The following is a 105088-nucleotide window of genomic DNA, read 5'->3' on the forward strand; positions in this document are numbered from 1 at the left end:
TCTGGTCATGTCAGGATCAGCGGGTATGGGCGATGGCCTGCTTGAGTTCGTCGTAATCCACGGCGCCGGGGATGATCTGGCGGGCGTTCATGACAAAGGTGGGCGTGCCATCCAGTCCGATTCCATGGCCCAGCTCCATGTTGGCCTGAAGGATGGCGGTGACCTTGGGGCTGTTCATGTCCTTGGCCAGCTGGTCGGCGTTAAGCCCGCACTGCTTGGCCAGGGTGCGCATCCGTTCGACCGTGGGGGCGGCGGAATCGGTCATGATGGCGTGCTGCAGCTTGAAATACGCGCCCTGTCCCCCTTCCTCGAAGGCGGCGACCAGCGCCTGCGACGTGATCAGGCTGCCCTGTCCCAGGACGGGCACCACCTTTTCAAGGATGCGGACATCCTTGTCCTCCGCGACGATGCGATCCAGATCCGGCAGCACCTTGCGGCAGTAGGGGCAGCGGGGGTCATAGAATTCGACGACGGTTACCTTGGCCTGCGCGTTGCCCAGGATCGCATCCGACGCCGCCGGGTTGAGCAGGGCGGAACGATGGGCCGCCAGTGCCTGCTGTGCCGAGAGCTGCTGCTGGTTGGCCGCATTCTGGCGCAGCGAGGTGATGGCGTCGGACAGGATGGTGGGATCGGTCTTGAGCGCGTTGCGCACGATTTCCACGATTGCCTTGCGCTGCGCGGGGGAAAAGACGTCGGTGGCGGCACCCTGCGCAAATCCCGGGGTGGGGATGCAGGACGTCCCCGCAAGGAGTGCGGCTGCCGTTGCGGCGGGAAACAGGCGGCGCAGCCGGCGGATGCTGTTGGATATGGGCACGGGCGGCCTCCGTTGATCGGTCAGGATGGGGGTTGTGTAGAGGAAGCAGCGAGGTAAAGAAAGAAGACGGGATGGGAAAGATGCGGCCTGCCTCCTCATGTGGCCTGTTGCCGGGGGCGCGCAAGACCGCTAATGGCGGAATGTCCCGGTGTGCCGGTGTCATGGCTTGTGGCAGAGCCCGTGACGTGGCGCATGCTGTCGTGGTCGATATGGAGAAAAACACGCGTGCCAGAGCATTCCATGAAATCCCCTGCACGCAGGGCCGTACGACTTGCGTTTTCGGCAATGCTCGCGGTGTCCGTGACCGGATGCAGCCATCCCGCCTCTCCCTTGCGTCTTGTAACCCACATGTTCGGTCCTTCGCCCGGGGCGCTGGTGGGGACCGTCGCCGCCGATGAACCGCAGGCCGTCATGGTCGGGCGCGATATCCTGTCGCGCGGCGGCAACGCGGCGGACGCTGCCGCAGCCATGGGCATGGCGCTGGCGGTCACGCTGCCGTCGCGCGCGTCGATGGGATCGGGGGGCGCGTGCCTGGCCTATCGTCCTGGCGACACCGATGGCGGCCGGGCCTTTGTCTTTACCCCGCGCGCGGGCACGACCGAGGGGATCGTCGGCGCGCCCCATGCCGACCGTCCCGCCGCCGTGCCGATGCTGGCGCGTGGCATGTACCTGATGCATCTGCAGTATGGCACCACGTCGTTCGGTGAAATCCTGCCGGACGCGATATCGCTGGCCGCCAACGGGATCAATGTCAGCCACCAGCTTGCCAGCGACCTTGCCACGGTGCAGGGCGCGCTGCTGGCGGATGCGGGCATGCGCGCGATCTTCAGCCGCACCGACGGCACGGCGCTGGTGGAAGGCGACGCCCTGGTGCAGACGCGCCTGTCCGGTGTGCTGGAACAGATCCGCAGCATGGGCGTGGGCGACATGTATAACGGCGCGCTGGCGCAGTCCTTTAGCGCCGGCAGCCAGGCGGCGGGCGGCGGGCTGCAGACCAGTGACCTGCGCGCCGCCATCCCGTCCGAACGCCTGCCGCTGCATGTCAATGCGGGCGGTGGCCTGACGGTTGCCTTCCTGCCGCCGCCCGCCGATGGCGGCCTGGGCAGCGCGGTCGCCTTCCGCGCGCTGCTTGCCGGACAGGGCAGCCCCGAGGCCCTGTCGCAGGGAAGTGTTGCGGCCTGGCGCGCGCGCGGTGGCGATACGCAGGGCAAGCAGACCGTCGATGACCAGACCGCCCGCGCGCAGGCGTTCCTTGATTCGGGCGCGTCAGGCAGCGGCAGCCTGCCGCCCCTTCCGGCCTCGACCTCCTTTGCCGTGGTGGATCATGCCGGCATGGCCGTGGCATGCAGCCTGACGATGGACAACCTGTTCGGTACGGGGCGTATCGCGGGAAACACCGGCATCGTGCTGGCGGCATCGCCCGCGCGGATGCCCGCCCCGCTGCTGTCCGCCGCCATCGCCAGCGACGGGCACGCCTTCCGCGCCGCCGTGGCCGGGTCGGGACAGAACGACGCCGCCGCCGCCGTGGCTGAGGAAATGAAGCTGGTCCTGTCAGGGCAGGCGCCCGCGTCGCGCGCGGTTACGGCCGAGGGTCGCGTCAATGCGATTGCCTGCCCCCGTGGCCTGCCGGGTGACGGGGCAAGCTGTGTCGCAGGATCTGACCCACGTGAAACCGGCCTTGCGGTCGGACCGCGATAGGGACCGTCCGCTCCGCATGGCGGGGACAGGGCAACGCGATAATGGATGACAGGGGCGGGTTGCAGGCAGGGGCACGGTTGTAAATGGTCCCGTTTTGTTCCATATAGGATGGAGCAACGCAGCCTCCATGCACAGCAGGGTCGCGGGCATGACGGTCATGCCCGGCGGGTTCTTGTGCCGCCCCGATACGGGAACATGGAATGCGCGAAACACAGCTTCGTCGAAAAGGTAGGCAGGCCATGGCACAGGCTCCGGGTATTGATAAAGGCAAGGCTCTCGAAGGCGCTCTGAGCCAGATTGAACGCGCTTTCGGCAAGGGCTCCATCATGCGCATGGGCGAACGGCCCAAGACGGAGGTGGACGTGATTTCCACCGGTTCGCTCGGGCTGGATATCGGCCTTGGCATCGGTGGCCTGCCGCGTGGCCGCATCGTGGAAATCTACGGGCCGGAAAGTTCGGGCAAGACGACGATGGCGCTCCACGCCATTGCCGAGGCTCAGAAAAAAGGCGGCACCTGCGCCTTCATCGATGCCGAACACGCGCTTGATCCGGGATATGCGCGCAAGCTTGGGGTGGATGTGGACAACCTCCTCATCAGTCAGCCCGATGCTGGCGAGCAGGCGCTTGAAATCGCCGATACGCTGGTGCGTTCCGGCGCGATCGACGTGCTGGTGATCGACAGTGTCGCCGCCCTTGTTCCCCGCGCGGAACTGGAGGGCGACATGGGCGACAGCCATGTCGGCCTGCATGCCCGCCTGATGAGCCAGGCGCTGCGCAAGCTGACGGGATCGGTGTCGCGTTCGAACACGATGATGATCTTCCTCAACCAGATCCGCCTGAAGATTGGCGTCATGTTCGGCAGCCCCGAGACGACGACAGGCGGTAACGCGCTGAAGTTCTATGCCTCCGTCCGCATGGATATCCGTCGTATCGGCTCCATCAAGGACAAGGACGAGGTCGTGGGCAACCAGACCCGCGTCAAGGTCGTGAAAAACAAGATGGCGCCCCCGTTCCGCCAGGTGGAATTCGACATCATGTATGGCGAAGGCATCAGCAAGATGGGTGAGCTGATCGACCTTGGCGTAAAGGCCGGTATCGTGGAAAAATCAGGGGCCTGGTTCTCCTGCGACAGCCAGCGGATCGGGCAGGGGCGTGAAAATGCCAAGCAGTACCTGCGCGATCATCCCGAAATGGCGGCCGACATCGAACGCCGCGTGCGTGAACAGGCCGGCGTGGTGGCGGAAGCCATGCTGGTCGGTCCCGAAGATGACGCCGAATAGGAACAGCTTCTTTCCCGCATCGGCGAGCGTCACCGTGGCGTGACGGCTGGATATGCAATAATCATGCTTTGTGTGCTGATGCGGGATGATACTGTGCGGATATGAAATCGCGTCTTGTCATGATCGGGGTATTGCTGTGCCTGTCATCGTGCGCTGATACGATGCACGGGGACCCCACCGATCCGGTCGATGTGGATGAGGCGATGCCCCCGATCGGCGGGCATCGCGCCAACGGCACGACAGTGCGGGCGCCACCGGCCCAGGCCTCCGCCGCCGGGCATGTGCGCCGGCTCCCGCGGGTTGACCCCGACCCGGATGCCGCGACCGAAGCCTATCATCCCATGCCCGATGCCGCGGCGATGCAGATGATCTCGTCAGGTTATGACCCTGCGCAGGCAGGCGACGATGATGACCAGGATCAGGAGGACGGGAAGCATTTCGTCGTCCCCGATACCCAGGTCAGCTATGGCAAGCCGAAGGGCAATGGCGCGAACTGAGGCGTTCTGCCCTGTGTGTGCCTACAGCACCATGATCGCGCGGATATCGTTGACATTGGTCATCGTGGGGCCGGTCCGCACCAGATCGCCCGTGGCGTCGAACAGGGTATAGCTGTCATGGCGGTGCAGCACTTCGCGCGGGTCCAGCCCCAGCATGCGGGCACGTGACAGCGTGTCGGGGGTGATGATGGCGCCCGCCGCGTCCTCCGTCCCGTCAATGCCGTCGCTGTCGCCAGCAATGGCCCAGATCCCGGCCTCCCCCTTCAGGCCAAGGGCGAGGGAGAGGAGGAATTCCGTATTGCGTCCCCCGCGCCCCGGCGCCCCATCGCGCGCGCGGATTGTCACGGTCGTCTCCCCACCCGACAGCAGCACGGCAGGCCCGGCCACAGGGACGTCGTGGTGGCGTGCGGACTGTGCGATGCCGGCCATGATGATCGCGGCTTCCCGGCTTTCCCCTTCCAGCGCGTCGCCAAGGATCAGCGGCGTCAGGCCAAGGCCGCGCGCGGCATCCGCCGCGGCTTTCAGCGCCATCATGGGGGTGGAAATCAGGACATACCTGCTGGCGGGCGACATCAGGGCGCGGGGTGGGGCGGGACGCGCCAGCGCATGGAGGATGCGGGGCGTTACCGTGATGTCGCGGCGTTGCAGCACCGCCAGTGCCTCGGCAGGGGTTGTCGGGTCGGGCACCGTCGGCCCGCTGGCGATGGTCAGGGGGCTGTCCCCCGGCACGTCGCTGATGGCCAGCGTCAGTACCGGGGCAGGTGCCGCCGCCATGGCAAGGCGCCCGCCCTTGATGTCCGAGAGGTGACGGCGCACGAGGTTCATGTCCGCGATATCCGCCCCGGAATGCAGCAGCGCCTGATTGAGCTCGCGTAAATCCGCCAGCGTCAGGCCGGGCGCGGGAAGTTCCATCAATGCCGATCCCCCGCCGGAAATCAGGGCGATGACCAGATCGTCCGGCCCTAGCCCCCGCACGGCCTCCAGCATGGCGCGGGCGGCGTCCTCGCTCCGGCTGTCGGGGACGGGATGGGCGGCTTCCATCACGCGTATGCGCGACGTGGGGACAACGTGCCCGTCCCGCGTCACCACGACGCCGCGCATCGGGACATCGTGCCATGCCTGTTCCAGCGCGGCCGCCATGGAGGCCGCGGCCTTGCCCGCGCCCACCACGACGCACTGGCCGCGTGGCGGCGGCGGAAGGTGGCGGGCCAGCACCCGTTCGGGCAGGGCGCTGCGTACGGCGGCGTCGAATATCCGCCGCAGCGCCAGACGCGCGCTGTCATCGTGCCATTCATGTCCTCCGGATACAGCGCGGTCGGCGGGGGAGGATGGGGCGGATGGCATGGTCATGAAAGGTTCCGTCGTGCGGGAAAGGCGGGATGGGTGGCTGTCGGGCGACGTGGCATGAGGGCGTGGCGGGGCGGGATGGCATCTTTCCTTTCATGAAAGCCACGCATGGGGCCGGGGCAAGGGGGAGGGCGTGTCACAATTTTCACGACTGTATCAGGTGGGGCCATCGGATGCGCCCTGCGGGCATGCACACGCGAAATTGGGGCCGGTGGCTCTGGATCGGGGAAAGGTATGATGTTACGCCGCCGGTCGTGATCCGGACATCCGTGCCCGGTTCCGCCATCAGGAGGAGAGCGGCCCTTGGAGAGCGTAAAGGGTAACAGTCCCGCCACGCCGCAGGTCCCGTCATATGCCGCGACCCGGCCATACATGATTTTCCCCCGCCCGGAATGGGCGGCCCTGCGTGCCAACGTGCCCCAGTTCCTGAGCGAGGCGGACGTTGCGTCCCTGCGCGGCCACAACGAACCCGTCTCCCTCGAGGACATCGCGGAGGTGTACCTGCCGCTGTCGCGCCTTTTGAACCTGCATGTCCTTGCCAGCCGCAGCCTGAACAACATGGTCAAGAGCGCCTTTCTCGGCGCGCCGCGCCGGACGGTGCCCTTCATCATCGGCATCGCCGGCAGCGTGGGCGTGGGCAAAAGCACGTTCGCGCGCCTGCTGCAGGCGGTGCTGTCGCGCTGGCCCGATCATCCCAACGTGTCGCTGGTGACGACGGACGGTTTCCTGCTGCCGACACGGGTGCTGCAGGAACGGGGCCTGATGGGACGCAAGGGCTTTCCCGAAAGTTACGACCTGCGGCAGATGATCGCCTTCCTGGCGGCGCTGAAGGGCGGGGAGCGCGAACTGCAGGTGCCGATCTATTCGCATGAGGCCTATGACGTCATTCCCGACCGTTATCAGGTGGTGGACCAGCCCGACATCCTGATTTTTGAAGGGCTGAACGTGCTCCAGACCGCCTCCGAACAGCCCTTCATGGCTTCGGATTTCTTTGATTTCTCGATCTATCTCGATGCCGATACGGCGGATATCGAAAGATGGTACGTGCAGCGTTTCCAGTTCCTGCAGCAGACCGCCTTTCGCAAGCCGACCTCCTATTTCCATCATTATCGCGACCTGACCCCGCCGGAGGCGGAAAAGGTGGCACGCGACATCTGGCGGCGCATCAACCTGCCCAATCTGGAGGAAAACATCCTGCCGACGCGCGAACGCGCCCGGCTGATCCTGCGCAAGGGACCCAGCCACAGCGTCAGCACGGTCTGGATGCGCCAGATCTGAGGATGTCCTGACGAGGGTCGTGCGGCGCATGTGACGGTCCGGGGGAAAGGCTTGGGGGAAATACCCCCCAAAAAAACAGGGAACCCGAAGGTCCCCTGTCGTCATTGCAGGCAGATGATGCCGGTTCAGTAATTGAGGTAGATGGTCTTGGTATCCACATAGGCCTCCAGCCCGTACTGGCCGTCTTCGCCGCCGATACCGCTGTCGCCATAGCCATGGTGGAAACCCTGCGCCGCTTCGCCGCCTTCGCGGTTGACATAGATTTCGCCGAAGTTCAGCTCGTTGCTCATGCGCATGACCTTTTTCAGGTCCTGCGTGAACATGTAGGCCGACAGGCCATAGCGCGACTTGTTGGCCATCATCAGGGCCTCGTCGAAATCCTGCACCTTGATGAGCGAGAGGACCGGGCCGAAAACCTCGGCCTGACTGATGTCCATCTCGTTCGTCACGTTGGTCAGCAGGGTGGGGGCATAGAAATTGCCGGCGTCGTATATGCCGCCCGTCAGTTCCTTGCCGCCCAGTTCCACCTTCGCACCCTGCGCCACGGCGCGCTTGACCATCCCGTCGACCTTTTCCATTTCGGCCTTGCTGATTTTCGGGCCCATGGTGGTTTCGGGGTCCAGCGGGTTGCCGACCTTGATGTCCGCGATCTTCTTGCGCAGCAGGTCGAGGAAACGGTCATATACCGCTTCATGGACATAGGTCCGTTCATTGGCGGTGCAGACCTGCCCGCAGTTCATGAAGCGCGCGGAAACGGCGGCCGTGGCGGCGGCCTCGATATCCGCGTCGTCCATGACGATGAACGGCGCCTTGCCGCCCAGTTCCAGCCGCACTTCCTTCAGCCCCTCGGACGCGGCCGCCATGATCTTGCGGCCCGCGGGGGTGCTGCCGGTCATGGTGATCAGCTTGGTGATCGGGTTGGTGACCAGCTGGTTGCCCACCGTCGCGCCGCCGCCGGTGACGACATTGAACACGCCCTTGGGAAAGCCCGCCTCAACCGACAGTTCCGCCAGCGCCAGCGTTGCCAGCGGCGTCAGCTCATGCGGTTTGATGACGAAGGTATTGCCCGCCGCCAGCGCGGGGCCAAGCTTGCGCGCCGTCAGAGCAAGGGGGAAGTTCCATGCCGAAATCCCGGCGACGACGCCATGGGGAATTTTTTCGATCAGGATCTTCTCGCCCGGGCGGCTGCCGGGGATGATGTTGCCTTCAAGCCGCCGCGCGTTTTCGGCCGCAAAACGGATCAACTGGATGGCGAAATTGACCTCGACCTTCGCTTCCTTCAGCGGCTTGCCGTTTTCGGTGGTGATGATGCGTGCCAGCTTCTCCTCATCACGGTGGATCAGGTCGATCAGCTTATAGAGGTAATCCGCGCGGTCGGTGGCGATCAGGCGGCTCCACGTGCCAAAGGCTTCCTGCGCCACGTTCAGGGCGCGGTCCACGTCGTCCTTGCTGGCGACCGCGACGGTGGCAAGGGTTTCGCCCGTGGCGGGATTGCGGATGGTGTCGCGTTCCTCCGCCGTGGCGGGCACCCATTCGCCGCCGACAAAAAGGTCATAGTTCCTGACGTCTGTCATGTCAGTTTCTCCGTAGTGAATGTTCGATCGTGTGACTCAACATCAACCGTTCTGGCCGCCATTCTTTCTGGCCGTCATCCTCAGGATGACACCAACTGGTTGAGATGTCGTTGTCGTATCGGGGATTTGCCCGTCGCGATCACGCCAGGTGGCATGACGCGCGCCTGCCACCCGCCAGGACGGGACCGTGGCAGGTGGGGCGCGGACCGCCGTGCGGGATACCGGGACGGGGCAGGCAGGGGATCAGGACAGGAAGGGCTTGCCTTCGTGCGCCACCAGAAGGTCGTGCATGTCGGTGGCATGCTCCTCTTCCTCGGCGAGGATCTTTTCAAGCATGATGCGCGTGGTGGGATCGTGGTCCGCGAAATAGCGGATCAGTTCGCGGTAATGCTCGATCACCAGGCGTTCGGCCACAAGGTTCTGGCGTACCATTTCCACAAGGTTGCCGCCCTGTCCGTATTCACTGGCCGAACGTGTCGCCAGCCCTTCGGGGGACAGGTTGGGAATGCCGCCAAGCTGGTCGATGCGCTCGGCCGCCCACATCATGTGGGCGCGTTCTTCCTTCGCATGGGTCGCGAATTCGGCCGCGACGCTTTCGCTGGTGATGCCTTCGACCGAGATCGAATGCATGGTATAGCGCAGCACGCAGACGAGTTCCGTTGCGACAACGGTCTGCAGAAGGTCGATGGCAGTCTTGACATTCCCCTGATAGGCAGGGGTCAGGGCGCCCTGTTCAATGGATTTTCTTGCGCGTTCACGCAGGGTTTGTACGTCGGTAAGGAATGTATTTTCCGGGGCTTTCGCCATTCCTGTTTCTCCTTTTCGGGTGATGAACGGGAACTGCGTCCTGCGCGTTCGTGTCGGGCTGTGTCCGTCATAACGGGGTGGGGCCTGAACGGTTGCATATTAAACAGTGGCATATGAAACACACGGGCACGTCCCGGCGGGCGGAACAGGGGGACGATGCGGTGAACGTGCAGGGGGAAAGTGCGCAGGGCAGGATGTCACGCGTTGTCACCGAACTCATCGCCGTGCTGACGGCGGTGCGCGACGGGGTGCCGCAGGTGATGACGATCGATGACGGGCGCCTTTTGCCGTCCGGCCCGCTGGAAAGCGGCCACCGTTCGCTCCAGGCGGGGGTGCGTTCGTGGGTGGAGCAGCAGACGGGCCATCCCATCGGCCATGTGGAGCAGCTTTATACCTTTGCCGACCATGACCGCACCCTGCATCCCGAACAGGGGCGCAGCATCTCGATCTCCTACCTCGCCCTGACGCGGAGCGAGGCGCGCGAGACAGGGTGGCGGGACTGGTACGACTATTTCCCGTGGGAGGACCGCACCAGCGAAAGCCGGAAGGAGATCACGAACCTGATCGAACGCCGCCTGTGCGCATGGGTGGCGGGGATGACCGACCTTGAAACCCGCATGCGCCAGTGGCAGCGCTGCATGGCGCTGTTCGCCATCGGCGACGGGGGGGCATGGGACGATGAACTCGTGCTGCAGCGCTATGAACTGCTGTACGAGGCAAAGCTGGTGATGGAGGCGGCCTGCCCCCCCGATCAGGCGATTCCCGGACGGTACATGCATCGCGATCATCGCCGCATCCTTGCCACCGCGATGGCCCGGCTGCGTGCAAGGATACGTTACCGCCCCGTCGTGTTCGAGCTGATGCCCGAGGAGTTCACGCTGTTCCAGCTGCAGCGCGCGGTCGAAAGCCTGGCGGGCTGCCATGTCCACAAACAGAACTTCCGCCGGCTCATCACGCAGCAGCAACTTGTTGAGGAAACAGGCAGGATCGAGGAAAAAACGGGTGGCCGGCCCGCGCGCCTGTTCCGTTTCTGCGGGGAGGTGCGGCGCGCGCGGCAGTTCGCGGGCACCAAGCTTCCGATCGTCCATTCGGGTTAGGCATGGCCCCGGCCATGCAAGGTTGCGGGGCGGCGTTCACGAAAATCCTGATTGACACAGGCGGGGTTTCACGTTGGAAGTGTCCGGCCGGGTTATGGCGTCGCACTTATACTCAAATTGAGTATAAAAATGGACGAAGGTCTCCGGCAGGGAGGGCAATCATGAATCAACTGGGTCCCCGGCAAACGGCTGACCGGCTTTATGACCGCGTGCGACATCTCGTGCCGGAAATGGAATGGGCGACGTTCCTGGACGATATCCGCGCCATCGAAGACCTCAAGCAGCAGCGCAACGCGATCATCCTGGCGCATAATTACCAGACGCCGGAAATCTTCCACTGCGTCGCCGACATCCGTGGCGACAGCCTTGCCCTTGCGCGTGAGGCACAGGAGGCCAGCGCCGATGTCATCGTCATGGCGGGCGTGCATTTCATGGCCGAGACGGCCAAGATGCTCAATCCCGACAGCACGGTGCTGATCCCGGACATGAAGGCGGGATGTTCGCTGGCGGATTCCATCACCGCGCGCGACGTCCGTGCCCTGCGTGAACGCCATCCCGGCGTCCCGGTGGTGACCTATGTCAACACCTCGGCCGAGGTGAAGGCCGAAAGCGATATCTGCTGTACCTCCGGCAACGCGAAACGTGTTGTCGAAAGCCTCGGCACCGATCGGGTCATCATGATCCCCGATGAATTCCTTGCCCGTAATATCGAGGCGGAAACCGGCATAAAGATGATTACCTGGCCGGGGCACTGCGAGGTGCATGAACGTTTCACGCCCGGGGAAATCACCCGCATGCGCGAGGATAATCCCGGCGTGACGGTGCTTGCGCATCCCGAATGCCCGCCAGAGGTGGTGGCGGTGTCCGACTTCTCCGGCTCCACCGCGATGATGAGCGATTACGTGCAGGCGCATGACAGCGGCAAGGTGCTGCTGGTGACCGAATGTTCCATGAGCGACAACCTCGCCCTGCTGCATCCGCACATCGATTTCGTCCGCCCGTGCAACATGTGCCCGCACATGAAGCGCATCACCCTGTCGGGCCTGCGGCATGCGCTGGAAACCATGACGCATGAGGTCACGATCGATCCGGCGCTGGCGGCGCGCGGGCGGCGCGCGGTCGAACGCATGCTGGCGATATGACCATCCCCGACCTGCGTGGCCTGGCCGGACAGCCCGTCATTGTCGGCGGTGGGCTGGCGGGGGTCATGACCGCCCTGATGTATGACCGGCCGTGCGTGCTGCTGTCATCCGGGCCGCTGGGGGCCAGTCATCCGGCGGTGGCGTCCAGCATGCTGGCGCAGGGCGGCATTGCCGCCGCCGTGGGCGCGGACGACACGCCCGCGCTGCATGCCGCCGACACGCTGGCGGCGGGGGCGGGCCTGTGCGACCCGGACGTGGTCGAACGCGTAACCGCCGATGGACCCGACGCCATCGCCCGGCTGGCGGCGTTCGGGGTGCGTTTCGACCGGGCCGCCGATGGCACGCTGGTCCTCGGGCTGGAAGCCGCGCATTCCCGCCACCGTATCGTGCATGCCCGTGGCGATGCCTCCGGCGCCGCGATCATGGAGGCACTGGTCGCGCGCGTCCGTTGCACGCCGCGCATTACGGTCCTTGAAAATGCCCGGGTGCATGCGCTGGAAAGCCATGACGGGGTGGTGGTGGGCGCGCGCGTCATGATGGACGGACGCGACATTGCATGGCCCACGTCCGCCGTGGTGCTGGCGACAGGCGGCATCGGCGGCCTGTTCGGCGATACGACCAATCCCCTTGGCGCGGTGGGGCAGGGGCTTGCGCTGGCCGCGCGGGCCGGGGCCGTCCTGGGCAACATGGAGTTCGTGCAGTTCCATCCGACCGCCCTTGCCGCGCGGCATGTCGCAGGCCCGCTGCCGCTGATAAGCGAGGCGGTGCGCGGCGAAGGCGCGGTACTGATTGACGAGGGCGGCGAACGCTTCACCACCGAGCTTGCCGCGCGCGATATCGTCTCGCGCGCCGTGTGGCGTCACATGCGCGCGGGCCATCATGTCTTTCTCGATGCGCGGCAGGTGCTGGGCACGCGGTTTGCCACGCGCTTTCCCGCCATCGACGCATTATGCCGCGCGCAGGGCATTGACCCGGCGCATCAGCCGATCCCGGTGCGGCCTGCGGCCCATTACCATATGGGTGGCATCGTCGTGGATGGGCGCGGCCGCAGCACCGTGCCCGGCCTGTGGGCCTGTGGCGAGGTCGCCTGCACCGGCCTGCACGGGGCCAACCGCCTTGCCAGCAATTCCCTGCTGGAGGCCGTTTCGTTCGGCACGTGGGTCGCGCGCGACCTTTCCACGCTTCCACCCGTCACCTCGCCCGCGCCCCCGCGCGACATGGGGGCGGTCGCGGCCGTCCGTCCCGCGTCGCATGAGGCATGGCGCAGGAGGATGGCGCGGGATGCGGGCGTCATCCGCACGCGCGATGACATGCGCGAGGCCCTGCGTGTCTTTGCCCCCCTTGCCGAAGGGGATGACGGGGCGCTTGTCCGCGCGATGGTGCTGTGCGCGGCCCTGCGGCGCGAGGAAAGCCGTGGCGGCCATTTCCGGGCTGATTTCCCGCAGACCGCCGCCGTCGCCACCGCGTCGCGCCTGACGCTGGAGGACCTGCGGGAACATGCCGCCTCCTTTGCCGCGAAGGCAGACAAGATGACACAAACCCCTGACAATGGAGTGGTCGCATGATCCGCCCCCTGCCTGACATCATGCTTGAACCCCTGGTCCGCGCGGGTCTGATGGAGGATCTGGGCCGGGGCGGGGACCTGACCACCGATGCGACGCTGGGCGATGAAACCCTGTCCGCGCATGCGGTGCTGTCGGCGCGGCAGGCCGGGGTGGTCGCCGGGCTGGATCTGGCGCGTCTGGCCTTTACCCTGATGGACCCGGCAATCGTGTTCGAGGTCGCGGCCCCCGACGGCACGCACGTCACCCCCGGACAGGTGATCGCCAGCGTGCGGGGGCCTGCGCGCGGCATCCTGTCGGGGGAGCGCGTGGCGCTGAATTTCCTCTCCCATCTCTGCGGGATCGCGACGGCGACGGCGCAGGTTGTCGCGGCCGTGCAACCTTATGGCACCAAGGTCAGTTGTACGCGCAAGACCCTGCCCGGCATGCGCGCGATCCAGAAATATGCCGTGCGTGCGGGGGGCGGCAGCAACCACCGCTTCGGGCTCGATGATGCGATCCTTATCAAGGACAACCATCTTGCCATTGCTGGTGGGATACGGCCGGCCCTGACACGTGCGCGCGCTGTAGCGGGTCATCTGGTCAGCATAGAGCTGGAGGTCGATACCCTTGAGCAGCTGGCCGAGGGGCTGGAGGTCGGCGGGGTGGATGTGTTCCTGCTGGACAACATGCCCCCCGAACAGCTGCGCCGGGCTGTCGCCATGATCGACCATCGCGCCATTGCGGAGGCATCGGGCGGCGTCACGCCTGACAACGCCGCCGCCATTGCCGCCACCGGGGTGGATCTGGTGTCCATGGGGTGGCTGACCCACAGTGTCAGGGCGATGGATATCGGGCTTGATTATCAACCATAGGGTGTGGATGCATGTCGTCAGGTCTGGATAAGCAGAAAAAACGCGATCGACATGCAGTACAAGTTGCCATCTGTGCTGAGATCATTATTTATGCGGATTAATAAGATATATTTGCATGAAGGATAAGAAACCAGCATGGCGGCGGATCGTACTGACCCGAACATCAAGACCCCCCGACGTGTACTCAGCGTTGACGCATATGAACATGTCCGGCGCGGCCTGATCCGCAGTCGTTATCGCGCTGGCGAACGTCTTGTCCTGCGGCCGCTTGCTGCTGAACTCGGTCTCAGCCCCACCCCGGTGCGTGAAGCGCTGCTGAGGCTGGTTTCCGAACATGCGCTGGAACTCAATGACCGCAACACGGCGGTCGTCCCGGCGATGACACGGCGCAATTTCGCCGAAATCCACGCCCTGCGTTCCGATCTGGAAGTGCGCCTGGCAGAGGCCGCCGCCCTGAAGGCCAGCCAGCACGGGATCGAGACGCTTGCCATGCTGCATCATCAGTTCGCCGAGGCACTGGCCATTCGCGATGACGGGGCCGTGGCCGCGCTGAACGCCGATTTCCATACAACGATCGCGACACTGGCCGATCTGCCCCTGACCGCCAATATCCTGCGTAACCTGTGGGTGCGGATCGGGCCGCTCTATGCCCTTTCACGCCCCATGCCGCCCATGCGCAGCCTGGGGGAGGTCCATCCCCATGCAGCCCTGATCGACGCCCTGCGCGCGCGTGATCCGCAGGCCGCGCGCGAGGCGATTACCCGGGATTTCAATACGGCGCGTATCTGGATCGAACCGATGCTGGCCTGACGGCGCGAAACAGGGTGTCCCACAGGGGCGCCCCCAAGGGTGGAGACGCTGCAGGACGGGGCATCGTTACCACTGATGCCCCGTCCTGCTGTCGGTTCAGCGTTACCTGCCTTTTTGTTCCCTGCCTTTTTCAAGGGCCGGCACCTCGATATCGATTTCCAGCATGGAAACCGACGTGCCGCGATCGACCTTGATCTGGACCTTGTCCTGATCGACGGGGATATGCTTCTTTATGACCTCCAGAATTTCGCTGTGCAGCGTGTTCAGGAGTTCGGATTCCGGGCCATCGGTGCCCGCGCGTTCATGCGCCAGCAGGATTTGCAACCGGTCCCGCGCCACGGGCGCGGAACTGCGGGAACGGCCGAAAAGGGTGTCAAGCAGGCCCATGATCATGATCTTCCCTTGAACAGCCAGCCAAACAGGCCGGTACGCTCAGTGGGTACGGTGACTTCAAGCTTTTCGCCCTCCAGGCGCCGCGCCGCTTCGGAATAGGCGCGGGCAGGGGCGCTCTGGGGGCTGGAAATCGTGACGGGGGAGCCAAGGTTGGAGGCCCGCAGCACTTCCTCGCTTTCGGGAATGATGCCCAGAAGCGGGATCGACAGGATTTCCAGCACGTCCTCGGTGCGGAGCATTTCCCCACGTGCCGCGCGACCGGGGTCATAGCGTGTCACCAGCAGGTATTTGTCGATCTTGCCGCCGCCCTTGGCCTTTTCGGTCGTGCTGTCGAGCATCCCGATGATGCGGTCGCTGTCACGGACGGAGGAGACTTCGGGGTTGGCGACCACGACGGCGCAGTCGGCATGATACATCGCCAGCTGCGCGCCGCGTTCGATGCCCGCCGGGCTGTCGCAGATGATCCAGTCGAATTTCTCGCGCAGTTCGCCGATCACCTTGGCGACGCCTTCGGCTGTCAGGGCGTCCTTGTCGCGCGTCTGGGAGGCGGGCAGGATGGACAGCGTCTCGATCCGCTTGTCGCGGATCAGGGCCTGCGACAGTTTCGCGTCGCCCTGTATGACGTTGATGAGGTCATACACGACCCGGCGTTCCGCCCCCATGACGAGGTCGAGGTTACGCAGCCCGACGTCGAAATCGACCACAACCACATTCTGCCCTGTCTGTGCCAGCGCCGCGCCCAGTGCCGCGGTGGACGTTGTCTTGCCGACCCCGCCCTTTCCGGAGGTGACGACCAGCACTTTCGCCATTCTAGATTTTCCTTGTCCTGTGGTTTGTGTCCGCGACCGGGGGAACGGTAGGCCGGAACAGTTGAAATATCGTTGTCAATTAGTAAGGGGGCTGCGGGGGGGGATGCAACTGCCATACGGTAAAAACAGTATCTCAAATTCATCTTCTTTGTATGACAGCCATCCGCAGCGTGAGCGGTTGCACCACGATTGTGTCATTATTAAGCATCGCCTGCGACGGACTGCCCGACAGGCGGGGGTCGATATCCTCGGCCGTCATATAATATCCGTCGATCGCCAGAAGTTCCGCGCGCATGTCATGGGCAAAGATCCGTGCCTCGGGCTGTCCGTTCATGCCGGCGATCGCGCGCCCGCGCAGCGTGCCATAGACATGGATGGACCCGGCGGCGGTGACTTCCGCCCCGGACCCCACCGACCCGATGATGATGATGTCGCCATCGGGGTTCATGATCGTCTGGCCCGAACGGATCGGCTGCTCGAAAATCAGCGATGACCCCTGGATCCGTTCAGGCACGGGGACATGGTCCTCGGGGATTGTCACGGCGCCGGAGGCCCGTCCGCCATCCAGCCCCGCAGGCCACTGCCAGTGGGAGATCGCGGGGGTCGCGGGGTCTGCCCCCTCGATCGCGATGATGCGGATGCCGCGTTCGAGCAGGGCGGGATACAGCTTGCCTAGGCCCGGCTCATCCGGCCCGAGGAGCGAGAGGTCGAGGATGACGGGCTTGCTGGCGAAAAAGGCGGCGGAACGCGCGATCTGCGCATCAAGTCCGGCCATCCAGTCGGACAGGCCGGGTTCGGGGGACAGGACCAGCGCCAGAAAGGAACGGCCACGGGCGCGTATTTTCGGAAGGGAACGCAATTCGTCGGACAAAGTGGTTACAGCCTTCGTCTGCCTTGGGGATTCGTATGTCTGGGACCGGTGGGTTATCGTTTCTGCGTGCGCAATGTGCCAGAAAAAACCGGCCGAGGCCACGGCCCGTGATGATCCTTTGCCCAAGATGGGCTCGTGCGGCGCATGACACGATGTCGCGCCGCCATGCTCCCTGGGCGATGCAATGCGGTTTTGTTGACATGAAGGCTTGGCTAAGGGTGGGGCGATGCAATAAAGCGGATGCATGCGTATCCTCTATCATCTTCCCCTTTCACCCTATTCCCGCAAGGTCCGCCTTGCTCTGGGGGAAAAGCGACTGCCGTTCGAACTGAAGATGGAGCGGGTATGGGAACGTCGTCCCGACTACCTCGCGGTCAATCCGGCGGGCACCGTTCCCATGCTGGTGGAGGAGAACGGCCTGTCCATCCCCGATTCGTGGGTCATCTGCGAATATCTGGAGGAAGCCTATCCCGACACGCCGCTGCTGGGGCGCACGCTGGCGGAACGGGTGGAGGTGCGGCGCCTTGTCGTCTGGTTCGACGAGAAATTCGGCAACGAGGTTTCGCGCAACCTGCTCAATGAAAAGGTGATGAAGCGCATTTCCGGGCGTGGCAATCCCGATGGCGGGGCGCTGCGGGCGGGATACGCCAATATCCGTTTCCACCTGTCCTATATCGACTGGCTGGCGGAAACGCGGCAGTGGATGGCGGGTAACATGCTGTCGCTGGCGGATTTCGCGGCGGCGGCGCACCTGTCATGCCTCGATTTCATCGATGACGTGGCATGGGACAAGGCCCCGGCGGCCAAGGACTGGTACGCCCGGATCAAGAGCAGGCCGTGTTTCCGCACGCTGTTGCAGGATCGTGTCAGTGGCATGACGCCCCCCGCCCATTACGCCGACCTCGATTTCTGAGCGTCCCTGTGAACCGGGCTGACGCGCTGGACGCCGTGATCCTTGGGGCCGGGGCCGCCGGGATGATGGCGGCAGCGACCGCGGGGCAGGGGGGCTGTCGCGTCGCGGTGCTGGACCATGCGGCGCAGCCGGGGCGCAAGATCCTGATTTCGGGGGGCGGACGCTGCAATTTCACGCATCTGGATTCGGGGCCGGGCATGTTCCTGTCGGCCAATCCGCATTTCGCGAAATCCGCGCTGGCGCGTTATACGCCCGCCGATTTCCTTGAACTGGTAAAGCGCCATCGCATCGCGTGGCATGCCAAGACGCCGGGCCAGCTGTTCTGCGACCGTTCCGCCAGTGAAATCGTCGGGATGCTGGTGCGTGAATGCCAGCAGGGCAATGTGGCGATGCACCTGTCGAACCGCATCATTGCCGTGCGCCGCGATGCTGATGGCATTTTCGTGGTGGAGACGGACCGCATGGTCCTGCAGGCCCGCGCCATCGTGCTGGCGACGGGGGGACTGTCGATTCCCAAGCTGGGGGCGACGGGGCTGTCGCATGACGTGGCGCGTCGTTTCGGGCTGAAGATCGTGGAGCCCGCGCCCGCGCTGGTGCCCCTGACGTTCGGGCCGCGCGATCGCGAATGGATGACCGGGCTGGCGGGCGTTTCCATGGAAATCGGTGCGAAATGCCATGTGTCCCAGGGACGGCGCGGCCGCGACATCGTGTTTCGCGACGGGATGCTGTTTACCCATCGCGGCCTGTCCGGTCCCGCCATCCTGCAGGCATCTTCCTACTGGTCTCCGGGTGCGTCGCTGGATATCGACTGCCTGCCGGGACGCGACGCGGCGCGATGTCTGCGGGAACTGAAAAAGGCCCGACCCCGCATGGGAGGAGCGGCCATGCTGGCAAGCCTGCTGCCGCAGCGCCTGGCCCACCTGCTGGCCGCACACCACCTGCCCGATGGGCCGGTCGGGGAAATGCCCGACAGCGTGCTTGACGCGCTTGCGGGCCTGCTGTCGTCATGGCGTCTCATGCCGACCGGCAGCGAAGGATACGCCAAGGCGGAGGTCACGCGCGGCGGCATCGACACGGCCGGCCTGTCCTCCCAGACGATGGAGGCGCGTGATGTCCCCGGCCTGTTCGCGGTGGGCGAGGCGGTGGACGTGACTGGCTGGCTGGGCGGTCATAACTTCCAGTGGGCGTGGTCCAGCGGCCATGCGGCGGGACGGGCCCTAGCTGAACGGGCTCTGGCTGAACGGACCCTGGCTGAACGGCGCGACTGATGCTGTTCAGCACGCAGGGCTTCTTGCTGCTGTTCCTGCCGGTAGTGCTGTCGCTGTATTACCTGTGCGCGCCGTCGCGGCCGGCTCGGCAGTGGCTGGTGATTACGGCGTCGCTGGTGTTCTATGGCCTGTGGGACTGGCGTTTCGTGCCCTTTCTGGTGGGCATGACGGTGCTGAACTGGGTGCTGGCCTGCCTGTGGGGATGGACGCGACGCCGGGCGTGGCCGATCGCGGGGATTGTCCTCAATCTGGGCGTGCTGGTGTTTTTCAAGGACGCCAACTGGATTGCGAGCGTGCTTGCGGCTCTGCGCGGGCAGATGCACCAGCCGTGGGATATCGTCCTGCCGCTGGGATTGTCCTTTTTCGTGTTCCAGAAAATCTCCTACCTCGTGGATCTGCTGCGTGGGCAGGCACCGGTGTACGGGCTGGTGGACTTTCTTGAATTCGTGACATTCTTTCCGCAGCTGATCGCAGGGCCGATCGTGCGGCACAACGAAATCGTGCCCCAGTTCGCCAGCAGCCCGCGAAACGACGCGATGTGGGAAAACCTGTCGCGCGGGGCGATCCTGCTGCTGGTGGGGCTGGCGAAAAAGGCCGGGCTTGCCGATACGCTGGGCAGCATGTGCGACCCGGTCTTCGCCCTTGGCGCGCAGGGACATCTTCCGCCGACGGGACAGGCATGGCTGGCGGCGGTGGCCTATACGCTTCAGATCTATTTCGATTTTTCGGGGTATTCCGACATGGCGATCGGCATGGCGCTGATGTTCGGCCTGCGCCTGCCGTTCAATTTCGATGCGTCGTACCGGGCGGTTTCCATCCGTGATTTCTGGCGGCGGTGGCATATGACGCTGTCGCGGTTCCTGCGGGATTACATCTACATCCCGCTGGGGGGAAACCGGTGTGGCGCGGCGCGTCAGGCCACGAACGTGGTGGCGACGATGCTGCTGGCGGGGGCATGGCACGGGGCGGGCTGGACCTATCTGGCATGGGGCGGCGCGCATGGTGTGGCGCTGGCGATGGCGCATGCGTGGCGGCGACGCCAGCGCGCGATGCCCGCGCTGGCGGGATGGGTGCTGACCCTGTCGTTCGTCATGCTGTCATGGGTGATCTTCCGCGCCGCGGACATGCCAACGGCAGGGCGGATGTTCATGGCGCTGGCCGGGCTGGGCGGGCATGAACCCGTTGCGGCCGGGCATCATGGCATGGTGCTGCTGATCGCGGTGGCGGTCGCGCTGGCCGGTCCGTCCTCGCAACGCGCGATCCTGCGCGACATGCCGCCCGAACCGTGGGTCGCGGCTGGCGCGGGAATTGCCTTTGTCCTGCTGGTGCTGCTGATCGGGGGGCGCATTCCTGACCCGTTCATCTATTTCCAGTTCTGATGGCGCGATAATCGTCGCGCAAAAGGATGTATCAGCCGTAAAGCGTCCCTATATGTTACAGTTCACGGGACGTATCGCGGTGCGGCCCTTTCACGGAACATGACAGGCAGGCCCCGACCCCATGCACGACCCTACCCAAGACCTGTTCGGGGATATGCCTGACATGTCGCGTCCACAGGCCGCCCCTGCCTCTGGACAGGGGGAGGGGGGCGCGTCGCGGCATCGTCCGCTGGCCGATCGTCTCCGTCCCGAAACCCTGGGCGAGGTCGTGGGACAGGACCACCTGCTGGGACCGCAGGGCACGCTGAGCCTGATGCTGCGCAACCACAGCCTTGCCAGCCTTATCCTGTGGGGCGGTCCGGGCGTGGGCAAGACGACGATCGCGCGTCTGCTGGCCCATGCGGCGGGATTGCGTTTCGTGCAGATTTCGGCGGTTTTTTCTGGCGTAGCCGACCTCAAGCGCGTGTTCGAGGACGCAAGGCGCCGCGCCGCGCGGGGCGAGGGGACGCTTCTGTTCGTTGATGAAATCCACCGTTTCAACCGCGCGCAGCAGGATGGCTTCCTGCCGGTGGTGGAGGACGGGACCGTGGTCCTTGTGGGGGCGACGACGGAAAATCCGTCATTCGCGCTGAACGGGGCGCTGCTGTCGCGCTGTCAGGTGCTGGTGCTGCGCCGTCTGGACGACGCGGCGCTCGAACTGCTGTTGTGCCGTGCGGAGGCGGAGATCGGCCGCGCCCTGCCGCTGACGCCGCCCGCGCGCGCGACGCTGCGTGCAATGGCCGATGGCGACGGGCGCTACCTGCTGAACATGGTCGAGCAGATCCTGGCGCAGCCGGGGGATGACGTGTTCGACCCGCAGTCGCTTTCGCGGCTGCTGGCGAAACGCGCAGCGCTGTATGACAGGGACCGGGAGGAGCATTACAACCTGATTTCCGCGCTGCATAAATCCCTGCGCGGTTCGGACCCGGATGCCGGACTGTACTGGTTCGCCCGGATGCTCGAAGGGGGGGAGGACCCGCGCTACATCGCGCGTCGCCTGACGCGTTTCGCGGCGGAGGACGTGGGCATGGCCGACCCGCAGGCCCTGCCGCTGGCGGTCGCGGCGTGGGAGACATATGAACGCATGGGTTCGCCCGAAGGGGAGCTGGCGCTGGCGCAGCTGGTGGTCCATCTGGCGACCGCGCCGAAATCGAACGCGGTCTATGTCGCCTATGGCAAGGCGCGTCGCGCCGCCCGCGCCACCGGCAGCCTGATGCCGCCCGCCCATATCCTCAACGCACCGACGAAGCTGATGAAGGATATCGGCTATGGCCGGGGATATGAATACGACCACGATCAGGCCGAGGGTTTTTCGGGCCAGAACTATTTTCCCGACGGCATGCAGAGGCCGCAGTTCTACCGTCCGACGGGGCGCGGTCATGAACGTGAGGTCGCGCGACGTCTGGACAGTTGGAGCAGAGTGCGCGAAAGCCGTGGGTCATGAGTGTCGTGACCCTGAACGTCAGTGATGACGAAGCCGATATCCGCCTTGACCGCTGGTTCCGCCGGCATTACCCGCACCTGACGCAGGGGGCGTTGCAGAAGCTGTGCCGCACGGGACAGATCCGCGTGGATGGTCGTCGTGCGACCACCGCCACCCGGCTTGTCCCCGGACAGGCGGTGCGCGTGCCCCCCATCCCGCAGGCCAGCCGTCCCGCGCCCGTGACGCATAAGGCGCTGGATGAACGGCAGGTGCGCGAAATCCGCGCGATGGTCATCTACAGCGACGATCAGGTGATCGTCCTGAACAAGCCGGCGGGCATCGCGGTGCAGGGCGGGCCGGGGATTACGCACCATATCGACGGGCTGCTTGACGGATTGCGCGAACAGCCCGACGACCCGCGTCCGCGCCTTGTCCACCGTATCGACCGCGACACGTCGGGGCTGCTGCTGCTGGCGCGCACGCCCGGGGTTGCGGCAAAGCTTGCGGCGTCTTTTCGCACCCGCGACGTGCGCAAGGAATACTGGGCCGTGGCGGTGGGGCGTCCCACGCCCGCGTCGGGGGTGATCGACCAGCCCCTGTCCCGCCTTGGCGCAGGGGCCGGGGCGATCATGGTGGTGGCCGGACGACGCGACAAGGATGCGGTGCATGCCCTGTCGGAATACGAGGTTCTGGACGCGGCGGGACGGAAGCTGTCATGGTTGGCGCTGTCGCCGCTGACGGGGCGCACGCACCAGCTTCGCGTCCATTGCGAGGCCCTGGGGACCCCCATCCTCGGCGACCCGAAATATGGCGATGAGCGTGCCCATGTGGAGGGTTTCCCTGACCAGCTCCATCTTCACGCGCGCATGCTCGACATCCCGCATCCGGCTGGCGGCCGGCTGGTGGTTTCGGCGGACCTGCCGTCGCATATGAAGGATACCTTCCGCCAGCTTGGCTTTGTCGCACCTGCCGCGCCCGCGCCCCGGCGCACATGAAGGGCGGGTGGGGCAGGGCCCGCAACAGACAGGAAACGGGACTGAGGAATCATGGCATATAGCGCGAATTTACGCCGTGGCCTGCTGGTGTCCGCCGCCGCGATCGTGGTGGTGGCGGCGGGCGGCGCACTGGCCGTCCGAAGCCTTCTGGATCCGCAGGCGCTGCGCCTGCGCGCCATTGCCGCGATCGAACGCCAGACCGGGCGCGACGTCACGCTGGGCGCGGTGGAGGTGCATCTTTTCCCCGCTTCGGTCTCCGTGCGCGATATCGGCCTTGCGAACATGAAGGGGGGCGACACGGCGCAGATGTTCACCGCGCGGGCCATGGATGCCAGCGTGGACCTGATGGCGCTGCTGCATCATCGCATCCAGCTCGAGAACGTCACACTCGACCATCCGGTCGTGGCGCTGCAGCGCAATGCCGACGGGCAGGCGAACTGGCGCCTGACCCCCAACGGGCCACAGGCCAGCCATCCGGCCGCGACGCAGGCGGCGTCGGGCACGCCATGGACGGTGCAGCTTGGCAGCCTGCAGGTGCGTGACGCGACGGTGGGCTGGGACGACCGCCTGACGAATGTAAAGACGCAGCTTGCCCTCGCGCATGTCAATGTCAGCGGGCTTGGCGGAAGCCAGCCGGAATTCGACATCGCGGGCGGGCAGGGGGACGCGACCTTCACCCTGACGGGACATACGGGCGCGATTGCCCTGACGCAGGGGGCGCAGGACGGGCAGAAATGGCCGCTTCGCCTTAAGGCGGCCTTTCGCGATCATGGCAGTGACGCCGGACAGGTCACGGTGGACGGGACGCTGGCCAATCCCGACCGCATCAAAGGATACGACCTGAAGATCGACGGACAGATCGCGCGCCTGGGCGATCTGGCGCCGCTTCTGGCGGGATACGAACTGCCGGACGTCGCCAATGTGCGGCTGTCGACGCGCGTGGTCGATGGCAGTGCGCCGCAGGATACGAAGATCGTGCCGCAGGTCAGGTCGCTGCACCTTCAGACGGGCGCATTCGACGCGCGGCGGTATCTGGCGGGGCTGCAGGTCGGCAGTCTGGCGGTCGATGCCGCCGCCCCGAACGAGATGCTGACGATGAAGGGGGCCGGCAACTGGAACGGGCAGGACCTGAAGCTTGCGGCGTCGTTCGGTTCGCTGGAACAGGCGGAACATGCGCTGCTGACGCATCTTTCGGATTCGCTGCCGCTGTCGGTGGACCTGTCGGGCGCGCCGGGTTCGCTGCGTATCGCGGGCATGCTGGGCGGGACGCGCGCGGTGGTGAACGTCACGGGAAGTGCCGGTCATCTTGTGCTGCCCGATGGCGCGGCGCTCGATCATCTGGAGGCAACGACCCATCTGGTCAGCGAAGGCAACGGCGCGCGCTTTGCCCTGTCCGACCTCAATATCCGCAGCACGCAGCTTGCGCTGACCGGCACGCTGGACCTGACGATGCATGGCGGCCATGGCGGCGTGCCGCTGCTGGCGGGCGCGATCGATGCAAGCTGGCTTGACCTCGATGCCCTGCGCGGCCCCGTCACCCCGGCCAAGGCCGCGGAAAAAACCGCGCCGCCCCCATCGGACAACCGTATCGCGTTCGAACGCCTGCGTGACATCGACATGGACCTCAAGGTCAGCGTGGCGCAGATGGAGCTGGAGGGCGAGGCCTATCGACAGGCGCTGATGCAGATTGCCCTGCGTGACGGGCGGCTGAGCGTCGATCCGTTACAGGCATCTGGCACCGGGCGACGCATATCCGGTCATTTCGCCGTGGATGCGTCTGGTGACGTGCCGGTCGTTTCGGGCACCATCGGCACGCTGGTGCTGCCCGCGACATGGATCGAACAGCGCACCGGCATGCCCGTGGCGGTGCGTGGCGCGTTCCAGCTGGTGGGTGAAGGCAGCGCGCGTGGCCATACGACCGCCGAACTGCGCAGCACGCTGAGCGGACACATGGGGGCGTCCATCGTCAATGGCACGATTGACGGGGCGGCGCTGGGATCGCTGCTGGGCAATGTGGCACATGGCCTGACGGGTTCGGGGGCGCTTCCGCTGCGCTGTTTCGGGCTTCACATGGACATGGCGAACGGACAGGCGAAGGTCGATACCATCGGGCTTCAGACCTCCGTCCTCAGCATGACCGGAAGCGGCACCGTGGGGCTGGCGTCCTATGCGCTGGATCTGCATCTGCTGCCGCAGGTGCTGGTTGGCGGGACCGGGGCGTCGATCCCGGTGCAGGTGGGCGGCAGCCTGTCGGCGCCGCGTCCGCGCATGGATGCGAAAGCGGACGGACGGTACGCCATCGGCCTGCTGCTGGGTGGTTCCTCCGGGAACGGCACGGTTGTCGATCCCTGTCCCGCGACGCTGAAGGCCGCGCGTGAAGGACAGGCCGGCCCCGAACCCACGGGGTCCATGCCGAAGGTTTCCACTGACGCCAGCACCCTTGCGCGCGACAATCCCAAGGCTGCGGCCAAGATCGGCAAGGCGAAGGACGTGCTCAAGGGACTGGGGCTGATACATTGACGCACGATACGGATGCGGGGCCTGCCACGCCCCCGGCAAAGGATGCGCGGCGGCGGTTCTGGGATACGGTTGATGTCGTGGAACAGGATGGCGGTTACGTGGTGCATCTGGACGGTCGTCCGGTGCGCCTGCCCGGCAAGGCGCTGCTGTGGGTGAAAAGCCATGCGCTGGCGCAGGCGCTGGCGCGGGAATGGGCGGCGGCGGGGCAGGGCGCGAAAGGCGGCCTGTTCACGCCGGCGGACCTGCCGCTGACCCGGATCGCGGGGACGATGATCGAACGCATCGCCCCGGATCGCGAGGCCACGGTCGATGCCCTGTTGCGATATGCCGATGGGGAACTGCTGTGTTACCGCGCGACCCATCCCGCGACCCTGTGCGAACGCCAGGCGGCGCAGTGGACGCCATGGGTGGACTGGCTGCGTGAACGTCATGGCATCACGTTGCGCACGACGCAGGGGGTCATGCCCATCAGCCAGAGCCCGCAGGCGATGGAAGGGCTGGCGGCACTGCTGCGGGGATATGACGATGCGACACTCGCCGCGCTGGGCGTCATCGTGCCTGCGATGAAAAGCATCGTGCTGGGGATCGCGGTTGTCACGGGGGCGATCGACGCCCGCAGGGCAGCGCAGGTCGCGACGCTGGATGAACGCACGCAGATGGAAATATGGGGACGCGACGCACAGCAGGAGGCCATGCTGGCGCTGCTGGAGCGTGAGGTGGTCGAGGGCTGGACCTTCCTCGACCTTGCCCGCAAGGGATAGGCGCGCTGCCTGGAAACAGCCTGTTGATGAAAAGTAAAAGTTTTTGGGTGCCGTCTTTTTTTAAAAGGCGGCGTCTTTCGAAGCTTTTTGAAAAAAGCTTCACCAAAAACTTTTATAATTTCAGACTGTTGTTGGGGTGCTGCGGGATGCCTCTGTCCGTAAACGGTTACGGACAGAGACCGGTTTTCAGGGGACGAGGACGCTGACGGCCGCCGTGCAGGCGATGCCTTCCTCGCGACCGGTAAAGCCGAGCCGTTCGGAGGTCGTCGCCTTGACCGAAATACGATCCACCCCGACCTGCAGCAGTTCGGCAAGGCGTTCGCGCATTGCCTGCGCGTGGGGGCCGATCTTGGGCCGTTCGCAGATAAGGGTCAGGTCGGCGTTGATGAGCATCCCGCCGCGCGCGCGGATGCGTTCGCCCGCATGGACCAGGAACCGCGCGCTGTCGGCGTCCTTCCATTCGTTCTGGCTGGGGGGGAAATGGCGGCCGATGTCCCCTTCGGCCAGCGCGCCGTAAATCGCGTCGCACAGGGCATGGATGCCGACATCGGCGTCCGAATGTCCCGCAAGCCCGCGCGTATGCGGCACGGTGATGCCGCACAGGATCAGCGGGCGGTTTTCGGCAAAGGCATGCACGTCATACCCCAGCCCCATGCGCGGCAGCAGGGTCGGGCCGATCAGGCGTTCCAGTCGCACCAGATCCTCCTTGTAGGTCAGTTTGATGTTGTCTTCGGATCCCGCGACGATCGCCACGTGATGGCCCGCGGTTTCCAGAAGCGCCGCGTCGTCGGTCGCATCGGACGCCGCCGCCCCGCGATGCAGGTCGCGCAGCAGATCGAAACGGAAGCCCTGCGGCGTCTGGGCGCGGTAAAGGTCGGTCCGGGGCACCGTATCGGTGATGATGCCGTCATGGGCGCGCTTGATGGTGTCGGCCACGGGCACACCCGGAATGACGCCCGCATGCGTGCCCAGCGCGTCGATCACCGCGCGCGTCACGTCGGCAGGGACATAGGGGCGCGCGCCGTCATGGATCAGCACCAGATCCGGCCGCTGGTCCGCCGGCAGCCGGTCGAGTGCCTCCAGCCCGGCGCTGACGCTGGCCTGTCGCGTCTCCCCGCCCGGCACGGCGGCCAGCACGGCGCAGCCGTCCGGCGCAAGGCCCGACAGCGCATCGTCCAGCGCGGCGCGATCGCCCACCGGCTGGAGGATCTGGACATGCGGAACGAGGGCATCCGCGGCATGGCGGATGACGGGCCTGCCGCCGAGCGTCAGATACTGCTTGGCGACAGGGGACGCGGACTGGGCGCTGAAACGGCGGCCCTGGCCTGCGGCAAGGAGGATGGCTGCAACACGCATGGTCGGCAGGAATGCGGCCATGTCGGCCCCACGTCAAGCATCCACGCGTCATGGCCGCCAATTTCGTTCCCGATGCGCATTATCATCAATTGCGTGATGGAAACGGAAAAGGTATTCTGCCTAAATCATAAGCATTGTGATACAGGAACGGCGGGACCACCCCGACCGGTGACGGCTGGCGTGGCCCCTGCCGAAATGGTAGGGCACGGCCCGGGAAAGCGGATTTTCGGGAAAGCGGGTTTTTTTGATGTCATCTGAACTGTTGCCTCCAATCGATCTGGGACGCGGGATCAGGCTGGACGTGCCGGTCATCCTGGCGCCCATGTCCGGCGTGACCGACCTGCCGTTCCGTCGTCTGGCGCGGCGTCTGGGCGCGGGACTGGTGGTATCGGAAATGATCGCGTCATGGGCGATGGTGCGTGAAAACAGCAATACCCTGCGCATGGCGGAGGTCGCGGGCGACGGCCTGAACGCGGTGCAGCTTGCAGGATGCGATCCCGATGCCATGGCGCAGGCCGCGCGGATCGCCGTCGATCGCGGGGCCAACCTGATCGACATCAATTTCGGCTGCCCGGTCAAGAAGGTGGCGGTGGGACAGCAGGCGGGATCCGCCCTGATGCGTGACGAGGCCCTTGCCGCGCGGCTGCTGGCCACCGTGGTCCGCGCGGTGGACGTTCCGGTGACGCTCAAGATGCGCATGGGCTGGGACCACAACAGCCTCAACGCCCCGACGCTGGCGCGCATCGCGCAGGAGGCGGGCATCCGCATGGTGACTGTCCACGGCCGCACCCGGCAGCAGTTCTATAACGGCACGGCGGACTGGCGTTTCGTACGCACGGTGAAGGAGGCGATAGACCTGCCGGTGATCGTCAATGGCGACATCCTGACGGTGGGCGACGCGCGTGAGGCGCTGGCACAGTCGGGCGCGGACGGCGTGATGATCGGGCGCGGCTGCTATGGCCGGCCGTGGTTCCCCGCGCAGGTGGGCGCGGCGCTGACGCAGGGCGTGATGGTGGCGGAACCCGACCTGCCGACCGAAAAATCGATCGTCCTTGAACACTATAACATGATGATCGAACATTTCGGCGCCCATCCGGGCCTGCGCCTCGCGCGCAAGCACGTGTCATGGTATTCCGCCGGCCTGCCGGATTCGGCGGGTTTCCGCGCGGCGATCAACCGCGTCGATACGGTGGAAACCGCGCTGGGCATGATCGGGGAATTCTATGACCGCCAGATCGCGGCAGGCCATGTGCGCGGGCCGCGGCCATCGACCACGGGTGCCGACGCCGGGCCGAGCGCGCGCGCGGCATGAGGGAACTGCCGTCAGGGACAGGCGGCCATGCTGCGTGCTCGCCCGAGACCGTGACGGGCAACGGGCGTCTCCTCCTTGATGCGCTGCCGCTGCCTGTCGTGCTGGTGGGCGAAGGAATGGCGATCCGGTACGTCAATGCGGCGGCCGAACCGTTCTTCGGCATGTCGCGCGTCCACCTTGTACAGATGCGCCTGACCGACATCATGCCGGCGGACCATCCCGTCTTCCTGCTTGTGGCGCAGGTGCGCGACCACGGGCAGACCGTGGTGGAACATGAAGTCACGCTGGAGGGCCCCCGCCTGCATCGCGAGGGTGTCACCGTGCAGGGCGCGCCCCTGATGGAGGAGCCGGGTTCCGTCGTGCTGACGTTCCATGATTCCTCCGCCGCGCGGGTGCTGGACCGGCAGCTGACGTTCCGTTCCGCCGCGCGCAGCGTCGCGGGGATGGCCGCCATCCTGGCGCATGAGGTCAAGAACCCGCTTTCGGGCATCCGTGGCGCGGCACAGCTGCTGGAAAGTTCCGTGGGGGAGGCCGACCGCGAGCTTGCCGTCCTGATCCAGGACGAGGTGAACCGCATCCGCGACCTTGTGGACCGGATGGACATGTTCAGCGACAAGCCGATCGAGCGGCGTCCCGTCAATATCCATCGTGTCCTTGAGCATGTCCGCCGCCTGGCGCAGCAGGGTTTCGCCGCCGATATCCGTTTCGAGGAGGTCTATGACCCCTCGCTCCCGCCTGTCTGGGGCAATCGCGACCAGCTGGTGCAGGTGCTGCTCAACCTCGTCAAGAACGCGGCGGAGGCCCTGCATGGTCCGGACGCGACCCCCGACGCGCAGATCACCCTGACGACGAGCTACCGTCCCGGCATCTGGGTTTCCACCGTGGGGGGCAGGCGGCGCGTGCAGCTGCCGCTGCTTGTCTCGGTGCGGGACAACGGGCCGGGCATTCCCGAAAACATCCGTCCGCACCTGTTTGAACCCTTCCTGACGACAAAGGCCAGTGGCAGCGGGCTCGGGCTGGCGCTAGCCGGAAAGATCGTGGGCGACCACGGGGGCGTCATAGAGATCGAAAGCCGCCCCCGGCATACCGAGGTGCTGCTGCACCTGCCGGTGGTGTCCGAAGACCGCGACATGCCATAGGGCGCCGTCGCATCCCGATACAGGCCGTTTCCATCCATCCCCGGGAACATGGGCCTTCAGCAAGCAGAAAGATTGTAAAGCCGTCATGTCGCTGCCGACTATCCTTGTTGCCGATGACGACCGTTCCATCCGCACCGTACTCAGCCAGGCGCTGGGGCGTGCCGGATATCAGGTCCGCGCCACCGCGCATGCCTCCACCCTGTGGCAGTGGGTGGAGGAAGGGGAGGGCGACCTGGTCATTACCGACGTCGTGATGCCCGATCAGAACGGGCTGGACCTGATCCCGCGCATCCGCCGGGTGCGGCCCGACCTGCGCGTCGTGGTGATGAGCGCGCAGTCCACGCTGACGACGGCGGTGCAGGCGACGCAGCGCGGGGCGTTCGAATACCTGCCCAAGCCCTTTGACCTCAAGGAGGTGCTGGCGGTGGTGGCGCGCGCGCTGGCGACGCCTGCGACCGTCCTGCCCGCCCCGGCCCCGGCGCAGCCGGAAGAGCAGATGCCGCTGATCGGCCGTTCGGTGGTGATGCAGGACATCTATCGCATCATCGCGCGGCTGACGACGTCGGACCTGACGGTGATGATCACGGGCGAAAGTGGTACGGGAAAGGAACTGGTGGCCCGGGCGCTGCATGAATACGGCCGCCGCAGGTCGGGCCCGTTCGTCGCGATCAACATGGCCGCCGTGCCGCGCGACCTGATCGAAAGCGAACTGTTCGGGCATGAGCGCGGCGCGTTCGCCGGCGCGACCAGCCGCGTCGCCGGGCGTTTTGAACAGGCGGCGGGCGGCACGCTGTTCCTTGATGAAATCGGCGACATGCCGCCAGAGGCGCAGACGCGCCTTCTGCGCGTGCTGCAGGACGGGGAGTTCACCACGGTGGGCGGCGTGCACCCGGTGCGCGCGGACGTGCGCATCATCGCCGCCACCCACCGCGACCTGCGTCAGGCGATCAAGGCGGGCACCTTCCGCGAGGACCTGTATTACCGCCTCAACGTCGTGCCGATGCGCCTGCCGCCGCTGCGCGAACGGACGGAGGACATTCCCCTGCTGGCGCGGCATTTCCTCAATGCCTGTCAGGAGAACGGCGCGCCAGCCAAGATGCTGGACGAGGCGGCGATCGCGCCGCTGCAGGCCTATCGCTGGCCCGGTAACGTGCGTGAACTTGAAAACCTGATGCGCAGGCTCAGCGCCCTTTACCCGCAGGAGACGCTGGGCGCGGACCTGGTCGAGCATGAACTGGCGGAGGCGCAGGCCATGTCCACCCCGGTGGCGGAGGTCGCGGCCCGCGAGACCGAGACGCTGTCGGACGCGGTGGCACGCCATCTCCGGCATTTCCTTGAAACGGGACAGGACGGCATGCCGCTCAATGACATCTATGACAGGGTGATCGCGGAGGTCGAACGCCCCCTCATCAGCATGACCCTGTCGGCCACGCGGGGAAACCAGATCCGGGCGGCGGCGATGCTGGGCCTGAACCGCAACACGCTGCGCAAGAAGATACGCGATCTGGATATCCCCGTCGTGCGCGGTGGTGGCTGAGCCATGACGGAACGTCGCGGCGATCTGGATGGCGCGCACGGGCTGGTGCGACGGGGGCTGGACCTGCTGGTGCAGCGCAATGTCTCGCTCCTGCTGGTGCTGCTGGCGCTCTGCCTCGGGGTGGCGACGTTCGTCGTGCTGTCGGGGGGCATGTCGCTGGCGCGCCACCCGCAGATCGAGGCCCTGATCTTCATCCTCAATTTCCTCGTCCTGCTGCTGCTGGCCACCGCGCTGACGGAACAGGTGGGGCGGATGCTGGCCGAACGGCGCAGCGGGCTGGCCGGGGCGCGGCTGCATGTGCGGCTGATGACGCTGTTCGGGATCGTGGCGGTCGCGCCCACCATCGTCGTGGGCGTGTTCGCCGCCGTCTTTTTCCATTACGGCATCCAGATCTGGTTCAGCGACCGCGTCAACACCGCCCTTAACGAGGCGCTGGAGGCGTCGCGCGGCTATCTTCAGGAACATAACGCCAATATCCGCACCGAGGCGTTTTCGCTGGCGAACTACCTCGTCAGCGCGCAGAGCGGCCTGATGGGCAACGGCACCGACCTGATGCACGACCCGGACGCGTTGGGGCAGATACTCGATTCACAGGCGACGCTGCGCGGGCTGAACATGGCGGTCATTTATGATCCGTTCACCAACACGGTTGTCGCCTCCGGCGGGCTGATGGGACATTCGGCGTACGGGCAGGACCTGCCGCCGCCAGCCGCCACCCTGATGGCGCGGACCAACGATATCGCCATCCTCGATTCCCCCGATGAAAAGACGGTGCGCGCCGTGATTTCCCTGGGGGATACGCCGCCGCTGATGCTGATGATCTCCCGCCCGGTCGATCCCGATATCCTTGGCCACATGCGCAAGACCGAAAGCGTGGTCAGCGATTACCAGCGCCTGAACCGCAACAGGGCAAAAATACAGTTCACCTTCGTTCTGATCTTCGCGCTGGTGGCGGTGCTGGTGCTGGGGGCGGCCATCCTGATCGGGCTGGTGCTGGCGACCCAGATCGTGCGCCCGCTCAGCCTGCTGATCCTTGCCTCCGAACGGATCAGCCGGGGCGACCTCGACGCGCATGTGCCCGAAGGCGAGGGTGATGACGAGGTCTCCAGCCTGTCGCGTGCCTTCAACCGCATGACGGACCAGCTTTCGACGCAACGCACTGAACTGATGAATGCCTCCACCCAGATCAACGAACGCCGGCGTTTTACCGAGGCCGTGCTGTCAGGGGTGTCGGCGGGGGTGATCGGGCTGGATTCCCATCAGGTCATCGAACTGCCCAACCGCGCGGCCAGCGTCCTTCTGCATCGCGACCTCAACGACGCGGTGGGGGAACGGCTGGTGGACGTGGTGCCGGAATTCGCGCCCATGCTGGAACAGGTGGCGCGCGGGGTGAACCGCGAGCTTACGCATGAGGTGCATGTCGTGGCGGGGACGCGCTCATGCACGCTGCTGGTGCGCATCGGCGCGGAAATGCAGAGCAGCGTCACCGGCGACGTGGCCGATGGCTATGTCGTGACCTTTGACGACATAACCGCCCTGCAGGTGGCGCAGCGCAAGGCGGCCTGGGCCGATGTCGCCCGCCGCATCGCCCATGAAATCAAGAATCCGCTGACACCCATCCAGCTTGCGGCGGAGCGTCTGAAGCGCCGGTTCCTGCGTGAAATCTCTTCCGATCCTGACACATTTTCGCAATGCGTGGATACGATCGTGCGGCATGTGGGGGATATCGGGCGTATGGTGGACGAATTTTCCGCCTTTGCCCGCATGCCCCAGCCCATGATGCGTGACGAGGATTTTTCGCGTATCGTGCGCGAGGCCCTGATCCTGCAGCGCAGCGCGCATCCGGAAATCCGCTATGTCGTGAACCTGCCGGACCGGGGGCCGATGGTGGAATGCGACCGCCGGCTGATCGGGCAGGCGCTGACAAACCTGTTGCAGAATGCGGCGGATGCCATTGCCATGCGCCCCAAAGAAGCGGATGCTGGGGGGAATGGCGATGGCGTGGCCGGGACGATCCGCATCGGCCTGTCATGCGGGGATGGCGATCTGCGTCTGTCGGTGGCCGATGACGGGATCGGCCTGCCGGTCGAGGACCGCACCCGCCTGACGGAGCCCTATGTGACGCACAAGCCGAAAGGCACCGGACTGGGTCTTGCAATCGTCAAGAAGATTCTGGAAGACCATGGGGGCAGTGTCGGTCTAGAAGATTGTCCCGAAGGTAGGGGAGCTGTTTCGACGTTGATTTTGCCGATAAAGGACGACCATGGGACATGAAATCCTGATCGTCGATGACGAGCCTGACATCCGGCTGCTTATCGAGGGAATCCTGAGCGACGAGGGATACGAGACACGGCTGGCAGGCGATGCCGATTCCGCCATCAGCGCCTTTCGCGAACGTCGTCCGTCGCTTGTCATTCTGGATGTGTGGCTGCAGGGATCGCGCCTTGACGGGCTTGGCATCCTCAATGTCTTCCACAAGGAAGAACCCTCGGTGCCTGTCGTCATGATTTCCGGTCATGGCACGATTGAAACCGCCGTGGCGGCGCTCCAGCACGGGGCGTATGACTTTATCGAAAAACCGTTCCAGGCAGACCGCCTGCTGGTCGTGGTGCGCCGCGCGCTGGAGGCGTCGCGCCTTGCGCGCGAAAATGCGGAGCTGCGCCTGCGCGCCGGGTCGGAGGCGATGCTGGACGGCCGCAGCGCCGCCATCACCGCCGTGCGCAACCAGATCGACCGCGTGGCGCCAACGGGGTCGCGCGTGCTGATTTCCGGCGCGGCGGGTTCGGGCAAGGAAGTGGCCGCGCGCATGATCCATGCCAGTTCGCGTCGGTCCGACGGTCCGTTCATCGTCCTGAACTGCGCGACGCTTGCCCCCTCCCGCTTCGAGGAGGAACTGTTCGGGATCGAGGGAACCGAAGACGGGGCGGGACGTCGTACCGGCGTGCTGGAGCGTGCCCATGGCGGGACGCTCGTGCTGGACGAGGTGTCGGACATGCCGCTGGAAACGCAGGGCAAGATCGTGCGCGCCCTGCAGGACCAGACGTTCGAGCGGCTGGGCGGGTCGCGCCGGGTCAAGGTGGATGTCCGCGTCCTTGCGACGACGAATCGCGACCTGCAGGCGGAAATCGCCGCCGGACGCTTCCGCGAGGACCTGTACTACCGCCTTGCGGTCGTGCCGCTGCGCGTGCCGGGGCTGCATGAACGGCGCGAGGACATTCCCGACCTTGCCCGCCTGTTCCTGCGCCGTGCCGCGGAAAATGCGGGGCTGCCGCTGCGTGAACTGTCGGGCGATGCCATTGCCGCGCTGCAGAATTACGACTGGCCCGGCAACGTGCGTGAACTGCGCAACCTGATGGAACGCCTGCTGATCATGATGCCGGGCAACGGCACGGACCCGATCCGCGCCGACATGCTGCCGTCGAGTGTCGGGGAGGGGGCGCCCACGTTACTGAAATTTGATTCCGATGAGGATGTGATGGGCCTGCCCCTGCGTGAGGCGCGCGACCTGTTCGAAACCCAGTACCTGCAGGCTCAGCTGCTGCGTTTCGGGGGGAATATCAGCCGGACGGCAGGTTTCGTGGGGATGGAGCGCAGCGCCCTGCATCGCAAGCTCAAGCAGCTTGGCGTGACATCGGAAGATCGGAACCCTGCCTGAGATTTTGCCCGATGCCCGCAGGGCTGCTAGACAATCAACCGTGATACGGACGGTGGCAACGCCGTAGCATGGGCACGGGGACGATTCCGTGCTGTGTGACCTGCCCAACAGCAACAAAGTAAGGCCTTGCCGTGGCAAAAGATCCTTCGCAGAACGTTCAGGACGTCTTCCTGAACCATGTCCGTCGATCCAAGACCCCCGTTACGATTTTCCTTGTCAATGGCGTCAAGCTTCAGGGAATCATTACGTGGTTCGACAATTTTTCCGTCCTGCTGCGCCGTGATGGCCATACGCAGCTGGTGTACAAGCACGCGATCAGCACCGTGATGCCCGCGAATCCCGTCACCCTGTTCGAACCGCCCGTCGCCGAAGGTGAGGAGGCTTCCCCCGTGGCTGGTACCGGCGAGTTCCTGTGACATCGGCCCCCGGACCGGTCATGACGCGCGCCGCCGTCATCCTGCCGTGGGAACGTCCCGACCGGCAGGATGAAAGCCGCGCCGCCGAAGCCCGCCTGGAAGAGGCCGTGGGGCTGGCCGCCTCCATCGGGCTGGTCATCATCTGCAAGGCGGTGCTGCTGCTGCGCGCGCGCCGTCCCGCCACCCTGCTGGGCAGCGGACAGGTCGAGTCGCTGCATGCGACCGTCCGGGCAGACAATATTGCCGTCGTCATCATCGATTCCCGCCTGACCCCGGTGCAGCAGCGTAACCTTGAACGCGCGCTGGGCTGCAAGGTCATCGACCGGACGGCGCTGATCCTCGATATCTTCGGCGAACGCGCGGCGACGAAGGAAGGCTCTCTCCAGGTGGAGCTGGCGCATCTGGAATACCAGCGCAGCCGCCTTGTGCGCACATGGACCCATCTGGAACGCCAACGCGGCGGTTTCGGGTTCCTTGGCGGTCCGGGCGAAACGCAGATCGAGGCCGACCGTCGCATGATCGGCGACCGGATCGTCCGCCTCAAGCGCGAACTCGAACAGGTGCGCCGCACGCGCGGCCTGCACCGTCAGGCGCGCAAGCGGGTGCCGTTCCCCGTCGTGGCCCTGGTGGGTTATACCAATGCCGGGAAATCGACGCTGTTCAATGCCCTGACCGGGGCCAGCGTCTATGCCCAGGACCAGCTGTTCGCGACGCTTGATCCCACGATGCGCGGGATCCGCCTGCCGTCGGGACGACGGATCATCCTGTCCGATACGGTGGGGTTCATCAGCGACCTGCCCACCGAACTGATCGCCGCCTTCCGCGCGACGCTTGAAGAAGTGGCCGAGGCCGACATCATCCTGCATGTCCGCGACGTCTCCCACCCCGAAACCGCGACCCAGCGCACCGATGTGATCGAGGTGCTTGAGGGCATGGCGCGCAGCGGCACGATCGAATCCGACTGGCAATCGCGGGTGATCGAGGTGCTGAACAAGGCCGACCTGCTGGGCGGGCGCGAGGCCGTGGGCGCGCGTCCGGGCGCGATCGTCATTTCGGCCATGACCGGCGACGGGCTGCCCGATTTGCTGGGCTGCATCGACGAACGCCTGACCCATGCCATGGAACTGGCGCATTACCGCATTCCGGTCGCCAATGGCGCGGCGATGGCGTGGCTGTATGAACATGGCGAGGTGGTCGAACGCACGGATGAGGAGGACGGGGTGGACATGTATGTGCGCCTTTCGCCCGCAAATCGCGCGCGTTTTGAAATGCAGCATGCCGCCGGGATCACCTGCTTCGAAAGCTGAGCCGATGACCGTTGTGTGACCGGGTCGCATGCCGGACGGGGCTGGTATCCCGACCGCGACAGGATCAGAATTGTCATGGAACGTGGTTGTCCATGGCATGGGGGAACGGACAATGACCGATCGGATTGGCCTTGCGGAAATGGAGGGGGTCCTTGGCCTGATGCGCGATGCCGCGCGGGGCGAGGTCATGTCGCGGTTCCGCCGTCTGGGTTATGCGGACATCCGCACCAAGAGTTCGGCGCTCGATGTCGTCACGGCGGCGGATGAGGCGGCCGAGCGTGTCATTACCCATGCCCTGCGCGACCTGTATCCCGACGCCCTGATCGTGGGGGAGGAAGCGGTCGCCGCCGATCCGTCGCTTCTGTCGGGGCTGGGAAAGGCTAGGCTTGCATTCGTGATCGACCCGATTGACGGGACCGCCAATTATGCCGCCGGGGTTCCGCTGTTTGGCGTCATGGTTTCCGCCGTGGCGGGGGGAGAGGTCGTGGGCGGCGTCATCCTTGATCCGGTCTGCGACGTGGCGGCGGTCGCGGCGCGCGGGCAGGGGGCATGGCTGTATGACCGCGATGGCAGCCGACGTGCGATGCGGGTGGCGGCGCCGGTCGCGCCCGAAGCGATGTCGGGCAACGCATCATGGCGTTATCTGGCGCCGGACCTGCGCGATGCCGTGACGCGCAACCTGCCGCGCGTGATGGGATCGTGGGATTTCCGCTGCGCCGCGCAGGAATACCTGATGCTGGTCGATGGCAAATGCCATTTCCTGCTGTTCAACCGCACGCTGCCATGGGACCATCTGGCGGGATGGCTGATCCATCAGGAGGCGGGCGGCCATGCCGCGCATTTCGACGGATCCCCCTATCGCGTGACCGACCGGGAAGGCGGGCTGCTTTATGCCCCCGACCATGCCAGCTGGACTGCCCTGCGCGACCTGCTGCTTGGCGCGTCCTGACGGGACGGGGACGTCGTCATTCCTCCCCCCGTTCGCGCCGTTTGACGGCCTGCCATCCTTCCTCCATCACGCTGACATCCACGTCGCGCAGCGCCAGGCCGCGGCGGGCCAGATCCTGTTCCATTTCGGTAAAGCGGCGCGTGAACTTGGCGTTGGCATGTCGCAGGCAGTCCTCCGGGTCGAGGTCGAGCTTGCGCGCAAGGGTCGCCAGGGTGAACAGCACATCGCCCAGTTCGTCGCGCATCCGCGCCCTGTCGCCGCTGTCGAGTTCTGCCTTCAGCTCCGCGATTTCCTCGTCCACCTTGCCCATCACGTCGGTGGCGTGCGTCCAGTCAAATCCCACCCGTGCGGCACGGCCTGACAGCTTGCGCGCGCGCAGCAGGGCAGGCAGGCCGACCGGCACGTCATCAAGCGTGCCCGCCCGGTCGCGCGCAAGGCGTTCGCGGGCCTTGCCCTCCTCCCACTGACCCTCCGTCAGCGTGGCGTCGCCAAAGACATGCGGATGGCGCCGGACCATCTTGTCGCCAATCATGCTGGCGACCGTGGCGAAGTCGAACATGCCGGCCTCCGCCCCCATCTGCGCGTGATAGACCACCTGCAGCAGCAGGTCGCCCAGTTCATCGGGCAGCCCGTCCCAGTCCTGCCGCGCGATGGTGTCCGCGACCTCATAGGCTTCCTCGATCGCATAGGGGGCGATGGTCGCGAAATCCTGCTCCCGGTCCCACGGGCATCCGGTCTGCGGGTCGCGCAGGCGCGCCATGATGTCGAGCAGCCGGCTGATGGCCTGCGGCGCGTCGGGCGGCGTGGGGGCGTCGGGCATGTGGGGCTCCTGTCATGGTTGCGGCACCCGGCGATGATTGTATAGTCCGCCAGTCCGCGCAATGTGCGACGGATTTTTCCGGGAAACAGGGATCATGAATACTCACGCACTGCCATCGGCATTCATTGACGGAGAAGCGGGCACGACGGGCCTGGGAATCCGCGCGCGTCTGGAACGCCTGCCGGTGCATGTGCGCTCCATCGCGCCGGAACTGCGCAAGGACCCCGAGGCACGGCGGGAGATGATGGCGTCCGTGGATCTTGTGGTGCTGTGCCTGCCCGATGCCGCCGCGCGCGACGCTGTGGCGATGATCGACGGATTGCGGGCGCAGGGGGGGCATGCGCCACGCGTGCTCGACGCCAGCACCGCGTTCCGGACCGCCCCCGGCTGGGTGTACGGGTTTCCCGAAATGCGTCCCGAACAGGCGCAGGCCATCCGCACGGCCACCCATGTCACAAATCCCGGCTGCTATCCCACCGGGATCATCGGGCTGCTGCATCCGCTGGTTGCGGCGGGACTTGTCCCGGCGGACTATCCCGTCACGGTCAACGCCGTCAGTGGTTACAGCGGTGGCGGCCGCGCGATGATCGAGGCGCACGAGCGCGATGGCGGGCCCGCGTTCGAACTGTATGGCCTGTCGCTGCAGCACAAGCACCTGCCGGAGGCGACCGTGTATTCCGGCCTGTCGCGCGCGCCGGTTTTCGTGCCGTCGGTGGGGCATTTCCCGCAGGGGATGATCGTCTCCATCCCCCTGCACCTCGACCTTCTGCCAAAGGGGACGCGTGGCGCGGACCTGCACGCGGCGCTGGTGGCGCATTATCGTGGCTCGGACCGCATCAGCGTGCCTGATGCCTGCGCCAGCCTTTGCGCCGATACGCTGGCGGGAACCGATCGCATGGAACTGCGGGTGCATGTGAACGAGGAGCACCGGCAGGCGGTCCTGACCGCGCGTCTGGACAATCTGGGCAAGGGGGCTTCGGGTGCCGCGATCCAGAACATCGCCCTGATGCTGGGGCTGGAGACGCCATCCCCCGTATGATATGTGCGGCCCGCAGGCGCGGGTGCGCGATCAATTGCCACCGGCCCTGTTTTGCTGTTAAGCAGGCCTGCATGCGAGAGTGACGGAACGGTAGACGTAGTCGACTCAAAATCGACCGCCGCAAGGCATGGGGGTTCGAATCCCCCCTCTCGTACCAGTTGGCGTGTCATGACGTGACGCGCTGTCCCTTTTGCCCGTGTTGCGAACAGGACGATGTTTTCCTTGCCCGAAATCCAGATCGAAAAGCCGTCGGCGCGGCCTCTCAATCCGTGCTTTTCCTCCGGCCCGTGCGCCAAGCGGCCGGGATGGTCGCTGGCGGCGCTGTCGTCTGCGCTGGTGGGACGTTCGCATCGCTCGGCCGAGGGACGGGCGCGCCTGAACGAGGTGATTACCCGTTCGCGCGATATCCTTGGCATGCCCGCTGACTGGCGTCTGGGGATCGTTCCCGCCTCCGACACGGGCGCGGTGGAAATGGTCCTGTGGTCGCTGCTGGGCACGCGCCCGGTCGATGTCCTGGCGTTCGAGAGTTTTTCGGCCACATGGGCCAACGACATCATCGCGCAGCTCCAGCTGCCGGATGCCCGCGTTCTGCGCGCCGGATACGGGGAGGTTCCCGACCTGGCGGAGGTGGACTGGTCGCGCGACGTGGTCCTGACGTGGAACGGTACGACGTCCGGCGCGTGTTTCGCCGATGGCGATGCCATCCCCGCCGATCGCGAGGGACTGGTGATCTGTGACGCAACGTCCGCCGCGTTCGCGATGGACCTGCCGTGGGACAGGCTCGATGTCGTCACGTGGTCATGGCAGAAGGTCCTTGGCGGGGAAGCGGCGCATGGCATGCTGGCCCTGTCGCCGCGCGCGGTCGAACGCCTGGTGTCGCAGCCCGCGCCGCGTCCGCTGCCCAAGATTTTTCGCCTGACCGACCGCAAGGGCCTGATCGAGGGCATTTTCCGGGGCGATACGATCAACACGCCCTCCATGCTATGCGTGGAGGATGCGCTCGACGGGTTGCGCTGGGCCGAACAGGTGGGCGGCCTGACGGGCCTGATCGCGCGCAGCCGCGCCAACCTTGCGGTGGTTGCGCAATGGGTGGCCGACAGCGACTGGGCCGCCTTCCTTGCCGCATCGCCGCGCCACCGCTCCAGCACCGCCATCTGCCTGCGCATTGTCGCGCCGTGGTTCACCGCGCTGGACCATGAGACGCAGACGAAGGCCGCGCGCGAGATCGTGGCCCTGCTTGCGGCCGAGGAGGTGGCGATGGATGTCGGCAGCTATCGCGATGCGCCGCCGGGCCTGCGCCTGTGGGGCGGGGCGACGGTGGAATCGTCCGATCTGGCGGCGGTGCTGCCTTGGCTCGACTGGGCGCATGCCCGGGTCCGTGCGACATATATCTGATCCCACTGCGCAAACGCATGATGCGCGCCCTGCACGTCGTGTCGCCTGATGCGCGCACGTCAAGAAATAGGCATGAACGATGACGGATGATCCGCCCCTCAATCCCGCACTGCTGCCTGCCGGATTTGTCGATGTGCTGCCCCCTGCGGCAGAGGCGGAGGCCGAGGGACTCGAATCCCTGATGCGGGTGTTCGCCGCGCATGGCTATGACCGGGTTTCCCCGCCGCTGCTGGAATTCGAGGAAACGCTGCTGACGGGATCAGGCGCGGCGGTGGCGGAACAGACATTCCGCGTGATGGACCCCGACACGCGGCGCATGATGGCGCTGCGTCCCGACATGACCCCGCAGATCGCGCGCATCGCGGCCACGCGTCTGGCGCGCAGGCCCCGTCCCCTGCGCCTGTCCTATGCCGGGGCGTGTGTGATGATGGGCAGTCCGTCGCGTGAGACCGACCGGCAGATCCTGCAGGCCGGGATCGAACTGATCGGGCCGGACACGCCGGTTGCGGATGCCGAAATCGTGGCGCTGGGGGCCGAGGGCCTGAAGATGCTGGGCGTGCCGCATGTCTCCTTCGACCTGACGATGCCGCCGCTGACGACCGCGCTGCTGGCCGAAGGGACGTTCACGCCCGCCACCCGTTCCGCGCTGCTGCGCGCGCTGGATCGCAAGGACGCGGCGGCAGTCACGCGTTATGGCGGTGCGCTGGCGCCCATCCTGACGGAGCTTCTGTATGCGGCCGGTCCGGCGCGTCGCGCGCTGGAGGTCCTGTCGCGCGTCAGCCTACCGCCTGCCGCGCGTGCGCAGAGCGACCGGCTGGCGGCGACCGTCGCCACCATCGAGGAGCGGGTGCCGGACATCCGCCTGACGGTCGATCCCGTCGAATTCCGGGGATGGCAGTACCATACCGGCGTCTGCGTCACGGTGTACGCGCTGGGCCGGCAGGAGGAGCTGGGCCGGGGTGGCCGTTACCGTTCCAACGATGACGAACCTGCCTGTGGCCTGACGCTGCGGCCTGATACGATCCTGCGGGTCGCCCCGCCGCGCGAAAGCCGGACGCGCGTGTTCGTGCCATGGGGGACCGAGCCCGAGGTGGCGCAGGATCTGCGCGCGCAGGGATATGCGACGGTCGCGGCCCTTGGCGAGATGGCCATTCCCGTGGCGGAGGCGCAGCGGCTTGGATGCGCCTTCATCGTGTCGCGCGGAAAGCTGAAGCCGGTCAGGAATGTCGGAAAAGCCGACTGAGTTTTTTTCCTTTAATTTTTTGAATTTTTCTTCCGGTCGCGCCTGACGATGCGCATCCGGATCGTCAGACAAGCAGAGCGAGGAGCAGGACATGTCCAACGTCACCGTGATCGGCACCCAATGGGGTGACGAGGGCAAAGGCAAGATCGTCGACTGGCTGGCCAGCCGCGCGGATATCGTCGTGCGCTTCCAGGGCGGTCATAATGCCGGCCATACGCTGGTGGTGGGCGATCAGACCTACAAGCTGTCGCTGCTGCCGTCGGGGCTGGTGCGGGGCAAGACCGGCGTCATCGGCAATGGCGTTGTCGTCGATCCCGAGGCGCTGCTCAAGGAAATCGACCGGGTGACGGCGCAGGGGCTGAAGGTTACGCCCGATACGCTGAAAATCGCGGAAAATGCGCCCCTGATCCTGCCGGTGCACGGGGCGCTGGACCGCGCGCGTGAGGCGGCGCGCGGCGATCGCAAGATCGGCACGACCGGGCGCGGCATCGGCCCGGCGTACGAGGACAAGGTGGCGCGTCGCGCGATCCGCCTGTGTGACCTTGCGGAACCTGAAACGCTGGACTGGAAGCTTGACGAGCTGCTGCTGCATCATAACACGCTGTTGCGCGGGCTGGGGGCGCCTGTCTTTACCAAGGAAGAGCTGATGGCCTTCCTGACGGGTATCGCGCCGCGCGTCCTGCCCTTCATGGCGCCGGTGTGGGACCTGCTGGATGACAGCCGTCGCGCCGGATCGCGCATCCTGTTCGAAGGCGCGCAGGCCGTCATGCTGGATGTCGATCATGGCACCTATCCCTTCGTCACCAGCTCGAACACGGTTGCCGCCAATGCCGGGACCGGCAGCGGCGTTGGTCCGACCAGCGTCGGTTTCGTGCTGGGGATTGCCAAGGCCTATACGACGCGCGTGGGCGAAGGTCCGTTCCCCAGCGAACTGCATGACGAAATGGGGCGCACGCTGGGTGAACGGGGCCATGAATTCGGTACCGTCACCGGTCGGCCCCGGCGTTGTGGCTGGTTTGATGCCGTTCTGGTGCGTCGCGCGGTGCGCGTCGGGGGCGTGAACGGGCTGGCGCTGACGAAGCTGGATGTGCTGGACGGCCTCAAGGAAATCAAAATCTGCGTCGGGTATGAGCTTGACGGCGTACAGACCACCCATTTCCCGTCCGCCCCGGCCGCGCAGGCCCGTATCCGTCCGGTGTTCGAGACGATGGAGGGATGGGACGGCACCACGCATGGCGCGCGTTCCTGGGCCGACCTGCCGGCGCAGGCGATCAAGTATGTCCGCCGGATCGAGGAACTGGTCGAAGCTCCGGTCACGCTGCTGTCCACCAGCCCGGAACGCGACGACACGATCCTGATGCGCGATCCGTTCGAGGACTGATAATAGACTGAAATCATAAAAGTTTTTGATAAAGCTTTTTACAAAAAGCTTTGAGAGACGTCGCCTTTTTGAAAAAAGGCGACACCCAAAACTTTTATTTTCAAACAGTCTTCAGGGGTAAAAGCCTGTTACTTGCCCAGTTTGGGCAGATATGAAAAAACGGCCCGGAAGATCATTCTTCCGGGCCGTTTTCATGTAACGCGACAGGGGACAGGGAAGCTTTCCCTGCCGACCGGGTTCAGCCCTTCTGGGCCTTTTCATGTTCCTCGCGTCGTGCGGCGACTTCGGCCTTCATCGCGTTCTGCACCTTTTCAAAGGCGCGGACCTCAATCTGGCGCACCCGCTCGCGCGAGATGTTGTACACGTGGGAGAGGTCTTCCAGCGTGGCGGGATCGTCCTTGAGCCGCCGTTCCGTCAGGATATGACGTTCGCGCTCGTTCAGGGATTTCATCGCATTCGCCAGAAGCGCCTGCCGGCCGGAATATTCCTCATGCTCGGCCAGGGTCTGTTCCTGGTTGTCATGGTCATCCACCAGCCAGTCCTGCCATTCCCCTTCGCTGTCGCTGCGCAGGGGGGCGTTGAGGCTGTGGTCCGGGGCGGACAGCCGCCGGTTCATGTTGACGACATCCTGTTCGGGCACACCCAGCGATTTGGCGATCTTGTCCACCTGTTCGGGCTGAAGGTCGCCATCGTCGATGGCCTGCATCTGTCCCTTGAGGCGACGCAGGTTGAAAAACAGTTTCTTCTGCGCCGCCGTGGTGCCGATTTTCACCAGCGACCAGCTGTGCAGGATGTATTCTTGAATTGCGGCGCGGATCCACCACATGGCATACGTGGCCAGCCGGAACCCGCGTTCCGGGTCGAAACGGCGCACGGCCTGCATCATGCCGATGTTGCCCTCGCTGATCAGTTCGCCCACCGGCAGGCCATAGCCGCGATAGCCCATCGCGATCTTTGCCACCAGACGCAGGTGGGAGGTGACCAGTTTATGTGCTGCTTCCGTGTCGCCCTTTTCCTTCCAGCGGCGCGACAGTTTCAGCTCTTCCTCGGGGGAGAGCATCGGAAATTTGCGGATATCCCGAAGATATTTTGAAAGATTGTTTTCGGGACCGGATAGAATTGCGGAAGAAGAGGCCATCAGAATCGGACTCCTGTGTCCGGATGAACGGGCTGGCGGGTCAGTCTGTAACGAGCAGGCGACCAACGGGTTGCAGCCGTTTTCCGAGAGACGCACGACTGGACTTGTTCCGTCCCCGCAGGACATCCCCGGAATGGGCGACATCGTGCAGGACGTCCAGTTTGCCTGGGGGCGTCGGCCCTGGCGAACAGATCCAAGCGATACTGTCCATTCCCGTTTACGTCAAGGAAACGCGCATTAAACCGCCTTAATATCAGCCAATCGCAGCAAGCAGGTCTTGGAAATCAGGGGGCAGCGGGGTTTCGAACAGAAGGCGCGCGCCGGTTCGTGGATGCACGAAGCCAAGGCGCTGTGCATGCAGGGCCTGGCGCGCGAAATCCAGTGCCGCATGGCGCGCATCCGCCGGCAGTCCCCGCGCGGCGGCGGGAATGCGGCGCAGGTAGGTCGGGTCCCCCACCAGCGCGTGTCCCGCATGGGCGAAATGCACCCTGATCTGGTGGGTGCGCCCGGTGGCGAGCTTGCATTCGACATGGCTCAGCCCGCCGTGGAACGTCCTGAGCGTGCGGTAATGTGTCAGCGCGTGCTTGCCGCCGCCATTGCTGATGACGGCCATTCGCTTGCGGTCACGCCGGTCGCGCCCGATGGCGCCATCGAATGATCCCGTGGCGGGCGACAGGATTCCCCAGCAGATCGCCTGATAGGCACGTTCGATATCGCGGTTGGCAAATGCCTCCGACAGTGCCTTATGGGCGAGTTCCGTCTTGGCCGCGACCATGACGCCGGACGTGTCCTTGTCCAGGCGATGCACGATGCCCGGGCGACGTTCCCCCCCGATGCCGGTCAGGCTGTCGCCGCAATGCCCCAGAAGCGCGTTGACCAGCGTCCCGTCCTCGTTCCCGGGGGCCGGATGCACCACCAGTCCCGCCGGCTTGTCGATGACGATGAGGTCGCTGTCCTCGAACAGGATATCCAGCGCGATGTCCTGCCCCTGCGGTGTTGCGGGCGCCGCGGCCGGCACGCGCAGTTCATAGCGCATGCCTGCGCGGACCGGTTCGGCAGGTTCGCGCAGCACGAGTCCATCGCACAGGAGATGTCCGCCCTCCATCAGGGATTTGATGCGCGAACGCGACAGGGTGCCGATCGCGTCGGCCATGAAGCGGTCGGTGCGTTGCCCTGCATCCCTGTCGGTGGCAATGACGGGTTCAGGCTGGATGTCTTGGGTCATGAGGCGTCCAATAATGGAAAAAACCGCGTTCGGAAACGGAAAGCACACTATGGAAAAACAGGGATCGCGCGCGTTGCTGGCGGCGGTGATCGGCATGGGGGTTCTGCTGGCGGTGGGATCGCTGGTGCTGGTGGGGGTGTTGGTGCACCGGATTTCCCATCCCCGCGACTCCGCCACGGACGCGGCGGCAGGGGCGGCGCCCGCTGTCGCGCAGATGCTGCCCGCGGCGGATGTGGGGCGGCTGGTGCTTGATGAACCGGCAGGCACCCATATCGTTTCGCTGGCGCGTCAGGGCGATGCGCTGCTGGCGGTGGCGTTGACGGGCGGCGGCGCGGACAGGGTCATCCTGTGGGATCTCGTCCATAACCGCATTGCCGGACGGATGCAGGTTTCCCCGTAAATCCGTCAGGCACGAAAGAAAAATGAGGTCGGGCAGCTTTTTGAGGATTCGTCTGCTTGTGTCGGGCACCGCAATCCTCTAGAAGCGCTTTCGGCCATGTCCCGTTCGTCTAGAGGCCTAGGACGCCGCCCTCTCACGGCGGCAACACGGGTTCGAATCCCGTACGGGACGCCAGCGACACTGTGTGAACATGGTGCGCTGCCGTCGATATTCCCTGACCCCATATCCGACATCTGGCATGTGTGCATGAATTGATGCGCATCATGGCGATGCTGGCCTGCGTATGGGGCCCCGGACCAGTCGCATACGAACATATATAGATATATAAAATATGTCTTATATTAAAATACGACAGGGGCTTTTGTTCAAGTATTGTGGAATATTATCGCTTTTTACGCCTCATGGGTAGGATAGGCTACATTTGCCGCAATGCTGATATCCTGCGTTCATTTCGGAAGATGCGAACAGATTAGATGCGTTTGACCTTGCATACTGATTATGCCCTCAGGGTGCTGCTATATCTTGCGCTGCGTCCTGATACGCGCGTCTCCATACGGGAGGTGGCGCGGGCCAACAGGGTATCAGAAACCCATATGGTCAAGGTTGTCCACAAGCTGGGACGCGCCGGTCTGATACGGACCGTGCGCGGTCGCGGGGGCGGGATCGAACTGGGACAGCCTGCCGACGGGATCCGGATTGGCGACGTGGTGCGCCTGACGGAAGAGGAGCGGCAGCTGGTCACGTGCATGCGCACGGGGCGTGAGAACGAGGACTGCGTGCTCAGCGGTTTCTGCCAGTTCTATTTCGTGCTGGGGACCGCCCTTGATGCGTTCATGGAAGTGCTGGACAACTGGACGCTATCGGATATTCTCAGGATGTCGGCGCGTGATGACATGATGCGGCGGCTGTTCATTCCTGATGACGTGGCGATCAGCGGGCGCGCGCCCTGACGCCACGCTGGTCACGCGCTTTCATATCAGCGTTTTTCTTGTTTTTTTTTGCCATGGCCGTGGCTGTGACCGGCACTCATGACGGCTAAAGATGTAAATACAATACCGAATTTTAGACCGTCGTTCAGGGGGCGGGGAAGAGTCATTGATCTGAATCAATCCGGATTGAAATTTTAAATATCTTTCGGGTTTTCAATTTCATCCGAACGTAAGAATATTATTACGCCGACTTAAGCTTTCGGATGGGCGCTGTCTGTTTTGTTCAGGCACGGCCTGCTCTGGCAAGGGGCGGTGCCCGGTGCGGGTTCTGGCGAACTGGTGGAATCCTGAAGTTGGAGCTTGTGATAAAATTACAACTTCATCGAGGTCGTATTGTGGCAGGGCCTTCGCCATTGTTTGCCAAGGGCAGGGCGATGATTATGATCGGGATACGACAGAGGCCATATTTCCAAGTAAATCCTGGTATGGGGGTGCGGTAAGGAAAACAGTTCACGTCGTGTCGGTTTTTTTTGAGGGCCTAATGGACCAGAAACCGCGACCGTAAGCCGTCATCGCGTTGCGGGGGTGAAGGTCCGTTCCGGGGTTGTTTTGTTTGAATGTTTGTCTTTCGGGATATGTAAGATCTGATGCAGTTGATTTCCATGATGACTAAAGAAAACAATTCTCCGGCCGGGTTCGGGGTGGGGCGGCGTTCCTTTATGTCGGTCATGGCGGCAATGGGGGGTGCGCAGATGCTTTCATCCACGGCTTTCGCGGGTACGTCCGATGCCGTAAAGCAGCAGTGGAGCATCTTCCGCAGCAAGTATTTTCGTCCGGATGGCCGTATCATTGACACCGGAAATGGCGGGGAATCCCATAGCGAGGGGCAGGGCTATGGCATGCTGTTCGCCGTATCGGCTGGTGACCTGCCGACGTTCGAGGCGATCTGGACATGGGCGCGCGCCCATCTGCAGCACAGCACGGACAAGCTGTTTTCCTGGCGTTACCTCAGCAATCATCAGCCGCCGGTGCCGGACAAGAACAATGCGACGGATGGCGACCTGCTGATCGCCCTGGCCCTTGGGCGGGCGGGGCACCTGTTCAATCGTCCCGATTTTATTCAGGATGCGACGGACATCTATACCGATGTCCTCAAGCTGATGACGATGAAGGCGGGGCCTTACGTGGTTCTGCTGCCCGGCGCGAACGGGTTCGTCAGGAAAGACACCGTTACCCTCAACCTTTCCTATTATGTGATGCCCTCGCTTCTGCAGGCGTTCGACCTGACGGGCGATACGAAGTGGCGCACCGTGATTGAGGACGGACTTCGTCTGATTTCGGCTGGGCGTTTCGGGCAATGGCGCCTGCCGCCCGACTGGCTGTCGGTAAACCGGCAGAGCGGGGCACTGTCGATCGCGTCGGGCTGGCCGCCGCGCTTCTCCTACGATGCGATTCGGGTGCCGCTGTATCTTTACTGGGGCCATATGCTGGCGCCGCAGGTGCAGGCGGATTTTGCCCTGTTCTGGAATCATTTCGGGGCGAATGCCCTGCCTGGATGGGTCGATCTGACCACAGGCGCGCGTTCGCCCTATAACGCGCCCCCCGGATATCTTGCGGTTGCTGAATGCACGGGACTTGATTCCGCCGGTGAACTGCCGACACTGGATCATGCGCCCGATTATTATTCCGCAGCGTTGACGCTGCTCGTTTATATTGCGCGGGCAGAGGAGACTACAAAGTGAGTGCATCTGAGTCTGATGGTCTGACCGGAGGGGGGAAAAGTGGAAGTCCGCAGGATTTCCAGCGGGTTCTGCGTTCTTTTGGCGTTCAGGGAAAAGGGTTCTCCTACCGCCCGTTTGTCGATCGTTCCCTGGAAATAACGGATACCCCCAAGACGGTTGAGCAGGCGCTTGACCGGATGGCGCATGAAGAGGCGGTCGAGGAGCATTATGTTCCCGCGCCCCCGCCCGAACCTGTGGTCGAATCCCGGCCTGTCGTGACGGCTCCGGTTGTGCATGTCCCGGTTGTGCAGGAAGCGCCGCCACCGCCACCGCCACCGCCACCGCCGGAACCGGAAGCTGTGTCTCCGCCGACTCCTGAGGCGGAGCTTGCTCCCGCTCCGGTGCCCGAGGAAGTGGCTGCCCCGGTGCCCGAATCCACTCCGGTTCAGGCAGAGGCGCCAGAGCCTGAGTCCGCGCCGGAAGAACCGTCGCAGCCCGCTCCTTCGGAAGCGGCAGTTTCGCCCGAGGTGCCGCAGGCAGCGACGCCGTCCGCATCCGCGCCAGAACCCGTTTCGCCGCCATCTCCTGCGCCATCAGCCCCCGCGCCGACGCAGCCGGTGGCGCCGACCCGTATGGTTCAGCCTTTTTCCCGCCCCGCTGCTCCGGTTCAGAAACCGGATACGGGATCTTCCGTGTCGCGACCGGCAGGCAGGCCTGCGGCCGCAGCGGCACCATCAGAAAATGGTCAGCCTGTGGAAAAGGCGATTGCAGAGGAATGGAGTCCTGTTCCAAAAGCACGTCTCAATCCACGGGAGCGTCCGCGTCCCGGCGATCTCAGCTTTTTCTTTCAGGGAATGCGGGAAAACCGTGATGAGAAAAAATTCTTCCCCGTGGCGTCCACGCGATCAGTTCGTTCCAATGTTTCCAGGGTGACCAGAATGACCAAGACAGATACGAATTCCCAGGCTTCCAACCCGCCGGCATCCACGGACGGATCGCCCACGATGACGGAAGTGTTCCTGACGCTTGGTGGTCGCGCGACCGAATTTCTCAACCCACGGCCTTCCCTGCGCGATGCCCTGCTGCGTCGTCGCGAGAATAACGAAGAGAATTCCTGAGGTTATCTAACCCGGAGATCGCCGGGTTCCCGCGTGCTGCCGGTCAGGGGCAGGATGGGGGGATCCGGGGTTTTCCGGTAACGGCTCGACGATCCGTTCTGTCTTTGGCTCTGGCAATATCCGTATTGTCCGGGCGGGCCTGCTTTACCCCGGTCCGATTGATCCGGTCGGGGAGAAGTTTTTGACGTATCTTTCTGTTTTTACAGCATTTCGGACGAGTTGTTTATGCCAGAGGTTCGGTCGTCAACGCAGTCAGAGTCAGGCTTGTCCCGGTGGATGACAAAAATCCTTTCCATTCGGGGTATCGGACTGATTGTTGGTGTTTTTGGCCTGTGTGCGCTGATTGCGGCCACGTCCGTGACCCTGCCGCCAGAACAGCAGCTGATTGTGGCATTTGTATGTGTCGTGATCTTTTTCATTGTCGGTCATAAGCCCAGCCGTCGATCACAGATCTTCCTCGAAGTGCTGTCAGGACTGGTGTCGCTGCGTTACCTGACGTGGCGTCTGACGGAAACGCTTTCGTTCGATACTTGGTTGCAGGGATTTTTGGGGACGGCGCTGCTCCTGGCGGAACTGTATGCCCTGATGATGCTGTTCCTAAGTTATTTCCAGACGATTTCCCCCCTTCATCGCGCGCCGCTGCCACTGCCGGCGAATATCGATGAATGGCCGACCGTCGATATCTTCGTGCCGACCTACAACGAGGAACTGAGCATCGTCCGCCTGACCGTGCTGGCTTCGCTTGGTATCGACTGGCCGCCGGAAAAGGTGCGGGTCCATATCCTTGACGATGGCGAACGTCCTGAATTCGAGGCGTTTGCCGAAGCCTGTGGCGCGAATTACATCGCGCGCCCCACGCATGATCATGCCAAGGCCGGCAACCTGAATTACGCGATTGACCATACCGATGGCGATTTCATCCTGATTTTCGACTGCGATCACGTTCCGACCCGCGCCTTCCTCCAGCTTACGATGGGCTGGATGGTCGAGGATCCCAAGATCGCGCTGATGCAGACGCCGCATCATTTCTATTCCCCCGATCCGTTCCAGCGGAACCTGTCGGCTGGTTATCGCACCCCACCCGAAGGCAACCTGTTCTATGGCGTGGTGCAGGATGGTAACGATTTCTGGGATGCGACCTTTTTCTGCGGTTCGTGCGCGGTCCTGCGCCGGACCGCGATTGAACAGATTGGCGGCTTTGCCACCCAGACCGTGACCGAGGACGCGCATACCGCGCTCAAGCTGCAGCGTCATGGCTGGTCCACGGCCTATCTGCGCATACCGCTTGCCGGTGGTCTGGCGACGGAACGCCTGATCCTGCATATCGGCCAGCGTGTCCGGTGGGCACGTGGCATGCTGCAGATTTTCCGTATCGACAATCCGCTGTTCGGACGGGGACTCTCGTGGGGGCAGCGACTCTGTTACCTGTCTGCCATGACGTCGTTCCTGTTTGCCTTGCCGCGCGTCATCTTCCTCAGTTCCCCGCTGGCGTTCCTGTTCCTTGGACAGAACATCATCGCGGCCTCGCCGCTTGCGCTGCTGGCCTATGCCATTCCGCACATGTTCCACGCGGTCGGCACGGCATCGAAAATCAACAAGGGCTGGCGTTATTCGTTCTGGAGTGAGGTTTACGAAACCACGATGGCGCTGTTCCTGGTGCGCGTGACGATCGTGACCCTGCTCAGCCCCAAGCGCGGCAAGTTCAACGTGACGGAAAAGGGCGGGTTGCTGGACAAAAGCTATTTCGACCTTGGCGCGGTCTATCCGAACATCATCCTTGGCTTGATCATGTTCGCCGGTCTGGTGCGTGGCATTTATGAACTGTCCTTCGGCCATCTGGACCAGATCGCGGAGCATGCGTATCTGCTCAACTCCGCATGGGCGACGCTCAGCCTCATCATCATCCTGGCCGCCATCGCGGTTGGCCGTGAAACCCAGCAGACGCGTAACAGCCATCGCATCCCCGCCACCATTCCCGTCGAGGTCGCGACCGCCGACGGTTCGATCCTTGCCAGCGGCGTGACGGAAGATCTGTCGATGGGTGGTGCCGCGATAAAGATGTCATGGCCCGCGAAGGTCACGCAGCCGATCCCGGTCTATATCCGCACGGTGCTGGACGGGGAGGAGCTGATCCTGCCGGCCAGGATCATCCGTGCAAGCCGCGATCGTGGCATCTTTATCTGGAACATCGATAACCTTCCGCAGGAATTCGCCGTCATCCGCCTGGTGTTCGGTCGTGCCGATGCCTGGGTCGACTGGGGTGATTATAAGCCTGACCGTCCGCTGCTCAGCCTGCTGGACATGATTCTCAGCATCAGGGGGCTGTTCCGTTCGCAGGGCGGGAATTCCCGCCCTGCGAACAGGTCGTCGGGCGGAAATTCCCCTGCTGCCTTGCCGAACGGCGCAAAGGACGCAGGCGGCGACGATCGCAGGGAACGCGTTCTCAAGGGCGCGGTGAAGATGGTCTCCCTGGTGACGGTGCTGGCGTTCGCCACCTCGGCGCAGGCCGCTCCGGTCGCGCAGAAGGCTGTTGCGGCAAAGGCGCCCGCGCACCAGCCCGAGGCCTCCGACCTTCCGCCGCTGCCCGCCATTGTCCCGGCCACGCCAACCGCCCCCGGGGCGGCGGGCCAGCCGGTTCCTCCCGGTCAGCCCACCGGCCAGCCCCTGAGCCCCGACAGTGCCGACGCGCTGCTGGACAATGCGGAAAATGCGACGGCTGACGCGGCAACCGTCCATACCTTTACCCTCAAGGAACTTGGCGCGGCGGGTCCTGTCACGATGCGCGGGCTTGCCCCGCTGCAGGGGATCGAGTTCGGCATTCCGGCCGACCAGCTTGTGACCTCGGCCCGTCTGGTCCTGTCCGGCGCGATGTCGCCGAGCCTGCGTCCGGAAACCAGTTCCGTCACCATGACCCTGAACGAACAGTATCTGGGTACCCTGCGCCCGGATCCGGCGCATCCGACGTTCGGTCCGGTTTCATTTGATATCAATCCGATATTCTTTGTGAGCGGGAATCGTCTGAACTTCAATTTCGCATCGGGGGTCAAGGGATGTTCCGACGCGACAAATAACCTGCTGTGGGCGACGATTTCCGAAAATTCCCAGCTGCAGATCACGACGATCGCCCTTCCGCCCCGCCGCCAGCTGTCGCGCCTGCCGCAGCCGTTCTATGACAAGAACGTGCGCCAGCGCGTGACGATCCCGATGGTCCTGGCGCAGACATATGACCCGCAGATTCTCAAGGCCGCGGGGATCATCGCCTCCTGGTTTGGCAAGCAGACAGACTTTCTCGGGGTGACATTCCCTGTCGCATCCACCATCCCGCAGACCGGCAATGCCATTCTGATCGGTGTTGCGGACGAACTGCCCACCAGTCTGGGTCATCCGCAGGTCAATGGTCCGTCACTGCTGGAACTGCCCAATCCGTCGGATGCCAACGCCACCATCCTGGTGGTGACGGGCCGTGACCGCGAAGAGGTCATCACGGCGAGCAAGGGGCTCAGCTTCAGCACCGGCAACCTGCCGACCGACAGCCATATGGATGTCGCGCCGGTCGATATCACCCCCAGCAAGCCCAACGACGCGCCCTCGTTCATTGCGATGAACCATCCGGTGCGGTTTAGTGATCTGGTGCAGGTCAGCAAACTGCAGGGCACGGGCTATACGCCGGGCGTGCTGTCGGTTCCGTTCCGCCTTCCGCCGGATCTCTATACGTGGCGTAACCGTCCGTACAAGATGAAGGTGCGGTTCCATTCGCCAGCGGGTCCGATCGCCGAAGTGGAACGCTCGCACCTCGATGTGGGCATCAACGGCACCTACCTGCGTTCCTTCAGCCTGTATGAACCGCAGGGTCTGATCAACACCGTGCTGGAACATGTGGGCCTGAACAAGCCGGTTGCGGGCGGTCTACAGACGCATGAGGTGGACGTGCAGCCGTGGACCGTGTTCGGTCAGGATCAGCTGCAGTTCTATTTCGATGCACTGCCGATGACGCGCGGGGCCTGCCAGACGGGTGAGGCGAATACGATCCATCTGGGGATTGACCCGGATTCCACGATCGATTTCTCCAACGCCCATCACATCGCCCAGATGCCCAATCTGGCTTACATGGCCAGTGTCGGCTTCCCCTTCACGACCTATGCCGACCTGTCCCAGACGGCGGTCGTGCTGCCGGAACATCCCAATGCGGCAGTCGTGGGGTCCTATCTCGACCTGATGGGCTTCATGGGGGCGGCGACATGGTATCCCGTGTCCGGGGTGGACATCGTATCGGCAGATCATGTCAGCGATGTTGCCGACCGCAACCTGATCGTCATTTCTACCCTGGCATCCAGCGGGGAGATTTCGCCCCTGCTGGCCCGCTCCGCCTATGACGTGTCGGACGGCAGGCTGCATACAGCGCAGCATGCCTCGTCGCTGGACAGGATGCTGAATGCGATTGACGATCCGCTGACCGCATTCCGCAACCGCGACAGCAAACCCACGGAAGTGGAAAGCCCGTTGACCGCCGGTGTTGGCGCGATGATCGAGGCGGAAAGCCCCCTGACCGCCGGTCGCACCGTCGTGGCGCTGCTGTCGGCTGACGGGGCAGGGCTGGACAACCTGATCCAGATGATGGGACAGCGCAAGAACGAGGCGAAGATACAGGGTGACCTGGTTCTGGCCCACGGCGACGACCTGTCATTCTATCGTAATTCGCCGGTCTATACGATCGGTACCCTGCCGCTCTGGCTCTGGCCGGACTGGTATATGCACAACAGGCCGGTTCGCGTGCTGATTGTCGGCCTGTTGGGATGTATTCTGATTGTCAGTGTCCTGGCACGGGCCCTGGCGCGGCATGCTGCGCGGCGTTTCAAGCAGCTTGAGGATGAGAGGCGCAAGTCGTGACCCATAAACGATATGCTTCATCCCTGTCCGCCGGTCTGCTTGCAACGACCTGTGCCACAGGCCTGTTGCTGCAGACGCATGGCGCACGGGCCCAGGAAGCGGCGGCGCAGACCGCGGCCGGCAGCAATACGGCAATGACGCAGGCGGCGACTGTTGGCGCCACTGGTCAGAGCAGTCAGGCCGCCGTGGTCGAACGGCTGATCCAGCAGGCCCGGTTCTGGATGCAGCAGCAGCAGTACGACAATGCGCGCCAGTCCCTGCAGAGTGCCGCGCGTCTGGCCCCGGATTCCATTGAACTGCTGGAAGCACAGGGCGAATATCAGTCGCGTATCGGCAACCGTGACGCGGCCCTTGATACGCAGCGCCGCCTGCATGAGGTCGCGCCGGGCAGCACCTATGAAGGTCAGCTGAATGACCTGCTGCATGAACAGTCGATCTCCCAGCCGGATCTGGCGCATGCCCGTTCACTGGCGGCCTCGGGTCATAGCGAGCAGGCGGTCGAAGCGTACCAGCATCTGTTCAATGGTCCCACGCCCACGCCTTCGCTGGCGGTTGAATATTACCAGACCCTGGCCGGTGTGACGGGACAGGCGGGCACCGCCCGCGATGGTCTTGTTCGGCTGGTCAAGGCCAATCCGTCCGATTTCCGCGCGCAGCTTGCCCTTGCGCAGGTGCTGACCTACCAGCCCGCGACCCGGATGGAGGGCCTGCAGCGTCTTCAGGCGCTGGAGAAATACAAGAGTTCGGCCCCGGTCGAGGCGGCGACGGCGGAAAAATCCTATCGCCAGACGCTGTCATGGCTGCCGGTCACGCCGGAAACCCTGCCGCTGATGCAGCAGTGGCTGGATGCGCATCCGTCTGACACGGCGCTGCGGACCCATATGACGGAACCTGCTGGCGGCCCGCCCGACAAGGGTGCGCTGGCGCGTCAGGACGGGTTCAAGGCCCTGAATGCCGGTCGCCTGTCGGCGGCGCGCGCCTCCTTTGAAAGCGCGCTGAAGCTCAACGCCAAGGACGCCGACGCGCTGGGCGGCATGGGGCTGGTCGCGATGCGTGCGGGCCAGAACGAAGAAGCACATCGCTATCTTGAGGAGGCGGTGGCCGCCGATCCCAAAAGCGCGGCGCACTGGCGTCCCGCGCTGGCCGGTCTGGCCGTGGGCGAGGAATATGGAGTTGTCCGCCGCCTGATCGCCAATGGACAGAATCAGGAAGCGGAACAGCGGCTGATGTCGCTGGCCCGTCAGCCGGGACAGGGCGAGGGCGCGACCCTCATGCTGGCCGACCTGCAGCGTAACATGGGCCAGACAAGTGAGGCCGAGCGGAATTACCGTGCCGTCCTTGCGCGCAATGGCGACAATCCCATCGCGCTGATGGGGCTGGCACGCGTCCTGATGGGCGAAGGCCAGGAAAACGAGGCCAATGCCCTGCTGTCGCGTGTCGGCAGCCGCTATAGCGAACAGGTCGGGCAGATCGAGGTTTCGGGCATCATGGCCGAAGCCGCGCGTACGTCCGATTCCGCGCAGAAGGTAAGCCTGCTGAGGCAGGCCATGAGCCGTGCGCCCAATGATCCGTGGCTGCGCATCAATCTGGCCAATGCCCTGCAGCAGCAGGGCGACAGTGCCGAGGCCGCCAGCGTGATGCAGCCGCTGCTGACCAATCCCCGCACGCCTGAGGATTATCAGGCGGCGATCCTGTATGCGTCGGGCAATGGCAACGATGTCCTGACGCGGCGCCTGCTGGCGGGGCTGTCCCCGGACGAATATTCCCCCGCCATTCGCACGATCGCCGACGAAATGGCGATCAAGGCGGATCTGGCAAGCCGGCTTTCGATGGTGTCCAACCCCACCCCCCTGATCCGCGAGGCGCTGGCCGTGCCGGATCCCTCGGGCGCGCGGGGCGTGGCGGTGGCGGACCTGTTTCGTCAGCGTGGCGACATGCTGCATGCACATATGGCGCTCCGGATCGCCTCGACACGCAACATCGACCTTACGACCGAGCAGCGTCTGGCCTATGCCACCGAATACATGAAGATCAGCAATCCGGTCGCCGCCGCGCGCCTGCTTGCGCCCCTGGGCGATGGAAGCGGCACCGCGACGGGGGCCGCGATGGCACCTGAACAGCGCCAGACGCTGATGCAGCTGCGGATGGGGATTTCCGTGGCACAGTCCGATCTGCTGAACCAGCGTGGCGATCAGGCGGCGGCGTACGATCATCTTGCCCCCGCCCTTCAGGCGGATCCGCAGGCGACGTCCCCCCGTCTTGCCCTTGCGCGTCTGTATAACGGACGTGGCAAGTACGGGCACGCGCTGGAAATCGACCTGGCCGTCCTGCGTCATAATCCGCAGGACCTGGATGCCCGACAGGCCGCAGTGCAGGCCGCGACGAATGACGGCAAGAATGACCTGGCGATGCAGCTGGCGCAGGATGGCGTGCAGCAGTCGCCGATGGACGCGCGCAGCTGGCTTGGCATGGCGGTGGCCGATCGGGCCGTGGGGCATGGCGACCGGACGCTGGCGGACCTGCGTCGCGCCTATGAACTGCGCCTGCAGCAGTTGCAGATCAGCCGCGGCGAAGCCACGCCGAGCGAGGAAACGCAGGCGACCGCGCCGCCGTCCTCCAACCCGTTCCGTCACGACGCGTATGGCCATGCGCTTTCGCTCGGGGCGCCTCCGGGTGAAAACGGCTACAGCTCGGCTGGCAGCGTGCCGGAAATCGCGGACCAGATGCTGTCTTCCATCAATGGGCAGATCCATACCCTGTCGGAAGACATGGCGCCGTCCGTCGATGCGGGACTGGGTTTCCGCGTGCGTTCGGGAACGCGCGGCATGGGTGCGCTGACCGAGGCCTCCGTTCCGATCGTGGGACGCGTGCCGTTGCAGGCGGGGACTTCGGCGCTGACCTTTACCGCCACGCCGACCTTCCTGACCTCGGGGCATCTGCCGCAGACAGGGTATGACATCCCGCGCTTTGGCACGAACCTGTTCGCCATGGCCGAGAACAACAACGCGCAGCACCGGATCAACACGGACACCATCGGGCGCGAGGCAGGCGTGGCGCCCGATGTCCGCTTCTCCAATAACTGGGTCAGCGCCGACGTGGGGGCGTCGCCCCTCGGCTTTACGCTGCCCAACGTGCTTGGTGGTGTGGAATTCGCCCCGCGTGTCGGGCCGGTGACCTTCCGTGTCAGTGGCGAGCGTCGTTCGATCACCAACAGCGTCCTGTCCTATGGCGGGATGACGGATGCGCTGACGGGCAAGAAATGGGGTGGCGTGGTCACCAATCATTTCCATGGCCAGGTCGAGGCCACGCTGGGCAATACGATCCTGTATGGTGGTGGTGGCTATGCCATCCAGACCGGCCATCATGTCCAGAGCAATACCGAGGTCGAGGGCGGGCTTGGCGCCAATACACTGGCGTTCCGCAACCGCAAGCACGAAGTACGCGTCGGCGTAAACCTGACCTATTTCGGGTACAAGAACAATCAGGACTTCTATACCTATGGACAGGGTGGTTACTTCTCGCCGCAGTCCTATTTCGCCGCGACGGTGCCCGTGCGTTATTCGGGTCACAGTGGCCTGTTTGACTGGGATGTGACGGGATCGATCGGCTATCAGCTGTTCCATGAACACAGCTCGGCCTTCTTCCCCACCAATCCGCTGTATCAGGCCCTTGCCAATGCAATGGCAGGCGTATCTACTGCTACCCTTTCTCTGGAATCGGCTCGCTATCCCGGCGATGACGTCGGCAGTCTTGTTGGTGGTTTTGATGGCCGGGTGGGTTATCGCGTCAGCCGTTCGCTGCGTCTTGATCTTTCCGGTCGTTTCCAGAAAGCTGGCAACTGGGATGAAGGCGGCGCCATGATCTCGGCTCACTATCTTATTATGGACCAGTAATGACAATCTTTGAGAAAAAACCGGATTTCACCCTGTTTCTTCAGGCCCTGTCGTGGGAAATTGACGATCAGGTCGGGATCGAAGTCAGAAACGAACTCCTGCGTGAAGTTGGTCGGGGCATGGGCACCCGCATCATGCCGCCGCCATGCCAGACGGTGGACAAGCTGCAGATTGAGCTGAACAGTCTGCTTGCCATGATCGGCTGGGGGACGGTGACGCTCGAACTCCTGACCGAGGATCAGTCCCTGCGCATCGTGCATGAAAACCTGCCGCAGGTCGGCAGCGCCGGCGAACCGTCGGGCACGTGGCTGGCCCCCGTTCTCGAAGGGCTGTATGGCCGCTGGATCACGTCGCAGGCCGGTGCGTTCGGTGATTATGTCGTGACCCGTGATGTCGATGCCGAAGACATCAACGCCGTGGCGCGCCAGACCATCATCCTGTACATGCGCGTGCGCAGCTCCGCGACCTGAGGCATGACAACGGCGGTCTGGTCCGCCGCTGTTTCATGAAACCCAGCAGGCCCTCCGGTTGTGCCGCGGCTGGCATCCCCTGCGTGCAGGGATGTCCGGCCACGGTGGCCCGGCCGTCCATTCGGGGCGGTCGGGTTTTTTGCGTACGCAGCCATGTTCCATGGTGATATTCGCGGGCGGCGGCACTCAGTATTGCTGCGCCATTGCCATCGATATCTGGCTGCTGTCGGCATATTACGCACCGAATCCTTAATTTTTCTTCGCTGGCATTGCGATATGTCATGCCTTTTTCCCACGGTGACGTTCATCCTCGGGGTTGACTGGGGGTGGCATGCCATATGTGGCGTCAGCTTCTTCTGATTCTGAAACAGGTATGGGAGGATGATCGACGCATGATGATGGCTCGTAAACTGGTTCTGCTGTCCGCCGTGGCGCTTGGCGGCCTGATGGGAATGTCACCCGTGGCGCAGGCCCGGCATCGTGATGGTGCGGCAGGTCCGGCCGATACGCGCGCGCAGGATCTGCTGTCGCACATGACCCTGCAGGACAAGCTGTCGATGGTCTTTACCATTGATGGGGGGGGCACGATGGGTAATGCCCCCGTGCCGCCCGGTGGACTGGGGTCTGCTGCATACCTGCGGACGCCGGCGGGGCTTCCGCCGCTGCAGATCAGTGACGCGGGGCTGGGGCTGCGCAATCCGTCGCATGTCCGTCCGCATGGGCAGGCGGTCGGACTGCCATCCGGCCTGGCGACAGCCAGCACGTGGGATCCGGACATGGCCCGCCAGGGGGGCGCCATGATCGGGAACGAGGCCTGGCGACAGGGTTTCAACGTCCTGCTGGCTGGCGGTGCCGACCTGACGCGTGACCCGCGTGGCGGGCGCAATTTCGAATATGCGGGCGAGGATCCGTTGCTGACGGGTCGCATGGTCGGCGCGACGATCGCGGGCATCCAGTCCCAGCACGTGATTTCGACGCTGAAGCATTTCGCGATGAATGACCTCGAGACATCGCGCATGACCATGAGCGCGGATATCGACAATGCGGCAATGCGTGAAAGCGACCTTCTCGGGTTTGAAATCGCGATGGAAACGGGACATCCCGGCTCGGTGATGTGTTCGTACAACCGCGTCAACGACATCTATGCCTGCGAAAATCCATATCTGCTGACCAAGGTGCTGAAGCAGGATTGGAAATATCCCGGTTTTGTCATGTCCGACTGGGGGGCGACCCATTCTTCGGCCCGTTCGGCGCTGGCGGGGCTGGATCAGGAATCGTCGGGTGACGATGCCGATGCCCGTCCGTATTTCCGCGAAATCCTGGCGCGTGACGTCAAGGAAGGCCGCGTTCCCACCAGTCGCGTGGATGATATGGCGCGGCGCATCATCCGTTCCATGTATGATGTGGGGCTGGTCGATCATCCCCCGGTCATGCAGCCACTGGATGTGGTGACTGACACGCTTGCCTCTCAGCATGACGAGGAGGAGGGAGCAGTCCTGCTGAAGAACCGCGCGAACATCCTGCCGCTTGACCCGAATGCCCGGATCGCGGTGATTGGCGGGCATGCCGATGTCGGGGTGATATCCGGCGGCGGGTCCAGCCAGGTCGATCCGATCGGCGCGCCGCCGATCGGCGTGGTCAAGGGGCCGGGCAAGAAGGACTGGCCGGGGGATCCGGTCTATTTCCCGTCCTCGCCATTCAGGATGATGCAGGCGGAGGCGCCTTCCGCGCATCTGACCTATGATCCCGGCACGAACATCACCCGCGCGGTCGAAGCGGCGCGCAAGGCGGATGTCGCGGTCGTCTTTGCGACGCAGTTCACCTATGAAGGGATGGACGCCGCCAACGCGATGACGCTGGATGACAATCAGGATGCGCTGATCGCGGCCGTGGCGCGGGCCAATCCGCGTACGGTCGTGGTCATGGAAACGGGCGATCCGGTCCTGATGCCGTGGCTGGACAATGTCGGCGCGGTGATGGAGGCATGGTTCCCCGGTTCGGGCGGCGGCACGGCGATTGCCCGCCTCCTGTTCGGCAGGGTCGCACCCTCGGGCCATCTGCCCATGACCTTTCCCGCTTCCACCGCGCAGCTGGCCCATCCGGACATTGCCGGCGTCACGGCAACCAACGTGTTCGAGATGCAGTTCCACACAGATCAGGAACTGGTTTATGACGAAGGCAGCGAGGTCGGTTACCGCTGGTTCGACCGGACGCATGCCAGACCGCTGTTTCCATTCGGTTATGGCCTGACCTATACCACGTTCCACAATGACGGGCTGCGTGTCCGTCATCACGGTCACGATGTCATCGCCACGTTCACGGTGCGCAATACCGGAACGCGCGCGGGCGTGGATGTGCCGCAGATCTATGTCGGTCTGCCAGATGGCGGGGGGCGTCGCCTGGCCGGATGGCAGCGCGTGACACTGGCGCCGGGTGAAAGCCGCGAGGTTTCGGTCCGGCTGGAGCCACGCATGCTGGCGCATTTCGATGTGAAGCATAACCGATGGGACGTGCCGTCCGGTCATTACCGTGTCTGGCTTGGATCCTCGGCCACCGATGATTCGGATCAGGTGACGGTCCATCTGGGTGGCTGGACCATGGCGCCCTGATCAGATGATGCGCGGCATTGGCAGAAGGGCGGAACGGGGCAGGCGGTTCCTGCCACCACTGTTCCTGCTGCTTGGTGTCGCGATGCTGACCGCGACGGGGGGAAAGGCAATGGCGGCATCATGGCCGGATACCCCCCTGTCACGGATGCGGATGATGGCGGAAATCGAGGCCCTGCAGATTGCGTTGCTGACCCGGCCCAGCGCGACCGTCACGCTGGAGGAATGGTGCGCCACGCACGCCATGGCCTCCCCCGCGCATGTTCTGGCCCGGCAGTCGCCCGGTGCCGATGCGCAGGCCCCCGCACAGGTGCGCGCCGACCTCGGCGTCGGGCCGTCCGTTGCCATCCGCCACCGTCGCGTGGCGCTGACGTGCGGGACGCATGTGCTGTCGCTGGCCGATAACTGGTACGTGCCCTCGCGCCTGACGGACGCGATGAATGACCGGCTGGACCATACGGATGTCCCCTTCGGGCATGTTGTCGCCAGCCTGCGCTTTACGCGGCGCACGCTGGAATCCACCCTGTTATGGTCGCCGCTTCCCGCCGGGTGGGAACATCAGCCCGTGGATGCCGCGTCATCGGGCGGCATTCAGGTGCCGGACGAAATCCTGCGCAATCGCGCGGTCCTGTCACGGCAGGACGGGCAGCCATTCAGCGAAGTGATCGAAACCTATACCGGCGCGGTGCTGGACTTCGCGCCCCCTGACGACAGTCATCGCTGACGGGTCGTTTCCCCGGCCACGAGGGTCCATGCTAGGGTCGGGCATGATCCATGCAAAGCCGGAAGATACGAAGATGCTAGATCTGCGAAATCCTGATCTGGACCCGACGGAAATCCGCAGGCTCCTTTCGCTTGCGCCCCATCCCGAGGGCGGAAGCTATCGCGAGATATGGCGCGAGGAACGGGCGGATGGTGGCAGGGGAAGCGTCAGCACCATCGAATTCCTCCTTGCCGCCGGGGAGCGTTCGCACTGGCACCGTGTCGATGCCGCCGAAATCTGGTGCTGGCAGGGCGGCGGGCCGCTGCGCCTGCGTATCGCGGGTCAGGGACAGGCCGAAACGACCATTATCCTCGGCCCGCGTCCCGAAGCGGGGGAGGTGCTGCAGGCCGTTGTCCCCGCCGGCGCATGGCAGGCGGCCGAAAGCACCGGGACGTGGTCGCTGGTGGCATGTATCGTCGCCCCGGCCTTCCTGTTCGAAAAGTTCGAACTCGCGCCCCCCGGCTGGTCCCCTGCGGATGAACCGGATGCGGAGGGGAAGAAGGCATGAAGGACATGAAGACTGGGGACGAACCGCAATGGCTTGTGCTGGCGCGTGAACTGCAGGCCATTGCGCAGAGTGGCCTTACCTATGCCGATGGCAGTCCCTTTGATCGTGAACGGTACGAGGCGGTGCGCGAAATCGCCGCGCGGATGATGGCGATGGGCACGGGGCAGCCCGCGCCGCGCATCGTGGATCTGTTCGCAGCACAGCATGGCTATGCCACGCCCAAGGCCACGGTGCGCGGCGCGGTGTTCGACGCGCAGGGGCGCATCCTGCTGGTGCGCGAGGTTCTGGACCACGGCCGCTGGACGCTGCCGGGCGGATGGGCTGACGTGAACCTGTCGCCAATCGAAAACACAATCAAGGAAGTGCGCGAGGAAAGCGGCTATATCGTGCGCGCAACCCGTCTGGCGGCGGTGTGGGACCGCGCGCGCCATCCCCATCCGCCGGGGCCATTTTCGTGCTATACGCTGTGTTTCCTGTGCGAACTTCTGGGTGGTGAGCCCACCCTCAGTGTCGAGACATCCGAAATCGGCTGGTTCGCCCGCGACGAAATCCCCGCCGACCTTTCGCTTGGCCGCGTGCTGCATCAGCAGATTGACATGATGTTCGATTACGCCGCCCGCCCGGACCTGCCGACCTATTGCGACTGAAGCCATGCGCGAAGCGCAACGGACAGGCGATAGCCCATTGAAAACGGGGCGAACGTTTCCATATCCATTTCAAGATATTTGGCCGAACTGAAGCTGGAGAACAGGTAAAAAGATGACAGAACAGACAGCGGCACCCGTCGGGGAAACCGGCGGCGAACAGCATGAATTCAGTGCCGAGGTCGGGCGGCTGCTCGACCTTGTGGTCCACGCGCTGTATTCCGAACGCGAAATCTTCCTGCGTGAACTGGTGGCCAACGCCGCCGACGCCACAGACAAGCGCCGGTTCGAGGCCCTGACCGATGGCGCGCGCGCACTGCCTGACGACGCGAAGATCCGCATCAACCCGGACAAGGACGCGCGCCTGCTGACCATCAGCGATGATGGCGCCGGCATGAGCAAGGAAGAGCTTGCCCGTAACCTTGGCACCATCGCGCGTTCGGGCACCCGCGCGTTTGGCGAGGAACTGCAGAAGGCCAGGCCCGAGGAAAAGCCAAGCCTGATCGGGCAGTTCGGCGTCGGCTTCTATGCCGCGTTCATGGTGGCGGACAGGGTCGATGTCGTCTCGCGCCGCGCCGGCAGCGACGAGGCATGGCGCTGGTCCTCCACCGGCAAGGGCAATTACACCATTTCGCCGGCCACGCGCGACAAGCCGGGCACGGACATCATCCTGCACATCAAGGAAGATGCCGACGATTTCCTGGATTCGTTTCAGCTTGAGACGATCGTGCGCAAATGGGCCGACCACATTTCGTGGCCCATCAGCATCGTCAAGGATGGCGAGGAAACCACCGCCAACAAGGGCACGGCCCTGTGGCGCAAGGGACGCGGCGAAATCGACGAGGAACAGCTCAACGAGTTCTATCGTCATGTCAGCCACAACTTCGACACGCCGTGGGCGACGCTTCACTGGCATGCCGAAGGGACGCTGGAATTCTCCGCCCTGCTGTTCATTCCGGGCAGCAAGCCGTTCGAATTCGGCGAACCCGTGCGCGAAAGCCAGATCCGCCTGCATGTCCGGCGCATGTTCATCACGGACGAGGCCGGGCTGCTGCCGCCGTGGCTGCGTTTCGTGACCGGCGTGGTCGATACCGAGGACCTGCCCCTCAACGTCTCGCGTGAGATGCTGCAGGCGACCCCGGTCCTGGCGCGCATCCGCAAGGCCGTGACCAACCGCGTGATTTCCGAGCTGAAGACCCGCGCCAAGGACGAGGCGGATTTCGAGAAGTTCTGGAACAATTTTGGCCCGGTCTTCAAGGAAGGCATCTGGGACGACGCGGAACACCGCACGGAACTGGCCGGGCTGGCGCGCTTCGCCTCCACCACGCAGGAAGGCCTGACGACGCTGGCGGGTTATATCTCGCGCATGAAGCCCGAGCAGGAAGCCATCTACTACCTGACGGGCGACCGTGCGGAAATGCTGCCGTCCTCCCCGCAGCTGGAGGGATTCCGCGCCCGTGGGATCGAGGTCCTTCTGCTGTCGGACGCGGTCGATTCGTTCTGGCCAGACCGTCTGGGCACGTATGAGGGCAAGCCGCTGCGCAACATCAGCCAGAGCCATGCGGATCTGGAAAAGTTCGGCGCGCCCGAGGAAACGGCGGAGGAGAAAAGCGACCTCGAATCCGTCCTGCCCGCGCTGAAGACCGCGCTGGGCGATGCGGTGTCCGATGTGAAGGCGACGAATCGTCTGGTGGACAGCGCCGTCGTGCTGGGTGCGCCCGAAAACGGGCCGGACCTGCAGATGATCCGCCTGATGCGCCGCAGCGGCCAGGAAGTGCCCGCCACCGCGCCGGTGCTGCAGGTCAACCCGCGCCATGTGCTGATCCATGATCTGGCCGAACGGGTGAAGGCGGGGGAATCGATTGACGATATCGCCCTGATCCTGATGGACATGGCGCGGATTCAGGATGGCGAGACGCCAAAGGATCCGGCGGCATTCGCCCATCGCCTGACGACGCTGCTGTCGCGCACCGCCGCAAAGGCGGGCTGACCGAACCGGCCCGCAGGCCGTGACGTCGTGGGAAATCCCGTCATGCCCCGTGCATGGCGGGATTTTTTTATGGCGGGGCTGTTCCGGCCGTCCCGGTCACCGCCCCCGGACAGGACATTGCCGGACATGTGCCGGTCGTGTGGCATTCTGGCCGACGGGGCTGGCAATCTGCCGGGAATGTTCCTTTATGTACCCATGATACCGCATGGACGCGATCGGGGACTTGAATACATGTCGCGTGGATGCTTCCTTGCACGCCCCTGATTGGTGGTTCCTGATTTTGACAACGGCAAACGACGCATGAAAATCAATGATGTCTCGTACCGCAGCGTCTGGGTCGATCCCGAAGATGGCTGGTCCATAAGGATCTTTGACCAGACACAGCTTCCGTGGACGCTGGATATCCTGCGCCTGACGCAATGCGGGCAGGTCGCCCATGCCATCCGCACCATGCAGGTGCGTGGCGCGCCGCTGATCGGTGCGGTTGCGGCGTACGGGCTGGCGCTGGCGTTGCGGGTGGATGCGTCCGACGCGGCGATGGAACGCGATGCGGCCATGCTGGCGGCGACGCGTCCGACCGCGGTCAATCTTGGCTGGGCCATCGGGCGGATGCTGACGCGCCTGCGCCTCGTGCCCCCCGCCGACCGCGTGGCCGCCGCCTATGACGAGGCGGGGCGCATCTGTGATGAGGATGTGATCCAGAACGAGGCCATCGGACGGCTGGGCCTTGAACTGATCGAGGAAATCCATCGCGCGCGTGGCGATGCCGCAGGGCCGATCAACCTGCTGACGCACTGCAACGCCGGGTGGATCGCGACCGTGGACTGGGGCACGGCGCTTGCCCCCATCTACATGGCGCATGACCGGGGCATTGACGTGCATGTCTGGGTGGACGAGACGCGCCCGCGCAACCAGGGCGCGTCGCTGACGGCATGGGAACTGGGCAGCCACGGCGTGCCGCATACGGTCATCGCCGACAACGCGGGCGGCCACCTGATGCAGCATGGCAAGGTGGACCTTGTGATCGTGGGCACCGACCGTGTCACCCGCAACGGCGATGTCGCCAACAAGATCGGCACCTATCTCAAGGCTCTGGCGGCGGCGGACAACAACGTGCCGTTCTGGGTCGCGCTGCCCTCGACCACGATCGACTGGAGCATTTCCGACGGCGTGCGCGAAATCCCCATCGAGGAACGCGCCAGCAGCGAGGTCACCCATATCTCCGGCCGCAATGATGCGGGCAGGGTGGAACGCGTGCAGCTGACGCCGCAGGGCAGCCATGCGGCCAATCCCGCCTTTGACGTGACGCCGGCGCGGCTGGTGACCGGGCTGATTACCGAACGCGGCCGCTGCAGCGCCACGGCGGATGGATTGTGCGATCTGTTCCCCGAATATGTGTAGGTAAAAAAGACGCCCGTGTGGCGTTGCGAGCGTGTCCGAACTTGACAGCGCGGGGCCAGATTGGCTTTGTCGCGCCTGCGGGACCGGGCGGTTGCAACTGTCGCCGGAACCCTGAAACAGGTTGAACAGGACGAGACCATGCATCCCTATCGTACCCATAGCTGTGCGGCCCTGCGGGCCAGCGACGCCGGGCAGACGGCCCGCCTTTCCGGATGGGTACACAGCAAGCGCGATCATGGCGGCCTGCTGTTCATCGATCTGCGCGATCATTTCGGCCTGACCCAGATCGTGATTCCCGCCGGTTCCCCGGTGCTGGAACTGGCAGAAAAGATCCGCGTCGAAAGCGTGCTGACGGTCACGGGCGAAGTCGTGCTGCGTGACGCGGCGACAAAGAACCCGAACCTGCCGACAGGTGAAATCGAACTGCGCGCGCAGCAGATCGACGTGCAGTCGGCGGCCGACGTCCTGCCGTTCCAGGTGGCGGGTCATGAAAACTACCCCGAGGACCTGCGCCTGACCTATCGCTACATCGACCTGCGTCGCGAGAAGGTGCATCGCAACATCATGCTGCGCTCCCAGGTCATCGCCAGCCTGCGTCGGCGGATGACCGACCTCGGTTTCGTGGAATTCCAGACCCCGATCCTGACCGCGTCCTCGCCCGAAGGGGCGCGCGACTTCCTTGTGCCCGCGCGGATGCATCCGGGTAAGTTCTATGCCCTGCCGCAGGCCCCGCAGCAGTTCAAGCAGCTGGCGATGGTCGCGGGCTTTGACCGTTATTTCCAGATCGCCCCGTGTTTCCGTGACGAGGCCGCGCGCGCCGACCGTTCCCCCGGCGAGTTCTATCAGCTCGACTTCGAAATGGCGTTCGCGACGCAGGAAGACGTGTTCGCCACGCTGGAGCCGGTGATGGAAGGGGTGTTTCGCGAATTCGGCGGCGGCCGCACCGTCAGCAAGGCCCCGTTCGAGCGCATTCCCTATGCCACCGCCATGGAAGTCTATGGCAGCGACAAGCCCGACCTGCGCAACCCGCTGAAGATTTCCGACGTCACGGAATCCTTTGCGGAATCCGGGTTCGGCCTGTTTGCCCGCATCGTGGCCGATGGTGGCCAGGTGCGTGCCATTCCCGCCCCGGGTGCCGGGGAAAAGCCGCGCGCTTTCTTTGACAAGCTCAACGCATGGGCGCGCGAAGCGGGGGCTGGCGGCCTTGGCTACATCATTTTTGCCGAAGATGGCGCCAAGGGGCCGATCGCCAAGAACCTCGAGCCCGAACGTGTCGCCGCGATCCGTGACAAGACGGGGCTCAAGGCCGGGGATGCCGTGTTCTTCGCCGCGGGCAAGGGGGACGATGTCGCCAAATTCTCCGGCCTCGTGCGTACGCGTATCGCGACCGAACTCGACCTGATCGAGGAAAATTCCTTCCGTTTCTGCTGGATCACCGATTTCCCGATGTTCGAGCGCAACGAGGAAACCGGGCAGATCGACTTCTCCCACAATCCGTTCTCCATGCCGCAGGGCGGGATGGAAACGCTGGAGAAGCAGGACCCGCTGACGATCAAGGCGTTCCAGTACGACATCGTGTGTAACGGCATCGAACTGTCATCGGGCGCGATCCGCAACCATCGCCCGGACGTGATGATCCGCGCGTTCGAGATCGCGGGCTATCCCGAAAGCGAGGTCGAGGCCCGCTTTGGCGGCATGCTCAATGCCTTCCGTTACGGTGCGCCGCCGCATGGCGGATCGGCGCCGGGTGTGGACCGTATCGTCATGCTGCTGGCTGACGAGCCCAACATCCGCGAGGTCATCCTCTTCCCGCTCAACCAGCAGGGCGAGGACCTGATGATGGGCGCGCCCGCCCCGGTGGAGGCCGCGCGCCTGAAGGAACTGTCGCTGGCGCTGGACCTGCCCAAGCCGAAGCCCGCGGTTGTAAAGGGTGCGCCCGCGCCCAAGAAGGACTGAGCTTTTCCATGCGTCCCGTCATCCGTACCCGCGCACTGCCCGCGCCGCGCTGGCGGGGGCTGTGCATGGTGCTGGCCCTGATGGCGGGGGGAACGGGTGCACGGGTGGCGCATGGCGCCGCCGCGCCTGCCGCGGCGCCGGTGGTGCTGGCGCCGCATCGCGCGGTCTATGACCTGACGCTCGAATCCGTCAGTGGCGGGGAAATCGTTTCCGCCAGCGGCAGCATGACCTACGTGCTGTCCGATGCCTGTTCGGCATGGTCCACCCAGCAGGAACTCAATCTCCAGACCGCCTCGCGCAGTGGCACGCAGACGGAAATGAAGACCGATTACGCAGTGCTGGAAGACAAGGATGGCGGTCATATGGTCTTTCGCACCCACCAGTACGGCAGTGGCGTGGCGGAAGAGAAAATCAGTGGCGAGGCGACGATGACCGCCACGGGCGGGCAGGTGCGTTATACGCAGCCGGCCCCCCATGTCGTGCCGCTGGCGGCGGGGACGGTTTTTCCCGTCGGGCACACGCGCGCCATCATTGCCGCCGCGCGGGCGGGACAGGCCTCGATCGATCCGGCCCTGTTCGATGGCACCACGGAAAAGGGCGCGATCGATACCTTCGTCGTCCTGATGGGGTGGAAACCGCCCCCCACGGCGACGGATATCGCCGCGCTGTCGCATCTGGGGTCGGTTGTCACGCATGTGGCCTATTATGATCACGCAACCCATGACATGCCGCCCGATTTCGATGTCGGCATGCGCTATTTCGAAAATGGCGTGTCGGATCGGCTGGACATGAATTTCGGGGAATTCCGCATGCGGGGTACGCTGCGGACCTTCACGCCATTGCCGGCCCCGCGCCACTGTTCCGTCATGGTGCAACCGCCGTCCCACTGAAGTCCCCGCAGGATCCGGGCATTCCAGAAAGTTTTTGGTGAAGCTTTTTTCAAAAAGCTTTGAAAGACGCCGCCTTTTCGGAAAAAGGCGGCACCCGGAAATTACTGTTATTGCTTGTCAGCCAGCTGTTTTCAAACAGTCCCTTATCATCGCGCCCCGTCGCCATCGCGCAGCGTGACAACCAGCGGCACATGGTCGGAAGGCTGTTTCATGCCCCGTTCCTCCCTGTCGGGCATGGCCGTCAGCAGCCGTTCGGCCAGGCGCGGGGACAGCAGGGCATGGTCGATGCACAGGCCGCTGTCGCGCGGCCATGCCCCCGCCTGATAATCCCAGAAGGTATAGAAACGTCCCTGCGGATGCAGCGCCCGCAGCGCATCGGTCAGCCCCAGCCACAGCAGGCTGCGGAACGCCGCGCGTGAGGCGGGGCGCACCAGCGCGTCATCAGGCGACAGCGCGCCGGGGGCAAGGTCCTCATCCGTGGGACAGACGTTGTAATCCCCCGCCAGCACGAAATCGGTGCCCGCGCGCAGCATGTCGCGGGCATGTTCGCGCAGCGCCGACATGAATGACAGCTTGTTGTCATATCCTGCCTCGCCACCCGAATTGCCGTTGGGCAGGTAGAGGTTGCCGAATGTCAGCGTATCGGTGCGGATTTCGACATAGCGCGCCTGTGGCGGGTCGGTATCCCATCCGGGCAGGGTGCGATGCGCAAGCGTGAACGGCACGCGGGAGAGGATCGCCACCCCGTTATAGCTTTTCTGCCCGACCACGACGCTTTCATAACCGGCCTCGCGAAAGGCGTCGGCGGGAAACTGCTCATCCGTGCATTTAATTTCCTGCAGGCCCAGCAGGTCGGGCTGTTCGCGTTCCAGCCATTGCAGGACAAGATCCCGCCGCTGGCGGATCGAATTGATGTTCCAGGTGGCGAATTTCATCGGGATCAGTCGATCGAAAAACTGGTGCCGCACCCGCATGATGACGTGGCCTGCGGATTGTGGATGGTGAAATGCGCGCCCATCAGGCTGTCCTTGAAATCCAGTTCCCCCCCGGCCAGCAGGTCGAGGCTGGCGGGATCGACGATCACGTTCGTCTTCCCCGCCGGGATCAGGATGTCGTCGGGGGCGATGTCGGTCTCAAGCGCGAATTTGTACTGGAATCCGTTGCATCCGCCCGCCAGGACCGAAACCCGCAGGCCGGGCATCGGGCCGGAGGTCGCGCCCTGTTCGTCGATGATCTCGCGCAGGCGCTTCACCGCGCCGTCGGAGACGCGGAAAGCGGAGGAAGTGGCGTGTTCGGCGGTCATGTCCATCGGGTATCACCATCGTGTGACGAAAGCGGCGAGCGCGGCGGCAAGGTGGCCTTCGCGTCCCGGGCGGGTTATCGGACAAGGACGGATGCGCGGCCATCGCGCCCGGTCCTCATGCGGGATAGAGGTATATATGAGTGTCGCTCCCTACGCTGTCCAGATCGCGACCGCGCGCGGTCGCCTCCATCGGGAAGAGGAGGCCCCCACGCGCACGCCATGGCAACGCGATCGTGACCGCATCGTCCATTCGGCCGCGTTTAGGACATTGCAGTACAAAACGCAGGTCTTCCTCAATCACGAGGGCGATTTCTTCCGCACGCGCCTGACCCATTCGCTGGAGGTCGCGCAGATCGCGCGTTCCATCGCCCGCAGGCTCGACCTTGACGAGGACCTGACGGAAGGGCTGGCGCTGGCGCATGACGTGGGCCACACCCCCTTTGGCCATGCGGGGGAGGAGGCGCTGTCGGCGGCGATGCAGCCATGGGGCGGTTTCGATCACAATACCCAGTCCCTGCGGCTGGTCACGAAGCTGGAGCGGCATTATTTCGCCTTTGACGGGCTGAACCTGACATGGGAACTGCTGGAGGGACTGGCGAAGCATAACGGGCCGGTCGATCATCCCACCCCCTTTGTCGCGGAATACGCGGCGCGCCATGGACTGGAACTTGGCAGCTTCGCCTCGGCCGAGGCACAGGTCGCGGCACAGTCGGACGATATCGCCTATCACGCGCACGACCTTGACGACGGGCTGCGCGCGGGGCTGCTGCACCTGCCCGACCTCGAGGACCTGCCCGTGGTGGGCGAGGCGCTGGCCCAGGCCCGCCATGTCCAGCGCGAGGTGGGGGCGGCAGGGTGCGGGGCCAATGACCCGCGCCTGCGGCACGAGACGATCCGCCGCGTCATCAACGTGCTGGCGACCGACCTGACCGCGCAGACGCAGCGCAACCTTGAACGCCTGTCGCCGCGTTGCGCCGATGACATCCGCCACGCGCCATATCCGGTCGTGGAATACAGCGTTCCCATCCGCGAGGCGAACGCGGAGATCCGCAAATTCCTGTATGCCCGGCTTTACCGTCACTGGCGGGTGAACCGCATGACGCGCAAGGCGCGGCTGACGGTCGAATCGATTTTCACCATCCTGTCGGAAAACATGACCCTGCTGCCTGATGGATGGCGCGAACAGGCACTGGCGGCGCAGGATGCGAAAAAGATGGCTGATGCGCACCGGGGCGTGGCGGATTATATAGCCGGGATGACCGACCGCCTCGCGATGGAGGAATATCGGCGGTTGACGGACCTGTCCTCGCCGGGGTGAAACAGCATGGCATCATGCCATGACCGTCTTCGGGGCGTGGCGTGTCCATCGCGATCTGTTCCGGGCCTGTGGCCCCGGGTGTCAATTTTGGGAAACCGCACCGCATGTCTGACAGTCTGTTCGTCCGCTATCTTTCGCATGTGCGCGAGGCACTGGGCCGGGTCGTGCCCGACCTGCCCCCCGCCATCATGCAGCGGGTGGAGGTCACGCCCACGCGCGATCCGTCGCACGGCGACCTTGCGACGAATGCGGCGCTGCTGGTGGCGAAGGTCGCGCGGCGCAGGCCGGCCGATATCGCGGCCGACCTTGCGCGCGCCCTCGAATCCGTGCCGGGTATCAGCGCGGCGCAGGCCGCAGGCCCCGGATTCGTGAACCTGAAGCTTGAACCCTCGGTCCTGCAGGCGGTGGCGGGACAGGTGCTGCATGCGGGCGAATCCTATGGCGACAGCCAGGCCGGACACGGCGTGAAGGTGAACGTGGAATACGTCTCCGCCAATCCGACGGGGCCGATGCATGTCGGGCACTGCCGTGGGGCGGTGGTTGGCGATGCGCTGGCGAACCTGCTGTCAAAGGCGGGATATGACGTCACCAAGGAATATTACATCAACGACGCCGGGGCGCAGGTCATGGCACTCGCATGGGCGGCGTACTGGCGTTACCTGCAGGCGATCGGCACGCCCCTGACGCAGGATGAATTCGCAGCCCTCGTCCCCGGTGGCATCCAGTATGGCGGTGACTACCTCGTGCCGGTGGGGCAGGCGCTGGCCGCCCGTCATGGCACGTCGCTTGCAGTCGCGGATGGCCGTCCCGCGCCGGTGGACGTGTGGATGAAAACCGTGCGGACCGAGACGGTGGCGCGCATGATGGCGATGATCCGCGAGGATCTGGAGGCGCTGGGCGTGCATCATGACGTCTTCACCAGCGAGGCGAAGATCCTCGCGGACGGGGAGACTGACCGCGCCATCGACCGGCTGGCGGCGAAGGGCCTGATTTACGAAGGCGTGCTGGAACCGCCCAAGGGCAAGCTGCCCGATGACTGGGAGGCCCGGCCGCAGACGCTGTTCCGCTCAACCGAATTTGGCGATGACGTGGACCGCCCGCTGCGCAAGTCCGACGGGTCGAACACGTATTTTGCCAACGATATCGGCTATCACGCGGACAAGATCGCGCGTGGGGCGGACGTGCTGATCGATGTGTGGGGCGCGGACCATGGCGGCTATGTCACGCGCATGAAGGCCGCTGTCGCGGCGCTGGGCCAGGACGGGAAGCCGGAACTCGACGTGCTTTTGTGCCAGATCGTGCGCATCGTGCGCGACGGGCAGCCGGTGCGCATGTCCAAGCGGGCAGGCACGTTCGTCACCCTGCGCGATCTGATTGACGAGGTCGGGCGCGATGCGGTGCGCTTTACGATGCTGACGCGCAAGGCCGATGCGCAGATGGAATTCGACCTTGATCAGGTCGTGGCGCAGAGCCGCGACAACCCCGTCTTTTACGTGCAGTACGCCCATGCGCGCTGCTGTTCGGTGATGCGTGGCGCGGCGGAACTGGCGCAGGCGGGCCGGCTGCCCGGCGACCTGTCGGTGGAGGCGCTGGCGCAGGCGGACCTGTCCGGCCTGACGTCGGATGCGGAACTGGCGGTGCTGGGCCGCATGGCGCAGTGGCCGCGCGTGGTCGAAAGCGCCGCCGCAGCGCATGAGCCGCATCGCATCGCCTTCTACCTTCAGGAACTGGCGGCGGATTTCCATGCGCTGTGGAACCGGGGCCGTGATGATGCCACATTGCGCTTCCTGCATGAGGATGATGCCGCGCTGACCCGGACGAAACTGGCACTGGTCGAGGCCACGGCAACCGTGATCCGTTCGGGTCTGCGCGTTCTGGGGGTCGAGCCGGTCAAGGAGATGCGATGAGTCCTGCAGACCCCACCGACCGTAATCCCAACCAGGATCGGATCAACCGCGAGCGTGAGCGCATGAGCCCCGATTACGGGGATGACGAGGACGATCCGCGCACGCCGATGGAACCGAACGAGCCCGGTTCGTCCCGGCGCGGTGGCCGGGGACGCGGGATCAGGTCCACCCTGTCCGGCCTTATGGGGTCCGGGCTGCTGGGCGGCAACGATCCGATGACGCGCCGGCTGCTGTACGGGGCGGCGGGCCTTGGCGGCCTGCTGATCGTGCTCGTGGGCGGGTGGTCGCTGTTCGGGCATCACCAGAACGGCATTCCCGTCATCGGTCCGCCACCGGGGCCGCTGCGCGTGAAACCTGTCGATCCGGGCGGCATGCAGGTGCTGGGCACGGATGCGGCGGGCGACGGCGCGGATGGCGGGCACATGGCCCCCGGCCCGGAACAGCCTCAGCCCGACGCGATGGCCCGCCAGTACGGACAGGCCACGACGCCGGAGCTGCCTCCCACCGCCCCGCCAGCGCAGGGGCAGGCACCGGCGCAGGTGCCGGGCGTGCAGTCCGAGCCCCTGGCGTCGGCCCAGCCCGAAAGTGCGCCATTGCCGCCCGCGCCGGCCCCGTCCACGCCACCTGCCGCGTCGCAACCCGTGCCAGCCCCGGCTGCGGCGGCACAGCAGGACGAGGCGCAGGAGGAGGAGGGCACCGCGCCTGCAGCCGCCCCGGCGGCAGCCCCCGCGCATGGCGCGACGGGGCGTTACGGCGTGCAGCTTGCCGCGCTCGACAGCGAGGCGGCGGCCCAGAAAAGCTGGGGACGGCTGCAACGCCAGTACGCCTCCCTGTTCGGTGACAGGCAGCCCGCGATTGTCCGCGCCGAACGTAACGGGACGACGTTCTATCGCCTGCGGGTCAAGGGATTCGCCACCACGGCGGAGGCCTCGGCCTTCTGCCAGCAGGTCAAGGCGCACGGGCTGGCATGTAACCCGGTCCGGTTCTGAGCCTTCGGCATGTGTGTTTTTCATGCAGGCGCGAAAGGGCAGGGGACCGGCCATGCCTACTGAGGACCCGTCGGACAGGGATGGGGAATCGCCGGTCGTCCTGGCCCCGATCCTTCATCTGGACGGGTTTGACGGGCCGATGGACCTGCTGCTGGAGCTGGCGCGCGCGCAGAAGGTCGACCTTGCGCGGATTTCCATCGTGCAACTGGTGGAACAGTATCTTGCGGTGGTCGATTCCGCGCGTGACCTGCGGCTGGAACTGGCGGCGGACTGGCTGGTCATGGCGGCGTGGCTGGCATGGCTGAAATCGCGCCTGCTGCTGCCCGCCCACGAAGACGACGCACTGGACGCCGAAGAGGCGGCCGGCGTCCTTCAGGCGCGTCTTGTCGAACTTGAACGGATCGGGCTGGTGGCAGGATGGCTGGCGGCGCGTCCGCGTCTGGGCCATGACGTGTTCGAGCGTGGCGAGGCCGAGGACCTGGTGGAAATCGACCGTTCGGGCCTGGCGGTGGATATCGGACAGCTGATGCGTGGCTACATGGCGGTGATGCGCCGACGCGTGCGCAAACGTGCCTATCGTCCGCGCCAGTTCCATTTCTGGACCGTGCAGGACGCCCTGCGCCGCCTGCGTCGCCTGCTGGGGGAAAACATGGTCCCTGACTGGTGCAGCCTTGACGCCTTCCTGCCCACCGCGCGCGAGGCGGCGCGCAGCGACGGGGCGCATGACGCCGAACGTCGCGCGCAACAGCGCGCGGCGGTGGCCGGAACCTTGCTCGCCTCGTTGGAAATGGCCAAGAACGGCATCATAGAATTACGCCAGAACAAGGAATTCGGCCAGATCCTGCTGCGCCGCAACCCGCAGGCCGACCTGCCGGAAACAGGAATGGAACCCGCATGACGACCACCCCGCCCGGCGATGATCCCGCGCCCCGCCTGCCCCTGCCGGAGGTGTCTGTCCCTGAAAGGGAGGCGACGCTCGCCGCGTCGGCAATGGCGGAGACGTCCGGAGACATCGTGGTTTCGGAGATGTCGCTGCGTCTGGTCGAGGCACTGATTTTCGCCCGCGCCGAACCCGTCAGCGAACGTGCGATCGCCGAACTGCTGGAAACGCAGGGCGACATTCCCGCCGGCGTGCAGGACCTTGCGGCCTATACCCGCGCGACGCTGGATGCGCTGCTTGCCCTTTACGAAGGGCGCGGCGTCATGCCGGTGCTGGTCGCGGGGGGGTGGCAGTTCCGCACCACGCCGGATCTCGCGCCGCGCCTGACGCGGGTGCTGCGCCGTCCGCGCCGCCTTGCGCGTTCCACCATGGAAACGCTGGCGATCATCGCCTATCACCAGCCCTGCACCCGCGCGGAAATCGAGGGGATACGTGGTGTCTCGCTCAGCCAGCAGGTGCTCGACACCCTGCTGGAGGCCGAACTGGTGGTGCCGCTGGGACGCAAGGAGGTGCCCGGGCGTCCCATCCTGTGGGGCACGTCGGAGGGGTTCCTGCGGCATTTCGGCCTGCGCGACCTGCGTGACCTGCCCCGGCGGGAGGAACTTCTGGTGGATGTGCCCGATCTGGCGCAGCCTTCCGCCCCGGACGTGACGGAAGGGAAAAGCGGAGCCGATGCCCCTGATCCGTCAGGAATGCCTGAGGACGCCCCGGCTGATGCCGAAGGCGGGGACGGGCGCATGGGTGACGCGTCTGCTGGTCCTGACGACGTGGTTTGCGCACCGCCCGATGCGTGATAGGTCTGCGGACGGTTTTTTCGCGCATGCGATGGATTGATGAAACGCTGGCGACGGCGGATGGCTTCGCCACGGGCCGGGCAGGAAGGGGCAGGGCGTCATGTTCGATTTCGCGTGGTCTGAATTCGCCCTGATCGGGGCCGTGGGTCTGTTGCTGATCGGGCCGAAGGACATGCCGGTGGCGATCCGCACGGTGACCGGCCTGATCAAGAAGGCACGCAAGATGGCCGCCGAATTCCAGACCCATGTTGACGAAATGGTGCGCGAGGCCGACCTGACGGAGGCCCGTGACCAGCTTGGCCGTCTGCGCCGGATGAACGTGCGTGACCAGATCATGCGCGCGGTCGATGGCGACGGCAGCCTGCGTCGCACGCTCGACGAACGCCCGCTGGAGGCAGGGACCGCCCTGTCCGCGCCCACCATCGCCCCGCCGCCTGCGACCGGAGCGCACGAACCGCCCATGGCGGAGGTGGCGATGCCGTCGCGTTACCGGGGGGAGGCGACGATCCATATTCCGTCGCTGCATGATGAGCCGGTCGCGTGGCCCGCGATGGCGGGACCGCCCGCGCCGGATTTCCTGCCGCCGCAGGTGGCGCGGCGGATTGCCGATGAACGCGCGCGCCTCAATCCGCCTGCCTTCCTGCCGCCGGTGCGCGTGATCCATGCGGGCCGCCGCGTCGCCCCGTCGCGCGCGGGCGATGCGCCCAGTTCCTGAATGTCTGGCCCATGCCGGGGGATACGACGCTGAACGACGATACGCTTGATGACCAGCCCATGCCACTGCTTGACCATCTGGTCGAGCTTCGACGTCGCCTGTTGTGGTCGGTCGCGACGTTCGCGGTGTGTTTTGCGATCTGCTATTATTATTCCACGCAGATCTACATGTTCCTTGCCCGTCCGCTGGCGGACATCATGCGCCAGCAGGGGGAACAGCCGCACCTGATCTATACCGCCCTGGCGGAGGCGTTTTTCACCTACATGAAGGTGGCGTTTTTCGGCGCCGCCTGCCTGTCCTTTCCCATGATCGCCATACAGGCATGGATTTTCATCGCGCCCGGCCTGTACCGGAGCGAGAAGCGCGCCTTCGCGCCGTTCCTGATCGCGACCCCGGTGATGTTCCTGCTGGGCGCGTCGATGGCGTATTATTTCGTCTTTCCCGCCGCGTGGAAATTCTTCCTCTCGTTCCAGAGCAACGGGGCGCAGGGACATGACGGCATCCAGATCGAACTGCAGGCCAAGGTATCGGAATACCTGTCGCTGGTGATGAAGCTGATCCTGGCGTTCGGCACGGCGTTCGAACTGCCGGTCGTGCTGACGCTGCTGGCGCGGGTGGGGCTGGTGACGGCCGACGGGCTGGCGCGGGTGCGGCGTTATGCCTATGTCGGGGCATTCGTCATTGCCGCCATCCTGACGCCGCCCGACGTGATCACCCAGACCGGCCTGGCGGTGCCGATGATCGGACTTTATGAAATTTCCATCGTTTGCGCGCGTATGGTAGCCCCCCGCCGCGTGGACGAGACCGAGGAGGATTCCTGATGCACGACCTGCGCGCCCTTCGCGCCGATCCCGACGCGTTCGACGCCGACCTGAAGCGCCGGGGCGAACCACCCGTGGCCGCCGCCATTGTCGAACTGGACAGGGAACGTCGCGCCGCCGAAACCGCGTTGCAGGAATGCCAGGCCCAGCGCAAGACCCTGTCGAAGGAGGTGGGCGCCCTGCGGCGCAGCGGTGCCGACAGTTCGGAGGTGGAGGCGCGTTCGGCCGCCCTGCGTGAACGCATGGAGACGCTGGCGACGCAGGTGGCGGATCTGGATGCGAAGCTGCGCGGCACGCTGGAATGCCTGCCCAACCGGCTGGCCGCCGATGTGCCCGATGGCCGCGATGAAAGCGGCAATGTCGTGCGGCACACGTGGGGCACGCCGCGCGTCATGGATTTCGCGGCGAAGGAGCATTTCGAGCTGGGCGAGGCGCTGGGCCTGATGGATTTCGAAACCGCGTCGCGCCTGTCGGGCGCGCGCTTCGTCGTCCTGCGCGGGGCGCTGGCGCGGATGGAACGCGCGCTGGGGCAGTTCATGCTGGACCTGCATACGCGCGAAAATGGCTATGACGAGACCTCCGTCCCCGTTCTGGTCAATGACGAGGCGATGTACGGCACCGACAAGCTGCCGAAGTTCGCGGACCAGTCCTTCCGCACGACCGATGGCCGCTGGCTGATCCCCACGGCGGAGGTGCCGCTGACGGCCTCGGTAGGGGGGGAAATCCTGTCCGCCGACACGCTGCCGCGCCGCATGGTCGCCCTGTCGTCGTGTTTCCGCAGTGAGGCCGGGGCAGCGGGGCGCGATACGCGCGGCATGCTGCGCCAGCACCAGTTCCAGAAGGTGGAGATGGTGTCCATCACCGCGCCGGAGGACAGCGAGGCGGAACATGAACGCATGACCCGCTGCGCCGAGATGGTGCTTGAACGCCTTGGCGTGCCCTATCGCCGGATGCTGCTGTGCGCGGGGGATACCGGGTTCGGCGCGGCCCGTACCTTCGACCTGGAGGCATGGCTGCCGGGGCAGAAGGCATGGCGGGAAATTTCGTCATGTTCCACCACCCGCGATTTTCAGGCGCGCCGCATGAACGCCCGCTATCGCGCGGCGGATGGGAAGCCCGCCTTTGTCCATACACTCAACGGTTCGGGCCTTGCGGTCGGGCGTACCCTGATCGCGGTGATGGAAAACGGACAGAACGAAGATGGCTCCATCACGGTGCCAGAGGTGCTGTGGCCCTATATGGGCGGGACGCAGGTCATCACGGCTGGCGCGAAATAGGTTCCTACCCTCGGGGGCGTTGCCCCCGATCCCCCACCAAAGGTCGTGGACCTTTGGAAACCACTGCTTTTACAGGGGCGTTCTGAAAGGGCTGGTCCAGTAATACACTGAAATTGTAAAAGTTTTTGGTGAAGCTTTTGCAAAAAGCTTCGAAAGACGTCGCCTTTGCTGAAAAAAGGCGACACCCGCAAACCTCTGTCGTTTCTATCAGCAGATTATTTTCAGGCAGCCTTAACAAGCATCAGGATCCAGATGTTTCATGCCCGCGATGGCGCTGCGGGGCAGGAGGTCATTTCCTGCGCCGTGATCTGCCGCGTGGTCGGTCTTCCGCGCGCGGGCCGCGATCCGGGCGGTCATGGCCGCGTCGACGGGGTTGCATCTGCGGCATTTCGGCGCGTGTGCGCGTGCTCTGCTGGCGCAGTACGTCCTCGATCCAGTCATTGAGGCGCGTGGTGGCGATTTCCGCGTTCTCGCGATCGGGATAGGCATCGGGAAAGCGCAGGGCCAGCCATCGCCATGCCACCAGCCGCTTGTGCCGTTTTTCCGCGCGTTCCAGTTCGCTGCGCTCCGCCCGTTCGGCGGGGGGCAGGCGACCCGTGCCCGGTGGCGGCACGGGATGCCCGGCCGCATGGTCGGCCGCCCATCCCACCAGGCGCTGTATGCCGTTGTCGCGGTCATCGACCGGGCACATCGCGTAAACCCAGCGCTGCGCCAGCGTCAGCCCTTCCACCCCTTCCAGCGCGGTCGCGATGGCAAAGGCCTGTTCCATGTTGGCGAGGCGGTAATTGGGGTCATCCCGGCGCAGGACCGCCCGGCGGATGCGCACCAGCACGCCGAACAGGCTGTCGGACCCGATTTCGGCGGCGACGGCCTGCACGATGTCCGCGTCGGGCTGCACCTGCGGACGCAGGTCGTCCTGCGGGTCGGGCGGGGCCGACAGCTTCGCATGGATGAACGAGGGACTGCCCACCCCCTCCAGCACTGCGACGACGCCCTTTTCATGCTTGCCGAAGCGCCCGGCGCGGCCGCCGATCTGCTTGACCTCCTGCGCGTTGAGGTCGCGTGTCTGCGTGCCGTCGAACTTGCGCAGGGCGGCAAAGACCACGCGGCGGATCGTCAGGTTCAGGCCCATGCCGATGGCGTCGGTCGCGATCAGGATGTCGGCCTCCCCCCGGTTGAAACGCTGCGCCTCCGCGCGGCGGACTTCGGGGCTCAGCGCGCCATAGACGACGGCCACGCGCTTGCCATGCGCCAGCAGCAGCGCGCGCAGGTCCAGCACCTCGCGCCGGGAAAATGCGATCAGCGCGTCATGCGCCTGAAGGTCCTGTATGCGCACCGGCGAATCCGCGGCGACCAGCGGGCTCTTGCGTTCGAGGTGTACTTCGTCGATCGGATCACCGCACAGTTCGGCGATGCGGCGGACCATCGGGATGCAGTCCGGCGCGCCAAGGATGAACAGGTGCCGCGCGGGGGCGCCCATGATCGCCGCCGTCCATGCCGCCCCACGGTCGGGATCGGTCAGCATCTGGGCCTCGTCAATGATGGCGACATCGACGGGATTGTTCAGCGGGCACATCTCCACCGTTGCGGCAAGGTGGCGGCTGCCGGGGACGTCGATCCGTTCCTCCCCGGTGGCGAGCGAGGTCGGGACGCCGCGCGCCGTCAGGGATTCGCGGAATTCATGGGCCAGCAGGCGCAGCGGGGCCAGTGCCAGCCCGCTTTCGGCGCGGGCCAGCGCGTCCAGCGCGGTATGGGACTTGCCGCTGTTGGTGGGGCCGGTGACCAGCGTGATGCGGCGTTTGAGCGCGCGCGCGGTGGTGAAATGCGCGGCATAGCGGTCAAGGGCCGCGACCTGCGCGATCACGGCGTTCCCCACCCGGCGGTCGCCCATGTCGGGGGCGGGCGGGGTGGCGCGTTCGCTCCGGTCCTGGCGCCACAGCTGAACCTGCGGGCGCAGGGCAATCAGTTCGGCAGGGTCGAATTCCCATCGTTCCTGCCCGTCCTTCTGCGGCACGCGGCGGGCCACCGGCAGGCGCTTTTCCGCGATCCAGCGCAGTGCCTCCCGGTGGGAACAGCGCAGCAGGCCGGGGACCTCGGCAAAGGGGACGAGCTTCGTCTCCCATTCCCGCAGGCGCTGGACCTCTTCCTTGCGGCGGGCGCGGGCGGTCTGTTCGATTTCCTCGCGCCGGTTCCGGGTGCGCTGGTCGGATTCCTCGACCTGACGGGCGAAGGTATCGGGGTCCGCGATGTCGAACGCATCCGCCGCCGCAAGGGCCAGCGTGCGCAGTTCCGCGGGCGACAGCATGCGGCCGGTGCCGTCGAACAGGTCGGTGCGCACATTTTCCACCGCCGCCTGTGCGCTGTCGCCCTGATCGCGCAGGCGCGCGCGAATGACCGGGCGCAGGCTGGCCAGCAGGCGCGCGTCATCGGGTTCAGGCTCATCGACCGTCCCTGCCGCGGATTCGGCGTCCGCGCGGGTGACCCAGACCTGTCCCGCCCGACGGGTCAGGTCCATCAGGCGCGATCCCCACGGCTTGCGCCGCAGGGTGCACAGCGCCGCGCGGAACGTCGCGTCGTCGATATGTTCCGCGCCCGGCGGCAGGAGGCGCGCGATGATGCGCTCAAGCTTGGGCCGTTCGCGCGTTTCCACGTTCAGGCCCGTGGCCGCGATGGCGGCGTCCATGGCGATCAGGGCAGGTGCCCCGCGGGCGGGAAGATCAGAAGTCATGGCTCTTATGTGCGTCATTCGCGGGCGTCCGACAATCTCCCGCGCATGCGATATCGGGTGGAATCTGTGCGCAAAAGGGGCCGCGAAAGGGGCGGATATCACCATCAGGCAGGCGATATGGGGCGCGTCAGACGCAATTCTGCTTCCTTTGGGGCGAATTATGCAGGTTTATGCTGGAATACAACGCGCCAGATGCCTAAACATTCCCGCCTTGGAAAAATTGTCGTCGGATACATATGTCAGGGGTGCCTGCCATGTGTCCGCGTCAGTCGGGAGAATAAAGACCTTATGTCCGATACGTTGATCACGCCCGCCGCTGATGCTGTCCCGTCCGGGCTGGAGCCGGTGGCGGGTCAGCCGGGTGTTTTTCACCTTGCCCCGCCGGTCAAGGAATATGGCCACCTGAACGCGGAAACGGTGCTGACGGTCCATCACTGGACGGATCGCCTGTTCTCCTTCACCACGACGCGTGACCCCGCGCTCCGTTTCGAAAACGGGCAGTTCACGATGATCGGGATCGAGGTCGAGGGAAAGCCGCTCCTGCGCGCATACAGCATCGCCAGCGCCAATTACGAGGATAACCTCGAATTCCTGTCCATCGCCGTGCCGGATGGCCCGCTGACCTCGCGCCTGCGTCACGTCAAAGTCGGGGACAAGGTGCTGATCGGGCGCAAGCCGGTGGGGACGCTGCTGCTGGACAACCTGCGTCCGGGCCGCAACCTGTATTTCCTGTCCACAGGCACCGGGCTGGCCCCGTTCATGAGCCTGATCAAGGATCCGGAATGCTATGAGCGCTATGACCATGTCATCCTGAGCCATACGGTCCGCATTTCGGGTGAACTGGCCTATTCCAACCATATCCGCCACGAACTGCCGCGCCACGAATTCCTGGGCGAGGACGTGTCGGGCAAGCTGCTGTACTATCCCGCCGTCACGCGTGAGCCGTTTGCCGTGACCGACCGCATCACCAAGCTGATCGAGACGGGCAAGATCTTCAAGGATCTGAATATTCCCGAACTGGATCCCGAACATGACCGCGTCATGATCTGCGGTTCGCCGGAAATGCTGGCCGATACGGAAAAGATGCTTCAGGATCGTGGCTTCGACGAAGGCAACAATTCGAAGCCGGGTGCCTATGTCGTTGAAAAGGCGTTTGCCGAGCGTTGATTGCAAGGGGATCGCCATCCGTCCCCCGGTCATGTCCGTTGCGCGTATGTGCCGTGCATGGGGCGGGCGGATGGCGGTCGCGGGATTCTGGCGCCCTGCCCCGATCGGGCGTCGCGGCCGGCAGGTGTAACGGCGTTAGCCCATCCGGCATAACAGGGTGCAGCAGCTTCCATGCCTTATGATTTCGATCTGTTTGTAATTGGCGCGGGCTCCGGCGGGGTGCGGTGCGCGCGCGTCGCCGCGTCGCATGGCGCGCGCGTCGCGGTGGCCGAAAGCAGCCACTGGGGGGGCACCTGCGTCAACCTTGGCTGCGTGCCCAAGAAACTGATGGTCCAGGCCAGCGAATATGGCAGGTGGGTCGAAGACAGCCATGGATTCGGCTGGGACACGCAGCCCGGCCACCATGACTGGGCCGCGCTGATCGCCGCCAAGGATCGCGAGATTTCGCGCCTGAACGATATCTATGTCTCCATGCTGGGAAATGCCGGCGTGGAACTGTTCACGGGGCATGCCCGCTTTGAGGACGCGCATACCCTGTCGATCGGGCCATCGTCCCTTGATCCCGACGCCGCGCCGCGCCGCGTCACCGCGCAGCGGATCGTGATCGCGGTGGGGTCAACGCCCTTCGTGCCGGATATTCCGGGCATCGAACATGCCATCACCTCGGATCAGGCCTTTCACCTGCCGGAACGTCCCGAACGGGTCTGCATCGTGGGGGGCGGGTATATCGGGGTGGAATTCGCGGGGATTTTCGCGGGCCTTGGTTCATCGGTGGACCTTGTCTATCGCCCCCACCAGCCCCTGCGCGGGTTTGATGCCGATATCCGCAGCGCCCTGCATGAAGCGATCGACCTGCGGGGCATCCGCCAGCATCGCGGCAATACCCCCACCGCCATCACGCGCAGGGGGGAGCGCGACTTTGCCGTCACCCTCAGCCACGGCGAACCGATCGAAACGGACTGCGTCTTTTTCGCCACCGGGCGACGCCCCAAGGTCGCGGAACTCGGCCTTGAACAGGCCGGGGTCAGGACGGTCGCAGGCGGCAGGATCGAGGTGAACCGCCACAGCCAGACCTCGGTAGAGGGGATCTATGCCATCGGGGATGTGACCAACCGTCTCAACCTGACGCCGGTCGCCATCGCGGAAGGCCACATCCTTGCGGATTACCTGTTTGCCGATCACATCCGCGAATGGTCGTTCGCCACCACGCCCAAGGCGGTCTTCTTCTCCCCGCCGGTTTCAAGCGTCGGCCTGACGGAAGAGGAAGCCGCCCATCAGGGGGCGGTTGACATCTATCTCAGCCGTTTCCGTCCCATGCGCAACACGCTGGGCGGCAGTCCGCAGCGCACGCTGATGAAACTGGTGGTCGATCAGGAAAGCCAGAAGGTGCTGGGTGCGCATATGCTGGGCGATGACGCGCCGGAAATCATGCAGGGACTGGCCATTGCCGTGACGGCGGGCCTGACGAAGCAGGACTGGGACCGCACGATCGGGATTCATCCCACCTCGGCGGAGGAGTTCGTGACCATGCGTACCCGCACGCGCGAAACGCCCCATACACCCCCCGCAAAAGGCGCGTAAGGAGCATCTCCCCCGGCTGGAACCGTTGCCCGGCCGGGGGCGGAAAAAATCCGGTATCGTTCCCCCGCGTCCCGCAGGGCAGGGACCAGGGGAGCGACGGTGTCCTAGCGCGGGGCCACCCAGCCATTGCCGGTGGAGTCGCCCAGCTGTCCGTCGCCATTGATGCCGCTGGACTGATAGGACGAGCCAAAGCGCGACAGGTCGGTGCCCGTTACGGAATCGCGATGGACATGTTCGGCATGATCGGGGTCGGGACCGTGGTTCAGTTCCATGGACGGCGCATCCTGATAGCCCGGCGGCAGACGGTTGCGCTGCCCATGAACGGTCATGCGGTCGTCACTGTTGTCAGAACCGGAATCCTGATCGGAATTGCCCGGGGGAGGGGCGGCGTTGGCGCTGATGCTGAACAGGCACAGCCCGGCGGCCAGTGCTGTCATGAGTTTTCCACGCGACATGAGCATGGTTCGGTTTCCTTCCGCTTGCAGCCCGTTACAATGCCAAGTCCTGCCACGCGGGGTAAGGCGCGTGACAGCAGGCCATCCATGTTGATGTGTCATATGCAACGAACCGGGCGAGAATGCGACCGGGCATGACATCTTGTTACGTGAATGTGGCGATCGGGCAACGCCGCGCGGGTCATATAATAACAGGGAATATGCCTTTTGCATCACAAGATGCTTTGCCACGGGTGGGTTTTTCGACATAAAGGCAACCCCCTTGCAGGCAGGTAGCCGGATGATCCCGTCCGGGCCGACGGGAAAAGATTGTTTCGACCAGAGGATACAGGAAACGACCAATGAGTGTGACGCACACCAAGAACAGCACCGCGCGGCAGAACTGGACGCCCGGAAGCTGGCGGTCGTTTCCGATCCGGCAGGTTCCGTCCTATCCCGATCCCGCCGCGCTTGAGGCGGTGGAGGCGCGGCTGCGCCGCTATCCCCCGCTGGTGTTCGCGGGCGAGGCGCGACGCCTGAAATCCCATCTGGCGCAGGCGGCGCGGGGCGGGGCCTTCGTCCTTCAGGGCGGGGCGTGCGCCGAAAGCTTCAGCGAGTTCACCGCCGATATCGTGCGCGATACCTTCCGCGTGCTGCTGCAGATGGCGGTGGTCCTGACATTCGGGGCCAAGGTTCCGGTCATCAAGCTTGGCCGCATGGCCGGACAGTACGCAAAGCCGCGCTCCTCCGACAACGAGACGCGCGATGGCGTGACGCTGCCGTCCTATCGTGGGGACAACATCAACGGTTCCGCCTTTACGGCCGAATCGCGCATCCCCGACCCGGCCCGCATGGAGACCGGCTATTTCCAGTCGGCCGGCACCATGAACCTGCTGCGCGCGTTCGCAAGCGGCGGCTATGCCAACCTGCACGAGGTGCATCGCTGGAACCTGGGCTTCGTCGAACGCTCCCCGCTGGCGCAGCGTTACGGACAGCTTGCCGAACGCATTGGCGAGACGCTGGACTTCATGGCCGCGTGCGGGCTTACGACCGCAACCACGCCCCAGCTTGACGAGACGGAGTTCTATACCTCGCACGAGGCCCTGCTGCTGGGATACGAGCAGGCGCTGACGCGCATCGATTCGACCTCGGGCGAATGGTATGACTGCTCGGCGCATTTCGTATGGATCGGCGACCGGACGCGCCAGCCCGACGGCGCGCATGTGGAATTCCTGCGTGGCGTGCGCAACCCGATCGGGATCAAGGTCGGCCCGACGACGACGATCGGCGATCTTGAACACCTGCTTGATATCCTCAACCCCACGGACGAGGCGGGGCGCATCTCGCTCATTTCGCGCATGGGGGCGACCAAGGTGCATGACCACCTGCCGCAGCTGCTGCGCAAGGTGCAGGCAACGGGACGCACGGTCACATGGCTGTGCGATCCCATGCACGGCAATACCAGTTCGACGACGAATGGGGTAAAGACCCGCTCGTTCGATGCCATCCTTGCGGAAATCAAGGGCTTTTTCGATGTGTTCGAGGCAGAGGGCGGCGTGCCCGGCGGCGTGCATTTCGAAATGACGGGCCAGAATGTCACGGAATGCACCGGCGGGGCGCAATGCCTGACCGAAGATGACCTGGGCGAGCGGTACGAGACGTTCTGCGATCCGCGCCTGAATGCCGAGCAGTCGCTGGAAATGGCGTTCCTGCTGTCGGAAGAGCTGAAGACGCGCATGAACAGGGTGCGCGCCGCCGAAGGCGAAAAGTAAAAGCCATGCGTGCCGCGCGGCGTCCGGCATCGTGGCAATGACGGAGGGGAACATGTCCATTCCCGGCGGGGACACATCATCGGGGCGGGCCGCGGCAGCGGACCGCCAGATGGGCGGGGTATCCCCCCTTCCGCCCGGCGACGCGCCGGATGACGCGACGATCAGGGCGCGTACCGATGCCTATTTCAACCGCACGCGCGACATTGTCACCCATTTCGGGGACTGCACCGTCACCTATGCGCTGTTCCTGCGTCGTCCGGTCGTCTCCGCCCCGCGGCTGATGGTCGACTGGCTGGAACGCGTGGCCCGGGCGCGCGGGATGGAAGTGACGTGCGAGGTGATGTTTCCCGAGGGGACATGGGTCGGCGCGGGGGAGCCGCTGGTCTATGTCACGGGGTCGTTCGCGCGGCTTGCGGATCTGGAAACGCTGCTCCTGCAGCAGCTGGGGCCGGTGTGCGTCGCCGCGCATAATGCCTACCAGATGGCGCTGGCGCTTCCGAACGTGCGTTTCATGGCGATGGAGGCGCGGCACTGCGCCGGTTATGAAATGCAGGTCCAGATGGCCTATGGCGCGTCGGTCGGCAGCCGCGCCGCGCAGGCCGAAGGGGCGCTGGGGTTCATCGGGGGCGCCAACGATGCCACCGCGCCGTATTTCGACACCGCCTTCGGGCTTGGCACGATGCCGCATGCCCTGATCGGGTATGCCGGATCGACCCTGCGCGCGGCGGAGATGTTCCACGAGGTCTATCCCGATTCCGACCTGGTCGTGCTGGTGGACTATTTCGGGCGGGAACTGACAGACGGGCTGGAGGTGTGTCGCCGTTTTCCTGACCTTGCGGCGGCAGGACGGCTCAGCCTGCGGCTCGATACCCATGGTGGCCGTTTTCTGGAAGGGCTGGACCCGCAGGGATCCTATGCCGCGCTGGAACGCAACACGCCGGGTACGATCCGCCGCTATCGTTCGGACAAGGAACTGCGTTACCTTGTGGGAACGGGCGTGTCGGCCGCCGCCATCTGGCGCATGCGTGAGGTGCTGGATGCCGCGGGCTTCCCGCATGTGCGCATTGTCGCCTCTTCGGGTTTCAGCGTGGAAAAATGTCTCACCATGGCGGATGCCCACGCGCCGGTGGATGTCATCGGCACGGGATCGTTCATTCCCGACCACTGGTCCGAAACCTATGCCACCGCGGACATTGTTGCCTATGACGGGGAACCGCGGGTAAAGGTCGGACGGGAATTCCTGCTGCGTCATGCGCATGGGCGCGATACGGCGCGCCCTTCCTGACCCGGCGGCCCGGGGGATGTCGCGCAAATCGCGATGCCTTTTCCCATGGGATTTTTCCCTGTGGGCTCGCCCTTTATTCCAACGAAAGGCCGGATCGTGTCGGAAACTCTATTCGCTCCCGAAGGGGGCTGGCGTGTGCGTATCATTGATCTGTCCGGTGGCGCGGAAGACAATATCGTGGAGGAGATCGGCGGCTTTCCCGACCTGATCCACGCAAACGCCTTTGCCCGCGCCTATGTCCGTGACAGCATCGAACGCTGCCGCAGCGCCGGACTGTCGCCCAAGGAAGTGCTGCAGGCGTGGTTTGCCTATGGCGAGGATGCGGAGGTGCTGGAAGCCGGGGAAAATGGCTGGCGTTCAGCCAACGAACTGGATGATTTCGCCGCCCATCGCGCATCGGAAATGGAACGCGACTGGCGTGCGCTCGACCCGCGCCGTTCAGATGACGAGGACGAGGTGGAGTAACCCCATCCGGACCGGCGTCGGATGACGCATCTGGTGGCTGGTTTTTCTGGCGCGATCACCGCATAAAGGGCGCATGAAACTCCGTTTTGCGCCCAGTCCGACCGGACTGATCCATGTTGGCAACGCCCGGCAGGCGATCGCCAACGCCCTGTATGCCCGCCATTATGGCGGCCGGTTCCTTCTGCGTATCGACGATACGGACGTGGCCCGTTCAAAGGAGGAATACGTCACGGCATTGCAGGCGGACCTGCAATGGCTGGGCATCGAATGGGATGAATTCGTGCGCCAGTCGGACCGGCTGGACCGCTACGCCCTGGCGATCGAACACCTCAGGTCCACCGGCCGGCTGTATCCGTGTTTCGAGAGCGAGCAGGAGCTTGCCTCCAAGCGCGAGGCGCGGATTCGCGCGCGCAAGCCGCCGATCTATGACCGCGCCATGCTGAAACTGACGCCGCAGCAGCGCGCGCAGGCCGAGGCCAATGGCAAGGTGCCTTACTGGCGTTTCCGCCTGTCGGACCGCACGGTGCGCTGGGACGACATGGTCATGGGCGAAAGCCGGGTCAAGCTGACGGCGATTTCCGATCCGGTGCTGGTCCGCGCCGACGGGACGGTGCTGTATACGCTGGCCTCCGTCGTTGATGATATCGAAACCGGCATCACCCACGTCGTGCGTGGCGAGGACCACCTGACCAATACCGGCGTGCAGATCGACATCGCCACGGCGCTGGGCGCGGCACCGGATCGTTTCCGATTCGCGCATCTGCCGCTCCTGCTTGATGAAGGGGGTGGCAAGCTGTCGAAGCGTTTCGATGGGCTGTCGCTGCGCTCCCTGCGGCAGGACGGGATCGAACCGACCGCCATTGTCTCCTACCTCGCGCGGCTGGGCAGCGCGGACGACCCCGAGCCCATGTCCTTTGCCGAACAGGCGGCTGCTTACGATCTGTCGCGTGTCTCGCGCTCCGCCGCGCGGTTCGACATGCGCCAGCTGCTGGGCCTGAACCGCCGCATCATGCACACCATGCCGTTCGAGGAGGTGCGTCCGCGCCTGCCCGAGGGCGCGACGGAGGCCTTCTGGCTGGCGGTGCGCGGCAACGTGGACATGATTGGCGAGCTGCGTCACTGGTGGGACGTGGTGGCCGGGTCCATTGTCCCCCCCGTCATGGAGGCGCAGGACCGTGACTACCTGCTCAGGGCCGTGGACCTGCTGCCTGCGGAGCCGTGGAATGCCGAGACGTGGAAATCATGGACCACCGCCCTGAAGGAGGCGACGGGACGCACGGGCAGGGCCCTGTTCCATCCCCTGCGCCTTGCCCTGACGGGCGAGGAAAAGGGGCCGGAGATGCGCGATCTGCTGCCGCTGATGAGATATGACCGCGTGGCCGGGCGCCTGCGGATCGCGGCGCGATAGAAGGAGGAGGGGACGGCTGTCCCCTTTTTCCCGATCGGGCATTGCCCATTGGATGCCATCAGGGGAAAGTTTCTGGTGAAGCCTCTTGCAAAAAGCTTCGTAAGGACGCCGCCTTTTTGAAAAAGGCGGCGTCCAAAAACTTTCATTTCTTTTCAATAAGTTATTTCGAAACAGCCATTACTGCTGCCGTGCCTTGCGCCCGCGCGCCAGTTCGGTCACCACGCCGTGGAGCGTGCGCAGTTCCTGTTCCGTCACCTCGCCCCGCAGGAAGAAATGGCGCAGGTTGCGCACCATGCCGGGGCGCTTCTGCTCGTTACGCAGGAAACCGCATTCATCAAGGTCGCCGATCAGGTGACGCATGAAATTGTCCAGCTCCCCCTTGGTCGCGACATGGGTTTCGTTGGTCATCAGGGTGCGCGGCGGGGTCGTATCCTCGGTCATCCACCATTCATAGGCCATGATCATCACGGCCTGCGCCAGGTTGAGCGACATGAACGCGGGATTGAGGGGATAGCGGATCAGCGCGTCGGCGCGGGCCATGTCCTCGTTATCCAGTCCCGCGCGTTCCGGCCCGAACAGCAGGCCGGTGCGCAGTCCCCGTTGCGATATGGCACGCAGTTCGGCCGCCCCGCCCCGCGCGGTCATAACCGGCTTGACGATATGGCGCGGACGCGGGCAGGTGGCAAAGACATGATGGAGGTCGGCCACCGCGTCATCGACCGTTTCATGCACGGTTGCGGATTCAAGGATGCGGTCCGCCCCGGATGCCGCCCGCCATGCCCGTTCCTGCGGCCAGCCGTCGCGCGGCGCGACAAGGCGCATGTGAAACAGGCCGCCATTGGCCATCGCGCGCGCGGTGGTGCCGATATTTTCGGCCATCTGCGGGCGGACAAGAATGACAACCGGACTGTTGCCGATGGGGCCGATATCCGCCCCGCCATCACGTCCGGTCATGCCTTCCTCCACGTCGTGCCACCCGGTCCATCCTCCAGCACGATGCCCTGTTGGGCCAGTTCCTCGCGGATGGCGTCGGCGCGGGCGAAATCACGCGCCCTGCGTGCCGCCAGCCGTTCATCGATCAGGGTCTGTATCTCTTTTTCATCCACGTTCGCATCGCTGCGGAACCATGCGTCGGGCGTGCTGCCCAGCAGCCCGATCAGCCGGCCGGAGGCACGCAGTTCCCGCGCGGCCTGCACGTCCCCCGCCAGCGCCCGATCGGCCATCGCATGCATTTCCGCCAGCGCGCGGGGGGTATTGAGATCGTCGCACAATGCCTGAACGAAGCCCTCGGGCGGGGGCGTGTCCGCCGCATCGTCATCGGGCAGCGTCTCCAGCGCACGATAGAACCGGTCCAGCGTCTGGCGCGCGTCATCCAGCCCGTCGCGCGTGAAGTTCAGAACTGAGCGGTACTGCGCGCGCAGCAGCAGAAGGCGCAGCGCCTCTGCCGGGGTGTCGCGCAGCACGTCGCGCACGGTCAGGAAGTTGCCGAGGGACTTCGACATCTTCTCCCCATCCACCAGCAGCATCGCGTTATGCACCCAGTGGTTGGCGAAACGCCCGTGCGGATGGCAGCACATGCTCTGCGCGCGTTCATTTTCATGATGGGGGAACAGCAGGTCCGACCCGCCGCCATGGATGTCGAAGCTTTCACCAAGGTAGTGATACGACATGGCCGAACATTCGATGTGCCAGCCCGGACGCCCCCGGCCCCACGGGCTGTCCCATCCCGGCGTCTCCGCGTCGGAGGGCTTCCACAGTACGAAATCGCCCGGCGCGCGCTTGTAATCCGCGACCTCCACCCGTGCGCCCGCCATCAGTTCGTCCGCGCTGCGGCCCGACAGTTCGCCATAATCGGGATAATCCGCGACCGAGAACAGGACATGGCCCCCCGCCTCATACGCGTGGCCATTGTCGATCAGTTCGCGGATCATCCGCTGCATCTGCTCGATATGGTGGGTGGCGCGGGGTTCGATGTCGGGCGGCAGGATGGCGACGGCGGCAAGGTCTTCGTGAAAATCACGGATGGTCCGCGCCGTCAGGGCCGAAATCGGTTCGTTGTTTTCGCGCGCGCGGGCGTTGATCTTGTCATCCACGTCCGTGATGTTGCGGACATAGGTGACGCGCGGATACAGGTGGCGCAGCAGGCGCACCAGCACGTCCGCCGTGACCATCGCGCGCAGGTTGCCGATATGCGCAAGGTCATAGACGGTTGGCCCGCAGTAATAGACGCGGACATTTTCAGGGTCGAGCGGCGTGAACGCAACCGTCTTGCGGCTTTTGCTGTCATGCAGGCTCAGGCGGGGCATTGTGTCGGACATGATGCGCCTAGATGCGCCAGATACAGGGCCTGACGCAATACTCCTTGTGGTGCGAAAAAAGGGCGGTGGTGCGCGGCGTCAGCCGATTTCCTGTCCGATCTGCTTGATGTCATGGAAGGAGAGTTCGGGCTGTCCTTCCGCCGTGCGCCGCATCATGAACGCGGAGGAGGCAAGAAAGACCGGATCGCCATCGATATCATCGGCCATGGCGCTGCGGTTGACGCTGCAGAACGTCTCCAGCCGGTCGCGCGGGCCGGTGACCCAGCGGGCAAGGTTGTAGGGCGTCGATTCGAAGCCGATCGACACGCCGTATTCCCCCTTCAGCCGGGATTGCAGCACATCCAGCTGCAGCGTGCCGACCACGCCGACGATCGGGGGGGAGCCGTCCTGCGGGCGGAACAGCTGCACCACGCCTTCCTCGGCCAGTTCGGTCAGGGCCTGACGCAGCTTCTTGGCCTTCATCGCGTCATCAAGGCGCACGCGGCGCAGGATTTCAGGCGCGAAATAGGGCACGCCGGTAAAGCGCAGGTCCTCGCCCTCCGTCAGGGTATCGCCAATGCGCAGGGTGCCGTGGTTGGGAATGCCCACCACGTCGCCGGCAAAGGCTTCTTCGGCCAGCTGCCGGTCGCGCGCGAAGAAGAACTGCGGCGTGTGCAGGGCGAACTGCTTGCCGATGCGCACATGCTTGAGGCGCATGCCGCGCTGCAGCTTGCCCGAGCAGATTCGCGCGAACGCCATGCGGTCGCGGTGATTGGGGTCCATGTTCGCCTGGATCTTGAACACCAGCGCGGTCATCGCCTCCTCGTCCGCGTGGACGCTGCGGGTTTCGGTCGCCTGGTCGCGCGGCGGCGGCCCGAACGACGCCAGCGCGTCCAGCAGGTCGGTCACGCCGATTTCCTTCATCGCGCTGCCAAAGAACACGGGGGTAAGGTGGCCCGCGTTGAAGCTTTCGCGGTCGAATTCCGGCAGCGCCGCCTGCGCCAGTTCCAGCTCTTCAGCCAGCTGGATCATGCGCGGGTCCGACTGTTCCAGCTTTTCGGTCGTGTGCAGTTCGCGGCGGTACAGGTCATAGGTGCCGACGAACTTCCCCGCCCGTCCCACCGGCCATGTCGCGGGCGAGGTATCGAGCGCCAGCGAGGACGAGATTTCGTCAAGCAGCGCGAACGGGTCCTGTGCCTCGCGGTCCATCTTGTTGATGAAGGTGACGATGGGAATATCGCGCAGGCGGCAGATCTCGAACAGCTTGCGCGTCCGTGCCTCGATCCCCTTGGCCGCGTCGATCACCATCACCGCCGCGTCCACCGCCGTCAGCGTGCGGTAGGTGTCTTCGGAGAAGTCTTCATGGCCCGGCGTGTCGAGCAGGTTGAAGATGCAGTCGCCATATTCGAACGTCATGACCGAGGTCACGACCGAAATGCCGCGATCACGTTCGATCCCCATCCAGTCCGAACGCGTGCGCCGCCGTTCGCCCTTGGCCCGCACGTTGCCCGCCATCTGGATCGCGCCACCCGCGCGCAGGATGCGTTCGGTCAGCGTGGTCTTGCCCGCGTCGGGGTGGGAGATGATGGCGAATGTCCGCCGCCGTGCGATCTCGTGCGCGATGGTGCCGGGCGCGGCGGGCGTGGTGGCGTCGGACGTGGTGTCGGGGGCGGCGGCGTTCATGTGCATATACCTTCGTGCGTCGCGCCATGCGACGGCACGACAGGGGCGCGCGCCGCAGGGGCGCGCACGGCAGGCCACAGGATACCGGGGCAGGGCATGGCGGGCCAGCATGTCGTGGGCCACGAAACGGGACCCCACAAACACGTACGCCGGACGTGGAGGCAATGCCCCACGCCCGGCGCCATGACAGCCCGGTTCCGGGTGTGGATCAGCGAGAGTAGAATTCGATGACCAGGTTCGGTTCCATCTGGACCGGATACGGAACGTCCGACAGCTTCGCCGTGCGGAGGAAGGTGCCCTTCATCTGGCGATGGTCGACTTCCATGTATTCCGGCACGTCGCGTTCGCCGCTCTGCGCCGCGTCGAGCACGATCGCCAGCTGCTTGGACTTTTCGCGCACTTCGATCACGTCGCCATCACGTACCAGATAGGACGGGATGTTGACCTTGCGGCCGTTGACCATGACGTGGCCGTGGCTGATGAACTGACGCGCGGCGAAGGGGGTGATCGCGAATTTCATGCGATAAACCACCGCGTCCAGGCGGCGTTCCAGCAGGTCGATCAGGTTTTCGGAGGTATCGCCCTTGCGACGGACGGCTTCGTCGTAATACTTGCGGAACTGCTTTTCGCCGATGTTGCCGTAATAGCCCTTGAGCTTCTGCTTCGCCATCAGCTGGATGGAGAAGTCCGACGGCTTCTGCTTGCGGCGCTGGCCATGCTGGCCGGGGCCGTATTCGCGCTTGTTGACCGGGGACTTAGCACGGCCCCACAGGTTGACGCCAAGGCGGCGGTTGATCTTGTACTTGCTCTCAAGGCGCTTGCTCATTGCGCGCTCTCTTTCTTCGTCTGCATGGCGTGGCGTCTGGCATGGGCCATGAACACCGCGTCATGGTGTGGCACCGGTAGGTCCTGTTCCCCATGAACAGGACGGGCGCGTCCCGCATTAACCGGCGCCGGGGGAGCAATCACCCCTTCATCACATGGCGCCAGCCGGTCCGTCCGCGTTCCCGGCAGTCGGGCGCGTATAGGGGTACGGGATGTCAATGTCAATTCCCGTGCGGCCCTGTCCCGTCAAAACCCGGTATCGCCTTGTGGGGTTGCCTGTTATGTTTCAGCTTTCCTGCACCCGCGTGGGCGCAGCATCCGCATGATGCGTACAGCAAGTTGAAGGATTTTCACGATGGACACGCCATTTACGCAGCGCTGGGGCCTGTTTGCCGGTCTGGGCGTGGTGCTGGTTCTGCTGGGATTCGTGGCGTGGGTCGATGCCATCACGGTCACGATGGCCAGCACGATCCTGCTGGGCCTGCTGCTGTTCCTTGGCGGCACGGTGCAGCTTGTGCATGCCTTTGTCGTGCGGGGATGGGGCGGACGGCTGATGTCGATCCTTGGCGGTGCGCTCTATATCCTTGGCGGCACGCTGATGATGGAGGAACCGGCCACCGGCTCCATGGTCATCACCATCTTCCTGTCGGCCTGTCTTGTCGTCTCGGGCATCGGGCGCATCATCATGGCGATCCAGCAGCGCGGGCTGAGCGGATGGTGGATGATCCTGATGGGTGGTTTCATCAGCCTTCTGGTTGGTGTGGTCCTGTACATCACATTGCCCTGGTCGGGACTGTGGCTGATCGGGACGTTCATCGCGGTGGAACTGATCGCGGCGGGGATCGGCTGGATCCAGTTCGGGCTGGCCCTGCGTCAGGCCGTGTATCTGCCGCCCGGCAGGGATCTGTAGGCAATGCCGGATTTCCGGGCCGGGGCGATGATCATCGACGCATGATCATCGCCCCGGCAAGCGGTTCAGGCCCCGTCGGCCATCTGCCGGACGGGGCTTTTTTTATGGGCACCCTGAAGGGTCGGTCCCGTGCCACGGGCCGCCAGTGGAAGGTGGGGCTTACCCGTTTCCGCCGGGGGCCGATTGCGTATCGGGTGGCAGATTGAGCATCTTGCGCAGGTTGGCCGCCGTGGTCGCGGCCTCGAACGCCGCGCCGCCGGGCTGGAATTCCCCCGCGAGGGCAAGGGGGCCGACGATCACCGGGTCAAGGCCCGCATCCCATACCAGCCCCTGCGCCACCTGAAGCGCCGCGCGGGAATCCCCCGCCAGCGGGATGCCCAGACGCGGTGGCTTGCGCCATGCCTGCGCGGCAATGGTGCTCATATCCTCGGAATTGAGGCCACGGACCACCGCGCTGTCGGGGAACAGGTCGCGCGTGGTGATGCCCGCCCCCTGTTTCATCGCCAGTCGCGCGATGTTCCCGTCGCGCCATGAATAGGGATTGGTGGCATCGAGTATGATCTTGTCCGCGACATAGCCGCCCAGCGCATGCGCCAGCTGTGGCAGCGCGCCATAGGGCACGGCCAGTACGATGACATCGCCAAACTTGGCGGCTTCCGGCGGGGTTCCGGCCCGCGCCAGCGGAAACATCTCCCGCGCCAGACGCCTGGGGCCCGCCATGTCGCGGGCGGAAAACATGATCTGGTGCCCCGCATGTGTCCATAACCGGCCCAGCGTTTCGCCCACATGGCCCGACCCGATCATCCCGATGCGCAGCGGCGCGGTGGCGCGGGCGCTGCGGGGACGGATCGCGCGGGACAGCAGGGCAGCCGTCCCGATGAACGTTCCAAGGGCCATGCGGCGGGTCAGCGGACGAAAAGACATCGGGGCTCGGTACCTGATCCTGTTATTATGGGGACGCAGGCCATAGGCAACGGCCTGACAGGGCGATGCGCCCGGATGTGTGGCAGGGAGTATGCGATGCTCCCGGCTGCTTTGAAATGAAAAAAATCATGCCTCCCCGGACGGGGGATACGGTTGGTGCTTTGACGGTGGTGGGATATATTGCATCACGTCATTTGGTGATTCATGCTCGCAGGAGAGACGCAGATGCCCGACGCCGACAGTCATGCGGATCATCCCCTGTCCGCTCATCCCCAGTCCGTTGCCGCCGATATCGCACAGGGACAGGCGGCCTCGACGGATGTTCCCGACCCCGGTCCCGTTCCGGGTGCCCAGCCACTGGCCCCGGAAACGCGCGATGCCGCGGGCGACGCCGCTGACGCCGTGGCGATGACGACAGGCGCGACGGCAGGGGCCGGGGTTGCCACCGCGCCGGAACTCATGCCGATCAAGGAACTGCTGCAGCTGATGGGCGCGATCATCTTCGTGATGGTTCTTCTGGCGATCGGATGGGCCGCCGCCCACGCATCCGGCATCTGGCCTGAATAAGCCGGACCGCAACGGGAAAAACAGGTCTTTCCCCTTGGCGGGTTTTCCGTAACCGGGATGGTGGATCAATTAATATACTGAAATCATAAAAGTTTTTGGTGAAGCTTTTTGTAAAAAGCTTCGAAAGACGTTGCCATTTCGAAAAAAAGGCGACACCCAGAAACTTCTACTGTTTTCAAACTGTCTTTCACGCTGACGACGTTTCCCCGAGCAGGGCTTCCAGCGCCGTGAAGTCCTCGGGCGGGAGCGGACGCGCCACCGCGACGTTCCCGCTGACCTGATGTGGGCTGGTCGCGCCGGCGATGACGGAGCCGACGATATCGTGCGACAGCAGCCAGCCGAAGGCGAGTTCGGTCAGGCCCAGCCCACGCTCTTTCGCGAAATGCTCCAGCTTCTGCAGCAATGCCCAGTTGTCATCCGTCAGGTAACATTCACGCAGGTAGGTCCATGCCGCCAGCCGGCTGCCGGCGGGCGGCGGGACGTCGCGACGGTATTTTCCCGTCAGGATGCCGCTTGCCAATGGGAAATAGGGGAGCAGCCCCAGCCCGAAATGCCGCATCGCCGGAATCAGGTCGCGGCGGATGCCCCGTGCCAGAAGGGAGAGTTCGTCCTGACAGCTGATGAAACCGCTGACGCCTGCCGCGCGTGCCGTGTGCTGCGCATCGGCGACCTGCCAGGCGGGCAGGTTGGAACAGCCCGCGTAAAGGATTTTTCCCGCGCGGACCAGATCGTCCAGCGCGCGCAGCGTCTCTTCGATCGGGGTGTCGGGATCGGGGGTGTGGAGTTGGTACAGGTCAATGTAATCCGTACGCAGGCGGCGCAGGCTGTCCTCCACCGCGCGGCGGATATACTGGCGTGACGCACCCTGCAGCCGGCCATCGGGGTCCATCCGCATGCCGAATTTCGTCGCCAGCACGATATCACGGCGACGCGGGCCAAGGATCGTGCCCAGAGCCTCTTCCGATGCACCGGCATAAGCATCGCGACGGCCATAGACATCGGCGACATCAAACAGGGTGATCCCGCAATCCAGCGCCTGATGCACCACTGCGCGGGAGGTTTCGAGGTCGATGCGTCCGCCCAGATTGTTGCAGCCCAGCCCGATGGCTGAAACCCGCAGGCCGGATCGGCCCAGATGACGCATCTGCATACAATGTCCCTTTCATGAAACGATGCCAGCCAAGACGATGCCAGCCAAAAACGCTGTCTGCCACCGGGTTATGGCATGTTCAGCCCGATGGAAACCGGGCAGTGATCCGACAGGCGCGACTGCAGGTCAGGATCGCCTTCCTGATAAAGCATGACGCGCAGGCTGTCGGGATGCAGCCATTGTCGCGCCTGGTCGCCCAGAAGGATATGGTCGATGAAATATTCGCCACCCCAGCAGGGACTTGCCACCCCCACGGTCGGCACCGTCAACGGACCATTACCCGCCAGCATGCCCAGCATGGGATCGCCCGTGCCCAGCATGTGGTTGAAATCGCCCAGCACGGCGAATGGTTCGCCTTCGTCCTGTCGTTCCATGATCCAGTCGGTCAGGACGGCGACCTGCCGGTACAGCGTGCGGCAGGCCGGACGGCGGTCCCCGGCGGTGCCGTCGCGACATCCCGCCTTCAGGTGCACGACAAGCAGGCGCAGGCTGGCATGCCCGTCATCGATCGTGACATCCAGCCCGCCGCGCAGGTGGCGGGGGGCGTCGGGGGGATAGACATCCAGCGCGTCAAGGTCGGGATTGCGGGTTACATTCAGCCCGGCCCGCACGGCAAGGGCGGTTTTCTGTACCACATCGTCATGGGACATGAGGATGCGGTATCGTGGCGCGGGGAACAGGCGCGCCGCGAGTTCCGGCGTGTCGATTTCCTCCAGCGCCGCGATGTCGGGATGCAGGCGCGCGGCATAACGTGCCAGCCGGTCAATGTCGGCAATGTCGCGGGGATGCACGTCGCGGGGCAGGGAAGGGTCGCCCGCCCTGCGTTGCGTCAGCCAGTCGAGGTTCCACGTGGACAGGCGCAGCGTCGCGGCACCGGCGGGGGCAGGCCCTGTCATGCATCCCGCCAGCAACGCCGTAATCAGCAGGGATGGGAACGGACGCGGCAGGACGGTCATGCCCGACCTTACCGCGCCCGCCGCCATCGGGCAGCATGGAAATGACGGAAGGCAGGATCAGGCGGGCTGTGCCGCCTGCGTGTTTGCCTGCGCCGTGACGGCGCGCAGTTTCTCTATCGCGTCATGGACGCTGATGAAGTGCCGCGCCGCCTCGTCAAGGATCACGACCTCCCCGCTGGGAATGTCATAGAACCAGCCCTGCAGCGTAAGCGTATTGCGCGCCAGCCCCGCCGCGACGGCCGGATGCGTGCGCAGGTGCGAGATCTGGAGCAGGACATTCTGTTCCGCCAGGCTGCGGACCGAGGCCGGACCCGCGTCGGAGACTTCCAGCACGGCGCGCGCCGCCTCGGCATTGCGCAGCCATGTCGCCACGGTGGGCATCTTCGCCAGCTTTGACGGATCGGGATCCAGCAGTGCCTTCATCGCGCCGCAGTCCGAATGGCCGCAGACGATGATGTGCGAAACCTTGAGCGCGAGGACCGCGTATTCGATGGCCGACGAAACACCGCCCAGCATTTCGCCATAGGCAGGGACGATATTGCCGATGTTGCGCAGCACAAACAGCTCGCCCGGCTTCGTCTGGGTGATCAGGCCCGGATTCACGCGGCTGTCGGCGCAGGCGATGAACAGGGTGCCGGGGGATTGCTGGTCCGCGAGGCTGGCGAACAGCTCACGGTTCTTGGGGAAGACCTCGGTATTGAAACGTTCCACGCCATGCAGAAGGTCAATCAGGGTTTCGCGGGCATTCGTATCGGTCATGTCGGCACTCCTGTCACGTTATGTCCGGAACGGTAACACTCAATCATGAACGGGATCCTGATATGAAGTGTCTGTCTGTTTCCTAGACATTTTAATGTCCGAAGTAAATAAGCGTTCCATTGCGAAGTGATCTGGAAATACTATGTTAATGTAGTTAAAAAATGTTCATATGTCTGAAGGATTTTTTCAATAAAAACACATTCGTTTGGATGTATAGTATTTAATAATTCATCCGCTGGACAAAGCATGAAAAAGGCGGGGCCATGTGACCCCGCCTTTTTGCATTTTCCCCAACAGGCGTTGTGTCCCGTCAGTTTTCCAGCATTTTCGGCAGGGCCGCGCGGATCGCGTCCAGGGCCGCCTGCGCCTTGCCCACCTCCGGGCCGCCGGCCTGCGCCATGTCGCGACGTCCGCCGCCACCCTTGCCACCCATGACGGCACTCGCCAGCCGCACCAGCGCCACGGCGTCGACCTTTTCGGCCTGATCCGTGGTGACGGCGACGACAATGCTGCCCTTGCCATCGGCGGTGGAGACAAGCGCGACAACGCCGGAGCCGATTTCCTTGCGCAGGGAATCCGCCAGCGGCTTGAGCTCCTTGGGCGGCAGGTCACCCACATTGCGCCCGACGAAGCTGGTTCCGGCCACCTGCTCGACCTTGGGCGTGCCATCGCCACCTGCCGCCAGCTTGCGCTGCAGGTCGGAAAGCTGGCGTTCCATCACCTTGCGTTCCTCCAGCAGCACGGCAAGGCGCTCTGGCGCTTCGGCGGGGGTGACGCGCATCATCGCGGCCATCTGCACCAGACGCTGTTCCGTGGTGATGGCGGCTGTTTCAGCGGCCTTGCCCGTGACGGCCTCGATCCGGCGCACGCCTGCGGACACCCCGTTTTCTGAGGTGATGCGGAACAGGCCGATATCGCCGGTGCGGCGTACGTGCGTGCCGCCGCACAGTTCGATCGACCATGCCGGGCGTCCCTCCTCCGGCGCGCCCATGGACACGACGCGCACCTCGTCGCCGTATTTTTCCCCGAACAGGGCCATGGCGCCCTGCTCGATGGCTTCCTCGGGCGTCATGTGGCGGGTTGTGACCTCGCTGTTTTCACGGATGCGGGCATTCACCTCCGCCTCGATATCGGCCAGTTCCTCCGGCGTGATCGGGCGTGGCTGGCTGACGTCAAACCGCAGGCGGTCAGGGGCGTTCAGGCTGCCTTTCTGCGTGACATGCGCGCCAAGGCGACGACGCAGGGCCTCATGCAGCAGGTGGGTGGCGGAATGGTGCGCGCGGATCGCGCTGCGCCGTTCATGATCCACACGCGCGGTAACCGCATCGCCGGGATGGACCGTGCCCTTGATGACGGTGCCGGTATGCACCAGCAGGTCGCCAAGCTTCTTCTGGGTATCGGTGACGGCGATTTCGAGGCCGGCGGCGGTAATCGTGCCGGTATCGCCCACCTGTCCGCCGCTTTCGCCATAAAAAGGCGTCTGGTTCAGCAGGATCTGAACCTTTGTGCCGGGACCGGCCGATTCCACGCTGACGCCATCCACGATGACGGCCTGGACCTCGGCATCGGAGACCTCGGTCGTGTAGCCAAGGAATTCCGACGCGCCGAACCTGTCGCGTGCCTCGAACCAGATGGTTTCGGTGGCGCTGTCGCCCGATCCGCTCCATGCCGCGCGGGCGCGCTGGCGCTGGACGTTCATCGCTTCGTCAAAGCCCGCGACATCCACTGCGTGATTGCTGTTGCGCAGCGCATCCTGCGTCAGGTCCAGCGGGAAGCCGAACGTGTCATACAGCTTGAACGCCACCGCGCCGGGCAGGGGCGCGCCCTCGGCCAGGTGTGCCGTCTCGTCCTCCAGCAGGGCGAGGCCGCGCTCCAGCATCGCCTTGAAGCGTTCTTCCTCGCCACGCATCGTCTCCTCGATCAGGGCGCGGGCCTGCACCAGTTCGGGATAGGCGCCGCCCATCTGGCGGATCAGCGCGGGAACCAGCTTGTAGAAGGTGGGTTCTGTCGTGCCCATCATGTGCAGGTGGCGCATGGCGCGGCGCATGATGCGGCGCAGGACATAGCCGCGCCCTTCCTTGGACGGCAGGACGCCATCGGCGATCAGGAAGGAGGTGGAGCGCAGATGGTCCGCCACGACGCGATGGCTGGCGTTGAACGGGCCGTCCGGGTCCTGTCCCGTGACCTCGGCGGAGGCAAGGATCAGCGCGCGGAACGTGTCGATGTCGTAATTGTCGCGCTTGCCCTGCAGGATTGCGGCAAAGCGTTCTAGTCCCAGCCCGGTATCGATCGACGGACGGGGCAGGGGGGAGCGCACGCCCGGCGGGTTTTCGAAATACTGCATGAACACGAGGTTCCAGATCTCGGTAAACCGGTCGCCATCCTCATCGGCCGAGCCGGGAGGGCCGCCCGCGACCTCGGGGCCATGGTCGTAGAAGATCTCGGAACACGGTCCGCAGGGTCCGGTATCGCCCATGCGCCAGAAATTGTCCGTGGTGGGAATCCGGATGATCCGGCTGTCGGGCAGGCCCGCGATCTTGCGCCACAGGGCGGCGGCTTCCTCGTCCTCGGAATAGACGGTGGTCAGCAGCCGGTCCTTGGGCAGGCCGAACGTGCCGGTCACCAGTTTCCATGCCAGTTCGATGGCTTCGGCCTTGAAATAATCACCGAAGGAGAAATTTCCCATCATTTCGAAGAATGTATGGTGCCGCGCAGTATAGCCGACATTGTCGAGGTCGTTATGCTTTCCGCCGGCGCGCACGACTTTCTGTGCCGTGGTCGCGCGGGAATAGGGACGCGTTTCCTGACCGGTAAAGACATTCTTGAACTGGACCATGCCCGCATTGGTGAACAGCAACGTCGGATCGTTGTTGGGAACCAGTGACGAGGATGGAACGATCTGGTGTCCGTTCGCGGCGAAATAGTCCAGAAATGTGGCGCGAATGTCATTTGTTGTTGGCATGGCGGAAAACAGACGATCCTGTGGTGAAAGAAATGGCGATCTCGGTTCCCTTCACCTAGCGCAGGCGGAACGTCACAGGAAGGGTACACATGATCCGGTCCGTCACATGATGTCGTGTGGCGGAATCGTCAACACTATGTAGCCCTGTACGAAGATAAGGAAAATGGACATGGCATGGCATGCACAACGCGACTGGCCCATTCTGGAATGGGGACTGGCGGGACGGTTGCGCCGTGACTGCATGGAGGAATGGACGCGCTTCATCCATCATCCCTTTGTAAAGGGACTGGCGAACGGAACATTGCCGCAGGAAGTATTCCAGCGTTTCCTGATCCAGGATTACCTGTACCTGATCCAGTACACCCGTGCCTGCGCGCTGTCGGTCCATAAATCGACGACGGTGGCGGACATGCGCGAGGCGGCGGCCCTTGTCTCGGGCATCCTTGATACGGAGCTTCCCCTGCATGTCGGATACTGCAAGGGATGGGGCATTGACGAGGACATGTTGCGCAAGGCCCCGGAATCGCTGCAACTGCTGGCCTATAGCCGTTTCATCCTTGACCGGGCGCAGACCGGGGACCTGCTCGACCTGCTGACGACGCTGGCGCCGTGCATGATCGGATATGGCGAAATCGGCGCGCGCCTGCATGCCGCCCCCGCGACCCGACGGGAGGGCAACCCCTACTGGTCATGGATCGCACTGTATGGCGGTGATGAATTCACCACCCTGGTGGAAGATGGAATCCGCAGGCTTGACAGGATCGGGCAGCAATATGGGGCCGATGCCCGCTATCCCATGCTGAAGGAGGAGTTCAGCACCGCAACACGGCTGGAAGCGGCGTTCTGGGACGCCGGGAGTGAATTCCCGCTTTCGTAACGGCCAAGAAAAAAGGGAGTGCCGAGGCACTCCCTTTTCGTGACGTCACCGTGAG

85 protein-coding genes and 2 tRNA genes (1 of these 87 running past the window's edge) are annotated in these 105088 nt (G+C 64.7%); 62 read left to right on the forward strand and 25 right to left on the reverse strand.

The window, feature by feature from the left end; all coding sequences use genetic code 11:
- Together NJLHNGOC_RS08015 and NJLHNGOC_RS08020 are read right to left on the reverse strand one after the other, a co-directional pair.
- Positions 1-9, reverse strand: partial view of a GNAT family N-acetyltransferase gene (locus tag NJLHNGOC_RS08015; protein WP_113595914.1) — the start only. Its footprint begins 546 nt before the window's first position; 9 of the gene's 555 nt are visible here — the first part of the coding sequence; it begins with the start codon at positions 7-9; the stop codon falls past the left edge of the window.
- A 7-nt stretch (positions 10-16) separates the two neighbouring features.
- Positions 17-730: a DsbA family protein gene (locus tag NJLHNGOC_RS08020; RefSeq protein WP_239021419.1), complete on the reverse strand. Its 714-nt coding sequence runs from the start codon at positions 728-730 to the stop codon at positions 17-19.
- A 324-nt stretch (positions 731-1054) separates the two neighbouring features.
- Here NJLHNGOC_RS08020 and NJLHNGOC_RS08025 point away from each other — a divergent pair, with 324 nt between their 5' ends.
- The 3 genes from NJLHNGOC_RS08025 (at position 1055) to NJLHNGOC_RS08035 (ending at position 4289) form a co-directional block, all read left to right on the forward strand.
- Positions 1055-2512 carry a gamma-glutamyltransferase gene (locus tag NJLHNGOC_RS08025; protein ID WP_113595982.1) on the forward strand — a complete coding sequence of 486 codons (1458 nt, stop codon included), beginning with the start codon at positions 1055-1057 and terminating at the stop codon, positions 2510-2512.
- Positions 2513-2751: 239 nt separating this feature from the next.
- Positions 2752-3792 carry a recombinase RecA gene (gene recA, locus NJLHNGOC_RS08030; RefSeq protein ID WP_110526721.1) on the forward strand — a complete coding sequence of 347 codons (1041 nt, stop codon included), beginning with the start codon at positions 2752-2754 and terminating at the stop codon, positions 3790-3792.
- A 101-nt stretch (positions 3793-3893) separates the two neighbouring features.
- Positions 3894-4289, forward strand: a complete 396-nt coding sequence (locus NJLHNGOC_RS08035) for a hypothetical protein (protein ID WP_239021410.1) — start codon at positions 3894-3896, stop codon at positions 4287-4289.
- A 21-nt stretch (positions 4290-4310) separates the two neighbouring features.
- Here the strand turns inward: NJLHNGOC_RS08035 and NJLHNGOC_RS08040 are convergent, their stop codons facing one another.
- Positions 4311-5633, reverse strand: a complete 1323-nt coding sequence (locus tag NJLHNGOC_RS08040) for a glycerate kinase type-2 family protein (RefSeq protein ID WP_113595915.1) — start codon at positions 5631-5633, stop codon at positions 4311-4313.
- A 375-nt stretch (positions 5634-6008) separates the two neighbouring features.
- On the opposite strand from NJLHNGOC_RS08040, the gene coaA reads away from it, so the two are divergent.
- On the forward strand, positions 6009-6914 hold the full coding sequence (gene coaA, locus NJLHNGOC_RS08045; RefSeq protein WP_239021420.1) for a type I pantothenate kinase: 906 nt from the start codon (positions 6009-6011) through the stop codon (positions 6912-6914).
- Between the two features lie 125 nt (positions 6915-7039).
- On the opposite strand, the gene aldA is transcribed toward coaA, so the two are convergent.
- Both aldA and NJLHNGOC_RS08055 read right to left on the reverse strand, forming a co-directional pair.
- Positions 7040-8488, reverse strand: coding sequence for an aldehyde dehydrogenase (gene aldA, locus NJLHNGOC_RS08050; RefSeq protein ID WP_113595917.1), 1449 nt, complete (start codon positions 8486-8488; stop codon positions 7040-7042).
- Positions 8489-8731: 243 nt separating this feature from the next.
- Positions 8732-9295 (reverse strand): ferritin-like domain-containing protein, encoded by a 564-nt coding sequence (locus NJLHNGOC_RS08055; RefSeq protein WP_113595918.1) that lies wholly within the window; start codon positions 9293-9295, stop codon positions 8732-8734.
- Between the two features lie 194 nt (positions 9296-9489).
- On the opposite strand from NJLHNGOC_RS08055, the gene NJLHNGOC_RS08060 reads away from it, so the two are divergent.
- The 5 genes from NJLHNGOC_RS08060 (at position 9490) to NJLHNGOC_RS08080 (ending at position 14760) form a co-directional block, all read left to right on the forward strand.
- Complete coding sequence (locus tag NJLHNGOC_RS08060; RefSeq protein WP_113595984.1) at positions 9490-10392, forward strand: NUDIX hydrolase; 903 nt, start codon at positions 9490-9492, stop codon at positions 10390-10392.
- Between the two features lie 161 nt (positions 10393-10553).
- Positions 10554-11534 carry a quinolinate synthase NadA gene (gene nadA / locus NJLHNGOC_RS08065; RefSeq protein WP_110526732.1) on the forward strand — a complete coding sequence of 327 codons (981 nt, stop codon included), beginning with the start codon at positions 10554-10556 and terminating at the stop codon, positions 11532-11534.
- Positions 11531-13099 carry an L-aspartate oxidase gene (locus NJLHNGOC_RS08070; RefSeq protein ID WP_113595919.1) on the forward strand — a complete coding sequence of 523 codons (1569 nt, stop codon included), beginning with the start codon at positions 11531-11533 and terminating at the stop codon, positions 13097-13099. Before nadA ends, NJLHNGOC_RS08070 begins: the two co-directional genes overlap by 4 nt.
- Positions 13096-13950 carry a carboxylating nicotinate-nucleotide diphosphorylase gene (gene nadC, locus NJLHNGOC_RS08075; RefSeq protein ID WP_113595920.1) on the forward strand — a complete coding sequence of 285 codons (855 nt, stop codon included), beginning with the start codon at positions 13096-13098 and terminating at the stop codon, positions 13948-13950. The genes NJLHNGOC_RS08070 and nadC overlap by 4 nt, the downstream gene beginning before the upstream one ends.
- A gap of 135 nt (positions 13951-14085) precedes the next feature.
- Positions 14086-14760 (forward strand): GntR family transcriptional regulator, encoded by a 675-nt coding sequence (locus tag NJLHNGOC_RS08080; protein WP_113595921.1) that lies wholly within the window; start codon positions 14086-14088, stop codon positions 14758-14760.
- A gap of 102 nt (positions 14761-14862) precedes the next feature.
- Here NJLHNGOC_RS08080 and minE read toward each other — a convergent pair whose 3' ends face one another.
- From minE to minC, 3 genes are all read right to left on the reverse strand, one after another.
- Entirely contained in the window at positions 14863-15147 is a 285-nt protein-coding gene (gene minE, locus NJLHNGOC_RS08085) for a cell division topological specificity factor MinE (RefSeq protein WP_113595922.1), read from the reverse strand.
- Positions 15148-15149: 2 nt separating this feature from the next.
- Complete coding sequence (gene minD / locus NJLHNGOC_RS08090) at positions 15150-15962, reverse strand: septum site-determining protein MinD (protein ID WP_113595923.1); 813 nt, start codon at positions 15960-15962, stop codon at positions 15150-15152.
- Between the two features lie 139 nt (positions 15963-16101).
- Positions 16102-16833 (reverse strand): septum site-determining protein MinC, encoded by a 732-nt coding sequence (minC, locus tag NJLHNGOC_RS08095; protein WP_113595924.1) that lies wholly within the window; start codon positions 16831-16833, stop codon positions 16102-16104.
- A 244-nt stretch (positions 16834-17077) separates the two neighbouring features.
- On the opposite strand from minC, the gene fzlA reads away from it, so the two are divergent.
- The 7 genes from fzlA (at position 17078) to NJLHNGOC_RS08130 (ending at position 26131) form a co-directional block, all read left to right on the forward strand.
- On the forward strand, positions 17078-17746 hold the full coding sequence (gene fzlA, locus NJLHNGOC_RS08100) for an FtsZ-binding protein FzlA (protein ID WP_110526747.1): 669 nt from the start codon (positions 17078-17080) through the stop codon (positions 17744-17746).
- An 8-nt stretch (positions 17747-17754) separates the two neighbouring features.
- Positions 17755-19014, forward strand: coding sequence for a BaiN/RdsA family NAD(P)/FAD-dependent oxidoreductase (locus NJLHNGOC_RS08105; protein ID WP_113595925.1), 1260 nt, complete (start codon positions 17755-17757; stop codon positions 19012-19014).
- Positions 19014-20393 carry an MBOAT family O-acyltransferase gene (locus NJLHNGOC_RS08110; RefSeq protein WP_113595926.1) on the forward strand — a complete coding sequence of 460 codons (1380 nt, stop codon included), beginning with the start codon at positions 19014-19016 and terminating at the stop codon, positions 20391-20393. The genes NJLHNGOC_RS08105 and NJLHNGOC_RS08110 overlap by 1 nt, the downstream gene beginning before the upstream one ends.
- 121 nt (positions 20394-20514) lie before the next feature.
- The gene (locus NJLHNGOC_RS08115; RefSeq protein ID WP_113595927.1) at positions 20515-21876 is read left to right on the forward strand and encodes a replication-associated recombination protein A; all 1362 of its coding nucleotides are present in this window, start codon (positions 20515-20517) and stop codon (positions 21874-21876) included.
- On the forward strand, positions 21873-22850 hold the full coding sequence (locus NJLHNGOC_RS08120) for an RluA family pseudouridine synthase (RefSeq protein WP_113595928.1): 978 nt from the start codon (positions 21873-21875) through the stop codon (positions 22848-22850). The genes NJLHNGOC_RS08115 and NJLHNGOC_RS08120 overlap by 4 nt, the downstream gene beginning before the upstream one ends.
- 51 nt (positions 22851-22901) lie before the next feature.
- Entirely contained in the window at positions 22902-25370 is a 2469-nt protein-coding gene (locus NJLHNGOC_RS08125) for an AsmA family protein (RefSeq protein WP_113595929.1), read from the forward strand.
- Positions 25367-26131 (forward strand): ATP12 family chaperone protein, encoded by a 765-nt coding sequence (locus NJLHNGOC_RS08130; protein WP_113595930.1) that lies wholly within the window; start codon positions 25367-25369, stop codon positions 26129-26131. The genes NJLHNGOC_RS08125 and NJLHNGOC_RS08130 overlap by 4 nt, the downstream gene beginning before the upstream one ends.
- 186 nt (positions 26132-26317) lie before the next feature.
- Here the strand turns inward: NJLHNGOC_RS08130 and ispF are convergent, their stop codons facing one another.
- Positions 26318-27487 carry a 2-C-methyl-D-erythritol 2,4-cyclodiphosphate synthase gene (ispF, locus tag NJLHNGOC_RS08135; RefSeq protein WP_113595985.1) on the reverse strand — a complete coding sequence of 390 codons (1170 nt, stop codon included), beginning with the start codon at positions 27485-27487 and terminating at the stop codon, positions 26318-26320.
- Between the two features lie 247 nt (positions 27488-27734).
- Between ispF and dusB the strand changes: the two genes are divergently transcribed.
- The 8 genes from dusB to NJLHNGOC_RS08175 all read left to right on the forward strand — a co-directional run bounded on the left by dusB (position 27735) and on the right by NJLHNGOC_RS08175 (position 37802).
- Positions 27735-28799, forward strand: a complete 1065-nt coding sequence (gene dusB, locus NJLHNGOC_RS08140; RefSeq protein ID WP_113595931.1) for a tRNA dihydrouridine synthase DusB — start codon at positions 27735-27737, stop codon at positions 28797-28799.
- Positions 28796-29938 (forward strand): two-component system sensor histidine kinase NtrB, encoded by a 1143-nt coding sequence (locus NJLHNGOC_RS08145; protein WP_113595932.1) that lies wholly within the window; start codon positions 28796-28798, stop codon positions 29936-29938. Before dusB ends, NJLHNGOC_RS08145 begins: the two co-directional genes overlap by 4 nt.
- A gap of 85 nt (positions 29939-30023) precedes the next feature.
- Complete coding sequence (ntrC, locus tag NJLHNGOC_RS08150; protein WP_113595933.1) at positions 30024-31475, forward strand: nitrogen regulation protein NR(I); 1452 nt, start codon at positions 30024-30026, stop codon at positions 31473-31475.
- A 3-nt stretch (positions 31476-31478) separates the two neighbouring features.
- On the forward strand, positions 31479-33749 hold the full coding sequence (locus NJLHNGOC_RS08155; protein WP_113595934.1) for a sensor histidine kinase NtrY-like: 2271 nt from the start codon (positions 31479-31481) through the stop codon (positions 33747-33749).
- Positions 33739-35130 (forward strand): nitrogen assimilation response regulator NtrX, encoded by a 1392-nt coding sequence (ntrX, locus tag NJLHNGOC_RS08160; RefSeq protein WP_113595935.1) that lies wholly within the window; start codon positions 33739-33741, stop codon positions 35128-35130. Before NJLHNGOC_RS08155 ends, ntrX begins: the two co-directional genes overlap by 11 nt.
- 131 nt (positions 35131-35261) lie before the next feature.
- Positions 35262-35546 (forward strand): RNA chaperone Hfq, encoded by a 285-nt coding sequence (gene hfq / locus NJLHNGOC_RS08165; protein WP_113595936.1) that lies wholly within the window; start codon positions 35262-35264, stop codon positions 35544-35546.
- 20 nt (positions 35547-35566) lie between these two features.
- On the forward strand, positions 35567-36853 hold the full coding sequence (hflX, locus tag NJLHNGOC_RS08170) for a GTPase HflX (protein ID WP_239021412.1): 1287 nt from the start codon (positions 35567-35569) through the stop codon (positions 36851-36853).
- Between the two features lie 112 nt (positions 36854-36965).
- Positions 36966-37802, forward strand: coding sequence for an inositol monophosphatase family protein (locus tag NJLHNGOC_RS08175; RefSeq protein ID WP_113595986.1), 837 nt, complete (start codon positions 36966-36968; stop codon positions 37800-37802).
- A gap of 16 nt (positions 37803-37818) precedes the next feature.
- On the opposite strand, the gene mazG is transcribed toward NJLHNGOC_RS08175, so the two are convergent.
- The gene (gene mazG / locus NJLHNGOC_RS08180) at positions 37819-38622 is read right to left on the reverse strand and encodes a nucleoside triphosphate pyrophosphohydrolase (RefSeq protein WP_113595938.1); all 804 of its coding nucleotides are present in this window, start codon (positions 38620-38622) and stop codon (positions 37819-37821) included.
- A 94-nt stretch (positions 38623-38716) separates the two neighbouring features.
- Between mazG and argC the strand changes: the two genes are divergently transcribed.
- From argC to NJLHNGOC_RS08205, 5 genes are all read left to right on the forward strand, one after another.
- Positions 38717-39661 carry an N-acetyl-gamma-glutamyl-phosphate reductase gene (gene argC, locus NJLHNGOC_RS08185; protein ID WP_113595987.1) on the forward strand — a complete coding sequence of 315 codons (945 nt, stop codon included), beginning with the start codon at positions 38717-38719 and terminating at the stop codon, positions 39659-39661.
- A gap of 73 nt (positions 39662-39734) precedes the next feature.
- Positions 39735-39818: transfer RNA gene (locus tag NJLHNGOC_RS08190), tRNA-Leu, on the forward strand.
- 56 nt (positions 39819-39874) lie between these two features.
- Positions 39875-41056, forward strand: a complete 1182-nt coding sequence (locus NJLHNGOC_RS08195; protein ID WP_113595939.1) for a phosphoserine transaminase — start codon at positions 39875-39877, stop codon at positions 41054-41056.
- 79 nt (positions 41057-41135) lie between these two features.
- Positions 41136-42299, forward strand: coding sequence for an ATP phosphoribosyltransferase regulatory subunit (locus NJLHNGOC_RS08200; protein WP_113595940.1), 1164 nt, complete (start codon positions 41136-41138; stop codon positions 42297-42299).
- 91 nt (positions 42300-42390) lie between these two features.
- Positions 42391-43680: an adenylosuccinate synthase gene (locus NJLHNGOC_RS08205; protein ID WP_113595941.1), complete on the forward strand. Its 1290-nt coding sequence runs from the start codon at positions 42391-42393 to the stop codon at positions 43678-43680.
- Positions 43681-43918: 238 nt separating this feature from the next.
- On the opposite strand, the gene rpoH is transcribed toward NJLHNGOC_RS08205, so the two are convergent.
- Complete coding sequence (gene rpoH / locus NJLHNGOC_RS08210; RefSeq protein ID WP_206057843.1) at positions 43919-44818, reverse strand: RNA polymerase sigma factor RpoH; 900 nt, start codon at positions 44816-44818, stop codon at positions 43919-43921.
- A 253-nt stretch (positions 44819-45071) separates the two neighbouring features.
- On the reverse strand, positions 45072-46043 hold the full coding sequence (locus tag NJLHNGOC_RS08215; protein ID WP_113595988.1) for an RluA family pseudouridine synthase: 972 nt from the start codon (positions 46041-46043) through the stop codon (positions 45072-45074).
- 49 nt (positions 46044-46092) lie between these two features.
- Here NJLHNGOC_RS08215 and NJLHNGOC_RS08220 point away from each other — a divergent pair, with 49 nt between their 5' ends.
- From NJLHNGOC_RS08220 to NJLHNGOC_RS08305, 16 genes are all read left to right on the forward strand, one after another.
- Positions 46093-46443 (forward strand): hypothetical protein, encoded by a 351-nt coding sequence (locus tag NJLHNGOC_RS08220; RefSeq protein WP_113595942.1) that lies wholly within the window; start codon positions 46093-46095, stop codon positions 46441-46443.
- A gap of 98 nt (positions 46444-46541) precedes the next feature.
- A tRNA-Glu gene (locus NJLHNGOC_RS08225) sits at positions 46542-46617 on the forward strand.
- A 299-nt stretch (positions 46618-46916) separates the two neighbouring features.
- Positions 46917-47393 carry an RrF2 family transcriptional regulator gene (locus NJLHNGOC_RS08230; protein WP_113595943.1) on the forward strand — a complete coding sequence of 159 codons (477 nt, stop codon included), beginning with the start codon at positions 46917-46919 and terminating at the stop codon, positions 47391-47393.
- Between the two features lie 641 nt (positions 47394-48034).
- Positions 48035-49114 carry a glycosyl hydrolase family 8 gene (locus NJLHNGOC_RS08235; RefSeq protein ID WP_113595989.1) on the forward strand — a complete coding sequence of 360 codons (1080 nt, stop codon included), beginning with the start codon at positions 48035-48037 and terminating at the stop codon, positions 49112-49114.
- Between the two features lie 611 nt (positions 49115-49725).
- The gene (locus NJLHNGOC_RS15920) at positions 49726-50211 is read left to right on the forward strand and encodes a hypothetical protein (RefSeq protein ID WP_239021422.1); all 486 of its coding nucleotides are present in this window, start codon (positions 49726-49728) and stop codon (positions 50209-50211) included.
- Between the two features lie 225 nt (positions 50212-50436).
- Entirely contained in the window at positions 50437-55098 is a 4662-nt protein-coding gene (gene bcsA / locus NJLHNGOC_RS16320) for a UDP-forming cellulose synthase catalytic subunit (RefSeq protein WP_408890703.1), read from the forward strand.
- On the forward strand, positions 55095-58991 hold the full coding sequence (locus NJLHNGOC_RS08255) for a cellulose synthase subunit BcsC-related outer membrane protein (protein WP_113595945.1): 3897 nt from the start codon (positions 55095-55097) through the stop codon (positions 58989-58991). Before bcsA ends, NJLHNGOC_RS08255 begins: the two co-directional genes overlap by 4 nt.
- The gene (gene bcsD, locus NJLHNGOC_RS08260) at positions 58991-59461 is read left to right on the forward strand and encodes a cellulose biosynthesis protein BcsD (protein WP_110526789.1); all 471 of its coding nucleotides are present in this window, start codon (positions 58991-58993) and stop codon (positions 59459-59461) included. The genes NJLHNGOC_RS08255 and bcsD overlap by 1 nt, the downstream gene beginning before the upstream one ends.
- A gap of 392 nt (positions 59462-59853) precedes the next feature.
- A complete protein-coding gene (locus tag NJLHNGOC_RS08270; protein WP_113595991.1) occupies positions 59854-62070 on the forward strand; it encodes a beta-glucosidase family protein in 2217 nt (738 codons plus the stop codon).
- 4 nt (positions 62071-62074) lie between these two features.
- The gene (locus NJLHNGOC_RS08275) at positions 62075-62791 is read left to right on the forward strand and encodes a hypothetical protein (protein WP_239021415.1); all 717 of its coding nucleotides are present in this window, start codon (positions 62075-62077) and stop codon (positions 62789-62791) included.
- A gap of 73 nt (positions 62792-62864) precedes the next feature.
- Positions 62865-63338: a cupin domain-containing protein gene (locus NJLHNGOC_RS08280; RefSeq protein ID WP_113595993.1), complete on the forward strand. Its 474-nt coding sequence runs from the start codon at positions 62865-62867 to the stop codon at positions 63336-63338.
- Positions 63335-63985: an NUDIX hydrolase gene (locus tag NJLHNGOC_RS08285; RefSeq protein ID WP_408890706.1), complete on the forward strand. Its 651-nt coding sequence runs from the start codon at positions 63335-63337 to the stop codon at positions 63983-63985. The genes NJLHNGOC_RS08280 and NJLHNGOC_RS08285 overlap by 4 nt, the downstream gene beginning before the upstream one ends.
- Before the next feature lie 112 nt (positions 63986-64097).
- Complete coding sequence (htpG, locus tag NJLHNGOC_RS08290) at positions 64098-65972, forward strand: molecular chaperone HtpG (protein ID WP_113595947.1); 1875 nt, start codon at positions 64098-64100, stop codon at positions 65970-65972.
- Positions 65973-66272: 300 nt separating this feature from the next.
- Complete coding sequence (gene mtnA, locus NJLHNGOC_RS08295) at positions 66273-67373, forward strand: S-methyl-5-thioribose-1-phosphate isomerase (RefSeq protein ID WP_113595995.1); 1101 nt, start codon at positions 66273-66275, stop codon at positions 67371-67373.
- 138 nt (positions 67374-67511) lie between these two features.
- Complete coding sequence (aspS, locus tag NJLHNGOC_RS08300; protein WP_113595996.1) at positions 67512-69329, forward strand: aspartate--tRNA ligase; 1818 nt, start codon at positions 67512-67514, stop codon at positions 69327-69329.
- An 8-nt stretch (positions 69330-69337) separates the two neighbouring features.
- Entirely contained in the window at positions 69338-70219 is an 882-nt protein-coding gene (locus NJLHNGOC_RS08305; RefSeq protein ID WP_113595948.1) for an EipB family protein, read from the forward strand.
- Positions 70220-70365: 146 nt separating this feature from the next.
- Here the strand turns inward: NJLHNGOC_RS08305 and NJLHNGOC_RS08310 are convergent, their stop codons facing one another.
- On the reverse strand, positions 70366-71154 hold the full coding sequence (locus NJLHNGOC_RS08310) for an exodeoxyribonuclease III (RefSeq protein ID WP_113595997.1): 789 nt from the start codon (positions 71152-71154) through the stop codon (positions 70366-70368).
- A gap of 5 nt (positions 71155-71159) precedes the next feature.
- Complete coding sequence (locus NJLHNGOC_RS08315; protein ID WP_113595949.1) at positions 71160-71528, reverse strand: HesB/IscA family protein; 369 nt, start codon at positions 71526-71528, stop codon at positions 71160-71162.
- 130 nt (positions 71529-71658) lie between these two features.
- Here NJLHNGOC_RS08315 and NJLHNGOC_RS08320 point away from each other — a divergent pair, with 130 nt between their 5' ends.
- The 8 genes from NJLHNGOC_RS08320 to serS all read left to right on the forward strand — a co-directional run bounded on the left by NJLHNGOC_RS08320 (position 71659) and on the right by serS (position 80283).
- Positions 71659-72840, forward strand: coding sequence for a deoxyguanosinetriphosphate triphosphohydrolase (locus NJLHNGOC_RS08320; protein ID WP_113595950.1), 1182 nt, complete (start codon positions 71659-71661; stop codon positions 72838-72840).
- 104 nt (positions 72841-72944) lie between these two features.
- Positions 72945-74747, forward strand: coding sequence for an arginine--tRNA ligase (gene argS, locus NJLHNGOC_RS08325; RefSeq protein WP_113595998.1), 1803 nt, complete (start codon positions 72945-72947; stop codon positions 74745-74747).
- Positions 74744-75736, forward strand: coding sequence for an SPOR domain-containing protein (locus NJLHNGOC_RS16605; RefSeq protein ID WP_113595951.1), 993 nt, complete (start codon positions 74744-74746; stop codon positions 75734-75736). Before argS ends, NJLHNGOC_RS16605 begins: the two co-directional genes overlap by 4 nt.
- 52 nt (positions 75737-75788) lie before the next feature.
- Positions 75789-76634: a segregation and condensation protein A gene (locus NJLHNGOC_RS08335; RefSeq protein ID WP_239021416.1), complete on the forward strand. Its 846-nt coding sequence runs from the start codon at positions 75789-75791 to the stop codon at positions 76632-76634.
- A gap of 92 nt (positions 76635-76726) precedes the next feature.
- Positions 76727-77470, forward strand: a complete 744-nt coding sequence (gene scpB / locus NJLHNGOC_RS08340; protein WP_113596000.1) for an SMC-Scp complex subunit ScpB — start codon at positions 76727-76729, stop codon at positions 77468-77470.
- 100 nt (positions 77471-77570) lie between these two features.
- Positions 77571-78185, forward strand: a complete 615-nt coding sequence (gene tatB, locus NJLHNGOC_RS08345) for a Sec-independent protein translocase protein TatB (RefSeq protein WP_113595952.1) — start codon at positions 77571-77573, stop codon at positions 78183-78185.
- Positions 78186-78196: 11 nt separating this feature from the next.
- The gene (gene tatC, locus NJLHNGOC_RS08350; protein ID WP_113595953.1) at positions 78197-79006 is read left to right on the forward strand and encodes a twin-arginine translocase subunit TatC; all 810 of its coding nucleotides are present in this window, start codon (positions 78197-78199) and stop codon (positions 79004-79006) included.
- Positions 79006-80283, forward strand: a complete 1278-nt coding sequence (gene serS / locus NJLHNGOC_RS08355) for a serine--tRNA ligase (protein ID WP_113595954.1) — start codon at positions 79006-79008, stop codon at positions 80281-80283. The genes tatC and serS overlap by 1 nt, the downstream gene beginning before the upstream one ends.
- Positions 80284-80572: 289 nt before the next feature.
- Here the strand turns inward: serS and NJLHNGOC_RS08360 are convergent, their stop codons facing one another.
- The gene (locus NJLHNGOC_RS08360; protein ID WP_113595955.1) at positions 80573-83011 is read right to left on the reverse strand and encodes a helicase-related protein; all 2439 of its coding nucleotides are present in this window, start codon (positions 83009-83011) and stop codon (positions 80573-80575) included.
- 288 nt (positions 83012-83299) lie between these two features.
- Here NJLHNGOC_RS08360 and NJLHNGOC_RS08365 point away from each other — a divergent pair, with 288 nt between their 5' ends.
- Positions 83300-84178 (forward strand): ferredoxin--NADP reductase, encoded by an 879-nt coding sequence (locus tag NJLHNGOC_RS08365; RefSeq protein WP_113595956.1) that lies wholly within the window; start codon positions 83300-83302, stop codon positions 84176-84178.
- Positions 84179-84349: 171 nt separating this feature from the next.
- Positions 84350-85759, forward strand: a complete 1410-nt coding sequence (gene gorA / locus NJLHNGOC_RS08370; RefSeq protein WP_113595957.1) for a glutathione-disulfide reductase — start codon at positions 84350-84352, stop codon at positions 85757-85759.
- 104 nt (positions 85760-85863) lie between these two features.
- Here gorA and NJLHNGOC_RS08375 read toward each other — a convergent pair whose 3' ends face one another.
- On the reverse strand, positions 85864-86220 hold the full coding sequence (locus tag NJLHNGOC_RS08375; RefSeq protein ID WP_110526822.1) for a hypothetical protein: 357 nt from the start codon (positions 86218-86220) through the stop codon (positions 85864-85866).
- A 335-nt stretch (positions 86221-86555) separates the two neighbouring features.
- On the opposite strand from NJLHNGOC_RS08375, the gene NJLHNGOC_RS08380 reads away from it, so the two are divergent.
- The 4 genes from NJLHNGOC_RS08380 (at position 86556) to gltX (ending at position 91123) form a co-directional block, all read left to right on the forward strand.
- Entirely contained in the window at positions 86556-87965 is a 1410-nt protein-coding gene (locus tag NJLHNGOC_RS08380) for a class II 3-deoxy-7-phosphoheptulonate synthase (RefSeq protein WP_113595958.1), read from the forward strand.
- A gap of 109 nt (positions 87966-88074) precedes the next feature.
- Entirely contained in the window at positions 88075-89250 is a 1176-nt protein-coding gene (locus NJLHNGOC_RS08385) for a beta/alpha barrel domain-containing protein (RefSeq protein ID WP_113596001.1), read from the forward strand.
- A gap of 96 nt (positions 89251-89346) precedes the next feature.
- Complete coding sequence (locus NJLHNGOC_RS08390; protein WP_113596002.1) at positions 89347-89715, forward strand: hypothetical protein; 369 nt, start codon at positions 89347-89349, stop codon at positions 89713-89715.
- Positions 89716-89788: 73 nt separating this feature from the next.
- Positions 89789-91123: a glutamate--tRNA ligase gene (gene gltX, locus NJLHNGOC_RS08395; RefSeq protein WP_113595959.1), complete on the forward strand. Its 1335-nt coding sequence runs from the start codon at positions 89789-89791 to the stop codon at positions 91121-91123.
- Between the two features lie 177 nt (positions 91124-91300).
- On the opposite strand, the gene NJLHNGOC_RS08400 is transcribed toward gltX, so the two are convergent.
- The 4 genes from NJLHNGOC_RS08400 to rpsD all read right to left on the reverse strand — a co-directional run bounded on the left by NJLHNGOC_RS08400 (position 91301) and on the right by rpsD (position 95929).
- Complete coding sequence (locus tag NJLHNGOC_RS08400) at positions 91301-92077, reverse strand: RNA methyltransferase (protein WP_206057845.1); 777 nt, start codon at positions 92075-92077, stop codon at positions 91301-91303.
- Positions 92074-93441 carry a cysteine--tRNA ligase gene (gene cysS, locus NJLHNGOC_RS08405; RefSeq protein WP_113595960.1) on the reverse strand — a complete coding sequence of 456 codons (1368 nt, stop codon included), beginning with the start codon at positions 93439-93441 and terminating at the stop codon, positions 92074-92076. The genes NJLHNGOC_RS08400 and cysS overlap by 4 nt, the downstream gene beginning before the upstream one ends.
- A gap of 78 nt (positions 93442-93519) precedes the next feature.
- Positions 93520-95103 carry a peptide chain release factor 3 gene (locus tag NJLHNGOC_RS08410; protein ID WP_113596003.1) on the reverse strand — a complete coding sequence of 528 codons (1584 nt, stop codon included), beginning with the start codon at positions 95101-95103 and terminating at the stop codon, positions 93520-93522.
- Between the two features lie 208 nt (positions 95104-95311).
- Positions 95312-95929 carry a 30S ribosomal protein S4 gene (rpsD, locus tag NJLHNGOC_RS08415; protein ID WP_110526832.1) on the reverse strand — a complete coding sequence of 206 codons (618 nt, stop codon included), beginning with the start codon at positions 95927-95929 and terminating at the stop codon, positions 95312-95314.
- A gap of 354 nt (positions 95930-96283) precedes the next feature.
- Here rpsD and NJLHNGOC_RS08420 point away from each other — a divergent pair, with 354 nt between their 5' ends.
- The gene (locus NJLHNGOC_RS08420) at positions 96284-96838 is read left to right on the forward strand and encodes an HdeD family acid-resistance protein (protein ID WP_113595961.1); all 555 of its coding nucleotides are present in this window, start codon (positions 96284-96286) and stop codon (positions 96836-96838) included.
- A gap of 159 nt (positions 96839-96997) precedes the next feature.
- On the opposite strand, the gene NJLHNGOC_RS08425 is transcribed toward NJLHNGOC_RS08420, so the two are convergent.
- Complete coding sequence (locus NJLHNGOC_RS08425; protein ID WP_113595962.1) at positions 96998-97762, reverse strand: NADPH-dependent F420 reductase; 765 nt, start codon at positions 97760-97762, stop codon at positions 96998-97000.
- Positions 97763-97987: 225 nt separating this feature from the next.
- On the opposite strand from NJLHNGOC_RS08425, the gene NJLHNGOC_RS08430 reads away from it, so the two are divergent.
- Positions 97988-98329, forward strand: coding sequence for a hypothetical protein (locus NJLHNGOC_RS08430; RefSeq protein ID WP_113595963.1), 342 nt, complete (start codon positions 97988-97990; stop codon positions 98327-98329).
- 187 nt (positions 98330-98516) lie between these two features.
- Here NJLHNGOC_RS08430 and NJLHNGOC_RS08435 read toward each other — a convergent pair whose 3' ends face one another.
- From NJLHNGOC_RS08435 to alaS, 4 genes are all read right to left on the reverse strand, one after another.
- A complete protein-coding gene (locus NJLHNGOC_RS08435; RefSeq protein WP_113595964.1) occupies positions 98517-99479 on the reverse strand; it encodes an aldo/keto reductase in 963 nt (320 codons plus the stop codon).
- Positions 99480-99547: 68 nt separating this feature from the next.
- Positions 99548-100375 (reverse strand): endonuclease/exonuclease/phosphatase family protein, encoded by an 828-nt coding sequence (locus NJLHNGOC_RS08440; RefSeq protein ID WP_113596004.1) that lies wholly within the window; start codon positions 100373-100375, stop codon positions 99548-99550.
- Between the two features lie 117 nt (positions 100376-100492).
- Complete coding sequence (locus NJLHNGOC_RS08445) at positions 100493-101194, reverse strand: carbonic anhydrase (protein WP_113595965.1); 702 nt, start codon at positions 101192-101194, stop codon at positions 100493-100495.
- Between the two features lie 310 nt (positions 101195-101504).
- A complete protein-coding gene (gene alaS / locus NJLHNGOC_RS08450) occupies positions 101505-104156 on the reverse strand; it encodes an alanine--tRNA ligase (RefSeq protein WP_113595966.1) in 2652 nt (883 codons plus the stop codon).
- Positions 104157-104325: 169 nt separating this feature from the next.
- Here alaS and tenA point away from each other — a divergent pair, with 169 nt between their 5' ends.
- Positions 104326-105033: a thiaminase II gene (gene tenA, locus NJLHNGOC_RS08455; protein ID WP_165837889.1), complete on the forward strand. Its 708-nt coding sequence runs from the start codon at positions 104326-104328 to the stop codon at positions 105031-105033.
- Positions 105034-105088: the final 55 nt, after the last annotated feature.

This window comes from Novacetimonas cocois, from assembly GCF_003311635.1.
GTDB classification, from domain to species: Bacteria; Pseudomonadota; Alphaproteobacteria; order Acetobacterales; family Acetobacteraceae; genus Novacetimonas; species Novacetimonas cocois.

What these genes read in the sequence shown, in the direction of transcription:
- NJLHNGOC_RS08335 (WP_239021416.1), top strand. Translation starts at nt 75,789, where the DNA reads ATGCCTACTGAGGACCCGTCGGACAGGGATGGGGAATCGCCGGTCGTC.
- nadA (WP_110526732.1), top strand. Translation starts at nt 10,554, where the DNA reads ATGAATCAACTGGGTCCCCGGCAAACGGCTGACCGGCTTTATGACCGC.
- NJLHNGOC_RS08425 (WP_113595962.1), bottom strand. Translation starts at nt 97,762, where the DNA reads ATGTCTTTTCGTCCGCTGACCCGCCGCATGGCCCTTGGAACGTTCATC.
- scpB (WP_113596000.1), top strand. Translation starts at nt 76,727, where the DNA reads ATGGCGGAGACGTCCGGAGACATCGTGGTTTCGGAGATGTCGCTGCGT.
- NJLHNGOC_RS08080 (WP_113595921.1), top strand. Translation starts at nt 14,086, where the DNA reads ATGGCGGCGGATCGTACTGACCCGAACATCAAGACCCCCCGACGTGTA.
- NJLHNGOC_RS08145 (WP_113595932.1), top strand. Translation starts at nt 28,796, where the DNA reads ATGAGGGAACTGCCGTCAGGGACAGGCGGCCATGCTGCGTGCTCGCCC.
- NJLHNGOC_RS08070 (WP_113595919.1), top strand. Translation starts at nt 11,531, where the DNA reads ATGACCATCCCCGACCTGCGTGGCCTGGCCGGACAGCCCGTCATTGTC.
- mtnA (WP_113595995.1), top strand. Translation starts at nt 66,273, where the DNA reads ATGAAAATCAATGATGTCTCGTACCGCAGCGTCTGGGTCGATCCCGAA.
- NJLHNGOC_RS08155 (WP_113595934.1), top strand. Translation starts at nt 31,479, where the DNA reads ATGACGGAACGTCGCGGCGATCTGGATGGCGCGCACGGGCTGGTGCGA.
- argC (WP_113595987.1), top strand. Translation starts at nt 38,717, where the DNA reads ATGAATACTCACGCACTGCCATCGGCATTCATTGACGGAGAAGCGGGC.
- NJLHNGOC_RS08375 (WP_110526822.1), bottom strand. Translation starts at nt 86,220, where the DNA reads ATGCTCATGTCGCGTGGAAAACTCATGACAGCACTGGCCGCCGGGCTG.
- NJLHNGOC_RS08410 (WP_113596003.1), bottom strand. Translation starts at nt 95,103, where the DNA reads ATGAACGCCGCCGCCCCCGACACCACGTCCGACGCCACCACGCCCGCC.
- NJLHNGOC_RS08275 (WP_239021415.1), top strand. Translation starts at nt 62,075, where the DNA reads ATGATGCGCGGCATTGGCAGAAGGGCGGAACGGGGCAGGCGGTTCCTG.
- NJLHNGOC_RS08175 (WP_113595986.1), top strand. Translation starts at nt 36,966, where the DNA reads ATGACCGATCGGATTGGCCTTGCGGAAATGGAGGGGGTCCTTGGCCTG.
- NJLHNGOC_RS08270 (WP_113595991.1), top strand. Translation starts at nt 59,854, where the DNA reads ATGATGATGGCTCGTAAACTGGTTCTGCTGTCCGCCGTGGCGCTTGGC.
- ntrC (WP_113595933.1), top strand. Translation starts at nt 30,024, where the DNA reads ATGTCGCTGCCGACTATCCTTGTTGCCGATGACGACCGTTCCATCCGC.
- NJLHNGOC_RS08310 (WP_113595997.1), bottom strand. Translation starts at nt 71,154, where the DNA reads ATGAAATTCGCCACCTGGAACATCAATTCGATCCGCCAGCGGCGGGAT.
- NJLHNGOC_RS08400 (WP_206057845.1), bottom strand. Translation starts at nt 92,077, where the DNA reads ATGACCGGACGTGATGGCGGGGCGGATATCGGCCCCATCGGCAACAGT.
- tatC (WP_113595953.1), top strand. Translation starts at nt 78,197, where the DNA reads ATGCCGGGGGATACGACGCTGAACGACGATACGCTTGATGACCAGCCC.
- ntrX (WP_113595935.1), top strand. Translation starts at nt 33,739, where the DNA reads ATGGGACATGAAATCCTGATCGTCGATGACGAGCCTGACATCCGGCTG.
- NJLHNGOC_RS08365 (WP_113595956.1), top strand. Translation starts at nt 83,300, where the DNA reads ATGTCCGATACGTTGATCACGCCCGCCGCTGATGCTGTCCCGTCCGGG.
- NJLHNGOC_RS08435 (WP_113595964.1), bottom strand. Translation starts at nt 99,479, where the DNA reads ATGCAGATGCGTCATCTGGGCCGATCCGGCCTGCGGGTTTCAGCCATC.
- NJLHNGOC_RS08205 (WP_113595941.1), top strand. Translation starts at nt 42,391, where the DNA reads ATGTCCAACGTCACCGTGATCGGCACCCAATGGGGTGACGAGGGCAAA.
- NJLHNGOC_RS08115 (WP_113595927.1), top strand. Translation starts at nt 20,515, where the DNA reads ATGCACGACCCTACCCAAGACCTGTTCGGGGATATGCCTGACATGTCG.
- NJLHNGOC_RS08035 (WP_239021410.1), top strand. Translation starts at nt 3,894, where the DNA reads ATGAAATCGCGTCTTGTCATGATCGGGGTATTGCTGTGCCTGTCATCG.
- NJLHNGOC_RS08380 (WP_113595958.1), top strand. Translation starts at nt 86,556, where the DNA reads ATGAGTGTGACGCACACCAAGAACAGCACCGCGCGGCAGAACTGGACG.
- gorA (WP_113595957.1), top strand. Translation starts at nt 84,350, where the DNA reads ATGCCTTATGATTTCGATCTGTTTGTAATTGGCGCGGGCTCCGGCGGG.
- NJLHNGOC_RS15920 (WP_239021422.1), top strand. Translation starts at nt 49,726, where the DNA reads ATGGTTCAGCCTTTTTCCCGCCCCGCTGCTCCGGTTCAGAAACCGGAT.
- NJLHNGOC_RS08200 (WP_113595940.1), top strand. Translation starts at nt 41,136, where the DNA reads ATGACGGATGATCCGCCCCTCAATCCCGCACTGCTGCCTGCCGGATTT.
- cysS (WP_113595960.1), bottom strand. Translation starts at nt 93,441, where the DNA reads ATGTCCGACACAATGCCCCGCCTGAGCCTGCATGACAGCAAAAGCCGC.
- tatB (WP_113595952.1), top strand. Translation starts at nt 77,571, where the DNA reads ATGTTCGATTTCGCGTGGTCTGAATTCGCCCTGATCGGGGCCGTGGGT.
- recA (WP_110526721.1), top strand. Translation starts at nt 2,752, where the DNA reads ATGGCACAGGCTCCGGGTATTGATAAAGGCAAGGCTCTCGAAGGCGCT.
- NJLHNGOC_RS08440 (WP_113596004.1), bottom strand. Translation starts at nt 100,375, where the DNA reads ATGACAGGGCCTGCCCCCGCCGGTGCCGCGACGCTGCGCCTGTCCACG.
- htpG (WP_113595947.1), top strand. Translation starts at nt 64,098, where the DNA reads ATGACAGAACAGACAGCGGCACCCGTCGGGGAAACCGGCGGCGAACAG.
- NJLHNGOC_RS08385 (WP_113596001.1), top strand. Translation starts at nt 88,075, where the DNA reads ATGGGCGGGGTATCCCCCCTTCCGCCCGGCGACGCGCCGGATGACGCG.
- tenA (WP_165837889.1), top strand. Translation starts at nt 104,326, where the DNA reads ATGGCATGGCATGCACAACGCGACTGGCCCATTCTGGAATGGGGACTG.
- NJLHNGOC_RS08040 (WP_113595915.1), bottom strand. Translation starts at nt 5,633, where the DNA reads ATGCCATCCGCCCCATCCTCCCCCGCCGACCGCGCTGTATCCGGAGGA.
- aldA (WP_113595917.1), bottom strand. Translation starts at nt 8,488, where the DNA reads ATGACAGACGTCAGGAACTATGACCTTTTTGTCGGCGGCGAATGGGTG.
- dusB (WP_113595931.1), top strand. Translation starts at nt 27,735, where the DNA reads ATGTCATCTGAACTGTTGCCTCCAATCGATCTGGGACGCGGGATCAGG.
- NJLHNGOC_RS08280 (WP_113595993.1), top strand. Translation starts at nt 62,865, where the DNA reads ATGCTAGATCTGCGAAATCCTGATCTGGACCCGACGGAAATCCGCAGG.
- nadC (WP_113595920.1), top strand. Translation starts at nt 13,096, where the DNA reads ATGATCCGCCCCCTGCCTGACATCATGCTTGAACCCCTGGTCCGCGCG.
- gltX (WP_113595959.1), top strand. Translation starts at nt 89,789, where the DNA reads ATGAAACTCCGTTTTGCGCCCAGTCCGACCGGACTGATCCATGTTGGC.
- NJLHNGOC_RS08305 (WP_113595948.1), top strand. Translation starts at nt 69,338, where the DNA reads ATGCGTCCCGTCATCCGTACCCGCGCACTGCCCGCGCCGCGCTGGCGG.
- NJLHNGOC_RS08235 (WP_113595989.1), top strand. Translation starts at nt 48,035, where the DNA reads ATGATGACTAAAGAAAACAATTCTCCGGCCGGGTTCGGGGTGGGGCGG.
- bcsA (WP_408890703.1), top strand. Translation starts at nt 50,437, where the DNA reads ATGCCAGAGGTTCGGTCGTCAACGCAGTCAGAGTCAGGCTTGTCCCGG.
- NJLHNGOC_RS08360 (WP_113595955.1), bottom strand. Translation starts at nt 83,011, where the DNA reads ATGACTTCTGATCTTCCCGCCCGCGGGGCACCTGCCCTGATCGCCATG.
- argS (WP_113595998.1), top strand. Translation starts at nt 72,945, where the DNA reads ATGTCTGACAGTCTGTTCGTCCGCTATCTTTCGCATGTGCGCGAGGCA.
- NJLHNGOC_RS08320 (WP_113595950.1), top strand. Translation starts at nt 71,659, where the DNA reads ATGAGTGTCGCTCCCTACGCTGTCCAGATCGCGACCGCGCGCGGTCGC.
- coaA (WP_239021420.1), top strand. Translation starts at nt 6,009, where the DNA reads ATGATTTTCCCCCGCCCGGAATGGGCGGCCCTGCGTGCCAACGTGCCC.
- NJLHNGOC_RS08060 (WP_113595984.1), top strand. Translation starts at nt 9,490, where the DNA reads ATGTCACGCGTTGTCACCGAACTCATCGCCGTGCTGACGGCGGTGCGC.
- NJLHNGOC_RS08055 (WP_113595918.1), bottom strand. Translation starts at nt 9,295, where the DNA reads ATGGCGAAAGCCCCGGAAAATACATTCCTTACCGACGTACAAACCCTG.
- NJLHNGOC_RS08215 (WP_113595988.1), bottom strand. Translation starts at nt 46,043, where the DNA reads ATGACCCAAGACATCCAGCCTGAACCCGTCATTGCCACCGACAGGGAT.
- NJLHNGOC_RS08125 (WP_113595929.1), top strand. Translation starts at nt 22,902, where the DNA reads ATGGCATATAGCGCGAATTTACGCCGTGGCCTGCTGGTGTCCGCCGCC.
- NJLHNGOC_RS08315 (WP_113595949.1), bottom strand. Translation starts at nt 71,528, where the DNA reads ATGGACATGACCGCCGAACACGCCACTTCCTCCGCTTTCCGCGTCTCC.
- ispF (WP_113595985.1), bottom strand. Translation starts at nt 27,487, where the DNA reads ATGCGTGTTGCAGCCATCCTCCTTGCCGCAGGCCAGGGCCGCCGTTTC.
- alaS (WP_113595966.1), bottom strand. Translation starts at nt 104,156, where the DNA reads ATGCCAACAACAAATGACATTCGCGCCACATTTCTGGACTATTTCGCC.
- NJLHNGOC_RS08195 (WP_113595939.1), top strand. Translation starts at nt 39,875, where the DNA reads ATGTTTTCCTTGCCCGAAATCCAGATCGAAAAGCCGTCGGCGCGGCCT.
- NJLHNGOC_RS08430 (WP_113595963.1), top strand. Translation starts at nt 97,988, where the DNA reads ATGCCCGACGCCGACAGTCATGCGGATCATCCCCTGTCCGCTCATCCC.
- bcsD (WP_110526789.1), top strand. Translation starts at nt 58,991, where the DNA reads ATGACAATCTTTGAGAAAAAACCGGATTTCACCCTGTTTCTTCAGGCC.
- minE (WP_113595922.1), bottom strand. Translation starts at nt 15,147, where the DNA reads ATGGGCCTGCTTGACACCCTTTTCGGCCGTTCCCGCAGTTCCGCGCCC.
- NJLHNGOC_RS08110 (WP_113595926.1), top strand. Translation starts at nt 19,014, where the DNA reads ATGCTGTTCAGCACGCAGGGCTTCTTGCTGCTGTTCCTGCCGGTAGTG.
- rpsD (WP_110526832.1), bottom strand. Translation starts at nt 95,929, where the DNA reads ATGAGCAAGCGCCTTGAGAGCAAGTACAAGATCAACCGCCGCCTTGGC.
- NJLHNGOC_RS08220 (WP_113595942.1), top strand. Translation starts at nt 46,093, where the DNA reads ATGGAAAAACAGGGATCGCGCGCGTTGCTGGCGGCGGTGATCGGCATG.
- NJLHNGOC_RS16605 (WP_113595951.1), top strand. Translation starts at nt 74,744, where the DNA reads ATGAGTCCTGCAGACCCCACCGACCGTAATCCCAACCAGGATCGGATC.
- NJLHNGOC_RS08120 (WP_113595928.1), top strand. Translation starts at nt 21,873, where the DNA reads ATGAGTGTCGTGACCCTGAACGTCAGTGATGACGAAGCCGATATCCGC.
- serS (WP_113595954.1), top strand. Translation starts at nt 79,006, where the DNA reads ATGCACGACCTGCGCGCCCTTCGCGCCGATCCCGACGCGTTCGACGCC.
- NJLHNGOC_RS08420 (WP_113595961.1), top strand. Translation starts at nt 96,284, where the DNA reads ATGGACACGCCATTTACGCAGCGCTGGGGCCTGTTTGCCGGTCTGGGC.
- rpoH (WP_206057843.1), bottom strand. Translation starts at nt 44,818, where the DNA reads ATGGCCTCTTCTTCCGCAATTCTATCCGGTCCCGAAAACAATCTTTCA.
- NJLHNGOC_RS08025 (WP_113595982.1), top strand. Translation starts at nt 1,055, where the DNA reads ATGAAATCCCCTGCACGCAGGGCCGTACGACTTGCGTTTTCGGCAATG.
- aspS (WP_113595996.1), top strand. Translation starts at nt 67,512, where the DNA reads ATGCATCCCTATCGTACCCATAGCTGTGCGGCCCTGCGGGCCAGCGAC.
- fzlA (WP_110526747.1), top strand. Translation starts at nt 17,078, where the DNA reads ATGCGTATCCTCTATCATCTTCCCCTTTCACCCTATTCCCGCAAGGTC.
- mazG (WP_113595938.1), bottom strand. Translation starts at nt 38,622, where the DNA reads ATGCCCGACGCCCCCACGCCGCCCGACGCGCCGCAGGCCATCAGCCGG.
- hflX (WP_239021412.1), top strand. Translation starts at nt 35,567, where the DNA reads ATGACGCGCGCCGCCGTCATCCTGCCGTGGGAACGTCCCGACCGGCAG.
- NJLHNGOC_RS08230 (WP_113595943.1), top strand. Translation starts at nt 46,917, where the DNA reads ATGCGTTTGACCTTGCATACTGATTATGCCCTCAGGGTGCTGCTATAT.
- NJLHNGOC_RS08285 (WP_408890706.1), top strand. Translation starts at nt 63,335, where the DNA reads ATGAAGGACATGAAGACTGGGGACGAACCGCAATGGCTTGTGCTGGCG.
- NJLHNGOC_RS08445 (WP_113595965.1), bottom strand. Translation starts at nt 101,194, where the DNA reads ATGACCGATACGAATGCCCGCGAAACCCTGATTGACCTTCTGCATGGC.
- minD (WP_113595923.1), bottom strand. Translation starts at nt 15,962, where the DNA reads ATGGCGAAAGTGCTGGTCGTCACCTCCGGAAAGGGCGGGGTCGGCAAG.